This window comes from Nocardiopsis sinuspersici (genome assembly GCF_001998325.1).
Lineage (GTDB): Bacteria > Actinomycetota > Actinomycetes > Streptosporangiales > Streptosporangiaceae > Nocardiopsis > Nocardiopsis sinuspersici.
The window spans coordinates 3,892,311-4,007,653 of sequence record NZ_MCOK01000001.1 but is presented as its reverse complement, the minus strand read 5'-3'; the positions used below and the strand labels follow the sequence as shown (position 1 = coordinate 4,007,653).

General features: G+C 71.8%; 94 protein-coding genes and 1 other RNA gene (1 of these 95 only partly in view). 57 read left to right on the top strand and 38 right to left on the bottom strand.

All coding sequences use genetic code 11. The features are described from left to right. Together NOSIN_RS17290 and NOSIN_RS17285 are read left to right on the top strand one after the other, a co-directional pair. A protein-coding gene (locus NOSIN_RS17290; protein ID WP_077691749.1) for a stage II sporulation protein M crosses the window boundary here: on the top strand, positions 1-567 show its 3' portion. It extends 438 nt beyond the left edge of the window; 567 of the gene's 1,005 nt are visible here — the last part of the coding sequence; its start codon lies off the left edge, out of view; its stop codon occupies positions 565-567. A 41-nt stretch (positions 568-608) separates the two neighbouring features. Next, positions 609-830: a DUF397 domain-containing protein gene (locus NOSIN_RS17285; protein ID WP_077691748.1), complete on the top strand. Its 222-nt coding sequence runs from the start codon at positions 609-611 to the stop codon at positions 828-830. Here the strand turns inward: NOSIN_RS17285 and NOSIN_RS17280 are convergent. The 6 genes from NOSIN_RS17280 to NOSIN_RS17255 all read right to left on the bottom strand — a co-directional run bounded on the left by NOSIN_RS17280 (position 802) and on the right by NOSIN_RS17255 (position 8,670). Next, positions 802-2,895, bottom strand: coding sequence for a tetratricopeptide repeat protein (locus tag NOSIN_RS17280; RefSeq protein ID WP_077691747.1), 2,094 nt, complete (start codon positions 2,893-2,895; stop codon positions 802-804). The genes NOSIN_RS17285 and NOSIN_RS17280 overlap by 29 nt on opposite strands. A gap of 33 nt (positions 2,896-2,928) precedes the next feature. Further along, positions 2,929-4,230, bottom strand: coding sequence for a DUF58 domain-containing protein (locus NOSIN_RS17275; protein WP_077691746.1), 1,302 nt, complete (start codon positions 4,228-4,230; stop codon positions 2,929-2,931). After that, complete coding sequence (locus NOSIN_RS17270; protein ID WP_077691745.1) at positions 4,230-5,213, bottom strand: AAA family ATPase; 984 nt, start codon at positions 5,211-5,213, stop codon at positions 4,230-4,232. The genes NOSIN_RS17275 and NOSIN_RS17270 overlap by 1 nt, the downstream gene beginning before the upstream one ends. A 69-nt stretch (positions 5,214-5,282) precedes the next feature. Continuing rightward, the gene (locus NOSIN_RS17265; RefSeq protein WP_077691744.1) at positions 5,283-6,488 is read right to left on the bottom strand and encodes a DUF4350 domain-containing protein; all 1,206 of its coding nucleotides are present in this window, start codon (positions 6,486-6,488) and stop codon (positions 5,283-5,285) included. Next, positions 6,485-7,114, bottom strand: a complete 630-nt coding sequence (locus NOSIN_RS17260; RefSeq protein ID WP_077691743.1) for a DUF4129 domain-containing protein — start codon at positions 7,112-7,114, stop codon at positions 6,485-6,487. The genes NOSIN_RS17265 and NOSIN_RS17260 overlap by 4 nt, the downstream gene beginning before the upstream one ends. After that, entirely contained in the window at positions 7,111-8,670 is a 1,560-nt protein-coding gene (locus tag NOSIN_RS17255; RefSeq protein ID WP_077691742.1) for a glycerophosphoryl diester phosphodiesterase membrane domain-containing protein, read from the bottom strand. Before NOSIN_RS17255 ends, NOSIN_RS17260 begins: the two co-directional genes overlap by 4 nt. Before the next feature lie 421 nt (positions 8,671-9,091). Here NOSIN_RS17255 and mtrA point away from each other — a divergent pair, with 421 nt between their 5' ends. From mtrA to hpf, 5 genes are all read left to right on the top strand, one after another. Continuing rightward, a complete protein-coding gene (gene mtrA, locus NOSIN_RS17250) occupies positions 9,092-9,769 on the top strand; it encodes an MtrAB system response regulator MtrA (RefSeq protein ID WP_077691741.1) in 678 nt (225 codons plus the stop codon). 16 nt (positions 9,770-9,785) lie between these two features. Then, positions 9,786-11,606, top strand: coding sequence for an MtrAB system histidine kinase MtrB (mtrB, locus tag NOSIN_RS17245; RefSeq protein ID WP_077691740.1), 1,821 nt, complete (start codon positions 9,786-9,788; stop codon positions 11,604-11,606). After that, positions 11,603-13,468, top strand: a complete 1,866-nt coding sequence (locus NOSIN_RS17240) for an LpqB family beta-propeller domain-containing protein (RefSeq protein ID WP_077691739.1) — start codon at positions 11,603-11,605, stop codon at positions 13,466-13,468. The genes mtrB and NOSIN_RS17240 overlap by 4 nt, the downstream gene beginning before the upstream one ends. Before the next feature lie 127 nt (positions 13,469-13,595). Further along, positions 13,596-14,348 (top strand): ComF family protein, encoded by a 753-nt coding sequence (locus NOSIN_RS17235; RefSeq protein ID WP_077691738.1) that lies wholly within the window; start codon positions 13,596-13,598, stop codon positions 14,346-14,348. 697 nt (positions 14,349-15,045) lie between these two features. Continuing rightward, the gene (gene hpf / locus NOSIN_RS17230; RefSeq protein ID WP_077691737.1) at positions 15,046-15,720 is read left to right on the top strand and encodes a ribosome hibernation-promoting factor, HPF/YfiA family; all 675 of its coding nucleotides are present in this window, start codon (positions 15,046-15,048) and stop codon (positions 15,718-15,720) included. Between the two features lie 258 nt (positions 15,721-15,978). Here hpf and NOSIN_RS17225 read toward each other — a convergent pair whose 3' ends face one another. Continuing rightward, complete coding sequence (locus NOSIN_RS17225) at positions 15,979-16,503, bottom strand: hypothetical protein (RefSeq protein WP_077691736.1); 525 nt, start codon at positions 16,501-16,503, stop codon at positions 15,979-15,981. Between the two features lie 472 nt (positions 16,504-16,975). On the opposite strand from NOSIN_RS17225, the gene secA reads away from it, so the two are divergent. Beyond that, positions 16,976-19,819 carry a preprotein translocase subunit SecA gene (secA, locus tag NOSIN_RS17220; RefSeq protein WP_077691735.1) on the top strand — a complete coding sequence of 948 codons (2,844 nt, stop codon included), beginning with the start codon at positions 16,976-16,978 and terminating at the stop codon, positions 19,817-19,819. Between the two features lie 253 nt (positions 19,820-20,072). Here secA and NOSIN_RS17215 read toward each other — a convergent pair whose 3' ends face one another. Next, complete coding sequence (locus NOSIN_RS17215) at positions 20,073-21,557, bottom strand: PTS transporter subunit EIIC (RefSeq protein WP_077691734.1); 1,485 nt, start codon at positions 21,555-21,557, stop codon at positions 20,073-20,075. A 45-nt stretch (positions 21,558-21,602) separates the two neighbouring features. Beyond that, positions 21,603-22,340, bottom strand: a complete 738-nt coding sequence (locus NOSIN_RS17210; protein ID WP_077691733.1) for a GntR family transcriptional regulator — start codon at positions 22,338-22,340, stop codon at positions 21,603-21,605. A gap of 355 nt (positions 22,341-22,695) precedes the next feature. On the opposite strand from NOSIN_RS17210, the gene NOSIN_RS17205 reads away from it, so the two are divergent. From NOSIN_RS17205 to NOSIN_RS17180, 6 genes are all read left to right on the top strand, one after another. Then, positions 22,696-23,739, top strand: coding sequence for an SIS domain-containing protein (locus NOSIN_RS17205; RefSeq protein ID WP_077691732.1), 1,044 nt, complete (start codon positions 22,696-22,698; stop codon positions 23,737-23,739). 120 nt (positions 23,740-23,859) lie between these two features. Then, positions 23,860-24,096, top strand: coding sequence for a glucose PTS transporter subunit EIIB (locus NOSIN_RS17200; RefSeq protein ID WP_077691731.1), 237 nt, complete (start codon positions 23,860-23,862; stop codon positions 24,094-24,096). Positions 24,097-24,191: 95 nt separating this feature from the next. Then, complete coding sequence (locus NOSIN_RS17195; protein ID WP_077691730.1) at positions 24,192-24,680, top strand: PTS sugar transporter subunit IIA; 489 nt, start codon at positions 24,192-24,194, stop codon at positions 24,678-24,680. Between the two features lie 197 nt (positions 24,681-24,877). Next, on the top strand, positions 24,878-26,563 hold the full coding sequence (locus NOSIN_RS17190) for a glycoside hydrolase family 3 protein (protein ID WP_077691729.1): 1,686 nt from the start codon (positions 24,878-24,880) through the stop codon (positions 26,561-26,563). A gap of 158 nt (positions 26,564-26,721) precedes the next feature. Further along, entirely contained in the window at positions 26,722-27,396 is a 675-nt protein-coding gene (locus NOSIN_RS17185; protein WP_077691728.1) for an HAD family hydrolase, read from the top strand. A 103-nt stretch (positions 27,397-27,499) separates the two neighbouring features. Then, entirely contained in the window at positions 27,500-27,958 is a 459-nt protein-coding gene (locus NOSIN_RS17180; RefSeq protein ID WP_077691727.1) for a DUF6912 family protein, read from the top strand. Positions 27,959-28,031: 73 nt separating this feature from the next. Here NOSIN_RS17180 and NOSIN_RS17175 read toward each other — a convergent pair whose 3' ends face one another. Next, positions 28,032-29,402: an MFS transporter gene (locus NOSIN_RS17175; RefSeq protein ID WP_077693627.1), complete on the bottom strand. Its 1,371-nt coding sequence runs from the start codon at positions 29,400-29,402 to the stop codon at positions 28,032-28,034. A gap of 65 nt (positions 29,403-29,467) precedes the next feature. On the opposite strand from NOSIN_RS17175, the gene NOSIN_RS17170 reads away from it, so the two are divergent. The 3 genes from NOSIN_RS17170 to NOSIN_RS17160 all read left to right on the top strand — a co-directional run bounded on the left by NOSIN_RS17170 (position 29,468) and on the right by NOSIN_RS17160 (position 36,293). After that, on the top strand, positions 29,468-30,250 hold the full coding sequence (locus tag NOSIN_RS17170) for a helix-turn-helix domain-containing protein (RefSeq protein WP_077691726.1): 783 nt from the start codon (positions 29,468-29,470) through the stop codon (positions 30,248-30,250). A 74-nt stretch (positions 30,251-30,324) separates the two neighbouring features. After that, complete coding sequence (locus NOSIN_RS17165; RefSeq protein ID WP_077691725.1) at positions 30,325-31,071, top strand: HAD family hydrolase; 747 nt, start codon at positions 30,325-30,327, stop codon at positions 31,069-31,071. Between the two features lie 353 nt (positions 31,072-31,424). Continuing rightward, on the top strand, positions 31,425-36,293 hold the full coding sequence (locus NOSIN_RS17160) for an NAD-glutamate dehydrogenase (RefSeq protein WP_077691724.1): 4,869 nt from the start codon (positions 31,425-31,427) through the stop codon (positions 36,291-36,293). Between the two features lie 208 nt (positions 36,294-36,501). Here NOSIN_RS17160 and NOSIN_RS17155 read toward each other — a convergent pair whose 3' ends face one another. Then, complete coding sequence (locus NOSIN_RS17155) at positions 36,502-37,284, bottom strand: alpha/beta fold hydrolase (protein ID WP_077691723.1); 783 nt, start codon at positions 37,282-37,284, stop codon at positions 36,502-36,504. Positions 37,285-37,445: 161 nt separating this feature from the next. Between NOSIN_RS17155 and NOSIN_RS17150 the strand changes: the two genes are divergently transcribed. From NOSIN_RS17150 to NOSIN_RS17100, 11 genes are all read left to right on the top strand, one after another. Further along, on the top strand, positions 37,446-38,099 hold the full coding sequence (locus NOSIN_RS17150; RefSeq protein ID WP_077691722.1) for a TetR/AcrR family transcriptional regulator: 654 nt from the start codon (positions 37,446-37,448) through the stop codon (positions 38,097-38,099). A 108-nt stretch (positions 38,100-38,207) separates the two neighbouring features. Then, complete coding sequence (gene prfB, locus NOSIN_RS17145) at positions 38,208-39,326, top strand: peptide chain release factor 2 (RefSeq protein ID WP_077691721.1); 1,119 nt, start codon at positions 38,208-38,210, stop codon at positions 39,324-39,326. A 465-nt stretch (positions 39,327-39,791) separates the two neighbouring features. Beyond that, positions 39,792-40,481 (top strand): cell division ATP-binding protein FtsE, encoded by a 690-nt coding sequence (gene ftsE, locus NOSIN_RS17140; RefSeq protein WP_073704190.1) that lies wholly within the window; start codon positions 39,792-39,794, stop codon positions 40,479-40,481. 57 nt (positions 40,482-40,538) lie between these two features. Beyond that, entirely contained in the window at positions 40,539-41,450 is a 912-nt protein-coding gene (gene ftsX / locus NOSIN_RS17135) for a permease-like cell division protein FtsX (protein WP_216349817.1), read from the top strand. Between the two features lie 74 nt (positions 41,451-41,524). Beyond that, positions 41,525-41,989: an SsrA-binding protein SmpB gene (gene smpB, locus NOSIN_RS17130; protein ID WP_077691719.1), complete on the top strand. Its 465-nt coding sequence runs from the start codon at positions 41,525-41,527 to the stop codon at positions 41,987-41,989. 23 nt (positions 41,990-42,012) lie between these two features. Further along, on the top strand, positions 42,013-44,004 hold the full coding sequence (locus tag NOSIN_RS17125) for a penicillin-binding transpeptidase domain-containing protein (RefSeq protein WP_077691718.1): 1,992 nt from the start codon (positions 42,013-42,015) through the stop codon (positions 44,002-44,004). 421 nt (positions 44,005-44,425) lie between these two features. Beyond that, positions 44,426-44,797, top strand: a transfer-messenger RNA (tmRNA) gene (gene ssrA / locus NOSIN_RS17120). A gap of 414 nt (positions 44,798-45,211) precedes the next feature. Beyond that, positions 45,212-45,382 (top strand): hypothetical protein, encoded by a 171-nt coding sequence (locus tag NOSIN_RS17115; protein ID WP_193371960.1) that lies wholly within the window; start codon positions 45,212-45,214, stop codon positions 45,380-45,382. A gap of 14 nt (positions 45,383-45,396) precedes the next feature. Beyond that, positions 45,397-45,729: a PadR family transcriptional regulator gene (locus NOSIN_RS17110; RefSeq protein ID WP_077691717.1), complete on the top strand. Its 333-nt coding sequence runs from the start codon at positions 45,397-45,399 to the stop codon at positions 45,727-45,729. Positions 45,730-46,063: 334 nt separating this feature from the next. Next, the gene (locus tag NOSIN_RS27830; protein ID WP_227015276.1) at positions 46,064-46,471 is read left to right on the top strand and encodes a hypothetical protein; all 408 of its coding nucleotides are present in this window, start codon (positions 46,064-46,066) and stop codon (positions 46,469-46,471) included. A 134-nt stretch (positions 46,472-46,605) separates the two neighbouring features. Further along, the gene (locus NOSIN_RS17100) at positions 46,606-47,391 is read left to right on the top strand and encodes a class I SAM-dependent methyltransferase (protein WP_077691716.1); all 786 of its coding nucleotides are present in this window, start codon (positions 46,606-46,608) and stop codon (positions 47,389-47,391) included. Positions 47,392-47,529: 138 nt separating this feature from the next. Here NOSIN_RS17100 and NOSIN_RS17095 read toward each other — a convergent pair whose 3' ends face one another. Continuing rightward, on the bottom strand, positions 47,530-47,838 hold the full coding sequence (locus NOSIN_RS17095) for a hypothetical protein (protein WP_077691715.1): 309 nt from the start codon (positions 47,836-47,838) through the stop codon (positions 47,530-47,532). 104 nt (positions 47,839-47,942) lie between these two features. Then, on the bottom strand, positions 47,943-49,082 hold the full coding sequence (nagA, locus tag NOSIN_RS17090; protein ID WP_077691714.1) for an N-acetylglucosamine-6-phosphate deacetylase: 1,140 nt from the start codon (positions 49,080-49,082) through the stop codon (positions 47,943-47,945). Positions 49,083-49,709: 627 nt separating this feature from the next. Between nagA and NOSIN_RS17080 the strand changes: the two genes are divergently transcribed. Further along, complete coding sequence (locus NOSIN_RS17080; RefSeq protein WP_077691713.1) at positions 49,710-50,225, top strand: NADPH-dependent FMN reductase; 516 nt, start codon at positions 49,710-49,712, stop codon at positions 50,223-50,225. Positions 50,226-50,317: 92 nt separating this feature from the next. Here NOSIN_RS17080 and NOSIN_RS17075 read toward each other — a convergent pair whose 3' ends face one another. Next, complete coding sequence (locus NOSIN_RS17075; RefSeq protein WP_077691712.1) at positions 50,318-51,253, bottom strand: hypothetical protein; 936 nt, start codon at positions 51,251-51,253, stop codon at positions 50,318-50,320. Between the two features lie 625 nt (positions 51,254-51,878). On the opposite strand from NOSIN_RS17075, the gene NOSIN_RS17070 reads away from it, so the two are divergent. From NOSIN_RS17070 to thiC, 8 genes are all read left to right on the top strand, one after another. Then, a complete protein-coding gene (locus NOSIN_RS17070) occupies positions 51,879-53,471 on the top strand; it encodes a GDSL-type esterase/lipase family protein (RefSeq protein WP_227015275.1) in 1,593 nt (530 codons plus the stop codon). Further along, positions 53,471-55,480, top strand: coding sequence for a hypothetical protein (locus NOSIN_RS17065; RefSeq protein WP_170293630.1), 2,010 nt, complete (start codon positions 53,471-53,473; stop codon positions 55,478-55,480). The genes NOSIN_RS17070 and NOSIN_RS17065 overlap by 1 nt, the downstream gene beginning before the upstream one ends. Further along, entirely contained in the window at positions 55,477-55,617 is a 141-nt protein-coding gene (locus NOSIN_RS27285; protein WP_170293631.1) for a hypothetical protein, read from the top strand. Before NOSIN_RS17065 ends, NOSIN_RS27285 begins: the two co-directional genes overlap by 4 nt. A 234-nt stretch (positions 55,618-55,851) precedes the next feature. Beyond that, positions 55,852-57,237, top strand: a complete 1,386-nt coding sequence (locus NOSIN_RS17060) for a glycosyltransferase family 4 protein (RefSeq protein ID WP_077691711.1) — start codon at positions 55,852-55,854, stop codon at positions 57,235-57,237. After that, positions 57,234-61,691 (top strand): alpha-(1->3)-arabinofuranosyltransferase, encoded by a 4,458-nt coding sequence (locus tag NOSIN_RS17055; RefSeq protein WP_077691710.1) that lies wholly within the window; start codon positions 57,234-57,236, stop codon positions 61,689-61,691. Before NOSIN_RS17060 ends, NOSIN_RS17055 begins: the two co-directional genes overlap by 4 nt. Beyond that, positions 61,688-62,734 (top strand): DUF3068 domain-containing protein, encoded by a 1,047-nt coding sequence (locus tag NOSIN_RS17050; protein WP_077691709.1) that lies wholly within the window; start codon positions 61,688-61,690, stop codon positions 62,732-62,734. The genes NOSIN_RS17055 and NOSIN_RS17050 overlap by 4 nt, the downstream gene beginning before the upstream one ends. Before the next feature lie 10 nt (positions 62,735-62,744). Next, the gene (locus tag NOSIN_RS17045) at positions 62,745-63,599 is read left to right on the top strand and encodes an SOS response-associated peptidase (RefSeq protein ID WP_077691708.1); all 855 of its coding nucleotides are present in this window, start codon (positions 62,745-62,747) and stop codon (positions 63,597-63,599) included. 217 nt (positions 63,600-63,816) lie between these two features. After that, on the top strand, positions 63,817-65,490 hold the full coding sequence (gene thiC, locus NOSIN_RS17040) for a phosphomethylpyrimidine synthase ThiC (RefSeq protein WP_077691707.1): 1,674 nt from the start codon (positions 63,817-63,819) through the stop codon (positions 65,488-65,490). Positions 65,491-65,535: 45 nt separating this feature from the next. Here thiC and NOSIN_RS27280 read toward each other — a convergent pair whose 3' ends face one another. Then, entirely contained in the window at positions 65,536-65,940 is a 405-nt protein-coding gene (locus NOSIN_RS27280; protein ID WP_170293632.1) for a DUF4345 domain-containing protein, read from the bottom strand. A 199-nt stretch (positions 65,941-66,139) separates the two neighbouring features. Next, positions 66,140-66,979, bottom strand: coding sequence for a class I SAM-dependent methyltransferase (locus NOSIN_RS17030; RefSeq protein WP_077691705.1), 840 nt, complete (start codon positions 66,977-66,979; stop codon positions 66,140-66,142). 350 nt (positions 66,980-67,329) lie between these two features. Between NOSIN_RS17030 and NOSIN_RS17025 the strand changes: the two genes are divergently transcribed. From NOSIN_RS17025 to NOSIN_RS17010, 5 genes are all read left to right on the top strand, one after another. Further along, positions 67,330-68,004 (top strand): sigma-70 family RNA polymerase sigma factor, encoded by a 675-nt coding sequence (locus NOSIN_RS17025; protein WP_273474157.1) that lies wholly within the window; start codon positions 67,330-67,332, stop codon positions 68,002-68,004. Further along, entirely contained in the window at positions 68,001-68,309 is a 309-nt protein-coding gene (rsrA, locus tag NOSIN_RS17020; RefSeq protein WP_077691703.1) for a mycothiol system anti-sigma-R factor, read from the top strand. Before NOSIN_RS17025 ends, rsrA begins: the two co-directional genes overlap by 4 nt. 531 nt (positions 68,310-68,840) lie before the next feature. Then, positions 68,841-69,017 (top strand): hypothetical protein, encoded by a 177-nt coding sequence (locus NOSIN_RS27275; protein ID WP_170293633.1) that lies wholly within the window; start codon positions 68,841-68,843, stop codon positions 69,015-69,017. 122 nt (positions 69,018-69,139) lie between these two features. Continuing rightward, complete coding sequence (locus NOSIN_RS17015; RefSeq protein ID WP_171986603.1) at positions 69,140-70,504, top strand: HD-GYP domain-containing protein; 1,365 nt, start codon at positions 69,140-69,142, stop codon at positions 70,502-70,504. After that, a complete protein-coding gene (locus tag NOSIN_RS17010; protein WP_077691701.1) occupies positions 70,504-71,835 on the top strand; it encodes an HD-GYP domain-containing protein in 1,332 nt (443 codons plus the stop codon). Before NOSIN_RS17015 ends, NOSIN_RS17010 begins: the two co-directional genes overlap by 1 nt. 37 nt (positions 71,836-71,872) lie before the next feature. Here NOSIN_RS17010 and NOSIN_RS17005 read toward each other — a convergent pair whose 3' ends face one another. Then, positions 71,873-72,613, bottom strand: coding sequence for a GntR family transcriptional regulator (locus NOSIN_RS17005; protein ID WP_077691700.1), 741 nt, complete (start codon positions 72,611-72,613; stop codon positions 71,873-71,875). 141 nt (positions 72,614-72,754) lie between these two features. Here NOSIN_RS17005 and NOSIN_RS17000 point away from each other — a divergent pair, with 141 nt between their 5' ends. Beyond that, entirely contained in the window at positions 72,755-74,299 is a 1,545-nt protein-coding gene (locus NOSIN_RS17000) for a sensor histidine kinase (protein ID WP_077691699.1), read from the top strand. A 102-nt stretch (positions 74,300-74,401) separates the two neighbouring features. Here NOSIN_RS17000 and NOSIN_RS16995 read toward each other — a convergent pair whose 3' ends face one another. Next, the gene (locus NOSIN_RS16995; RefSeq protein ID WP_077691698.1) at positions 74,402-74,659 is read right to left on the bottom strand and encodes a WhiB family transcriptional regulator; all 258 of its coding nucleotides are present in this window, start codon (positions 74,657-74,659) and stop codon (positions 74,402-74,404) included. Positions 74,660-74,961: 302 nt separating this feature from the next. Then, positions 74,962-75,894 (bottom strand): diacylglycerol/lipid kinase family protein, encoded by a 933-nt coding sequence (locus NOSIN_RS16990; RefSeq protein ID WP_077691697.1) that lies wholly within the window; start codon positions 75,892-75,894, stop codon positions 74,962-74,964. Positions 75,895-75,993: 99 nt separating this feature from the next. On the opposite strand from NOSIN_RS16990, the gene NOSIN_RS16985 reads away from it, so the two are divergent. Further along, complete coding sequence (locus NOSIN_RS16985; protein WP_077691696.1) at positions 75,994-76,383, top strand: hypothetical protein; 390 nt, start codon at positions 75,994-75,996, stop codon at positions 76,381-76,383. Between the two features lie 32 nt (positions 76,384-76,415). Here NOSIN_RS16985 and NOSIN_RS16980 read toward each other — a convergent pair whose 3' ends face one another. From NOSIN_RS16980 to NOSIN_RS16950, 7 genes are all read right to left on the bottom strand, one after another. Next, entirely contained in the window at positions 76,416-77,174 is a 759-nt protein-coding gene (locus NOSIN_RS16980; RefSeq protein WP_077691695.1) for an RNA polymerase sigma factor SigF, read from the bottom strand. A gap of 41 nt (positions 77,175-77,215) precedes the next feature. Continuing rightward, a complete protein-coding gene (locus tag NOSIN_RS16975; RefSeq protein ID WP_077691694.1) occupies positions 77,216-77,641 on the bottom strand; it encodes an ATP-binding protein in 426 nt (141 codons plus the stop codon). A 125-nt stretch (positions 77,642-77,766) separates the two neighbouring features. Beyond that, positions 77,767-78,255 carry a GNAT family N-acetyltransferase gene (locus NOSIN_RS16970; protein WP_077691693.1) on the bottom strand — a complete coding sequence of 163 codons (489 nt, stop codon included), beginning with the start codon at positions 78,253-78,255 and terminating at the stop codon, positions 77,767-77,769. A gap of 80 nt (positions 78,256-78,335) precedes the next feature. Beyond that, a complete protein-coding gene (locus tag NOSIN_RS16965; RefSeq protein ID WP_077691692.1) occupies positions 78,336-78,923 on the bottom strand; it encodes a class I SAM-dependent methyltransferase in 588 nt (195 codons plus the stop codon). Positions 78,924-79,085: 162 nt separating this feature from the next. Continuing rightward, entirely contained in the window at positions 79,086-79,910 is an 825-nt protein-coding gene (locus NOSIN_RS16960; protein WP_077691691.1) for an amino acid ABC transporter ATP-binding protein, read from the bottom strand. Next, entirely contained in the window at positions 79,907-80,872 is a 966-nt protein-coding gene (locus tag NOSIN_RS16955; RefSeq protein WP_077691690.1) for an amino acid ABC transporter permease, read from the bottom strand. Before NOSIN_RS16955 ends, NOSIN_RS16960 begins: the two co-directional genes overlap by 4 nt. Positions 80,873-81,004: 132 nt before the next feature. Then, complete coding sequence (locus tag NOSIN_RS16950) at positions 81,005-81,931, bottom strand: ABC transporter substrate-binding protein (RefSeq protein WP_077691689.1); 927 nt, start codon at positions 81,929-81,931, stop codon at positions 81,005-81,007. 345 nt (positions 81,932-82,276) lie between these two features. On the opposite strand from NOSIN_RS16950, the gene NOSIN_RS16945 reads away from it, so the two are divergent. Next, entirely contained in the window at positions 82,277-83,506 is a 1,230-nt protein-coding gene (locus tag NOSIN_RS16945) for an NAD(P)-dependent malic enzyme (RefSeq protein ID WP_077691688.1), read from the top strand. A gap of 289 nt (positions 83,507-83,795) precedes the next feature. Here NOSIN_RS16945 and NOSIN_RS16940 read toward each other — a convergent pair whose 3' ends face one another. Together NOSIN_RS16940 and NOSIN_RS16935 are read right to left on the bottom strand one after the other, a co-directional pair. Beyond that, complete coding sequence (locus NOSIN_RS16940; protein ID WP_077691687.1) at positions 83,796-84,806, bottom strand: PadR family transcriptional regulator; 1,011 nt, start codon at positions 84,804-84,806, stop codon at positions 83,796-83,798. Continuing rightward, positions 84,807-85,658, bottom strand: coding sequence for a DUF4097 family beta strand repeat-containing protein (locus NOSIN_RS16935; RefSeq protein ID WP_170293635.1), 852 nt, complete (start codon positions 85,656-85,658; stop codon positions 84,807-84,809). Between the two features lie 231 nt (positions 85,659-85,889). Here NOSIN_RS16935 and NOSIN_RS16930 point away from each other — a divergent pair, with 231 nt between their 5' ends. Further along, a complete protein-coding gene (locus tag NOSIN_RS16930) occupies positions 85,890-86,429 on the top strand; it encodes a hypothetical protein (protein ID WP_077691685.1) in 540 nt (179 codons plus the stop codon). Between the two features lie 74 nt (positions 86,430-86,503). Here NOSIN_RS16930 and NOSIN_RS27270 read toward each other — a convergent pair whose 3' ends face one another. Both NOSIN_RS27270 and NOSIN_RS16925 read right to left on the bottom strand, forming a co-directional pair. Beyond that, entirely contained in the window at positions 86,504-86,680 is a 177-nt protein-coding gene (locus NOSIN_RS27270) for a DUF6104 family protein (RefSeq protein WP_170293636.1), read from the bottom strand. 52 nt (positions 86,681-86,732) lie between these two features. Further along, the gene (locus NOSIN_RS16925; protein ID WP_077691684.1) at positions 86,733-90,398 is read right to left on the bottom strand and encodes a multifunctional oxoglutarate decarboxylase/oxoglutarate dehydrogenase thiamine pyrophosphate-binding subunit/dihydrolipoyllysine-residue succinyltransferase subunit; all 3,666 of its coding nucleotides are present in this window, start codon (positions 90,396-90,398) and stop codon (positions 86,733-86,735) included. A gap of 563 nt (positions 90,399-90,961) precedes the next feature. Between NOSIN_RS16925 and NOSIN_RS16920 the strand changes: the two genes are divergently transcribed. Beyond that, positions 90,962-91,336: a BlaI/MecI/CopY family transcriptional regulator gene (locus NOSIN_RS16920; RefSeq protein ID WP_077691683.1), complete on the top strand. Its 375-nt coding sequence runs from the start codon at positions 90,962-90,964 to the stop codon at positions 91,334-91,336. 391 nt (positions 91,337-91,727) lie between these two features. Here the strand turns inward: NOSIN_RS16920 and NOSIN_RS16915 are convergent, their stop codons facing one another. Continuing rightward, complete coding sequence (locus NOSIN_RS16915) at positions 91,728-92,963, bottom strand: MFS transporter (RefSeq protein WP_077691682.1); 1,236 nt, start codon at positions 92,961-92,963, stop codon at positions 91,728-91,730. Between the two features lie 387 nt (positions 92,964-93,350). Continuing rightward, a complete protein-coding gene (locus NOSIN_RS16910; RefSeq protein WP_077691681.1) occupies positions 93,351-94,436 on the bottom strand; it encodes a suppressor of fused domain protein in 1,086 nt (361 codons plus the stop codon). Positions 94,437-94,633: 197 nt separating this feature from the next. Here NOSIN_RS16910 and rlmN point away from each other — a divergent pair, with 197 nt between their 5' ends. Both rlmN and NOSIN_RS16900 read left to right on the top strand, forming a co-directional pair. Further along, positions 94,634-95,731: a 23S rRNA (adenine(2503)-C(2))-methyltransferase RlmN gene (rlmN, locus tag NOSIN_RS16905; RefSeq protein ID WP_077691680.1), complete on the top strand. Its 1,098-nt coding sequence runs from the start codon at positions 94,634-94,636 to the stop codon at positions 95,729-95,731. 31 nt (positions 95,732-95,762) lie between these two features. Further along, complete coding sequence (locus tag NOSIN_RS16900) at positions 95,763-96,236, top strand: hypothetical protein (RefSeq protein ID WP_077691679.1); 474 nt, start codon at positions 95,763-95,765, stop codon at positions 96,234-96,236. Positions 96,237-96,341: 105 nt separating this feature from the next. On the opposite strand, the gene NOSIN_RS16895 is transcribed toward NOSIN_RS16900, so the two are convergent. The 3 genes from NOSIN_RS16895 to NOSIN_RS16885 are packed head-to-tail and all read right to left on the bottom strand — an operon-like array spanning position 96,342 to position 99,590. Further along, a complete protein-coding gene (locus NOSIN_RS16895; RefSeq protein WP_077691678.1) occupies positions 96,342-97,940 on the bottom strand; it encodes an ABC transporter permease in 1,599 nt (532 codons plus the stop codon). Next, positions 97,937-98,872 (bottom strand): ABC transporter ATP-binding protein, encoded by a 936-nt coding sequence (locus NOSIN_RS16890; RefSeq protein ID WP_077691677.1) that lies wholly within the window; start codon positions 98,870-98,872, stop codon positions 97,937-97,939. The genes NOSIN_RS16895 and NOSIN_RS16890 overlap by 4 nt, the downstream gene beginning before the upstream one ends. Positions 98,873-98,924: 52 nt before the next feature. Next, the gene (locus NOSIN_RS16885) at positions 98,925-99,590 is read right to left on the bottom strand and encodes a TetR/AcrR family transcriptional regulator (protein WP_077691676.1); all 666 of its coding nucleotides are present in this window, start codon (positions 99,588-99,590) and stop codon (positions 98,925-98,927) included. Between the two features lie 179 nt (positions 99,591-99,769). Between NOSIN_RS16885 and NOSIN_RS16880 the strand changes: the two genes are divergently transcribed. Further along, positions 99,770-100,582 carry a carbon-nitrogen hydrolase family protein gene (locus tag NOSIN_RS16880; protein ID WP_077691675.1) on the top strand — a complete coding sequence of 271 codons (813 nt, stop codon included), beginning with the start codon at positions 99,770-99,772 and terminating at the stop codon, positions 100,580-100,582. 239 nt (positions 100,583-100,821) lie between these two features. Continuing rightward, positions 100,822-101,064 (top strand): hypothetical protein, encoded by a 243-nt coding sequence (locus NOSIN_RS16875; protein WP_375539659.1) that lies wholly within the window; start codon positions 100,822-100,824, stop codon positions 101,062-101,064. Positions 101,065-101,301: 237 nt separating this feature from the next. Here the strand turns inward: NOSIN_RS16875 and NOSIN_RS16870 are convergent, their stop codons facing one another. After that, entirely contained in the window at positions 101,302-102,810 is a 1,509-nt protein-coding gene (locus tag NOSIN_RS16870) for a CoA-acylating methylmalonate-semialdehyde dehydrogenase (protein ID WP_077691674.1), read from the bottom strand. A gap of 133 nt (positions 102,811-102,943) precedes the next feature. After that, positions 102,944-104,230, bottom strand: a complete 1,287-nt coding sequence (locus NOSIN_RS16865; RefSeq protein WP_077691673.1) for an aspartate aminotransferase family protein — start codon at positions 104,228-104,230, stop codon at positions 102,944-102,946. A gap of 196 nt (positions 104,231-104,426) precedes the next feature. Between NOSIN_RS16865 and NOSIN_RS16860 the strand changes: the two genes are divergently transcribed. Together NOSIN_RS16860 and NOSIN_RS16855 are read left to right on the top strand one after the other, a co-directional pair. Next, entirely contained in the window at positions 104,427-106,031 is a 1,605-nt protein-coding gene (locus NOSIN_RS16860; protein WP_077693623.1) for a PucR family transcriptional regulator, read from the top strand. A 198-nt stretch (positions 106,032-106,229) separates the two neighbouring features. Then, positions 106,230-106,718, top strand: coding sequence for an Lrp/AsnC family transcriptional regulator (locus tag NOSIN_RS16855; RefSeq protein ID WP_077691672.1), 489 nt, complete (start codon positions 106,230-106,232; stop codon positions 106,716-106,718). Positions 106,719-106,843: 125 nt separating this feature from the next. Here the strand turns inward: NOSIN_RS16855 and gabT are convergent, their stop codons facing one another. Further along, the gene (gabT, locus tag NOSIN_RS16850) at positions 106,844-108,181 is read right to left on the bottom strand and encodes a 4-aminobutyrate--2-oxoglutarate transaminase (protein WP_077691671.1); all 1,338 of its coding nucleotides are present in this window, start codon (positions 108,179-108,181) and stop codon (positions 106,844-106,846) included. Positions 108,182-108,343: 162 nt separating this feature from the next. On the opposite strand from gabT, the gene NOSIN_RS16845 reads away from it, so the two are divergent. The 4 genes from NOSIN_RS16845 to NOSIN_RS16830 all read left to right on the top strand — a co-directional run bounded on the left by NOSIN_RS16845 (position 108,344) and on the right by NOSIN_RS16830 (position 115,340). Continuing rightward, complete coding sequence (locus NOSIN_RS16845) at positions 108,344-109,789, top strand: PucR family transcriptional regulator (protein WP_077691670.1); 1,446 nt, start codon at positions 108,344-108,346, stop codon at positions 109,787-109,789. A 178-nt stretch (positions 109,790-109,967) separates the two neighbouring features. Next, positions 109,968-113,180 (top strand): DEAD/DEAH box helicase family protein, encoded by a 3,213-nt coding sequence (locus NOSIN_RS16840; protein ID WP_077691669.1) that lies wholly within the window; start codon positions 109,968-109,970, stop codon positions 113,178-113,180. A 145-nt stretch (positions 113,181-113,325) separates the two neighbouring features. After that, positions 113,326-114,216, top strand: a complete 891-nt coding sequence (locus NOSIN_RS16835) for an Fpg/Nei family DNA glycosylase (RefSeq protein ID WP_077691668.1) — start codon at positions 113,326-113,328, stop codon at positions 114,214-114,216. A 104-nt stretch (positions 114,217-114,320) separates the two neighbouring features. Further along, on the top strand, positions 114,321-115,340 hold the full coding sequence (locus NOSIN_RS16830) for a LacI family DNA-binding transcriptional regulator (RefSeq protein ID WP_077691667.1): 1,020 nt from the start codon (positions 114,321-114,323) through the stop codon (positions 115,338-115,340). Positions 115,341-115,343: the final 3 nt, after the last annotated feature.

Here is a 115,343-nt window from a genome sequence, read left to right as displayed (position 1 = left end):
AACTACTACATGGAGAACCCCCGGGGCTCGTTCGCCGCCCAGGTGTGGACCAACAACGCGTGGGTGGCGGCGCAGGCGATCATCTTCGGGGTGGCCCTCGGCCTGCCGACCCTGGCGGTGCTGCTGATGAACGCCGTCAACGTGGGCGTCGGCGCCGGGATCATGATCGCCCACGGCCAGGGCGACGTGTTCCTCGGGCTGATCCTGCCGCACGGCATGCTGGAGCTGACCGCCGTCTTCGTCGCGGGCGGGGTGGGCCTCAAGCTCGGCTGGACGATCATCGCGCCGGGCGACCGCACCCGCATGCGCGCCCTGGGCGAGGAGGCGCGCGCCGCCATCGCGGTGGCCCTGGGACTGGTCGTGGTGCTGTTCGTCTCGGGCCTCATCGAGGGCCTGGTGACCGGCAACGCGGCGGCGGGGCACATCCCGGTCCCGGTCGCCCTGGGCATCGGCGGCCTGGCGGAGCTGCTGTTCCTGGTCTACGTGTTCACGGTGGGGAAGAAGGCCCACCAGGAGGGCGAGACGGGCGACATCGAGAACGCCCCGGCGGCCGTGCCGGTGGCCTGAGGTCCCGTATCCGACGGACTCGCCGTGCCATCATCCGGGCCATGGAGACCGACGCCCCCCGCTGGTTCAAGAGCAGCCACAGCGCCCCCGAAACCTGCTGCCTGGAGGCCGCCATCGGGGCCTCCGGTGTTCGTGTCCGGGACTCCACACGTCAGGACGCGGCCCCGATCGAGCTGGCGGCACCGGAGTGGACGGCTCTGCTGCGCGTGGTCTCCGGATCCAGAGGGTCACGGGTCACGGGACCGAGCCGCCCCGCTCGATGAACCTCTCGGCCTCGGCGATGCGCCGGTCGATCATCTCCACCTGCGGGTGCTCCTGCCCCAGTTGCGCGATCCAGACCCGCCGGACGTCGGCGAACCCCGTGAGCGCCCTCTCGGCGTCTCCCTGTTCCTGGGCGGCTCTCGCCACGTAGAAGGCGGCGTCAGCCGTCATGTGGTGGTCGGGGCCCAGCACACGCCGCCGTACTGCGTGGACCCGCCGGAATCCGGCCTCGGCCGTGCCGGGGTCTCCCCGCCGCATCGCGACGTAGGCCAGGTTCTGTTCGGCGAACAGGGCCAGCGGGTCCTCCTCGCCGGATGCACGGACACGCTCCTCCCTCACCGATCCGAGAATCCACGCCGCCTCCTCCCACCGCTCCTTCCTGACCGAGACCCGGCCGACCTGGTAGAGGGTCTCCAGGGTGTCGGCGTGGTCGGGCCCCAGCAGGCGTTCACGGTCCCGGTGGAGTACCCGGAACGCCTCATCCGCCTCGTCGACGCGGCCCTGCTCCAGGATCGCCTCGGCGAGGTGGTGCCTGGCTCGGAGCGAAAGCGGGTCGTCCGGACCGGGGAACCGAGCGGTGTGCCGCACCACGTGTGCCAGCACCCTCTCCGCCTTCCGGTACCCCCTGAGACGCAGGAGGCTTCGACCGACCATCACAAGTGCCCGCAAAGCCTCACGGTTCTGCTCGGTGCTCGTACGCAACAGGGCTTGGGCGGTCACCGTGGCGGTGGGTTCGTCATCGGGGCGAAGGCGCAGCCGTAGCAGCACAATGGTGTTGAGGGCCGTGAACTCGAACTGAAGGTCGCGGTCACGCTGCCACGCGAGCAGGCTCTCGGCCTGCTCGACCACCGCGAGGTCGGCCTCCGTGAAAGCGGCGCGCGCCGTCTCGGACACGAGCGGGTGCAGCCGCAGCGCCATCTCACCTCTCTCCGCCACCACGGAGACCAGTCCGTGGACCACCAGCGCGTTGACCGTCCTTGCCAGACCGGCCTCGTCCAGGGATCCGAGGACGCCGCCGCCCAGCTCCGACAGCGGCAGCCTGCGCAGCGGAACCTCGCTGGAGTCCGGCCCCAGCACGGACAGCAGCCTCAGCAGCGGCGCGGCCCCGGGCTCGCGCTCCTCCACCAGCCGCAGGGACAGCTCCCACACCCCCGACAACAGCCTGCGCTCGACGTCGGTACCGGTGACGAAGGGCGCGGCCAGCTCGTCCAGCGTGCCGATGTCCCCGCCGAGCCTGTCCAGCAGCGCGTGCGCGTCGGGGAACAGCACCCGGTGCGTGGCCAGGATGCGCCCGGCCAGGTGCAGGGCGAGCGGGACCCCGCCCAGGCGCTCGGCCAGCTCCTCCGCCCCCGCGAGCTCCGAGAGGCCGCCCGCCCCCGCGTGGTCGGCCAGGGCCTCGGCCGCCGCCGGACCCTCCAGCTCCCAGATCCGGTGCACCCGTGCGGGTGTCCACTGCGCGGAGTCGCCCACCCGGCTGGTCACCAGCACGAACCCGCCCGGGCTCGCCCGCATCCACCCGAGCTGGTCACCGGGACGGTTCTCCGGATCCAGCTCCTCGGGCCGGTCGGCGTTGTCGATCACCAGCAGCCACGGCCGGGGAGCGGCGTCCAGGTGCCGCCACACCCACCGGGCCGCCTGGTGCCGGGTCCCCCTGACCTGTTCGGCCTCCCGCCGGGGACCGCCCACCTCCACCGCGGCCTCGACCATGCTCGCCGCGACGTTCCCGGGCCGCACCCAGAACACCGTCCACCCCCCGCGCCGGGCCCGTTCGGCCAGCGCCGCCGCCACCGTGGTCTTGCCGAATCCGCCCGGCCCGGTCAGCACGTGCGGGACCGGTGCGCCGGCCTCCATGGCCTCGGCGAGCGCACCCAGGAGCTCCTCACGGCCGCGCACGGCGGTCGCGGGCCGGGGCGGGTCCAGGGACACGTCCGCGGGGGGTGGGGGCGCCGCCGGGGGCGCCTGGAGGGTCACACCGCCGTGGATGTCGCGTGCCTGGAGCAGCTGGCCGTGGACGGCGCCGGAGGAGGTGTTGTCATGAGCGTCGGGGGGAGGGGCCATGCTCCCCATACTGCCCGCACGAGCGCCGGTCCGTGAGGCCTCCTACAGCCTTCCGCGCGCCTTGAGGTTGATGTAGGCGTCGGCCAGCGCGGGAGCGACGTGCTCCGGGTCGGCGTCGACCACCTCCACACCCATCCGGCGCAGTTCGGCCGTCACCCGGCGCCGCTCGCCCAGCGTCCGCTCGGCCGCCGCCGCCCGGTACAGCGCGTCCGGGCCGCCCCGCTCCGCGGCCATCCGGTCCACCGCCGGATCCCTGACCGCCGCCACCAGCAGCAGGTGCCGGGAGGTCAGCGCGGACAGCCGCGGCAGCAGCCCCTCCTCGAGGGACGCGGCGTTCAGGTCGGTCAGTAGCACCACCAGCCGCCGGGTCCGCCCCTGCGTGCCCAGGACGGTGCCCACCAGCCCCGCCGGGTCGGACTCCACCAGCTCCGCCTCCAGCGGTGCCATGGCCTCCACGATCCGGCCCACCTGGCTGCCCTTGCCCGACGAGCGCACCTGTGCGCGCGTGCGCCGGTCGTAGGCCATGAAGTCCACCCGGTCGCCCGCCTTGCCCGCCAGCGCCGCCAGCAGCAGCGCGGCGTCCATGGCGTGGTCCAGACGCGGGGTGTCGCCCACCCGCCCGGCCGACGTGCGCCCGGTGTCCAGCACGATGAGGATGCGCCGGTCCCGCTCGGGCCGCCACGTGCGCACCACCACGCCGCTGCCCCGGGCCGTGGCACGCCAGTCGATCGACCGCACGTCGTCTCCGGGCACGTAGTCGCGCAGCGAGTCGAACTCGCTGCCCTGGCCGCGCACCATCGCCGTGTGCTGGCCCTCCAGCTCGCGCAGGCGCGACAGCTTGCCCGGCAGGTGGCGCCTGCTGTGGAACGGCGGCAGCGTGCGTACCGTCCACGGCGCCCGCAGCGTCCGCTGCCTGCCCGCCAGACCCAGCGGCCCCACACTGCGCAGGGTCACACCGGCGGCCCGTGCGTCGCCGCGCCGCGTCGGGGTCAGGGTGGTCCTCACCCGGCGCCGTTCCCCGGCCGCCACCCGCAGCGGCTGCCTGCGCGGCGCGGCGTGCGAACTCGGCGGCCAGGCGTCGCGCACCGATCCGCGCAGGCTCCGCCGCGTGGGGTTGGCGACGGTCACGGACACCGTCGCCGAGTCGCCCAGGCGCAGCGACGTGTCGCCGTCCCGGGACAGGCGCATGGCCTTGGGACTGGCCGCCAGCAGGACGTCCACCGCCAGCAGTGCCACCAGCACCCCCATGGCGACTGCGGTCGCCACGGCACCGATCAGACCGGACAGCGCCACCGCGACCGTCGCCGCCAGCGCCAGCAGTACCGCCCGGCCGGTGACCACCATCAGCGCGGCACCGGGACGGAGGCGAGCACACCGTCCAGGATTCCGTCGGTGGTGGCACCCTCCAGCTCGGCCTCCGGACGCAGCGCGATCCGGTGCCGCAGAGTTGCCTTGGCCAGGGCCTTCACGTCGTCGGGGGTGACGTAGTCGCGCCCCGACAGCCACGCCCACGCCCGGCTGGTGCGCAGCAGCGCGGTCGCACCGCGCGGGGACGCGCCCAGCTGTAGCGACGGCGACTGCCTGGTGGCCCGGCACAGGTCCACGATGTAACCCAGGACCTCGGGCGCCACACGCACCCTCTCCACGGCCAGCCGGCCGGCCCGCAGCTCGGCGGCGCCCGCCACGGCGGTCACCCCCGCCGCCTCCAGGTCGCCCGGGTCGAAGCCGGCCGCGTGGCGGCCCAGCATCTCCACCTCGGCCGCACGCGGGGGCAGGGGGATGGTCACCTTCAGCAGGAACCGGTCCAGCTGGGCCTCGGGCAGCGGGTAGGTGCCCTCGTACTCCACCGGATTCTGGGTGGCGGCCACCATGAACGGCTCCGGCAGCGGGGCGGGCTTCCCCTCCACGGTCACCTGCCGCTCCTCCATGGCCTCCAGCAGGGACGCCTGGGTCTTGGGCGGGGTCCGGTTGATCTCGTCCGCCAGGAGCAGGTTGGTGAAGACCGGCCCCTTGAGGAACTCGAACTTCGCGGTGTGCTGGTCGTAGACGAGGGAACCCGTCACGTCGCCCGGCATCAGGTCCGGGGTGAACTGCACCCGCTTGTGGTCCAGGGACAGCGCCGCCGACACGGTGCGCACCAGCAGCGTCTTGGCGACGCCTGGCACGCCCTCCATCAGCACGTGGCCGCGGCACAGCAGTGCCACGACCATCGCGGTCACCGTCTCGTCCTGGCCCACGACGGCCTTGGCCACCTCGCGGCGCAGGGCGACCAACGCCGCACGCGCCTCGTCGGCTGATGGCGTTGCCTCGGGTGTGAAGGCGCTCACGTGCCGTCTACCTCTCTCGATACCTCAGTGGTCGTTCTCCGGTCCGCGCGCGTCGGCGTCACAGCGGTCTCACCGCAGCTTCCGGGCGCACTCGTCGAGCTCGTCGGCGAGCCGGACCAGCGAGTCGTCGTCTCCCGCGTACGGGTCGGGCCGCCCGGGGTGGAGCAGCTCCCGCAGGTGCGCGGGATCGCCGCCGGCCCGTTCCGCGACGGCGGCCACGACCGCCTCGGGGGCGGCGTCCGTGTTCAGCCCGAGCTTGGGCACCGTCCGCTCCAGGAACCCGGCGCGCAGCGCCGCCGCGGCCCGGTCCCGGGCCTTGCGCGACTGGTACAGCCCCGCGCGGCCCTCGGTGGTCTCCGAGGCGCGCACCACCACGGGCAGTGACTCGGGTACCAGCCCGCCCATCCGGCGGCCCCGCCACAGCGCCAGCAGCGCCAGCGTCGCCACCAGCGGGACCAGGGACCAGCGCAGCCCCAGCGGAAGCAGGTTCCACAGGCTGGTACCGCCCTCCTGCCGGGGCGGGTCCGGGCGCAGCCACACCACGTCCTCCGCGGCCAGGAGGTTCAGCGCCAGCGCGGCGTTGCCCCCGGAGCCGAGCGCGGTGTTGGTCAGCGGCCTCCCGGTGCCCAGGACCGTGGTGGCCGTCCCGTCCCCGCGCACCTGGACCAGTGCGTGGCCGTCCTCTCCCGGGTAGCAGGCCACGGCGCCCTCCGGCGCCGTGTACAGCTCGCCGCCGACGTAGGCGGCGCCGGCCGCCTCGGCGGCCGGCAGGTCGCACTCGGGGGAGTAGGGGGTCTCCAGGAACCCGCGGGACTCCTCCCGCCCGGTCATCTCCACGCCGGGCGCGAACGCCTCCAGGGACCGTGTGGACGGCTGGACCAGGACGGTGTCCACGTCGAGGGCGGCCAGGGAGTCCAGTTCCTCGGGAAGCAGCCGGTGGTCCAGGAAGACCGCCAGCACGGTGTCGTCCCCGGCCGCCGCCACGGCCTCCTCGGCGGCGGCCGAGGAGCGCGTCACGTGCACGTCGCGGTCCTGCTCCAGTACGTTCACCAGCGCCCGCGTGCCGTCGGGGGAGACGGATTCCGGCTCCAGGCGCCCTGTGGGGAACTGTTCGGCGCCCAGGGACAGCAGCACCGACACCGTGACGAGCGCGGTGACCACGGCGGCCGGGACGCGCACCGAGCGCCACACGCGCAGGGCACGCGAGCCCCCGGGCGGCGGCGTGCGGCCGGACGGGGGCGCCTGGGTCGGCGCGGCGGGAGCGTCGGCCGTCATCCCCGCACCTCCTCGGCGGGACGGGCGGCCCGCAGCCGCGCGTCCAGTTCGCGCAGCACGCGCGCGGAGTCGGCGGTCGCCGGGCGGTCGCCGTAGGCCACGTCGTTGAAGAGCCGGGCGCCCTCGCGCAGGCCCCCGGCCTCGCCGGGCAGCACGTCGGAGGCCTCGGCGGCCAGCTCGGTGGCGGTGCGTCCCGCGCGCGGGGTGATGACCGCCCTGTCCTCCAGGTCCACGCTGATGGCCCTCAGCCTCTCGGTGACGGCGGCGGCGAACTCGCCCGCGGCCTCGTGCCGTTCGGCGGCGGCGCGGTGGTCGGTGGCCGTCATCGGCGTGCTCTCGTGCACGGGCACCCCGGCCGCGCGGTCGCGGGACGGGCGCAGCCAGACGATCAGCCAGATCACCAGGACCGCGACCAGCACCAGGACCGGCCCCAGGACCGTCCAGCCGCCGATGAAGTCCGGCGCGCCCTCCGCGAACCCCGCGAGCAGCTCTTCGAGCCAGGCGAGGAAGCGGTCGAGCAGCGACGGCTCCTGCTCCCCGTAGAGGGGGTCGCTCAGCTCCTCGATGGCGCGGCGCCGCCCCTCCTCGCGGGTCACCTCCTCGACGGCGGCGAGGTGTGTCCTCACGTCCGCGGCTCCGGCAGGTAGATCTCCGGGCCCGCCTCGTAGCCCGCACGGGCCGCCTCGTGCAGTTTCAGGTCGAGGCCCTCACGGCGCATCCGCAGGTCCACGTAGAGCAGCGTCGCCACGCCCACGGTGAAGGGGGTGGTGATCGAGGAGACCAGGACCTCGCTCACGTAGATGACGGCGCCCGAGACGACGGCGGCCCAGGTCTCGCCGGGCGCGACGAAGCTGGGGACGACCGCGACGATGCTGAGGGGTGTGCTCAGCAGGCTGCCGACGAGGCCGATGAGGAGGTAGGCCAGCAGCGTGATGCCGAAGACCCGCCACCAACTGCCCTGGGTCAGGCGCCAGGAGCGGGCGAGGGACGCGCCCACACCGAGGCGTTCGAGCACCACGACGGGCATGGCGAAGTAGATGCGGACGTAGATCCAGGCGGCCAGCGCGATACCGCCGAGGACTCCCAGGACCAGTGCGGCGACGATGACGGTCACACCGGCGGCCTCGTTGCCCGAGACGGCCAGGTAGATGCCCAGGAACAGGCCGGCGACCCCCACCACCGTGATGACGAGGGTGAGGCCGAAGACGATCAGCAGTTGCAGGAGCGCCAGGCCGATGACGGCCCCGATCCGGTCCTTCACCACGGCCCAGGCCTGCGACGGGGTGAGCTTGCGGCCCAGGACGGCCATGCCGATCACGGCGGTGAGCAGCCCGGTGACCAGGATGGTCCCGGCGTAGCTCAGGAGGCTGCCGCCGTACAGGGCGGCGATCGACCAGGCGCTGAACGGCAACGGGTCGTCGGGGCCGACCGAGGCGGGGTCGGTCATGACCTGGTCCATGAAGACCCCGTAGTCGGACATGTAGCCGCTGAAGCCGATCGAGCTGATGATGCTGGCGATCGCCATGACGACCAGCGAGAGCCCGACGGTGGTCTTCGGGTTGTTGCGGATGACGCTGAACGCGCCGTTGAGGATGTCCCCGAGGGTCATCGGACGCAGCGCGACGACGCCGGGCTTGGGCGCGCGCGGCCCGCCGTGGGGAGCGCCGTAGCCGTACTGCTGCCCGTACTGGGGCTGCTGGCCGTACTGCTGCTGTCCGTACCGGGGCTGCTGCCCGTGACCGGGGGGCGGACCGTAGCCCGGCGGTGTCGCGGCGTACGGCTGCTGCCGCCCGGAGCCGTACCGGCCGTACGGGTCCGGGTTCGGCGGCTGCCCGCCGTAGCCCTGCCCTCCGGACCCGTACCCGTACTGCTGGCCGTGGCCGGGAGCCTGTCCGTACCCCTGCTGCCCGGACGGCTGGGGGTGTCCGGGCGGCCCGTACCCGGAATGTCCGTACCCCTGTCGTTGTTCCGTTTCCGATGGCTGTCCGTGGGACGCCCCTCCCTGCTCGGGAGGCGCGAACCCCGGCCGGTCCTCCGGAGGCGTGGCGGGCGCGGACGGGCCCTGGCCGGGCGCCGTCCAGTCGCCGGGCTCCGGGCGGGGAGCGGACTCGGGAGTTCCACCGCCGCCCGGCTCGTCCGGGGAGTCCCCCGACGTGTCCCGGGGGTCGTCCTCCTGGGTCATCTGCCACGCCCTCCATAGGGTTCGGTCGCGCTGTGTGAGCGGATTGGCGCGATTCCTGCCGTCTGGGAATCCAACCTACCCGGCGGTTCCACCGCTGTCCGGCGGTGTTGGGGCGTATGCAGGCCCAACCCACTCACTTCATTCCTTTTGTATGCTTTCTGTTACCAACAGGCCAAGTCGCGAGAGTTCACGGGCCAGCTCATCAGGGCCGACGCGCCTGTGGCCGCGACCGGTCCGTACGGGCCGAAAAACATCGACCACTCTCCCAACACCGTCCGAAGGTGGCAAGGTTGGGAAGAAGAAGCAGTTCTTTGCGTCGAGGGCGCACCGAACGTTTGTGCCGCTGCGTGTTTCCAGAGAGAGGAGTAGGCGCCGCCTACCCGCCCATGGGCGGGTCTGACGCCCGGCGCCGGACACACCGATGAAGGGACGTGTACTGGTTGTCGACGATGACCTCGCCCTCGCCGAGATGCTCGGTATCGTTCTGCGCGGCGAGGGGTTCGAGCCCTCGTTCGTGCATGACGGAGACAAGGCCATGGAGGCCTTCCGCGAGACCAAGCCCGACCTGGTCCTCCTCGATCTGATGCTGCCCGGGGCCGACGGGATCGACGTGTGCCGTCAGATCCGCGCCGAGTCCAACGTGCCCATCGTGATGCTCACGGCCAAGAGCGACACCATCGACGTCGTCCTGGGCCTGGAGTCCGGTGCCGACGACTACATCGTCAAGCCCTTCAAGCCCAAGGAACTCGTGGCCCGCGTCCGCGTGCGGCTGCGCCGTACCGAGGAGCCCGCCCCCGAGGTCCTGCAGATCGGGGACATCACCATCGACGTCGCCGGGCACGCCGTGCGCCGCGACGGCGAGCAGATCAGCCTCACGCCGCTGGAGTTCGACCTCCTGGTCGCCCTGGCCCGCAAGCCGCGCCAGGTCTTCACCCGCGAGGTGCTGCTGGAGCAGGTCTGGGGTTACCGGCACGCCGCCGACACCCGCCTGGTCAACGTCCACGTGCAGCGCCTGAGGGCCAAGATCGAGAAGGACCCGGAGCATCCCGAGGTCGTCGTGACCGTCCGCGGTGTCGGCTACAAGGCCGGTACCGCCTGATTCCACCGAGTCTCACATGACCGCAGGTACACCCGCGGACGAGCGGACGACCGCCTCCGGGGGACAACGGCCCGGCACGTCCTCCGGACCGTCCGAGACCGGGGTGCGCTGGCGCGACAGCGGTACGGGGCTCACCCGTGCCTACCTGTTCGCCCAGCGTGCCGCCCGCGCCCTGGTGCGCGGCGTCCACACCAACTGGCGCCGTTCGCTGCACCTCAGGGTCATCTCCGCCACCCTGGTCCTGTCCCTGGTGGTGATGGCGGGCCTGGGGTACGTCCTCATCTCCCAGGTGCGCACCGGTCTGCTCGACGCCAAGATCGCCACGGCCGTCACCGACCACCGCGCGGGGCTCAGCTACGCGCTCACCGAGCTCCAGGAGAACGAGGCGGCGGACCGCAAGCGACTCCTGTACGACCTCGCCAACGAGCTCACCAGCCGCAGCGGCGACACCGGGCTGTACAGCGTGGTCATCCTGCCCTCGGTGGGCGACGAGATCGGGTGGGCCACCGGCGGGGGCAGCGTTCCGCAGCGCCTCATCGACCAGGTACGCCGGTCCGAGGTGGACGAGCAGCAGTACCACACGTACACGCGCATCACCACCGAGCAGGGCGGCACCGAGGAGCCCGCGCTGGTGGTCGGTTCGCAGCTCACACACGCCTACGAGCTCTACTACCTCTTCCCGCTCCAGCACGAGCAGGAGATCCTCGACCTGGTCCAGAACACGGTCGCCCTGGTGGGGACCCTGCTGGTCATCCTCCTCGGCCTGATCGCGTTCGTCATCACACGGCAGGTGGTCACCCCGGTACGCTCGGTGGCCCAGTCCGCCGAACGGCTCTCCTCGGGGGACCTGACCGAGCGCATGGCCGTGCGGGGGGAGGACGACCTCGCCAGGCTGGCGCTGTCGTTCAACGACATGGCGGGCAACCTCCAGGAGAAGATCCAGGAGCTGGAGGAGCTGTCCAAGCTCCAGCGCCAGTTCGTCTCCGACGTCTCCCACGAGCTGCGCACCCCGCTGACCACGATCAAGATGGCCGGGGACGTGCTCTTCGACGAGCGCGAGGAGCTCGACCCCACCATGCGCCGTTCGGTGGAGCTGTTGCAGGGCCAGGTGGAGCGCTTCGAGGAGCTGCTCGCGGACCTGCTGGAGATCAGCCGCCACGACGCCGGGGCCGTCACCCTGGGCATCGAGTCCCTGGACATCCGGGACGCGGTCATGAAGGCCGTCGGCGACGCCGAGCAGATCGCCGAGCGGCGCGGGATCAAGGTCGTCCTGCGCCTGCCCGCCGAACCCTGCACGGCCGAGTACGACGCACGCCGGATCAACCGCATCCTGCGCAACCTGGTGGTCAACGCCATCGAGCACAGCGAGGGCCGTGACGTGGTGGTCACCGCCGCGGGCGACCGCGACGCGGTGGCCGTGGCCGTGCGCGACTACGGCGTGGGCCTCAAGGAGGGGGAGGAGCACCTGTGCTTCGACCGCTTCTGGCGCGCGGACCCGGCCCGCGTGCGCACCACCGGCGGCACCGGTCTGGGACTGTCCATCGCGAAGGAGGACGCCATGCTGCACGGCGGCTGGCTCCAGGCGTGGGGCCTGCCCGGACAGGGTTCCCAGTTCCGGCTGTCGCTACCGCGCCGCTCCGGAAGCGAACTGCGCGGATCCCCCCTGCCCCTGGTGCCGCCGGAGATCGCCCTGGGCCGGGGCTTCGCCCCGTTCACGGGTGAGGGCGGCAACGGAGCGGCCCGCGCCGAGAGGGTTCCCGCCAGGGACGGCCAGGACGACGCGGACGGCGGTGACCGGGGAGCCGGTCGGCGCGAGGGCGAGGAGAACCTGTCATGAGGCCACCGAACCGCTTCGGCCGCGCCGTGCGCGCCTGCCTGGCCACGGCCGTGGCGGGCGTGTCCATGGCGGCCTGCGCGACCGTCCCGATGACCGGCCCCGTCGTGACCAGCGACGGCAACGGATCCGAGGGCGACCCCTACGGGGGCTACGTGCGCCTGCTGCCCGCGGGGCCCCAGGAGGGCGTGGACCCGGCCGGCCTGGTCAGCGGGTTCCTCCAGGACATGGGCAGCTTCGAGCAGGACTACGAGGCCGCCCGCAGCTACATGCTGCCCGAGACCGGCCAGGAGTGGTCTCCGGACGGCACGGTCAAGGTCTTCCCCGACCTCGACACGGTCGACCTGGACACCGAGATCGGCGGCGACGGGCTCACCGCCACCGTGCGGATGCGCAGTTCGATGGTGGCCACCATCGACGAGGGCGGCAAGTACCTCCCCGGCGATTCCGAGCGGCTGCTCGAAGAGCGGTTCGTCCTGGCCCGAGAGGGCGGCGACCCCGCCGGGGAGTGGCGTATCCAGAGCCTTCCCGACGAGCTCATCCTCAGCAAGCTCGACGTGGAGCGCACCCACCGGCCCTTCAACCTGTACTTCTTCAACCCCGAGGAGAACGCCCTGGTCCCGGATCCGGTCTACCTGCCGGTGAGCAACGACGAACTGGCGGAGCGCCTGCTGGACAGGCTCATCAGCGGGCCCAGCGACTGGCTGGACCCGTCGGTGCACTCCTCCTTCCCCGAGGGGGCCGACCCCGACCTGGAGGTGGAGGAGGACCGGGTCTCCGTCAGTGTGGCCAGCGGGGGCGAGGCCGACGAGTTCGGCATGGGAGCGCAGATCGCCTGGACCCTGCGCCAGCTGCCGGAGATCCAGGAGTTCACCCTCACCGTGAACGGCTCCGAGGTCGACTTCCCGGGATCGGAGGGACCGAGCGCCGACCGGCCGAGCCCGGGCAGCGTCTACTGGACCGAGGTGAGCCCGGGGGTGACCACCGACACCAGCGCCTACTACTCGCACGAGGGCCGGCTGTGGTCGGCCTCGGACTGGGACTCCGACACCTTCGGCGACGCGGAGCCGGTCCCCGGCCCCCTGGGGTCGGGGGAGATCCCGCTGGAGCGGTTCGCGGTGTCCCTGGACGAGCAGACCCTCGCCGGGATCACCACCGGCGGCGACAGGGTCCTCACGAGTCCGACGGCCTCGGGCGCCACGGCCCGGGAGGTCCTGTCCGACGGGATCTTCACCGAGCTGTCCTGGGACGTCAACGGCGACCTGTGGGTGGTCGAGGAGATCCCCGACGAGAGCGAGGACGAGGAGGAGCAGGACGAGTCCGCCGCCGACCCCCCCAACCTCAACGGCGCCCAGCCGGCGCCGGACGCCACCGCCCTGTGGCTGCTGCGCGACGGCGAGGAGGTCATGCGGGTGGACGTGTCCGACCTGGGCGAGGGCCCGATGGTGGACTTCCAGATCGCGCGGGACGGCACCCGTGCCGCCGTGGTGACCGAGGTGGACGGACAGCGCTCGCTCCAGGTGGGCCGCGTGGTGGAGGGCTCCGACGGGCAGGTCCGGCTGGAGTCGTTCATACCGCTGGCCGGCGAGCTGGACCAGATCACCGAGATCTTCTGGCGCTCGGCCGACCAGCTGGTCGTGCTGGGCAGCCGCGAGGGCGGCACGAGCCAGGCACTCCTGGTCTCGGTGGACGGCGGCACGTCGTCCGCCAGCGCCGGATCCCCCGTCGCGAGCATGGTGACGATCTCGGGCGCCCCGGGGCAGCCGCTGATCGCCGGCTCGGACGACGGCAACATCTGGATCTCCAACGACCCGCTCAACTGGCAGAGCGTGGTGGAGGGCGGCTCGCCCACCTTCCCCGGCTGACGCGCGTCCCGCGGGGCGGTCGGCCACCGACCGCCCCGCTCCCGGTACGCCCCTTCGCGGGCGCCGAGTCGTCCACAGGTCGCCGGAGGGGCTGGCGAAGGCCGGCCCGGGAAGCGATCCTGGACCGGTGAACGACGCGATCCGCCGTACCGGCGTACCGCGGCGGACGCTCGCCGCGCTGCTCGACCTGCTCCTCCCACACCCCTGCGCCGGATGCTCGGGCCCCTCGGGGCCGCTGTGCGGGGACTGCCTCGCCGTGCTGGAACGCCGGCCCCACCGGTGCTCGCCCCGGCCGGGCTGCCCTCCCGCCTGGTCGGCCGGCCCCTACGCCGGACACCACCGCCGCGTGCTGCTCGCCTACAAGGAGGGCGGCGCGGACGCCCTGGCCACGCCGCTGGGCGAGCGCCTGGCCGCCGCCTACACCGCGTCGGGACTGGCCGCTCCGGACACCCTGCTCGTCCCCGTCCCCGGCCGCGGCACGCCGCGCGACCCCCGTGCCCCGGTCACCCGGCTGGCGTTCGCCTGCCTGGCGGGCGCGGGCGGTGCGGACGCCGGAAGGGTGGCGCCGCTGCTGCGCCACCGGGGCAGGTCCCGGCGCCAGGCCGGCCTGGGCCGGTCCGAGCGCCTGGCCAACCGGACGGGCACCTTCGTCGCCGACCGGCCGGGGGCCGGCGCGGCCGCGTCCGGTACCGCGCGCGGGGGAGCGGCGGTCGTGGTGGACGACGTCCTCACCACGGGCGCGACGGTGGCCGAGGCGACCCGTGCCCTGCGGGCCCGCGGGATCAGGGTGGCGGGAGCGGTCGTCCTCGCCGAGCGACTTCCCGAGGGTGCGCCCGGTGGAACGGCGGGCCGGGCAAGAAGGTTTTACGAACCCACCTGAGCAGGCGAAAAGTCCACGTACACAAGGATTTGCGATGGTTACCGGTGAGTTGAGCGGGTGATCACCACCTGACATCCTCGTCAGGACAGGTTACGGTCACGGTATGGCACCCGTCCGGGTCCGTGGTTGCGTCGGAGCGTCTGAGCCCCCGGGAACACCGGGGCGCTACTCCGGCAAGCCGATGCCAGGCGCAGGCGAAACGGCCCACGTAAGGCGACTTTTCGTCGACCGATCACGGTGCGCCTTAGAGGTAAGCCCTGCCCCGCGGAGGGTCCAGATGTCCCTCATGACAGGGAGAAGAGCAGTAGTCGCGTACAAGAGCGGCGACACTCTCAGCAGGCGGATGTGGGGACGAAGACCAGGTCGGCCGGACGGGTGGCATCCCATCGCCCGGGAGTCCGCCAACGGCGGGCTCCCGGGGGCACTCTCCTCAGTCCCCCGGGACCACGCTGCCCGTATTGCGGCAGAAGTCCTTTTTCCCAGTTCGGAGGCCGTCGCCAATCGTGTCCACGGGGCACGTGATGACGGCGCCCATGGTGGGTATACGCACTTCCAACCAAGCCGTGCCCCCAACAGGACGGGGACACCAGCGGAAGGGGGCTAGTGCGGGACACCCCTTCCGCCCCCCAGGCGGCGGAAGGGATGCAGAGCAGCCTGGCCGCCGCCACGGTGGCGGCCACGCGATGAAGGGGGTCCTATGGACATCATCGTCAAGGGTCGACGCACCGATGTGAGTGAGAAGTTCCGGCAGCACGTCGACAACAAGCTCGAAAGGCTCTCCAAGTGGGAGAAGAAGGGCATGATCGTCGACGTTGAGGTGTCCGAAGAGCGCAACCCCAAGCTCGCCGACGTCCGCGAGCGGGTTGAGCTGACCATCCGGACCAACGGTCCGATCATTCGCAGCGAGGCCGCGGCCTCGGACCGGTACGGTGCCCTCGACCTGGCGATCGACAAGATCGAGGCCCGTCTCCGCAAGGCCGCGGACCGGCGCAAGGTCCACCGCGGCAACCACAGCCCCGTCTCCGTCGCGGCAGCCACCGCGGACCTCCCCGGAGACATGCCCTCAGCAGCCGCCACCGCCACCGCCACCCAGGCGCCCCCCGCCCAGCGCACCGAGGAGGAGCCCGACGGCACCGAGGCGGGCGGGAGGTTCTCCGACGAGTTCGTCGAACTGGAGACCCAGGGGGACGTTCCCCTCGTCGTCAGGGAGAAGTTCCACCGGGCCAAGCCCATGAGCATCGACCAGGCGCTGATGGAGATGGAACTCGTCGGCCACGACTTCTACCTCTTCCACGACGAGGTCAAGGACACCCCGAGCGTCGTCTACCGGCGCAAGGGCTTCAACTACGGCGTGCTCAGGCTGGTCGACTAGGTGATGTCCTGACGTCCCCGGGGCCCCGCCTCGCTCCGTGGGCTCCGTTCCCGTAACGGACCGGGGACCGTGCCCGACCGGAGGGCCCGTGTCCGCACGGCCACCCGCCTCCGCCCTCGGCGCGGTCCCCCGGCCCCGCCCGCCACCCGCGGGGAGCCGGGAGCCCCTCTTCCGACCCACGACAGTCCCCCGCAGACGACACCGCCGCGGCGGATCCTCACGGACCCGCCGCGGCGGTGTGCTGTGGCCCGGTTCCCGCTACTCGGAGTGCGGACCGGGGCTCTCGCGCTTGAGCCGGTGCAGCGGGGTGTCGTGCGGCTCCTCCGACTCCTTGCGGGGCGTGTCGAGGACGACGTCGCTCATCATGTCGAAGAACAGGGCCACGACGCCCGCCGCGAGCAGGAGGACTCCGGCGACCACCAGAAGGACCACGGACATCCCCATGGCGACGGCCAGGCCGCCCACGGTGAACCCGGCGCAGGCCAGCACCACCGCCACCCAGGAGCTGAGGCGCCCCCGGTGCGCGTTGCTCGGGGCCATGCTGCCGCCCTGGCGCTGGAAACCCTGGATGCGGCCGAAACGGCTGCTGCCGTCGGGATGCTCCGTCTCCCAGGCCAGTGCCGGGTCGTCCTCGACCGCGTCCTTCCGGAGGACGGGTGTCTCGCCGACCACTTCCTTGGCGACGTCGTCGGGAGAACGAGGGGAGGGTGTGAGCAGCTCCTTGGAGTCGGGGGCCTTCCGGTCCTCGGACCCGCCGCCCCTCCTGTTGCGCTTCGTTCGCATGGTGATCCCCCCGGGAACACGTTCGCGTTCGACGGGCCGCGGCCGTCCGGCCGCGGCCGACCTCCTGTGGGATGACTACCCACGAAAGCCGGGAGGCATCAGGGGCGGTGTGGAAACGGCGGGAAACTTCCGGGCGCCAGCCTTCGGAACGGTCGCCCCACCGGTACCCGGTGCCGCGACACACGGGCTCCCCCGTGAGTTCCACGGCCGGAAGGATTCGCTCACCGTCCGGATACGCAGGTGCGTGACGTGCGGGAACATAACGGCCGGTCCGCTTCGTTGCCCCAGGGGAAACGTGCGGTAGGGCCCCTCTCCCGAGAGGGTGGGGTGTATGGTTCGCGTCCTCTAGGATGTAGGCCCGAGGGCCCAGGAACCCCCCGCCGTCCTCCGCGGCCACGGGAAAGCGGTCAGCGGGCCCAGAGGGTCTCCACACGTGTGGAGCCAACCGCGATCTGCGAGGAGCGCATAGGAAGTGCCAGGGATACTCAACAAGCTCCTGCGCGCGGGTGAGGGAAAGATCCTGCGCCGGCTCAACAAGCTGAAGGACCAGGTCAACTCGCTTGAGGACGACTACGTCGACCTCACCGACGAGGAGTTGCGGGACCTCACCCAGGAGTACAAGGAACGCTACGAGGACGGCGAGTCTCTGGACGACCTGCTCCCAGAGGCCTTCGCGACCGTCCGCGAGGCGGCCAAGCGGACCCTGGGCCAGCGCCACTTCGACGTCCAGATCATGGGTGGCGCCGCGCTGCACCTCGGCAACATCGCCGAGATGAAGACCGGTGAGGGCAAGACCCTGACCGGTACCCTCGCGGTCTACCTCAACGCCCTCGCGGGCAAGGGCGTCCACGTCATCACGACCAACGACTACCTGGCCCGGCGTGACGCCCAGAACATGGGCCGCGTCTACCAGTTCCTCGGTCTCGACGTCGGCGTCGTCAGCCCCCAGATCACCGCGGCCGAGCGCCGCAAGGCCTACCAGGCCGACATCACCTACGGTACGAACAACGAGTTCGGCTTCGACTACCTGCGCGACAACATGGCGCTCTCGCTCAAGGACACCGTCCAGCGCGAGCACTTCTTCGCCCTGGTCGACGAGGTCGACTCCATCCTCATCGACGAGGCCCGTACCCCGCTGATCATCAGCGGCCCCTCCGAGCAGAACTCCCGTTGGTACTCCGAGTTCGCCAAGATCGCCCCGCGCCTGAAGCGCGAGACCGACTACGAGGTGGACGAGAAGAAGCGCACCGTCGGCATCACCGAGGCCGGTGTGGCCAAGGTCGAGGACTGGCTGGGCATCGACAACCTCTACGAGGCCGTCAACACCCCGCTCATCAGCTTCCTCAACAACTCGCTCAAGGCCAAGGAGCTCTACAAGCGCGACAAGGAGTACATCGTCAAGGACGGTGAGGTCCTCATCGTCGACGAGTTCACCGGCCGCGTCCTGGCGGGGCGGCGCTACAACGAGGGCATGCACCAGGCCATCGAGGCCAAGGAACGCGTCAAGATCAAGGACGAGAACCAGACGCTCGCCAAGGTCACCCTCCAGAACTACTTCCGCCTCTACGAGAAGCTCGCCGGTATGACCGGTACCGCCCAGACCGAGGCGGCGGAGTTCTCCCAGACCTACGAAGTCGGCGTGGTGCCCATCCCCACCAACAAGCCGATGATCCGCGAGGACGTCAAGGACGTCGTCTACAAGCACGAGGACGCCAAGTTCCAGGCGGTCGCCGAGGACATCGCCGAGCGGCACGAGGCCGGCCAGCCCGTCCTGGTCGGTACCACCAGCGTCGAGAAGTCCGAGCTGCTGTCCCGGATGCTCAAGCGCGAGGGCGTCCCGCACGAGGTCCTCAACGCCAAGAACCACGCCCGTGAGGCCGCGATCATCGCTCGCGCGGGCAAGCTCGGCGCGGTCACCGTCGCCACCAACATGGCCGGTCGCGGTACCGACATCATGCTGGGCGGCAACCCCGACTTCCTCGCCGACGAGGAGCTCCAGAGCCGCGGCCTGAGCCCGCTGGAGACCCCGGAGGAGTACGAGGCCGCCTGGCCCGAGGCGCTGGAGAAGGCCAAGGCCGACTACGAGGAGGAGCACGAGCAGGTCGTCGAGGCCGGCGGTCTGTACGTGCTCGGCACCGAGCGGCACGAGTCCCGGCGCATCGACAACCAGCTGCGCGGCCGCTCCGGCCGTCAGGGCGACCCGGGTATCTCCCGCTTCTACCTGTCCCTCCAGGACGATCTGCTGCGCCTGTTCAACAGCACCCGTCTCGAAGCGTTCATGACGCAGCTGAACATCCCGGACGACCAGCCCATCGAGTCCGGGATGGTCAGCAAGGCGATCGCCTCGGCGCAGGGACAGGTCGAGACGCAGAACTTCGAGATCCGCAAGAACGTCCTCAAGTACGACGAGGTCCTCAACCGGCAGCGCAAGGTCATCTACGCCGAGCGCCGCAAGGTCCTGGAGGGCCAGAACCTGCGCGACCAGGTCGTCAGCATGCTGGAGGAGATCCTGCGCGGCTACGTCGTGGAGGAGACCGCCGCCGGCGACCCCAGCGACTGGGACCTCGACAGGCTCTGGAGGGCGTTCAAGCAGGTCTACCCGATCAGCTTCACCGTCGACGAGTTCATCGAGGAGAACGGCGACCTCCACACGCTGACCACCCAGGTGATCGCCGACCGCGTGGTCGAGGACGCGAACGCCGCCTACGAGGCCCGTGAGGAGGAGCTGGGCGAGGAGGCCATGCGCGAGGTCGAGCGCCGGGTCATCCTTCAGGTCATGGACCGCAAGTGGCGTGAGCACCTCTACGAGATGGACTACCTCCAGGAGGGCATCGGGCTGCGCGCCATGGCGCAGCGCAACCCGCTGATCGAGTTCCAGCGCGAGGGCTTCGACATGTTCCAGCAGATGCTGGAGGCCATCAAGGAGGAGTCGGTCGGCTACCTCTTCAACGTCGAGGTCAAGGTCCGCAAGAAGGACGAGTCCGCGCTCACCACCGCGGCCGCGGCGCAGACCGCGACCACCGTCGGCGGTTCCGCCGGCGCGACGGCCGTCGCCACGGCGGTGGAGGAGGACGAGGAGGCCGAGGAGGCCGCCCCGCCCGCGGAGGAGGCCGAGCCCGACGAGGACGTGGTCGTCCCCGGCTTCGGCGAGGGCCGGCCCGACAGGCTCCAGTACTCCGCGCCGAGCGAGGACGGCACCGTCGAGAAGCACAGCGAGGCGGTCGACGAGTACGCCGGTACGGCGCGCAACGCGCCCTGCCCGTGCGGCTCCGGCAAGAAGTACAAGAAGTGCCACGGTGACCCGTCCGCCAAGTAGGCGCCGGCAGCCGTAACGCGCGTGGGCGCGGCCCCGTCGGGGGCCGCGCCCACGCGCGTCCTCGCAGGCCCGCCGAGCGCCGCGTGGCGCCCGCCGCGATGCCCGGACCGGTCGCCGCACGCCTCCTGGCCGGTGGTCCGCGCGTGCGGGCCGGGGCCGTCAGGCGAGGGGGCGCGGGCCCCCTCGCCGTTCCAGCGTCCAAGGGCGGCCCCGCCCCACCATGCCGGGTGTCGGCCCGTGGACGGCCCCGGGGTCAGCCCGAGGACCCCGACCGGTCGTCCGACGGCCTTCCGGAGTCCGGGGGATCCTCGCCGGTGTTGGTCTCGGTGTGCGCCCGCACGGTCTCACCCTCGACGGGATCGTCCGGATCCTGCTCACGGCCCGGCGTGGGCAGGTTGAAGCGGGTGATGAGCACGTAGAAGATCCCGAAGTAGAGCGCGAAGTAGATCACCCCGAGCAACAGGATCAGTCCCAGCCCGGTCGTGTTCTCCTTCGTCGCGTTCAACAGCATGTCGATGAGGCCCGCCGAGAACCCGAAGCCCAGATGGGCGTCCAGCGCGTTCAGGATCGCCATCGAGACACCGGTCAGCACCACGTGCACCACGAACAGCGCCGGGGCCACGAAGATGAACGCGAACTCCACCGGTTCGGTGATGCCCGTCACGAACGCGGTCAGCGCCGCCGGGATCATGATCGACCCGATCTGTGTCCGCCGTTCCTTGTGGGCCGCCAGCCACATCGCCAGGGCCGCGCCGGGCAGGCCGAACATCAGCACCGGGAAGAACCCGGACAGCAGGCCGCCCGCGTCCGGGTCGCCGGCGAAGTAGCGGGTGATCTCGCCGTGCGTCACTGTGCCGTCGGGGGCTGTGTAGGTGCCCGACACGAACCAGATGAACGAGTTCACCACGTGGTGCAGGCCCATCGGCAGCAGGAGGCGGTTGATCACGCCGTAGGCGCCGGCCCCCAGCGCGCCGGCGCCGATGATGCCCTCGCCCAGGTTCTGGATCCATCCGCCGACGACCGGCCAGACCAGGCCCAGCGCCACACCCATCAGCAGGCCGGCCAGCGCCGTCACGATCGGCACGAACCGGCGGCCGCCGAAGAAGCCCAGCCAGGTCGGCAGCTTGATCCGGTGGTAGCGCTGCCACAGCAGGGCCGCGACCAGGCCCACCGCGATACCGCCGAGCACGTCGGTCGGATTCTTCACCGCGTGGTTGATGACCGGCATGACCGCGTTCACGGCCTCCGGATCGGTCACCGGTTCCCGTGTCACCGGGTCGACCGGCAGGGGATAGGTGGTCAGCCGCGACCCCAGGTCGCCGGTGGGCCCGTCGAAGGTCACCATCGTCCACGTGGCGACCCGGTCGAACACCAGGTAGCCGACGACCGCCGCCAGCGCGGTCGATCCGTCGGCGCGCTTGGCGAAACCGATCGCCACACCGATCGCGAACAGCAGGGGAAGGGCCTCGAACACCGCGCTGCCCGCGGTGCCGACGGCACCCGCGACCGGTTCCATCCACCCCATCCCGGAGAACCCGGCCAGGCCGTCGACGCCGAGCAGGTCGGGCTGGCCGAGGCGGAGGAGGATCGCCGCGGCGGGCAGCACCGCGATCGGCATCATCAGGCTGCGGCCGAGCCGCTGGAGGACGGCGAGGGTGGATGAGGGGCGCTTCGCCCTCTTGGCGGTGCCGCCCGGTGGCTCCGGTGCGGCTGTTGCGGGGGTCTGGTCCGAACTCATGGTGGGGGGTCCTCCCTCGGACACGCGCCTCGTGGGCGCGGGGTGTCAGTCGCCGTGTCGCCGCGGGTCCAGCCGGGAATGCAGCTGGTAGCGGTCGGCGCGGTAGGTGGACAGTGCCAGTTCCACGCACTGTCCCTTGGTGAAGCTCCGGCGCTGCATCACCAGCACCGGGCTTCCAGCGGGCAGACCGAGGAGCCGGGAGTCCGCCGAGTCGCAGATCCCCGCCTCGATGGTCTGTTCCCCGGAATCCAACAGGATGTCGAACTCGTTTTCCAGGACTTCGTAGAGGGATCGTTCGGCGAGATCGAAGTCCTCCAGACCCGGGACCATGGCGGCGGGGATGTTGGAGCGCTCCACGGCCATGGGCTCGTCGTCGGCGGTACGCATGCGCTCGATGTGGTGCACCAGGGTGCCCGGTGCGATGTCGAGCATGCGGGCGGTGTGCCCGCTCGCCGGGATGACCTGGCGGATCAGCTCGCGCGCACCGGGCTCGAAGCCGCGGGAGCGCATGTCCTCGCTGAAGGAGGCCAGTACCAGGGACATCTCGATCTTGGGCCGGGCGATGAAGGTCCCCTTGCCGGGGACCCGGTACAGCCGCCCCTCGGCCACCATCAGGTCGATGGTCTGGCGGACGGTCATCCGCGAGAGCCCGTAGGTGGCGCTGAGCTCGCGCTCGGAGGGGATCATGTCGTCCACGCCCAGCCCGGCCTCGGTGATCCAGTCCAGGAGGAGGTCGCGTAGTTGGCTGTACTTGGGCAGCGGGTTGCCGGGGTCGATCGACATGGGGCGGACGGCCTTCTCGGTCGGCGGGTGGAGTTGGCGTCAGACCTTAGCGCGGGACGGTTCGTCCGCGCTCCCGATACCCGGGCCCGGGACCTCCCAGGTTTCCGGGGTCTTCTGGGGCAAGCCGGACATGACTGGTATAGTCCGGACTAGACCACAGCCGCGTTCGCGTGTCAATCCACCTGGCGGCAGGCGGTTCGCGCCGTCACCAGGACGGGTCGGGAGGGTGCGTCCTTCCCGGTCCGGAGGTGGTCCGCTCCGGTCCAGGGCGTCCGGCGCGGCCCCGGCGAGCGGCACGCGGCCCCGGGCGGCCTGGCGCCCACCGCCCGCCAACGCCTCACACAGGAAGGCCTTCATGACCACCACGACGAGTGTGATGCGCTCCGAGATCGCCGAGCAGCCGGAGGCGCTGCGCCGCACCTTCGCCGAACTGCTGCCGCTGCGTCCGGAGATCGAGGCCCTGGGCCGCTCCACCAGGCAGGTGCTGTTCATCGCGCGCGGCTCCTCCGACAACGCGGCGGTCTACGGCAGCTACCTCCTCCAGGCGCACGCCGGCCGCCTGGCCACCCTGGGCTCGCCGTCCATCGCCACCACCTACGGCGCCAGGATCGACCTGTCCGGCGTCCTGGCCGTGGCCATCTCCCAGTCGGGCAGGACCGAGGAGATCGTCGACACCATGCGCTGGGCCGCCGACTGCGGCGCCCGCACCGTCGCCGTCACCAACGGGGCCGGCTCCCCGCTGGCCGTGGAGGCCGACGTCGCCCTGGTCACCCGCGCCGGGAACGAGGTCGCGGTGCCCGCCACCAAGACCTACAGCACCCAGTTGGCCGCCCTCGCGGTCCTGGCCCTGGGCCTCGGAGCCGACCTGGACCCCGGAGACCTGGGACGGGTCTGTGAAGGCATCGAGGAGACCCTCGCGGCCCCCACCGGCGCCCTGGAGGAGATCGTCGAGCGGATGGTCGCCGTGCAGGGAGCGGTCATCTCCGGGCGCGGCATGGCCTTCTCCACCGCGTTGGAGGCCGCGCTGAAGCTCAAGGAGGCCTGCTACCTCCACGCCATGGGCCTGTCCTACGCGGACCTGCTGCACGGCCCGATCGCCGTCGTGGACCCGCGCACCCCCGCCCTGCTCGTGGCCGCCCCCACCGGCCCGACCCTGCGGGGCACGGTCGCCCTCGCCGAGCGCGCCCGCTCCGCCGGGGCCCCGGTGTTCGGCTTCGGGGGAGGCGAGTCCCTGGCGGCCGTCAGCGACCTGTCCGTCCCCGTCCCGGACGTGCCCGAGTGGGTGTCCCCGATGAACCTGATCGTCCCCGCCCAGCTGCTCACCGAGCGCCTGGCCCGCCGCCTGGGCTACGACCCCGACGTCCCGCGCGGCCTGAACAAGGTCACCCAGACCTCCTGAGGGCGCCCTCCCCAACACCCCGTCCGACCGCGGGCTCTGGTGCGTGGGGCGCGTCACCCATAAGCTCGCCCTCAGGCTTCGGGGGGACACCCCCGTTCCATGGCAGAACACGGAGGACACATGGCTGACAAGGCAACGGCGATCGTCGCCGGTCTGGGCGGTGCGGACAACATCGAGGACATCGAGGCCTGCATCACCCGCCTGCGCACCGAGGTGGCCGACCCCGCCCTGGTGGACGAGGACGCCCTCAGGGCGTCGGGTGCGCACGGGGTCCTGGTCTCGGGCAACGTCGTCCAGGTGGTGGTCGGCCCCGAGGCCGACGCGCTCACCGACGACATCCGGGACCTGCTCGAATAGGCGGTGCCCTCCATGGGGGTTCCCGCCGCCCGACCGTCGCGTGAACGGCACCCCCGCGTGTGGATCAAACCGCCCTGGAAGGGAAGGCATCCCCCATGTCAGACATGACCGGTGCGCTGCGCGTACTCTCCCCGGTACCCGGAACGGCGCTGTCCCTCGAAACGGTGCCCGACCCCGTGTTCTCCCAGTCCATGGTCGGACCCGGGGTCGCCGTCCACCCGGAACCCGGCCAGGAGGGCGGACAGGAGGGGTCCCAGGAGGCCGTGTCCCCCATCGGGGGGACCCTGGTGAAACTGCACCCCCACGCGTTCGTCGTGATGGCCCCCGACCACCGCCGGGGCGTGCTCGTCCACCTGGGCATCGACACCGTCCAGTTGGCGGGGGAGGGGTTCACCCTCCTCGCCGCCGAGGGCGACGACGTCGAGGCGGGCACCCCGGTGGTCCGCTGGTCCCCGGGCATGGTCGCGGCCCAGGGGCGTCCGTCGGTCGTCCCGGTGGTCGCGCTGGACGCCTCGCCCGACGCGCTCGGCGACGTCGCCGGCGGCGCGGTCCAGCACGGGGACCCCCTCTTCACCTGGGACTGAACGGCCGGTGCGCGGGCGGGCCGGTGCGCGGGCGGGCCGGCGCCCGCGCACCGGACCGGCCTCCCGGCCCCTCCCGCGGCGACAGGCGTCCTGGCCGCGGCGACGGGCGCCCGTGTCGTGGCGATCGGCGCTCCGTCCTTCGAAAACGGGTATTCTCCAGCGGCGAACCCACGATCCGCCGGAAGACGAGACCCGCCATGAGACTGTCCGTTCCGCACGCCCTGGCTCCGGCCTGCGTGGGGCTCGCCCTGATCGCCACCGCATGCACCAACGAGGAGGTGGGTTCCTCGCCGGAGGACCACGAACCCCAGCCGTCGGCCGGCGCGGAGCCCTTCGAGCCCGTGCTCGCGCCCCGGCTGCTCTCCGAGATGGACCTGGACGACAAGATCGGCCAGCTCCTCGTCCTGACCGCCCAGGGCACCTCGGCCGCCGACAACGCCGCGCAGATCGAGGCCCACCGGCCCGGCGGCCTCATCTACTTCGACGCCAACCTCGAAGGCGCCGAGCAGATCGCCGCCATGTCGGCGGGCGTGCAGGACCTCGCCGCCGAGCAGGGGCGGGGCGTACCCCTGTTCCTGGGCATCGACCAGGAACAGGGCCTCGTGGCCCGGCTCCCCGTGGGCACCGGCTTCCCCGACGCCATGGCCGTCGGCGCCACCCGCGACACCGAACTGGCCGAGCTGCGTGCCGCCACCACGGCCGAGGAGCTCACCGCGCTCGGCGTCAACCTCAACTACGCGCCGGTCGCCGACGTCAACACCGATCCGAACAACCCGGTCATCGGCGTCCGCTCCTTCGGGTCCGATCCCGACCTGGTCGCGCGGATGGCCGTCGCCGAGGCGGGCGCCTACTCCGCGAACGGCGTGGTGCCGGTGGCCAAGCACTTCCCCGGCCACGGCGACACCGACGTGGACAGCCACAGCGGCCTGCCCGTCATCGACATGCCGCGCGACCGCTGGGAGGCCGAGCACCTGCCGCCGTTCAAGGCGGCCATCGACGCGGGCGTGGACGCCATCATGACCGCGCACGTGCTCATGCCGCAGCTGGTCGGCGGCGAGGACCCCGAGCCCGCCACCCTCTCCCCGGAGATCATCGACGGCATCCTCCGCGAGGAGCTGGGCTACGACGGCGTGGTCACCACCGACGCCCTCAACATGGAGGGCGTGCGCCAGCGCCACTCCGACGGCGAGGTCGCCGTGCGCGCCCTGGAGGCGGGCGTGGACCAGCTCCTCATGCCGCCGGACCCGGCCGCGGCCGTGTCCGCGATCCGCGGGGCCGTCGAGGAGGGCCGCCTGACCGAGGAGCGTATCGACGAGTCCGTGCTGCGCGTCCTGGCGCTCAAGGAGAAGCGCGGGGTGCTGGAGGCCGAACCGGTGGACGTGGAGGGCGCCGCGGCCGTCCTGGAGGACCCCGCGCACGCCGAGGCCGCCCAGCGCGTGGCGGACGCCTCGGCGACCCTGGTGCGCAACGAGGGCGGCCTGCTGCCGCTCGCCGAGGGCGACGGCGTCCGGGTCCGGGGCGTGGGCGCGGAGGAGATCGCCGCCGCGCTCACCGAGGCGGGGATGAATGTGGTGGACGGGGCGGCCGGCGAGGCCGACGCCGTCGTCGTGGGCACCGAGGGGGGCAGCGGGGCCTCGGAGCAGAGCGCTCTGGTCGCCTCCGCGCGCGCCGAGGGGCTCCTGGTCGTCGTGGTGTCCCAGGGCACGCCCTACGACCTGGCGGCCTTCCCCGAGGCGGAGGCGTTCCTGGCCCTCTACTCGTCCGTGGACGTGTCCAGGGCGGCGGCCGCCCGGGTCGTCGCGGGCCTGGTGAAGCCCTCCGGGAAGCTGCCGGTGGACGTCCCCGCGGCCGACGTGGAGGCCGGAACCGGCCTGACGACCTGATCCCGGCCGCGGGGCGCGCGGCCCCGGAGGGGTCCGCGGTGGTTGAGACGGGCGGGGAACGGGAAGAACCGTTGCCCGCCCGGCCCCTCGGGCGACCGAGGAGCGGGCGGTGGTCCGAACGGACACGCACGACCACCGACGACCAAGGAGGGGATCGGATGGACGGCAACCGACGCGGGGTCATCTGCGACTGGGGCGGTGTGCTCACACCACCGCTGCGCGACGGCATCCGGGCCTGGCTGCACGCCGACCGCATCGACGTCGAGCACTACCACGAGGTCATGCGTCCCTACTTCGACGACAGCTGCGGCGGGGAGAACCCCGTGCACGCGCTGGAGCGGGGCGAGATCGACACCCGCGAGTTCGAGCGCGAGCTGGCGGCCCTGCTGCGCTGCACGCACGGCGGTCCGGTGGTGGCCGAAGGGCTGATCGACCGCATGTTCTGCGAGTTCGACCCGGTGCACGCCATGTACGAGGCACTGCGCGAGGCCAGGGACGGCGGAGCCGGCACCGCCCTGCTGTCGAACTCCTGGGGCAACTGCTATCCCCGTGAGCACTTCGACGCCACCTTCGACACGGTGGTCATCTCCGGTGAGGTGGGGATGCGCAAACCCGAGGAGCGCATCTACCTGCACACCTGTGAACGACTCGGCCTGCGTCCCGAGGACTGCGTGTTCATCGACGACCTGGAGCACAACGTCCGCATCGCCGAGGAGCTCGGTATGACCGGCATCCTGCACACCGACGTGGGCACCACGCGGTTGGAGCTGGAGCGGTTCCTGGCGCCGGACGGCGACGGCGCGCCCCCGGTCCCCGACGAGCGGGCGGCCTGACCCCGCCACGGCGTGCCCCTCCCCGGCCACGGGCAGGGGCGCCGGGGCGGCCCGGATTTGGCACACTTGACGTGATCAGCCCACGTCCCGGAGAGTCGCTCACATGTACGTCTTCCTGCCCAGCACCATCCCCGCCCTGGTCCGCCTGTTGGAGGAGGGGCGGCTGGAGGACGTACCGCTGACCGCGTTCACGGCCGACCCCGGTCCCGGCGAGGACGCCGAGGAGGTCGAGTACGAGGCCATGTACGCCGCGGCCGGTGAGTCCCTGGCGCTGCTGGCCGCCGACCCCGGAGCGCCCCGCCGCCGGGTGGTGCTGGTCGCGGACATGCCCGACCGCGTGGTCGAGCACGAGGGCCGCGCGGGGGAGGGCGTGGCCCGTGTGAAGGTCACCGGAGCGGTTCCCTACAAGAAGCTGGCCTCGGCGCACGTGGACGACGCCGACGCCGCCCGCGACATCGCGGTGGCGGTTCAGGACCCCGCCTCGGACGCCGCGGAGGGCCACGAGCTGATGTGGTTCGCCGTCCAGGAGCTGCGCTATCTCGTCCGGGAGGACGGGGCGTAGCCGTACGCCGTCCCGGGGCGGAGGCGGGCAGCCGTTCCCCGCCTCCCACCCGCCCGGCCGCGGCCGGGCCCGCTCAGTGGCGCGGCGTGGGCCGGGACACCGCGCGGTGGGCGCACACCGCGGTGGCCAGCAGCAGCACGACGACCAGTCCCGCGCCGGCGGAGAACCCGGTCCAGGTGTCCCCGGCGGACAGGAAGACACCGCCCAGGGCCGCCACTCCGACGACGTTGGCCAGCATGGTGCCAGTGGTGTTCAGCGCGGACACCGCGGAGGCGTGCCGCGGGCCCGCGAGCGCGCAGACGCGCGCGATCAGCGGGCTGTACCCGGCGGCGTGGCCGCATCCGGCGACGAACAGCACGGCGGACGCGGCCGCGGGCCAGCCGTCGCGGGCGAGCGGGACCAGGGCCGCGAGGCCCGCGGCGAAGGCCAGCGGCCCCAGCACCGGCAACGCCCTCCCGAGGCGCTCGGGCAGCCGGGTCCAGCCCAGGCTGACCGCGCCGAACCCCAGGGCGAAGGGCACGAAGGCGACCCCGGCGGCCAGCGGTGACATCCCCAGCCCCGACTGCAGGTGCAGGGTGAGAGTGAACAGGAACGCCGAGTAGCAGCCCATGACGGCGAAGCAGGCCGCCAGCCCCGGCCTCACTCCGCGCGGCCGCAGCACGCCGAGGTCGAGCAGGGGCTGGGCGGTGCGCCGCTCGTGGCGGACGAACACGGCCAGGGCCGCCGCTCCGGTCCCGAGGCCCAGCCAGGCCCAGCCGTGCTCGCGCCCGAAGACCAGCGCGGCGAGGAGCGTGCCCGTCCCCACGGCGAGGACCACCGCCCCCGGGAGGTCGAGGCGCTGACCGCGGACGCGCTCCCCGGCGGGCAGCAGGCGCGGGCCCAGCGCGAGGAGGACCAGACCCACCGGCACGTTGACCAGGAAGGCCGGACGCCATCCCAAACCGAACAGGTCGGCCCCGACGATCAGCCCTCCCGCGACCTGGCCCAGTGCCACGCCCAGGGCCAGCACCATGGAGTACAGGCCGAGCGCCCGGTCGCGCGACCGGCCCCCGTGGCCCAGTTGGATGAGGGACATCACCTGGGGGACCATGAGCGCCCCGCCGCAGGCCTGGAGGATCCGCCCGGCGACCAGCGCGGGCGCGTTCGGCGCCAGTCCGCACAGCAGCGAGGCGAGGGTGAAGCCCGCCAGCCCCGCCAGGAACGCCCGGCGGTGGCCGACCAGGTCGCCGATCCGTGTGCAGGTGACGACCAGGACGCCGGTGGTCAGGACGTACCCGGCGACGACGAGCTGGACGGCGGCGTCGCCCGCGTCGAGGTCGGCACGGATCGTGGGAACGGCCACGTTGACGATGGAGCCGTCCATCGTGGCCATGGTCTGTCCGACGAGCAGGACCACGAGTCCGCCGGTGAGCACGGCGGTGGGACGCAGGGTGCTGGAGGTCATGGCGGCCAGCATGGCCGTGCCGGCCGGCCCCGGTCTTGAAGATCCTTGTGCGTAGTCTTTCGTGTATGCGTTCGGTACGAGCCGTGCACACGGGCGAGCACGTGTCGGTGCACGCCGTCTCCTGCGTCGGCGGGCACACGGGCTGGTCCGGGCCGGAGAGCTCGGACACGGTGGGGGTCGTCCTGGTGCGCCGGGGCCGGTTCCGGCTGCGCGGCCAAGGCGGTGAGGTCGCCGTGGACCGGACGGTGGGCTACGTGGAGCTGCCCGGCCGGGAGCGCGGATTCCTCCACCTGGAGGGCGGTGACGAGTGCACCTCGGTCACCGTGGCGGAGGGGCTGTGGCGGGAGGCCTCCGACGACCGTACGGTGCCCCCCGCGTTCGGGGTCGACGGGCGGCTGGACACGGCGCACCGCCTGCTGCTGCGTGCCGACGACGACCTCGCGGCCACGGAGCGCCTGCTGTGGCTGTTGCGCCGGGCCTTCCACGGGGCCCTGCTGCCGGTGACGGCGGGTCCAGGGCGCCGTGCGCTGGCCGAGTCCGCCCGGGAGGCGGTCCTGGCCGACCACCCCGACTCCCGCGACCTCGTACGCCTGGCCCGCCTGCTCGGAGTCGGCCCCGCCCACCTGAGCCGCACGTTCCGGCACCACACCGGCGTGACGGTCAGCGGGTTCCGCACCCGCGTCCGCGTGGCCCGCGCGCTGGACCGGATCGAGGACGGTGCGGGCGGTCTGGCCGAGATCGCCGCCGACCTGGGTTTCGCCGACCAGGCCCACCTGACCCGTGCGGTGCGGGCCGAGACGGGGCGCACACCGTCGGCCCTGCGCGCGGCCCTGGCCTCCGGCCGGTGAGGACCTGTCCGGAACCCCCTGTCCGTGGCCGGACCCGGACGGAGGTTTCTGCCTTTCTCGGGCCATACGGCAAGATGGAGTCGTCCCCGACCGGTTCATCTCGCGAGGAGTCAGCCATCAGCCGCCTGGTGCTATGGAACATCGACCTCACCCTCCTCGACGTGGGGCGGGTGATGAGGGCCGCCTACGCCGAGGCCTTCGAGAAGGTCACCGGCGAGCCGCTGGTCTACCTGACCTCGGTGGCGGGCCGCACCGACTCGGAGATGTTCTTCGAGTTCTGCGCCCGCAACTACGTCGACGTCGAGCCGGACACCAGCATCCTGGGCGAGTTCCTGGACGCCCTGGAGGAGTCCTTCGGCAGGCGTGCCGAGGAGCTGCCGGCCAAGGGCTGGGCGATGCCCGGCGCGGCCGCCTCCCTGGCGGCCGTGGCCTCCATGCCCGACACCGTCCAGACCGTGGTCAGCGGCAGCACCCGCGCCAACGCCACGGCCAAGCTGGCCGCGTTCGGCCTGGACTCCTACCTCGACCTGTCCATCGGCGGATACGGCTCGGTCAACTACCCCAAGTCCAGCCTGATCCAGTCCATCCGCCTGCACGCGGCGGGCGAGGGCGGGCGGGCCTACACCGAGAAGGAGACGGTGTTCGTCACCGACTCCGCACCGGACGTGCGCGCCGCCCTGATCGGTGGCGCGGTCCCGGTCGCGGTGCTCAGCGGTTCGATGACGGAGGGTCAGCTGCGCGAGGCCGGAGCGATCGCCGTCCTGCCCGACCTGACCGATCCGCGCGCCGTCATGACCGCGGTCCACCAGGTGACGGCCTGACAGCGACATGTTCGCCGTCCCCGTGGGGTAGGTCGTGGCCCATGTACGCAGTCACCGATCACCGCAATACAGACCTAACAGTGCGTAACCATCATGTAACGGTGTCGGTCCTGTTTCCGGGGTCGACAACCAGTAGCCTGGACAGCGGGCGGGCTCGGGACAACGTGGTCCGGAGCTCCGCGCCCCGACCACCCGTGCGCGCGGGTCGATCCCCAACCGTCATACCGGCGGGTCCCTCGCGGCCCGGGGTGGTCACACGGAATCACACGACAGAACACGACTTCACAGATCACCTGACCGTTTGCTCTGCCAGTGCGCGTGCGACGTTGCTCACAAAGGAGTGAGAGATCCCTATGTCCGGGCAATCCGACGTCCATCTCCAGAAGCTGCTCAGTGACGCGGCCGCCAAGTGGTCTCCAGGGGCGCGTATCAGCCCCGAGGAGGCCGACGCGGTCCGGCGCTTCCTCCCCGTCTACTACCGCCACACGGACCCGGAGGAGATCAGCGGCCGTTCCCCGGAGCAGATCTGCGGTCCCGCCGAGGCCCACCTCGCCTTCGGCACCCACCGTGCGCCCGGAAGGGCCAAGGTCCGCGTCTACACCCCCGACGCCGAGCGCGACGGCTGGGACCAGCAGACCAGCGTTCTCGAGGTCGTCACCGACAACGCCCCCTTCCTCGTCTCCTCCGTCACCATGGCCCTCGGCGACCTCGGCGCCGGAGTCCGGCTGGTCGTCCACCCGCAGATGACCGTCGGCCGTGACCTGGACGGACGCCTGCGCCAGGTCGACCCGGAGATCGGCGGCGAGGACCTGCTGCCCATCGACGAGTCCTGGATGCACATCGAGATCGACCCGCAGTCCGATCCGGGGCGCGTCGAGGAGATCGCCGCACGCGTGGAGAACGTCCTGGCCGACGTGCGCTACGTGGACGAGGACGCCGCCAAGATGAGCGACCGGGCCATCCGGATCGCCGACGAGCTGGCCGCCTACCCCGACCGCCTCGTGGCCGGGGGAGTGGACCCGCGCGAGATCGGCGAGAGCGTCGACTTCCTGCGCTGGACCGCCGGACGCCACTTCACCTTCATGGGCTACCGCGAGTACAGCCTGGTCACCGACGACAACGGCGACGACTCCCTGCGCCCCGAGCCCGGCTCCGGCCTGGGCGTCCTGCGGATGGACCCGCCCGACTCCACCAGCTTCGCCGCGCTGCCCCCCGAGATCCGCGCCAAGGCACGCGAGCCCTACATCCTCGTCCTGACCAAGGCCAACTCGCGCGCCACCGTCTACCGCCCCAAGTACCTGGACTACGTGGGCGTCAAGAAGTTCGACGCCCAGGGCAACATCGTCGGAGAGCGCCGGTTCCTCGGCCTGTTCACCTCCCAGGCCAACACCACCAGCATCTCCCAGATCCCCATCATGCGCCGCAAGCAGGCCGAGGTGCTGTCCCTGGCCGGGTTCGAGGCCGACAGCTACGACGGCAGGGACCTCATCGAGCTCCTGGAGACCTTCCCCCGCGAGGAGCTCCTACAGATCCCCGTGGGCGAGCTGTACAACATCGTGCGGGGGGTCCTGCGCCTGCGCGACCGGCGCGGCACCAAGCTGTTCATGCGCCGCGACCCCTACGGCGGTCGGTACATGTCGTGCTTCGTGTACATGCCGCGCGACCAGTACAGCACCCGGGTGCGCCTGGACATCCAGAACGTCCTGGCCGACGCCTTCGAGGGCGCCACCATGGACCACAACGTGCTGATCGGATCCGCTCCGCTCGCCCGCCTGTACCTGGTGGCGCGGGCCCGGCACGGACAGACCCTCGCCGACATCGACCAGGTCGCCCTGGAGGAGAAGGTCCGCCAGGCCGCCCGCTCCTGGGACGCCGACCTCGACGACGCCCTCGCCGGGGCCTTCGGCCCCATGCGCGCCACCGAGCTCAAGGACCGCTACGCCGGCGGCCTGACCGAGGCCTACAAGGTCGACAACGGCCCCGCCGCCGCGGCCGACGACATCGCACAGCTGGAGAGGCTCCTCAACCGGACCGACCCCGAGCGGCGGCACGGCGAGTTCTCGGCCGTCCTGTACCAGCGCGAGGACGCCGATCCCGGCTGCCACCGGTTCCGCCTCTACCGGATCGGCGAGCCCATCTCGCTCTCGCGCGTCCTGCCCGTCCTGGAGAACCTGGGCGTGGAGGTCGTCGACGAGCGGCCCTACGACATCACCGTCCGGGACGTGGGCACGGTGTGGGTCTACGACTTCGGCCTCGGACCGATCCCCGAGTCCGACCTGGCGCCCGCACGTCTCAAGGCCCTGTTCGAGGAGGCCTTCGACGCCTCCTGGCGCGACCTCGGCGAGAGCGACCGGTTCAACGCCCTGGTGGTGCGCGCCGGGCTCGACTGGCGCCAGCTCACCGTGCTGCGCGCCTACGCCAAGTACCTGCGCCAGACCGGTTCCACGTTCACGCCCGAGTACCTGGCCGACATCCTGGTCGCCAACGTGGGCATCGCCAACCTGCTGGTCGAGCTGTTCGAGGCCCGGTTCGACCCCGACCAGCCCGACGAGGGCCGCGACGAGCGCACCGGCGTCCTCGTCCGCAAGATCGAGGGCGAGCTGGACGCCGTGGCCAGCCTGGACCACGACCGCGTCCTGCGCTCGTTCCTGGCGGTCATCCGCGCCACCCTGCGCACCAACCACTACCAGGGCCACCCGTACCTGGTGCTCAAGCTCAACCCGCAGCAGATCCCGGACCTGCCGAACCCGCGGCCCCGGTACGAGATGTACGTGTACTCCACGCGCATGGAGGGCGTGCACCTGCGCTTCGGCGCGGTCGCACGCGGCGGGCTGCGCTGGTCGGACCGCCTGGAGGACTTCCGCACCGAGGTCCTGGGCCTGGTCAAGGCCCAGATGGTGAAGAACGCCGTCATCGTCCCCAGCGGCGCCAAGGGCGGCTTCGTGTGCAAGCGACTGCCCCAGAACGGCACCCGCGAGGAGGTGAGGGCCGAGGTCGTGTCCTGCTACAAGCAGTTCGTCAGCGGCCTGCTGGACGTCACCGACAACCTCGTGGACGGCGAGACCGTCCACCCCGAGCGCACCGTCCTGCACGACGGCGACGACTCCTACCTGGTGGTCGCCGCGGACAAGGGCACCGCCACCTTCTCCGACACCGCCAACGCCATCTCCACCGAGCGCGGCTTCTGGCTCGGCGACGCCTTCGCCTCCGGCGGCTCGGTCGGCTACGACCACAAGGCCATGGGCATCACCGCGCGCGGCGCCTGGGAGTCGGTCCGGTACCACTTCCGCGAGATGGGCGTGAACGTGCAGGAGGAGCCCTTCACGGTCGTGGGCGTCGGCGACATGTCCGGTGACGTGTTCGGCAACGGGATGCTGCTGTCCAAGCAGATCCGGCTGATCGCCGCCTTCGACCACCGCCACGTCTTCCTCGACCCGGACCCGGACCCGCACACCTCGTGGGTGGAGCGCAAGCGGGTGTTCGACCTGCCCCGCAGCACGTGGGAGGACTACGACCCGAAGCTGATCTCCGAGGGCGGCGGCGTGCACCCGCGCACCGCCAAGTCCGTGCCGGTCACCCCGCAGGTGCGCGAGGCGCTCGGCATCGAGGAGGAGGTGGAGGCCCTCACCCCGGACGAGCTGATCCGGTACGTGCTCACCGCGCCCGTCGACCTGCTGTGGAACGGCGGCATCGGCACCTACGTCAAGGCCAGTACCGAGACGCACGCCGACGTGGGCGACAAGACCAACGACCAGTTGCGCGTGGACGCCGCCGACCTGCGGGTCAAGGTGATCGGCGAGGGCGGCAACCTGGGGCTGACGCAGGACGCGCGGATCGAGTTCGCCCGCGAGGGCGGCCGGGTCAACACCGACTTCATCGACAACTCCGCCGGTGTGGACACCTCCGACCACGAGGTCAACATCAAGATCATGCTGGACCGCGAGGTGCGGTCGGGGAAGCTGGACAAGGACGACCGCGACCAGCTGTTCATCGACATGACCGACGAGGTCGCCGAGCTGGTACTGGACAACAACTACGCACAGAACACCGCGCTGGCCGCCTCGCGCAAGCAGGACACCCAGATGCTGCACGTCCACGGCCGGTACATGCGGTACCTGGAGCGCTCCAAGGTCCTCAAGCGCAAGCAGGAGGACCTGCCCTCCGACAAGGCGATCGCGGAGCGGCGCGCGGCGGGCGCGGGGCTGACCGGCCCGGAGTTCGCCACCCTGCTGTCGTACACCAAGATCAGCCTCAAGGACCAGATCGGCCTGTCCGACCTGGCCGACGACCCCTACCTGGCCGACACGCTGACCGGGTACTTCCCGACGCCCCTGCGGTCGGAGCGCTTCGCCGAGGGCGTGGCCTCGCACCCGCTGCGCAGGGAGATCATCGTCAACCAGGTCGTGAACCACATGGTCAACCACTCCGGGGTGACCTTCGCGTTCCGGCTCAACGAGGAACTGGGCGCCAACCCCGCCGACATCGCCCGCGCCTACCTGGTGGTGCAGGAGGTGCTGGGGCTGCGCCGGTTCTGGGGCCGTGTGGAGGAGCTGGACCACAGGATCTCGGTGGACAACCAGCTCTCCCTGCTGCTGGAGACGCGCAAGCTCGCCGAGCGCTCCGCCCGGTGGCTGCTGCGCAACCGCACCTTCCCCTTCGACATCAGCAGTGAGATCGGCTACTTCGCCGAGGGTGTGGGCGAGGTGCTGCCGCGGCTGGACCAGCTGCTGCGGGGCCGTGACCGGGAGGCGTTCGTCGAGCGCCGCGACCGCTACACGTCGATGGGCGTGCCGACCGAGCTGGCCGAGCAGGTGGCCGTGATGGTGCCCGCCTACTCCACGCTGGACCTGGTGGAGATCTCCCACCGCACCGGGCGCCCCGTGGAGAAGGTCGCCGAGCTGTACTTCGAGCTGGCCGACCGGCTCAACATCAGCTGGTGGCGCGAGCGGATCATCGACCTGCCGCGGGACGACCGGTGGGCCACCACGGCCCGGGCCTCGCTGCGCGACGACCTGTACGCGGCGCACGCCGACCTGACGGCCCGGGTGCTGGAGAGCGGTCCGGCGGAGGAGCTCCCGGAGCTGATCGCCGAGTGGCTCGACCAGAACCGTGACCGGGTGGAGCGCGCCGGGATCACCCTGTCGGAGATCCAGGAGAACGAGCGGTTCGATCTGGCCACGCTGTCCGTGGCGCTGCGGTCCTTCCGCGGCCTGGTGGGCTAGGGAAGGCCATCCGGGTCCGGGGCCGAAGGAGATCGTCCACAGGCACCGGGCCCCGACGGCCGGCACATGGGCCCCGCGTGTTCTCGCGCGGGGCCCGTCCGGTCGGCGGCCCCACCCGCGGTGCGCCCGTGACGCACCCGCGGGCCGAGGGCTCCCGTGCCTTCGGCGTCCGGGCACGAGGCGCGGCGCGGCCTCAAGGAGGCACCGGCTAGAGGCCGGTCTCGCGCAGGAAGCCCCCCAGGACTTCGTCGAAGCGCTCGGGGCGGCACAGGTTCGACGGGTCGAACGAGTCCTCGATGACCGCCAGGCGCCCGTGGGGAAGCGCGTCGGCGATACGACGGGACATCGGGAGCAGCCACGGCGAGTCGGACGTGACCACCAGCGCCGGACCGTCGAACCGCGACAGCCGGGACGTGTAGGAGACACGGTTGAGCGCGTAGCGGATACGGACGGTCTCCGGTCCGCGCATCCTCTCCAGCCCGGCCTCCATGTACCGGCGCGCCAGCGGCCACCGGGCGTACTGGCGGCTGACGGCGGGGCGCATCAGGCGCGGGAACAGCCACAGCCAGCCGGTCAGCTCCAGGAGGACCCGGTTGACCGCCTCCCCGAACGAGCGGGGCCGCGTGTCGCTGAAGGAGTCGACCGTCACCAGGGCCGCCACCCGTTCCGGATGGTCCAGCGCGAACCTCTGCGCGAGCACGCCCCCGTAGCTCACGCCGCACACCACGGCCCGGTCGATCCCGAGCCGGTCCAGCACGGCGGCGACGTCGGCCGCCTGCGCGGCCAGGATCCCGCTCCAGACGTGCAGCCGCGACGACCCGCCCACCCCGCGCGGGTCGAGCGCGAGCACGCGGTGGTCCTCGGCCCAGCGCTCGATCTGGGGCTCCCAGAGGGAGTGGTCGTATCCGAGCCCCGGAAGAAGCACCAGCACGGGCCCCGACCCCCGGTCCACGTAGTGGATCGTGCCGTCCCCCAGCTCCTGCGTGGCCATCCCGCCCCCTGATCTGACGCGTTAGTCAATTTTGACGCCCAAGTCATAAATGTACTCTGTGGCGGAGTCGGCGCGAACGGCGAACGCCGGCTTCCCGAACCACCGGGCCTTCCACGCGTTGACACGGGGGTCGGGCACCGAGGCCGCGAGGAAAGGGCCGCATGGGCAGGGACGCGCAGGAGGCACGGGACCCGGCGGCGGTCCCCACACGACGCGACCGGCGCCGCGCCCGCAGCCGGTCGGCGCTGTTGGAGGCGGCCCGGGAGAGCTTCCGCCGCAGGGGTTTCACGGGAACCACGGTCAGTGACATCACCGAGCGCGCGGACGTGGCCCATGGGACCTTCTACAGCTACTTCCCGTCCAAGGACGAGGTCTTCACGGAGATCGTCGACGCGGTCCTGCACGACATGCTCGCCAGCCTCCACGAGGTCGGCGGGGCCGCGAGCATCAGGCAGCGCCTGGGTGCCGGGCTCGGTTCGCTGCTGCGCCTGTGCGAGCGGGAGCGGGAGATCATCCTGGCCCTGCACCAGGCCAGCCAGTTGCGCGGTGAGTACCGCCGCAAGTGGGACGGTTTCCGGGAACGGCTGCGCCAGACCGTCGAACAGGACCTCGGGTGGCTGCACCGCAACGGCAGTACCAGGCCCATCAGGGTCGACCTCGTGGCCACGGTCGTCGCCCGCATGGTCGAGGGCGTGGCCCTGGAGGTGATCACCTCTCCCGAGACGGACGTGGACGCGCTGGTGGCCACCACCGTCGACCTCTACTATGACGCGGTCTTTCGGCCCCTGACGGGGGAGGACGACATCGCCGTGTGAGCGTTCCGGGAAGGGGCGCCGCCCCGCGACGGGCCGGCCGCGCGGCACGGGACCGCCGCCCGGTCCGGCCGGGCGACCGCCACCTCCGTGGCCCCTACACTGGGGTCCGTGGCAGAACTGGACCCAGCAGAGAAGATCAAGGACCTCGCGGCGACCCTGGCGAGTGTCACCGCCGTGTTGGACCTGGAGGCCATGCACACCCAGATCGCCGAGCTGCGCGAGCAGTCGGCGGACCCCGAGCTGTGGTCGGACCAGAACAACGCGCAGAAGGTGACGCGCCAGCTCTCCATCCTGGAATCCATGGTCAACAAGGTCAACGGCATCAGCCAGCGGCTCGACGACCTCAGCGTGCTCTACGAGCTGGCCGAGGGCGAGGACGACGCGGACACGCGTGCCGAGGCCGACCGCGAGCTCGAACAGCTGCGCAAGGAGATCGGTGAGCTGGAGGTGCGCACCCTCCTCAACGGACCGTACGACGAGCGCGAGGCCATCGTCTCGATCAACTCCCAGGCGGGCGGCGTGGACGCCGCCGACTGGGCGCAGATGCTCCAGCGCATGTACCTGCGCTGGGCCGAGCGGCACGGCTACCCCACGGACGTCTACGAGACCTCCTACGCGGAGGAGGCGGGCATCAAGTCCACGTCCTTCGCGGTCAAGGCCCCGTTCGCCTACGGCACCCTGCGCGGCGAGCACGGCACGCACCGGCTGGTGCGCATCTCGCCGTTCGACAACCAGAACCGGCGCCAGACCTCGTTCGCGGGCGTGGACGTCGTTCCGGTGGTGGAGCAGAGCGACCACATCGAGATCGACGAGAGCGACCTGCGGGTGGACGTGTACCGCTCCAGCGGCCCCGGCGGCCAGGGCGTCAACACCACCGACTCGGCGGTGCGCATCACCCACCAGCCGACCGGCATCGTGGTGTCCTGCCAGAACGAGCGGTCGCAGTTGCAGAACAAGGCCACCGCGATGTCGATGCTCCAGGCCAAGCTGCTGGTGCGCAAGCGCGAGGAGGAGCAGGCGGAGCTGGACGAGATCCGCGGGGACTCGGTGAGCAGCTGGGGCACCCAGATGCGCAACTACGTGCTGCACCCCTACCAGAGCGTCAAGGACGTGCGCACCGGCGCCGAGACCGGCAACACCTCGGGCGTCCTGGACGGGGAGATCGACGCCTTCATCGACGCCGAGATCCGGTGGATGCGCAGCCACGAGCGCTCCGGGAACAGTTAGACGGCGTTTTCGGGAACCTTCGCTCCGCCCGCCGTCCCCGGCGGACGCCCGCGGCGCGGAGCCCTCCCGGGCCGGGCGCCCCGGCCGCGCTCCCACGTGCTGAGCCGGCACTCACCGCGCAGGTCCCGACGGTGTGAGCGCGGGACGGGTGACACGCCCGGTGCCCCATCGCGCACCAGGGGTGAGGAATGCGGGGCGCACGCGGAGGTTGTATCCCAATGGTGATGATCGCGACTCCGCAGTTTTACCGAAAATGCTATATGTGAACGTTATCATCGGTTGACACCTCCGATATGCTCGTGGCTGCTGTCCGAGAGGGCACTGATCCGCGGGGCGTGACGCGACTTGGACAATCCGGGCCGCTCCCCCCTCTAAACTGTCGGTTGGCCATGCGGCCGGTACGATCCCGCACGGAGAGCCCTCCACGGCGGGTGCCCATACCTTCGAGAACCTTGTGATGCGCCTGTGATCCACTTCGATAACGTCACCAAGGTCTACCCGACCCAGAAGCGCCCCGCGCTCGACGGCGTTTCCATTGACGTAGACAAGGGCGAGTTCGTCTTCCTGGTCGGCCCGTCCGGCTCGGGGAAGTCGACCTTCCTCCGCCTGGTGCTCAAGGAGGAGAAGCCTGACAAGGGGCGCGTCAACGTCGCCGGCAAGGACCTGGCGCGCCTGTCCAACTGGAAGGTGCCGCACCTGCGCCGCCGTATCGGCTGTGTCTTCCAGGACTTTCGACTGCTCCCCAACAAGAACGTCTTCGAGAACGTCGCCTTCGCCCTGGAGGTCATCGGCAAGCCCCGGCGCTTCATCAAGAGGGTCGTTCCCGAGGTCGTCGAACTCGTCGGCCTGGAGGGCAAGGCGGGGCGCATGCCCCACGAGCTCTCCGGTGGTGAGCAGCAGCGCGTGGCCATCGCCCGCGCCTTCGTCAACCGCCCGCAGATCCTGCTGGCCGACGAGCCGACCGGAAACATCGACCCCGCGACCTCCATCGGCATCATGAAGGTGCTGGACCGAATCAACCGCACGGGCACCACAGTCGTCATGGCGACCCACGATGCCGCCATCGTCGACTCGATGCGCAAGCGCGTGATCGAGCTTGAAGAGGGCCTGGTAGTGCGCGACCAGACGCGCGGCGTCTACGGCCAGGCGTACTGACCTCTTGCTGCGAGGACCGGCGCGGCAAAGCCCCAAAGGATGGACCTTTAACAGATCATGCGAGCACAATTCGTTCTCTCCGAGACGTGGATCGGCCTTCGCCGAAACCTGACGATGACCATCGCCGTCATCACGACTGTGGCCATCTCACTGACCCTGTTCGGCGCCGGTCTACTGGTCAACCAGCAGGTCTCCGAGATGCGCAGCTACTGGGACGAGCGGATCACGCTCACCGTCTACATGTGCACCGACATCTCGCCGACCCCGGTCTGCCAGGAGAACGGCGCGGCCACCGACGAGGACCGTGAGTCCCTCGAGGCCACGCTGAACGGCCTGAACGAGGTCGCGAGCTTCGACTACCTCACCGCGGCCGAGGCCTGGCAGGACTTCCAGGACCGGCTCGGCTCCTCCAACGAGGCGTTGGCCGACGCCGCGCAGGAGGGCGACATCCCGGACAACTACCGGGTCCAGCTCACCGATCCGTCCCACTACGACACCGTGCGCAACGCGGTCGAGGGCGCTCCGGGTGTGGACACGGTCTCCGACGACCAGCGTGTGCTCGAACAGTTCTTCGGGCTGTTGGACGGTCTGCGCGCGGCCGCACTGGTGCTCGCCGGTGTCCAGCTGGCCGCCGCCGCGCTGCTGATCGGCAACACCATCCGGCTGTCGGCCTACAGCCGCCGCCGTGAGACCGGCATCATGCGCCTGGTCGGTGCGTCGAACTTCTACATCCAGCTCCCCTTCCTGCTGGAGGGCGCGGTCGCCGGCCTCATCGGTGGTCTGATCGCCTCCGGATTCATCGTGGCGACCCGGTACACACTGCTCACGCAGATCGAGGACTGGTTCCAGTTCGACGTGGCCCTGGGCGCGGGATCGCTGCTGTACGTCATCGGCGTCTCGATGATCCTCGGCGTCCTGCTGTGCACCATCACCTCGTTCCTCACCCTGCGCCGCTACCTCAAGATCTGACGGGGCCGCCAGAGGCGGAAGGATTTCTCAGCCGGGGGGCCTAGTGCCCCCCGGACGTATGAAGGGACACACCTGTGGCACGGGAAACCGGGCGTAAGCTCATCGCGCAGAATCGGCGGGCCCGGCACGACTACCACCTCGACGAGACCTACGAGGCGGGCATCGTCCTCACCGGCACCGAGGTCAAGTCGCTCAGACAGGGCCGGGCCTCCCTCGTGGACGGGTTCGCCCACATCAGCGACGGCGAGGTGTGGCTGATGAACGTGCACATCCCCGAGTACTCACAGGGCACGTGGACCAACCACTCCGCACGACGATCGCGTAAACTACTCCTGCACCGCGAGCAGATCTCCCGGCTGATCGGCAAGACCCGAGAGCCCGGCCGCACGCTCGTCCCGCTGTCCCTCTACTTCAGCGAGGGACGAGCCAAGGTCGAGATCGCTCTGGCCCGCGGTAAGCGTGAGTACGACAAGCGCCACGACATCGCCGAACGCGAGGCGAAGCGGGACATTGAACGCGCGCTCCGCCGCCGTCGTTGAGGCGCCCGAAAGGAACACACACGGTGTCCCCCCGTCCCCTTGGCCGGATCACGGCCGCCGGCAGCGGCCTGCTCCTCGCTGCGGCCCTGGCCGCGTGCACACCGAACCCCAGCCCCGAGGTCGCGGTCAGGTCCTTCCTGCTCGCCTGGCAGGACGCAGACCACGCGGCGGCCGCCACCTACACCGACGGTGACCCCGAGCAGGTGGCGGCGGCGCTCACCGACATGCGTGAGCACCTCGACCTGGCCTCCCTGCGGTTCGACCTGGGGCCGATCTCCCGCGAGGGCGAGTCCGCCGAGGCCGAGTTCGGGGTGCACGCCGACCTCGGCATCGGCGACCCGACCTGGAACTACACCGGCCACATGCCCCTGGAGTGGGGCCCCGACGGCTGGAGGATCTCCTGGTCGACGAGCGTCCTGCACCCAGACCTGAGCGAGGACGAGCGCCTCGCGATCAGCTACGAGAGCCAGGAGCGCGGCCAGATCCTCGGCCGTGAGGGCGAACCCCTGGTCACCGCCGACAGCGTGACGGCCTTCGGCGTCATGCCCGGCGAGATGGAGGACAAGGAGGCCGGGGTCACCCAGCTCGCCGAACTCCTGGAGGAGGACCCCGACCCGCTGCTGAACCGGGTGCGCTCGGCGCCGCCCGAGCAGTTCCAGCCGCTCGTGCTCCTGCGCGGCTCCAGCGTGGACGAGGAACTGCTCACCGAGGCGGGGAAGATCGCCGGCGTGGACACGCGCGAGGTCGAGGTCAACATGACTCCGTCGGTGGCGCCGTTCCTGCTGGGCGAGGTCGCGGGCACCGCCGAGCACAGGGTGTCCTCCCGGGTCCCGGGCCCCTACCAGGCGGGCGACACCGTCGGTCTGAGCGGGTTGCAGAACATCTTCCAGCACGAGCTGGCCGGTTCGGGGACCACGCAGGTCGTCTCCCTGGACGGCTCCGGCGGGATCACCGACGTCCTGGAGTCCTGGGAGGGCGAGCGCAGCGGCGTCATCGGCACCACCCTGGACATGGACGTGCAGCAGGCCGCGGAGACCGCCCTGGACTCGCTGCCGGCGGACGGGTACCTGGTCGCGGTCGACACCGCCAGCGGCGAGATCCTGTCCGCGGCCAGCGCCTCGGGCAGCACCGCCGACGACAACGCGTTCACCGGTTCCTACGTGCCGGGAGGCGTCTTCACCCCGGTCTCCACCCTGGCCGCCCTGGAGTCGGGCGCGGCCGGCCCGGACACCGTGGTGCCCTGCGGCTACTCGACCGAGATCGGCGGACAGACCTTCCGCAATCCGGGTTCGGGATTCCTGTCCGGTCAGCCGGACCTGGCCCGCAACCTGGCCTTCAACTGCAACGTCGGGTTCGCCGACCTGTCCGCCGACGTGGGCCCGGACGCCATCGCGTCGTCCGCCGAGCGCCTGGGGATCGGCGCCGAGTGGCAGTTGCCGGTCCCGGCGTCCTCGGGCACGGTCTCCATCGGCGGTGACGACGTGGACGTGGCCTCGGCGATGATCGGCGAGCACGGTGTCCGGGTGAGCCCGCTGACGATGGCGCTGGCGACGGCGGCGATCGCGGACGGCACCTGGCACGCGCCGACCCTGGTGCCCGAGGCGGGACCCGCCCAGGACAGGGAGACGGCTCTGGACGAGGCCCACCTGGAGGTGGTCCGCCAGGGGCTGCGCGACGCGGTGGTCAACCGGATGCCCCAGCTCCTCACCAGCGGGGGAGAGGTGTACGGGCAGGCGGCCGCCACCGAGCAGAACGGCACCGTCCTGCACTGGTTCGTCGGCTACAAGGACGGCGTCGCCTTCGCCGTGCTGGCCGAGGTGGACCCGAACGTGTCCGAGCTGTCGCAGTACGCGGTGGACGCCGCGGGCACCTTCCTGGCCTCGATGGCCAACGGCGCGCCCGCGGAGGAGGACGTGCCCGCCGGGGGGAACGGTTCTCCGCAGGGGGAGCCGAGCGCCCCGTCCAACGGAGCCGGGGGAACGGGCACCGAGGGCACGGCCCAGGGGACCGGCTGACGGCGGTCCGGGCATTGGTGGAGGCCCCGCGCGGGCCCCTCTCCACCCGAACGAGGCGAAGGGCGGACCCCCGGGCAACCTTCCGGGGGTCCGCTCGCGTCTTCCCCTATGACTGGGCCGCGACAGGGGGTAGCGGACCAGCTGTGAGAGGCAGGACCTCATCTCGGGGGAGATCCTGTCGTTTCCCAAGGTCGGCCCGACCCTGCCGACCGCCCCCGCGGGCCGCGTCGACCACCTCTTGAGTCCGCGCCCGCGGGGGTTTCTCCCTGTCCGGGAGATCGGGAGCGATTTCTTCCCCCGCCGGGGAATCAGCTTGGCCCCCGTACTGTTCAATCAGGTAGAGTGACGAACGCGCAAGCGGTTCGCCGCTCGCATGCCGGCCGCTCCGTCCACCAGGCGGGGAGGCCGTGACAAGTGCACAGGGGGTGATCGGTTTCGACTTCGGTAGTCGTTCCAGGGGAAGCGGGTCGAGGGTTGCGTTTGTGACCTCGTTAATCCTGCATTCGCGTAAACACAAGTGCCAATTCTAAGCGCACTGAGTTCGCTCTCGCTGCTTAAGCGATAGCGTCTCTGTCGGTCTGGGCTCGTCATCGGCCCAGGTACCGGCATCAGCTAGATGACTTACCGCTCAGATCAGGCCACGGGGCCTGAGCGGGACATTTACGTGGCTGGGCCTGTCAGCGATGTGTCCGTGCAAGCGCTGAGGCCGAGTAGAACGACAGCGCGGACTGCACCCGGAGAAGCCCTGGCTCGGTGCTGAAGGACGCGGGTTCGATTCCCGCCACCTCCACGAAACGCGGACTGCTGCTCGGTGGACTTCGTCCACCTCGCGGCAGCCCGCGATTCTTTTTGGGGGGACGACCCCCCAGACCCCCCGGTGTGCCGCTCGGCCTTCGGCCGTCGTGCTTCGCGGCACGGTTGTGGTTGAGGTCTGTGTTCGGCTTTCTGGTGGTGACTCCCGGTGTGCCGCTCGGCCTTCGGCCGTCGTGCTTCGCGGCACGGTTGTGGCTGAGATCCGTGTTCGGCTTCCCGGTGTGCCACTGGGCTTTCTCATCTGCCTCTGACCTGCTCTCTCCTGAGCGGTCGGGGGCTTTTTTCGTGCCTGGGGCCACACTGCGATGGGGTCGGCATCGCCATCTAGGTTGTATTCCTAACTAGGTAGCTCTATGGCCTAGGTCGTACAGAGGACTAGTCGGAGGTGGCGGAGATGGCGTTCCCGGAGAGCATGGGGTTCTCGGCCACCGGCCTGTACCTGAGCGGCGGGAGCCTGTTGATGCCGGTCTTCCTGCACATCCTGGTGGACCTGCGCGCCCTCCTGTTCGCCCCGGGGCGGGAGCACCGCGAGTCCGCGCCGATCGGTGCCGGCAGCGCCCGGTGAAGGGGGAGACACGTATGGACCGTCGTGCGAGCTGGCTCAAGGGGGTGCTCGACCTCCTGGTCCTGGCCAGCCTGACCGGGGGAGAGAGTTACGGGTACGCGATCGCCAGGAGGCTGGACGAGTCCGGTTTCGGCAGGATCCGCGGCGGCACGCTCTACCCCGTGCTCAACCGGCTGGAGGAGGCGGGGCTGGTGACCGCCGAGTACCGCGCCGCCGACAAGGGGCCCGGACGCCGCTACTACGTACTGACCGACGAGGGGAGCGCCGTGCTGAGGGAGCAGGGCGCGGCCTGGATGGAGTTCGACGCGTCGGTGCGCTCGGTACTCGAGGACGGGGGAATCCGGTGAGCGACTACTTCTCCGCGCTGGCCGCCCGGCTGCGCGAACGCGGTGTGGACGGTGAGCGCTCCCGCGCCCTGCTGGACGACCTCGCCGCGCACACGGCCGAGAGCGGCGCCGACCCGGTGGAGGAGTTCGGCCCGGTGGAGGAGTTCGCCGAGGCGCTGGCCCCCTCCTCGGAGGAGGCCGCCGAGGCCCCGGAGGACGACGTGCTGGTCTGGTCCGCCGACGCCTTCGAGGGCCCCGCCCGCCTCAACGAGATGGGAGCCCAGGGCTGGGAGGTGGAGCGGGTGGACCGGCTCGGCCGCTTCGTCAGCCGCCGTGCCTCCGAGCGTCCCCAGACATGGGAGTACCGCCAGGAACCCAGCCACGGCCGGGGAGACGCGAGCGCCTCGCCGAACGCCTGGCCCCCGAGGGCTGGGAGCCGTGCGGGCACTGGTCCGTTCTGGCCTACTTCAAGCGGCCCGGCTCCGTCACGGCCGGTCCCGGGGCCGAGATCGACTCCCCGCCCGAGCCCGGCCGCCGCCGTTACTTCCTGGGCGCCAGGGGCGCGCTGGCCATCGGCGTCAGTCTGGTGGTGGCGGTGGCCGCGGGCCTCTGGTCGTTCCCGCGCCTGCTGGAGGGCTCGGGCGGCGCGGCCGGCTGGGCCGGGTCCGCGGTCGGGGCCGTGGCGGGCGCGCTCGTCGTGACGGGCGTGTTCCGGGGCGCCGCGCGGCTGGCGGCGGCCCGACGCGACCGGGCGCGGGACTGAGTCCCGGGCCGCTCCCGTGGTTACGATGAGCGAGGGCCGACGACCCCTGTCGCGGGCGCCTTCGAGGAACTAGCCTCGGGTCTTCGCCGGCCCCATGCACGGGTGTGCCGGGCCCCTGGACGGAGAGCCTTCCGATGACGAAGAAGACCGCAGCTTCTCTCAAAGCCAACCGATCGTCCCTGGTCCACAAGGCGCGCTACGCCCTGCGCAACCCGGGAAAGGTGGTGCCGTACGTGCGCCGCTCGGCCCGGGACCTGAAACTGCGCCTGACCCACCGCGACCACGTGGACTACTACCGGGCGGTGATGGCCTCCGACGCGGCCCGCGACCCCAAGGCGGCGGTGGGCAGCCAGAGCGAGGAGCGCTGGCTGGCGCTGGGACGGATGCAGTTCGACTACCTGGTCGAGCACGGGCTCGGTCCCGGCCACCGGGTGCTGGACATCGGCTGCGGGAACCTGCGTGCGGGATGGCGGCTGATCGACTACCTGGACCCGGGCGGCTACTACGGGATCGACATCTCCCCGGACATCCTCATCGCGGCCAAGGACGTGCTGGCCGAGCGCGGGTTGCAGGACAAGCTGCCGCACCTGACCCTCACGCACGACCTGACCTTCTCCTTCCTCCCGGAGGGGCACTTCGACGTGGTGCACGCGCACAGCGTCTTCTCGCACTCGCCCATCGAGGTGATCGACGAGTGCCTGGCCCACGTGGGGCGGATCCTGGCGCCGGACGGGTTCTTCGACTTCACCTACGACCGGACCGAGGGCACCGAGCACCACGTGCTGCGGGAGGACTTCTACTACCGGACCGAGACGCTGGTGGGCCTCGCGGAGCGGCACGGGCTGTCGGCCCGGTTCATGCGGGACTGGGAGGAGCGGCCGCACGGCCAGTCCAAGATCCGCGTCACCGCGCGCGGCTGACCCGGCGCCGTCACCCGGCCGCTGGCCAGAAAGATAATCTACGTCGTAAAGCTCCATGGGGCCTCGGCCCTCCCCGAGGGATCCCGGACACGGGACGGGGGCGGAGCCGGTCGACCCCGCCCCCGTCCCGCACGGGTGTCACTCCTTGGTGGCTCCCACGAGCCACGCGACCTTGTGGGCCGTGACGCCGAGGCTTCCGCTGCTGCCCAGGTAGACCCCGAACGAGGCGATGAACGCGTAGTCGTGTTCGCGACGCTCACAGATCACGTCCTCGACCGCGCAGGTGGATGACGGGTTGCGCACCCGCAGGCAGGGTGACTGGCCGTCGACCATGTCCGACCGCAGGTCGTAGCGGGACAGCTCGGCGGCGAGCTTGTCGAGGTGCTCGTGCTCCTCGGAGGACGTACGGGCCGACTGCCCGTCCTTCGCCTGTCTCGACTGGGCCATGGCGCAGATCCTTTCGTGTCGAGCGTGGTGGCTCTCCTCGGTGCCCCGCCGTCATTGTCGCCCAGTGTTATGTTACTAGTCCGTAACGCGGCGACGACACGCCGTTACGCTACCCACTCGCCCCGATACATCACGTCACGGACGGTGAGGTCTTCGTCGAGCACGACCAGATCGGCGCGGCCTCCGGCCTCGATCCGGCCCCTGCCCTCCAGGCCCAGGGCCGCCGCCGGGACCGACGACGCCGACCGCACGGCCTCGGGCACGCCCACGCCCAGCCCCTCCACCGCGTTGCGCACCGCCTGGGGCAGCACGATCGTGCTGGAGGCGATCGCGCCGTTCTCCACCAGGCGCGCCTCGCCGCCGCTCACCCGCACCCGCAGGTCGCCCAGCGTGTACTCGCCGTCTCCCAGGCCCGTCGCCGACATCGCGTCCGTCACCAGCGACACCCGGTCCGCGCCCGCGGCGCCGAACACCAGCCCGGCCGCGCCCGGATGGACGTGCACGTTGTCCAGGATCAGCTCGACCGTCACCCGCTCGTCGCCCAGCGCCGCCGCGATCGGCCCGGGGTCGCGGTGGTTGAGCGGACGCATCGCGTTGTACAGGTGGGTGGCCACCGACGCCCCCGCGTCGAAGGCCGCCAGGGTCTGCTCGTAGGACGCCTCGGTGTGCCCCACCGCCGCCACCACGCCGGAGGAGGCCGCGGCGCGGATCAGCTCCGACGCGCCCGGCAGCTCCGGCGCCACCGTGATCATGCGGACGTGTCCCCGTCCGGCCGCGAGCCAGCGGTCGAACTCGGCGGTGTCCGGTTCGCGCAGCAGGTCCGGATCGTGGGCCCCGCACTTGGAGCGCGCGATGAAGGGGCCCTCCAGGTAGATGCCCGCCAGCTCTCCGGCGTCGCACAGCTCGGCCAGCACCGACACCTGGCGGACGGTGTCCTCGGGCGTGGCCGCGACCAGGCCGCCCACCAGCGACGTCACCCCGCGGGCCCGGTTGAACGCGATGATCTCCCCGGCGCCCTCCGGGTCCGCGTCGGGGAAGGCGTGTCCGGCGCCGCCGTGGACGTGGGTGTCGACCATCCCCGGTACGACCCAGGCGCCTCCCACGTCACTGCTCTCTCCGCCCGGGGAGGGCTCTCCCGAGCCGAGCGCGGCCACGAGGCCGTCCTCGACCCGCAGCCATCCGTCGTGGACTCCGCCGGGGGTCACGACGCGCGCGTTGGTGAGCGTGACGGGTGTGTGGGCCATGTTCGGGCTCTCTCCTGTTGTCGTCGGAGCGGAAGGCGGACGGGCGCCGGGGGAAGGTGTGTCGCACATTACACAGACGCGCGCGGAGCGCCCGCACAGGGGGAGCGGCTCCCCGCCCGGGGTTCCGCTCGCCCTGTGGAGCTGGGGAAATCCCGTCTCCTGGGACGGCTGTCCGCGGGTTGGACCGTCCCGGGCGGGGCGCGGGCGCCCCGAGGAGTGGTGCGCGCACGCATTGACGATAGCGGCCGGGGAGCCGCATGATAGAGGCATGTCCGCCGGTGAGCTGCTTGTCCAGCGCCTGCATGTCGATCTGAGGCAGCAGGCGAGCGCGCTCTGTCGTAGCTAGCGCCTTGCGGGGCCCCGCGCCCCGCGCCACGGGTGTACCCCCGTGCTCCGTGCCCTGACGCAGACACCGGACGCTCATCTCTCCCACCTCTGGGTCCCGGGCCATTCCTGGCCCGAGAGCAACCCTGTCAGGCCCGACACACCGAGTCCCGGACGACGAGGTCCGCTCCCCGTGTCGGAGAAGAGGAACGACGTCCTCTCCGGTGTCAGCCCCGATCACCGCCCCCCGACGCTTCCTCCGGTCGAACCCGGCTCGCTCTGACCGAACCCAGGAGTTCTCGCATGACCCGCTTCACCGTGCTCGTCGCCGCACCCCAGCCCCGTTCCTCCGTGTACACCGCCGCGCTGCGCGCCGCCTCCGAGGTGGCCTCCCGCGCCGGCGTCGGATCCCGGCCCGACGTCGTCGACATCGCCGAACTGGGCGCCGAGCTGCTCTCGGAGTCCTCCGCCGCCGTCGGGGACGCCCTGGACAGGGTGAGCCGCAGCGACGTCCTGCTCGTCGCATCCCCGCAGGTGCACGGCACCTACACCGGCCTGCTCAAGGTCTTCCTCGACCGTCTTCCCGAGCTGGGGCTGGGCCACACCGTCGCGGTGCCGCTGGCCGTGGTGGAGGACCTGCGCAACAGCCGCGGCATCGAGGAGGACCTGCGCATCCTCCTGGCCGACCTGGGCGCCTGGGTGGCCGAGCCCGGCCTGATCCTGGCCGAGGAGGAGGCCGACGCGCCCGACAGCGTCGTGCGCGCCTGGGCCGACGTCGCCGCTCCCGGCCTGCGCGAGGCCGTGTCGGTGGCCGCCTGAGCGGGTGCCGGAGCAGGCGTCCGGCTGTGACGGGGCCCGCGCCCGGGGGGGTGCGGGCCCCCGTCCGTTCGGGACCCAGAGGGCCCGGAGCCTCAGAGGGACTGCGCGGGGCGGGCGCCTGCGGGGCCGGGGGCGGTGTCCTGTGCGCGCCTGCGGCTGGTGTCGGCCTCGACCCGGGCCACGTTGCCGCGGACCAGGACGACCACCACCAGGGTCAGGGCGAACCCGCCGATCCGCAGGCCCAGCATGACCGGGTCGTCGGGGAGCCGTTCGCCGAACAGGAGCGTGCCCATGACGACCATGAACACGTTGCCCGCGACGTTGGCCACGGGGGCGGTGATGGAGGCGCGGGAGCGCTGCATCGAGGTCTGGAAGAGGACGATGCCCACCGCCCAGCCGACCGCGTACAGGTAGGGGTGGGGGGACAGCAGCGCGGGGACGACGGCGTCCCACAGGCCGTGGTCGGCCAGCAGGCCGCCGAGCCCCTTGCCCTGGAGGCCCGCGCTGCCCTGGGCGAAACCGGCGGCGATGCCCATCGCGGCGGCCGACATGTACCGGCCCCGGCCGCCGGCCAGGCCCACGACGGCCAGGCAGGACGCCACGGTGGCGAGGCTGACGATGACCAGCAGCGGGGTGTGGGCGGTGGTCCCGGTCGCGGTGCCGTCGGCGGTGGACAGGCTGAGCAGGCCGAGGGCGACCGGCATGACGCCGAGCGCCACGTACTCGCCCCGCGTGAGGCGCTCGCCCAGCACGAGGGTGATGACGAGGATGCCGCAGGCCACTCCGGCGGCGAAGGCGGGCTGGGCCACCGACACCGGGGCCAGGCCGAGCGAGACGACCAGGCCGACGCTGCCCAGGGCGGCGAAGGCGCAGCCGGCCACCCAGCGGGGGTTGGTGAGCAGGACCCGTGCCAGGTGGAGGGGCCGGTTGACCGAGATCGACTCCGAGCCGTGCAGGGCGCGCTGTTCCACGGTCAGGCCGACGGTGTAGACCACGGCGGACAGCAGCGCGACCAGGAGTCCGATCACGGGGCGGGCCTGCTTTCTTGTGGGAGGTCGCGACCGGCTTCGCACCGGGCCGCCGAGACGCGGGGGGCAGACGCTAACGTCGGTGTCGGCGGCCCTGTTCGGCCGGGTCCGGCGGAAGGTTGACGGCCTCCATATAACCAGTTCTAGTCTGGCCTGACGAGCCCCTGTCCTTGCTTGGTCGGTGCCATGGTCAGCAGGGGTGCTGGAGTAGGGATAGAACCTGTTCCGGAAAACACGGTCCGACGGCGAGGGATGGGGCACGGTGCAGGACCCGCGTGAACCCGACGAGGAAGTCCCGGACCCCCCGGGCGAGGGGACGGGTGAGCCGCGCGCGGCCGAGCCCCCCGAACCCTCCGAGCCCCGCGGACCTTCCGAGCCCCCTGAATGCTCCGAGCCCCCCGGCGCCCTCGGACCTCCTGAGTCTCCCGAGTCCTCCGGGCCCGCGGAGCCGGAGGGGGAAGGCCCCCCGCCGCAGGCGGCCGGCCGGTCGCACCCGTCCCGCCGAAGCGGGTGGAGCCGACCCGACCTGCGGGCCCTGTCCTGGCGCTACCTCGCCCCGTGGCGCCACCGCTCCGCCCGTTTCGAGCCCGGGCCGCTCGGGCTGCTCGGCGTCATGCTCGCGGCGATGGCCGTGACCCTCCTGCTCATCCAGACCGGATCCGGGGGGACGGGTGGCGTGGGAGGCGACCGCGCCGACGGGCCCACCACCGTTCCCGGGCCGCCCGAGGGCGAGCTGCGCGTCATGGTCGTCGGCGACTCCCTGACCCAGGGCAGCAGCGGCGACTACACCTGGCGCCACCACCTGTGGTCCCATCTGCGTGATAGCGGGGTGGAGGCCGACTTCGTCGGCCCCTACGACGGCATGTACGGGCTGGCCGAGGGGGAGCCCGGCAACCAGGACTACGCCGAGCCCGGCTTCGACACCGACCACGCCGCCCGCTGGGGCGCCTCCGCCCAGGAGCTGGCCTCCGACGTGGCGCAGGTGGCGGCCGAGTACGACCCGCACTACCTGCTGCTCCTGGCCGGGACCGAGGACATCCTGGCGGGGGACGGCGCCGACCGGGCGCTGGCGGGGATCGGCGAGGCGGTGTCCACGGTGCGCGTCGTGCAGGGGAGGACCCGGTTCGTCCTCGGGGAGCTGCCGCCGGTGGAGGGCACCGGGGACGACGACCGGATCAACGCCGAGATCGACCGGTTCAACATGGGCGTGGTCGACCTCGCCGGGCAGCTCACCGCCGACGCCTCGCCCGTGGTGGTCGCCCGGGTCGCCGCCGGGTACGTCCCGGCCCATGACAACTGGGACGAGACGCATCCCAACACGCGCGGCGAGTTGAAGATCGCCGCGGCCTTCGCCGACGTGCTCGCCGATCCCCTGGGAGTGGGCCGGACCTACCCGCGGCCGCTGCCGAGCTTGTCGGTCGGGCCGCCGACCGCTCCCGAACCGGTCGCGGAGAAGTCCGACGGGGGCCTGGTGCTCACCTGGGAGGCCGTGCCGGGGGCGACCGGCTACCGGGTGGAGCAGCGCCGGGTGTCACCCGACCCGGACGAGCCCTCCGTACTGCCCGTGGGCGTGGAGAGCGACGGAGACAGCCGGTCCGTGCTGGTGGAGGAGCTGTTCAGCGGAGCCCGGTACGAGTTCGTGGTGCGCCCGTTCAAGGGCCGGGACGAGGGTGCGGGGTCCGAGCCCCTCCAACTGGTGTGGGACGACGACCCGCCTCCGGCGCCGTCCTGGGTGCGCGTCGGCGACGGCGGCGCCACCGTGGAGTGGGAGGAGGTGGCGGAGGCCTCCCACTACGAGGTGTGGGCGCGCGTCCTGGAGTGCTCGGTGGCCGACGAGAGGCTCCGCCCCTCGGAGCCGGTGGCCAGCGATCCCCCGACGGGTGAGCCGACCGAGGGGAACGGGACCGGCCCGCCCGCCGGTGACGGTGCCCCTCCCAGGGACGAACCCGAGCCCGAACCCACGCCCGGACCCGGGCCCGAACCCGAGCCGGAACCTCCGGCTCCCCCCGCGCCCGGCGCCCCGGAGCCGGGCGCGGGCTGCGAACCGCGTGACGGGCACGGCCCCGAGGACGGGCGGGGATGGCGCACGCTGGGCCCGGTGGGGGAGGAGCCGCGCTGGCCGGTGACGCTGTCGGGCCCCTACGAGGTCGTGGTCCGCTCCTACCGCGACTACGTGGGGGGCGGCTACTCCGACAGCGTCCTGCTCTCGGAGAACTGATGGCCATCGCGTGCGAGGGCGGTGCCCGAGGCGGCGCCGCGGCCCGGTGGGCGGTCCGGCTGCTGCCGTGGGCGGTGGGGCTGCTCGCCGGGGTGCTGGTGCTCGGCCCGGCGCTGGGGCCGGGGTACGTGCTCCGCTACGACATGGTGTTCGTGCCCGACCTGTCGCTCGGCACGGTGCTGAGGGGCGCGGACGGTTTTCCCCGGGCGATCCCCAGCGACGCCGTGGTGGCGGTGCTGTCCCTCGTCCTGCCCGGGGACGCCGTGCAGTCGCTCGTGCTGCTGGCGGTGTTCGCCGTGGGCGGGGCCGGTGCCGCGCGCCTGGTCTCTCGGGCGCCGTGGCGGGCCGTCCCCGCCGGCGGTCCGGTCGCCGGCCCGTTCGCGTGGGTGGTCGGAGGGCTGCTGGCGCCGGCCGCCGCCGGGTCGGCCTATGTGTGGAATCCGTTCGTCGCCGAGCGCCTGCTGCTGGGGCAGTGGGCGGTGCTGCTGGGATACGCGGGTCTGCCGTGGGTGGTGGGGGCCACCGCGCGGTTGGCCACGGCCCGCCCGGCGGCGGGGTTCGCGGGCCTGTTGCGCGCCCTCGTCCCGGCTGCCGTGGGCGGGTTCTCGTCGGTGGCGCTGACCGCCCTCACCGCCGGTCCCGTCGCGCTGAGGAGCGACGGAGCCGGGGGAGCCGGGGGAGCCCGGAGGGGCCGGAGGGGTCGTGCGGGTGCCGGGGAGGCCGTCCCCGGCGTGCGCTGGTGGGGGCGGGCGTGCCTGTTCGCCCTGGCCCTGGCGACGGTCTCCCTTCCGTGGCTGCTGCCGTCCCTGTCCAGCGGCGCGGACACCGACCCGGCGGGGGTGGCGGCGTTCGCGGCGCGCTCGGACACCCCGTTCGGTGTGGCCGGCTCCCTGCTGCTCCTGGGCGGGGTGTGGAACTCCGGTGCGGTCCCGGCGGGCTACGGCGAGCCGGTGACGGCCTCGGTGCGGCTCCTGCTGTGCCTGGTGGCACTGGCGGGCTGGGTGTGGTGGCTGTGCCGGGGACGCCCCCGGTTCGGCACCGGCCTCTCGGCGGCCGCCCTCCTCGGGTTCGCGCTCGCCCTGCTGGGCGCCACCGGGCCCGGGCGCGAGCTGCTGGCCTGGCTGATCGACCTCTGGCCCGGATTCGGGCCGCTGCGCGACGGCCAGTTGTACGTGGCGCCGTTGGCGCTGGTGCAGGCCCTGGGGCTGGGGGCCTTCGTCCGGTGGCTGACCGGGCACCGGGCCCCGCGGGGGGACGACGCGTCGGACGGGCCCGGCGGGAGGCACGGGACCGCTCCGCCCGGCACCGGTTCGCTGTGGCGGGTGGGGCTCGCGGTGTTCGCGGCACTCCTGCCGGTGGTGGTCCTGCCGGGGCTGCTGTGGGGCGCGGGTGGCCGGCTGGCCCCGGTGCACTATCCCGGGGAGTGGCGGGCGGCGCAGGCGGCGGTGGCCGCCGACGACCGGCCCGGCGCGGTGCTGGTACTGCCCTGGAGCGCCTACCGCGGCCCGGACTGGTCGGGGCGGCCCGTGGTCGTGCTGGACCCGGCGACCAAGCTCTTCGACCGGCGCACCCTGTGGAACGACGACCTGGTGGTCGGCACCCCGGGCGGTGGCTCCATCGTGGTGTCCGGTGAGGACGCCCGGGCACACCGGGTCGCACAGGCCTTGCGGCCGGATCCCCGGACCGGCCTGCCCGAGCGGCTGGACGCCGGGACGCTGGGTGCCTTGGGCGTGCGCCACGTGGTGGTCTCAGCGCCGGTCGATAACCAGTTCTGGTCAGGGGTGGAAGATCTTTCCGTGGTGGTGGAAGGGCCGGACATGGTCCTTCTGCGGGTGGACGAACAGCATGTAAGGCCCAACAAAGCTGTCATTCCGGGGTTGGAAGTTACCGGGGGGTTAGTTACAGTTGGGGCAATCATCTGGTCTATAGCTAGATCAGGTTCTAGTCTCGTTTTCCAGCGCTCCGGACCCAGCGCGGGATCGGGCGCGCGGAAGGAGATCCCCAAGTGATCAAGGTAATCGCCGCCTGCGTCATCGGTGCGGTCCTGGCGGGAGGTGCCACTTTCATGGCCACCAGCCTCGCCACGGACTCGACCGCCACCGCGGAACCGGTGAACGAAACCCTCTACAACTACGGCGACCGCTAGGTCTTCCGTACGGCGGAGGCCGCGGACGCCCCGCCCCCAGCGGGGCGTCCCACCCCGCGACCCCCGCGGCTCCGGGCACCCGTCCCCGAGCCGCACACCACCACTGACGTCCGGTCCACGGTCCTGTTCGGCGCGCGCTCCGCCCTTCCCCCGGAAGGTCGCCGTCCGTGTCCGCCACGAAACCGAGGGTGTCCGCATCCGCGTTCGGCCGGACACCGCGCGGAAGGAGAGCGTGTGGTCTTCCAGAAGGTCCACCGGGTCCCCCCGGACGCGGAGCCCGGCCTGTCCGCGGTCGCCGCCGTCTCGGCGGTCTCCTCCCCCGGAGCGGGGACCGACGCGGGCGCGCGTACCGGACCAGAGGCCCGCACCGACCTCGGACCGCGCCTGGACGGCGTCCGCCTGGTCATGATCAACTGGCGCGACCCCTGGCAGTCCGCGGCGGGGGGAGCCGAGGAGTACGCCTGGCGGATCAGCCGCCACCTGGCCGAACGCGGCGCCATCGTCACCTTCCTCACCAGCCGTGAGCCCCACCAGGCCCGGGTGGAGACCCGGGACGGCGTCGTGATCCGCCGTATGGGCGGCAGGTTCACCGTCTACCCGCGCGTCATGGCGTGGCTGGCCCTGTGGCGCCGCGAGTACCAGCTCGCCTTCGACTGCATGAACGGCGTCCCCTTCCTGTCCCGGCTCGTGCTGCGCCGCCGCACCAGGGTGGTCAGCGTCGTCCACCATGTCCACGACCTGCAGTTCAACGCCTACTTCTCGCCGCCGATGGCCTGGCTGGGCCGGTTCATCGAGTCCGCCGTCGCCTCGCGCGTCTACCGCGACTGCACCACCGTCACCGTCTCGGAGTCCTCCCGCCGGGCCATGCGCGACAAGCTCGGCTGGCGCGCGCCCATCGAGATCGTCCACAACGGCGGGCTCCCGGGGGTCCCCCGGCCCCTCGACGACGCCTCCGAGCCCTCGACGCACCCCTTCCCGGCGGTGGTGAGCCTGGGACGCCTGGTGGTCCAAAAGCGCGTCTCCCAGGTGGCCGACCTCGCCCTCCGGCTCCGCGGCGACCACCCCGGCCTGAGGGTGCACATCATCGGCCGCGGACCCGAGGGCGCCCCGCTGGCCGAGCGGATCGAGCGCGACGGCACCGGCGACCGCGTCGTCCTGCACGGCTTCCTGTCGGAGGAGGACAAGAACGGCGTCCTGGCCTCCTGCCACCTCCACGTCACCGCATCGGAGTTCGAGGGCTGGGGGCTGACCGTCATCGAGGCGGCCCGCCTCGGCGTGCCCACCGTGGCCTACGATGTGGACGGACTTCGCGATTCGGTCCGCGACGGTGAGACCGGGTGGCTGGTGCGCGACGGCGAGGACCTCGCCGACGTGGTGGCCAGAGCCCTCAAGGAGCTCTCCGACCCCCGGCGGGCCGCGGAGGTCCGGCGCGCCTGCCGCGCGTGGGCGTCCCGGTTCACCTGGGAGGCCAGCGGCGCGCGGATGACCCGACTCGTCGCCCGGGAGCTCGGCCTCCCCGGCGGCACGGTCCCCGACACCCCTGACGCCCCGAGCGCCCCGCAAGTCCCGGGCACCACAGGCGTCCCGGAAACGGCAGCAGGCAGGAAAGCGACAAGGTGACTTCGACGGAATCCACCGCCAGGCGCGAACCGGAGGATTCCAGCACACCGTCCTCCACGTCCCCGGCTCCCCCCGGAGGGCTGGACGAGCGGCTGCTCACGCGGCTGAAGCTCGTCACGGTGTGCCTGCTCCTGGGCGCGCTGACGGCCAGTATCGACCCCGGCGGGATCGTCGGCGACACCAAGCTCGACCTGACGGCCGACCCCCTGGGGTTCCTTGAGCGCGCCCTGCACATGTGGGACGCCTCCTACTTCGGCCAGATCCAGAACCAGGCCTTCGGGTACTTCTTCCCCAACGGCCCCTTCCACCTTCTGTTCGACCTGCTCGGCATGCCCGACTGGCTCATCCAGCGCCTGTGGATGGCCGTCCTGCTCATCGCCGCGTTCACCGGTGTGTACAAGGTCGCCGAGGCGCTGGGCATCGGCACCGTCAACACCCGCATCCTGGCCGGGACCGCCTACGCCCTCGCCCCGCGCGTGCTGACGCTGCTGTCGTACAACTCCGCCGAGCTCCAGCCCATGCTGCTCATGCCGTGGATCCTGCTGCCGCTCGTGCTCGGCGCCAGGCGCGGTCACCCCCCGGCCCGCATGGCCCTGCTCTCGGGGCTGGCCTTCCTGCTGTGCGGGGGCACCAACGCCGCCTCCGAGCTGGCGGTGCTGGTCGTCCCGGGCCTGTACCTGCTCACGAGGGAGAACGGTCCCCGCAAGTGGCGGCTCATCGCCTGGTGGGCGTGCGCCCTGGTCCTGGCCTCGTTCTGGTACATCGTGCCGCTGCTCGTCATGTCGCGGTACGTGTTCTCGTTCATGCCCTACACCGAGCACGCCGCCGTCACCACGGGCATCACCTCGCTGCTCAACACGCTGCGCGGCACCTCCAACTGGATGGGCTTCCTCCCCGACCAGGGCAACACCGCCCTGCCCTCGGGCGCGGAGCTGTCCCTCACGCCCTGGCTGATCGCGGTGACCGCGCTGGTCGCCGGGCTCGGCCTGGCCGGGCTCGTCAACCGGCGCACCCCCGAACGGCTCTTCCTCACCGTGAGCCTGCTCACCGGTACCGCGATCATCGTCGCGGGCTTCACCGGCGACCTCACCGGCCCCTTCGCGGAGACGGTGCGCACGTTGTTCGACGGCGCGCTGTCCCCGTTCCGCAACGTGCACAAGTTCGACGCCCTCGTGCGCCTGCCCCTGGTCCTGGGCCTGGCCCACCTGCCCGTGGTGGTGGCCCGGGACCGGGCCGACCGGCACGGCGTCCCGGTGCCCGGCAGGCTGCGCCGCGCCGTCGCGGGCGGTGTCTCCGCCGTCTTCCTGGTCACCCTCGTGCCCATCAGCACCGTCGGGATCGCTCCCGCGGGCTCGTTCGTGAAGATCCCCGACTACTGGTACGAGGCCACCGACTGGCTGGAGGAGCGCTCCGGGGAGCGCGGCATGACCATGGCGCTGCCCGGCTCGGCGCGCGGCGAGTACGTGTGGGGCCGCCCCATGGACGAGCCCATGCAGCCGCTGCTGGAAGGCGCCTGGACCAACCACCAGATCGTCCCGTGGGGGTCGGCGGGCGTCTCGCGGATCAACCACGCGATCGACCAGAGGGTCTCCTCCGGGCGCGGGTCGGCCGGACTCACCGCCACCTTCGCCCGCATGGGCGTCACCCACCTCCTCGTGCGCAACGACCTCCAGCGCGTCGGCAACGGCGGCGGCTGGCCCGCCCGCGTCCACCAAGCCCTGCGGAACTCCCCCGGGATCACCCCCGTGGCCGAGTTCGGCCCGGTCATCGGCTCCCTGGAGCACCAGTCCGCCTCGCAGTGGTTCGACCAGCCCTACCAGGCCCTGACGGTCTACGAGGTGGAGGGCGCCGCGCCCACCGTCGGCACCGTGCCCGCGGACGAGGTGCTGCGGGTCACCGGCGGCCCGGAGTCCGTGCTCCACCTGGCCGAGCAGGGGGTGGTCGGCGGCGACCGCCCGATCCTGCTCGGCGACGACCCCGGGGCCGAGCGGGTCGCCGCCGGGGACACGGTCGTCACCGACACCGCCCGCCGCCGCGAGGTCGTCTACCCCGACGTGCGCCGCAACGTGTCGGCCACCCTCACGGAGGACGAGGAGTTCGAACGCGACGTCCCCGCACCCGACATCCTCGACCCCGCGTGGCGGAACCACCTCGCCCACGCCGAGGACATCGGGATCGCCTCGGTCCGCGCCTCCTCCTCCGAGGGCGGTGCGGACGCGAGTCCCACCGACCGCGACCCCGGGCACGCCCCGCACGCCGCGTTCGACGACGACCTCACCACCTCCTGGCGGTCCAGCGCCTTCACCGGCGCCCTGGGCGAGTGGATCGAGGTCGAGTTCGACGAGCCGCAGGACCTGACCGGGCTCAGCATCGCCTTCGAGCAGATGGCCGGCGATCCGCCGCCCTCCCGGATCACCCTCGTCACCGACAACGGCGAGGTGCAGGTGCCCGTAGCCGAGACCGAGGAGCCCCAGGAGCTGGTGGCTCCGCCGGGGCCGACCACCGAGCTGCGTGTGCGTGTGGACGAGCTGGCCTGGGAGCCGGAGTACCGGTTCGGCACACGGGTGGGCATCGCCTCGATCTCCGTGCCCGGCCTGGACCCGGCCCGGACGCTGCGGGTGCCCGGCCCGGCCGACACCGGAACCCTGCTGTTCACCGGCTCCACCGGCACCGCGCCCGGCTGCATGGAGGGCTCCCACGTGTGGGTGTGCAATCCCGACCTCCAGGTGCAGGGCGAGGACGCGAGCCGCCTGGACCGCACGTTCGAGCTGTCCGCGGACTCGTCCGCCGCGCCGCACACGGTCTCGGGCCAGGTCGTGCTCACCGACCCGCGGGAGGCGGAGAACGCCGCCAACCGCGCCGGCCCACCTCCGTACGTGACCTCCTCCTCCACCGTCGTCCAGCACCCCGCCGCCATGGGCCGCGGTGCGCTGGACGACGACGAGAGCACCGTCTGGTACCCGGACCCGGAGGAGAAGAACCCCTGGCTCGACATCGAGCTGGGCGCGCCCGCCCCGATCGGCCACCTGGACGTCGACTTCCCCCGCGCGGACAGCGTGCTGCGGCCGATCCGGGTCACCGTCGAGGGCGGGGGCACCGTCCGCGAGGGATGGCTGGACGGCAGCGGCCGGATGGACTTCACCGAGTTCACCGCGCGGTCGCTGCGGGTGACCTTCGAGCGTCCCGAGGGCCAGTCCCTGGAGATCGGCACCATCACCCTGCCCGGGGTGGACCCGGTGGACCCGCTGCCGGAGGGCGAGGCCTCCACGCCCTGCGGACTCGGCCCCACCCTGCGGGTCAACGGCCAACGGGTGGAGACCCGCATCAGCGGGGGCAGCCTCGCCGACCAGCTCACCGGCCGCCCGCTGCGCTACGAGAGCTGCACCGGCCTGGAGCTGGCCGAGGGCGGGAACCGGATCGTGGTCGACCCCGGAAACCGCTACGCGGTGCGCTCGGCCCTGGTGGAGTCCACCGACCCGGTCGCGGACCGGCCCGAGGTCACCATGGCCGGGGTGGAGGCCCTGCACGAGTGGGGGCCTGGCGAGCGCAGCTTCGACGTGGACGTCGACGAGGACAGCCTGCTCGTGGTCAACGAGAACTTCAACGAGGGCTGGGAGGCCCGCCTGGAGGGGGCCGACGGGCCGCTGGAGCCGCTCCGGCTGGAGGGGTGGAAGCAGGCCTGGGTGCTCCCCGAGGGCAGCGCGGGCACCGTCACCCTCACCTACGCCCCCGACGCCGTCTACCACCGGGCCCTCGCCGTGGGCGCGGGGCTGGCCGTGCTGCTGGTGGTGCTGGCCCTGTGGCCGGGGCGCCTGCTGCCCGGGGGCGCGCCGTCCCGTACCCCGCCGCCGCGCGGCGCGCGCGCCCTGCCCGACGCCGGGCCCGGGTGGCTGGGCCGGCGGGCGCTGCTGCCGCTCGGCCTCGCCTACGGGGTGTGGGTGGCCGGTGCCGTCGGGGCGTCCCTGGTCGGACTGATCCTGCTGTGCATGTGGTGGCTGGGCCGGCGGGCTCCCCGGAGCCTGCGGCACGCCAGGCCGGGGCTGCCGTCCATGGGCGGGCGCCTGCTGCCCCACCTGGCGGGGCCGTGGCCGGTGGTGGCGTCGCTCGGCCTGGCCGGGCTGACCATGGCCGTGGGCACCTACCTGGCGCTGTACATGCCCTTCCACGACGTCACCGAGATGCTCGGTTCGGCGCTGCGCGGCTGGATCCCCCAGTTGCTGTGCCTGCCGGCGCTGGCCCGGCTCGTCCTGTCCCTGGGGCAGCGGGGCGACGGCGAACCCGCCGACGCCGACCCGCCCTCGGTCCGCGCCCGGGCCGGCGGTGCGCCCGCGGCACACGCGTCCGCCGGGGCCGACGGGGCCTCCGGTGGCGCCGCGCGGGCCCGGCCCGGGAGCGGGGGGCCGTCCCGGGGCGACGACCTGCGGGAGAGCGACCCCGAGGAGGTCCGGACATGAGCGCGATCGAGGTCGGCGGACCGGCCCGCCACCAGGTCGGGCCCGCCGCGGCGGGGCGGGGCGGTGCCGGGTCACCCGGCACCGTCCTGGTGGCCGTGGGCGCGTTCCTGCTCACCCTGGCCGCCCTGCTGCCCCTGTACGTGTACGACAGGGTGGCCCTGCTGCCCGCCGCGGCCGAGTTCGACGTCCGCATGGTCGACGAGGGCGCCTGGTACCTGAACACCTCCACGTGGTCGTGGACGGAGGCCTCCGCACTCACGCGGGTGACCCGGGTGGACGCATCGGCGCACGGCGGCGACTGGTCGGCGTGGGAGATGTCCGTGGACACCTCCGTGCCCGAGCGGATGATCGACCACTGGAGCCGGCGGGTGATCGTCGACCGGGAGACCGGTCGGGCGGTCAACTGCTGCGGCGAGCACGTCGACGGCGACCACGCGGTCCGGCAGGCGGGACTGGTGTTCTTCTGGCCGCCCGGGGCCGGGGAGGGCGACCGCTCGTTCTACGACGCCGAACTGCGCGCGGCGCCCGCGATGGAGTTCCAGGGGGAGGAGGAGGTGGCCGGTGTGCCGGTCCGCCGGTACACCCAGACGATCGAGACCACCCAGGTGCCCGACTCGGCCCGCCCGGTACCCGCCGGCCTGTTCCGTCCGGAGGCCTCGGGCACGGTCACCGCCACCCGCTGGATCGAGGTCGACCGCACGTTCTGGGTCGAGCCGGTCAGCGGGATCGTCGTCAACGTCCACGAGACACGCTCGGAGACCCTGCGCCCGCAGAACGACTCCGGTGAGGCGCCGCTGCTGCACACGGAGCTGGCCATGGTGGACCAGCAGGTTTCGGCCTACGCCGAGCAGGCCCGCGTCCGCTCGCTGCTGCTGCGCTCCCTGGACTCCTGGGCGCCGTGGACCCTGGCGCCCCTGGGAGCCCTGGCCGTGCTGGCCGGCCTGGTCCGGTCCCGGCGCGCCACGAGCGCGGCCGGGAGGGAGGAGAGCCGGGTGCCGGGGGACACGGGTGTTCCGGGGGAGCACGGCCGGGTCACGCCGTAGGATCACACGTATGTGCGGTCGTTATGCCCAGTCCCGGAACGTGCACCAGCTACAGCTCGCCTTCGGCCTGCCGGAGCAGGCCCTGCCCGAGGAGGTCGACCCCCGGGCGTGGCCCCCGCTGGAGGAGCTGGCGCCGGACTACAACATCTCGCCGGGCAGACCCGTGTACGCGGTGCTCGGCCCGCCGCCCCGGTCCGGGGACCAGGGGCCGCCCGGGCCGCGCTCCCTGCACACCATGCGCTGGGGCCTGATCCCCTCCTGGGCCAAGGACCGCAACATCGGCTACCGGATGATCAACGCGCGCAGCGAGACCGTCGCCGACAAGCCCGCCTTCCGCACGGCCTTCCGGCGCCGCCGCTGCCTGCTCCCCGCCGACGCCTACTACGAGTGGCAGCTGGTCGGCAGGGAGGACGGGGCGGTCCGGGCGAGCACCTCGCCCGTCACCGACCCCCACCACAAGAAGCGCAAGTCCAAGGCGGACAAGCGGCCCTTCTCCGTGCGCTACCGCGACGGCCGGCCGCTGGCCCTGGCGGGGATCTTCGAGCGCTGGCGCGACCCGGAGGTGGCCGAGGACGACCCCGCCGCGTGGGTGTGGAGCTGCGCCGTCATCACCACCGAGGCCGCTCCCGAGCTCGCCCACATCCACGAGCGCATGCCCGTCGTCGTACCCACCGAGGACTGGGCGGCCTGGCTGGACCCGGAGACCGGGGCCGACGAACTGGCGCACCTGCTGGAGGACACCCCGGCCGACCGGTTCGAGGTCGACGAGGTCTCCACCGAGGTCAACAGCATCAAGAACAACCGCCCCGACCTGCTCGAACCCGTCTCCTCGACCGGGGGTGGCGAACCGGAGACACTTTTCTGACCCCGGGGACGGTGGACAGGTCCGGGGTCGGCACGGATATGGTGTCCGAGGCCACAGGGGCCGGCGGACCGGCCCCCGGGCCCGCGGCACGTTCCACGTGTCCGCACATCTTCATACGCAACGCGGGAGCTCGCGCCATGGCGGGCTGAGAGGGCGACTCGACGGTGTCGCCGACCGCAGAACCTGTTCGGGTAATTCCGACGTAGGGAGGCATGCCATGACGGCTCTCGACGGCCGCGACGCCGGTTCCACCGAGAAGCACCGGGTGACCACCGGTCCCATCACGGGATCGACCAAGGTCCACCGGGAGATCGACACCCCCGAGGGACACACGCTCCGCGTCCCGCAGCGCCGGGTGGAACTCAGCAACGGCAGCCACTTCGACCTGTACGACACCTCCGGCCCGTACACCGACGCCACCGCGCACATCGACGTCCACCGGGGCCTTCCCCCGACCCGGCGGGAGTGGGCCGCCGAGCGCGTCCCGGCCGGCGGCGCGACCACCCAGCTGGCCCACGCCAAGGCCGGGACCATCACCCCGGAGATGCGCTTCGCGGCCGCCCGCGAGGGCATGGACCCCGAGTTCGTCCGCCGGGAGGTGGCCATCGGCCGGGCGGTCATCCCCGCCAACCGGTGCCACCCCGAGTCCGAGCCGATGATCATCGGCAAGAACTTCCTGGTCAAGATCAACGCCAACATCGGCAACTCCGCCGTCACCTCCTCCGTCCCCGAGGAGGTGGAGAAGATGGTGTGGGCCACCCGCTGGGGCGCCGACACCGTCATGGACCTGTCCACCGGCAAGCGCATCCACGAGACCCGCGAGCGGATCCTGCGCAACTCCCCCGTCCCGATCGGCACCGTGCCCATCTACCAGGCGCTGGAGAAGGTCGACGGCGACCCGGCCGCGCTGAGCTGGGAGGTCTACCGGGACACCGTCATCGAGCAGTGCGAGCAGGGCGTGGACTACATGACCGTGCACGCGGGCGTGCTGCTGCGCTACGTGCCGCTCACCGCCCGCAGGGTCACCGGCATCGTCTCGCGCGGGGGCTCCATCATGGCGGCCTGGTGCCTGGCCCACCACAGGGAGAGCTTCCTGTACACCCACTACGAGGAGCTGTGCGAGATCCTCCGGGAGTACGACGTCACCTTCTCCCTCGGCGACGGTCTGCGCCCGGGCTCGATCGCCGACGCCAACGACGAGGCCCAGTTCGCCGAACTGCGGACCCTGGGCGAACTCACCCACATCGCCCGCGCGCACGACGTGCAGGTGATGATCGAGGGGCCCGGGCACGTGCCGATGCACAAGGTCGCGGAGAACGTGCGCCTGGAGGAGGAGCTGTGCGGGGAGGCCCCGTTCTACACGCTCGGCCCCCTGGCCACCGACGTCGCGCCCGGCTACGACCACATCACCTCGGCGATCGGCGCCGCCCAGATCGGCTGGCACGGCACGGCGATGCTGTGCTACGTCACGCCCAAGGAGCACCTGGGGCTGCCCAACCGGGACGACGTCAAGACCGGTGTGATCACCTACAAGCTCGCCGCGCACGCCGCCGACCTGGCCAAGGGCCATCCCAGGGCGCAGGAGTGGGACGACGAGCTGTCCAAGGCGCGGTTCGAGTTCCGCTGGCAGGACCAGTTCCACCTGGCGCTGGACCCTGACACCGCGCAGGCCTTCCACGACGAGACCCTGCCCGCCGAACCGGCCAAGACCGCGCACTTCTGCTCCATGTGTGGGCCGAAGTTCTGCTCCATGAAGATCACCCAGGACGTGCGCAGGTACGCCGAGGAGAACGGGCTGGAGACGGTCGCCGCCATCGAGAAGGGCATGGCCGACAAGTCCGCGGAGTTCGCCGAGCACGGCAACCGCGTCTACCTCCCCCTCGCGGAGTAGCCGGCGGTGTGCCCGGGGGCCGCCGCGGCTCCCGGGCACACCCGCTCACGTCCCCGGGGCGCGGCCGACGCCTTCCACAAGCCCGCGCTGCCACAGGACCAGCACCGGCGGCGCCGCCGGTTCCAGGGCGAGCAGCCCGAGTATGAACGGCGCGGGCGTCCCGGCGGCCGCGACCGACACGGTCCGGGCCAGTCCGCCCAGGAGCACCGCGCCGCCGACCGCGCGCAGAACCGCGGTGTGCTCCAGGACGCGCGGGACGATCGCGAACAGGGCGATCCCCGGTCCCAGCCACACACCGGCGAAGAACCGGTAGTCGCCGTCCACGTTGGTCCCCACCCCGGTGTCACCGGGAAGGGGAGCGGTGCCGAGGGCGACGTCCATGGCACCGGTGTCGACCACCACGAGGGCGAGTACGGCGATCAGGGTCTGGAGGGCACGCAGGGAACGCACGGGGGTGACTCCTCTTTCTCGGGGGCCGCCACTGATTCCGGGCCCACGCGTTCCCCCGGCCGGGCCCGCCCCGCCGAACGGCGGTCCGTGCCGATGCGCAGCGCTGTCGTGCCCGCCCGCCGGCTTCCTCCCCCCGTGAGACCGGACGGACGTCCTCGTCCGCGACGCCGCCGTGACCGCCGCGACGGGGCGGGCCTGCTCACGGCCCTGTGACGGTCTGGCGGGGCTTTCGCGCGCTCGCCACCAGGTGCACCCCCACGTAGTCGTCGGACTCCGTGGCGCGCAGCTCCATCTCCACCAGGCGCCCCATCGACCTCGGATCGCGCGCCAGCATCATCTCCACGGTGGAGGCGGACAGCACCGTGCGCGGCTTGATCCACTCCAGTTCCAAGCCGGCGTCGGTGAGCGTGTCGGTGAGCTGGTCGGCCGTGAAGCACCGCGTGATGGAACCGTCGGGCCAGGGCACCAGGAGCACGTCCGCGGTGGGCGCGTGGCTCAGCTCGGGCCAGCAGTCCTGCTCGGCCAGCAGCGCCATCCCCAGCACCACCGAGTCCACGCACAGCAGCGTCCTGCCACCGGGCCGCAGCACACGGGCGACCTCGGTCAGGGCGGCCTCGGTGGCCAGGTGCCTGGACAGGACCCGGTTGTCGGCGATGACCCCGTCGAAGGCCTCGGAGGCGAAGTTGCGCAGGAAGGCGGAGTCGCCCACCACGTGGCGCAGCCGACCGCGCGGCGCGGGCGAGGGCACCATCGCGCGGCCGTTCACCAGGGTCAGCGGGCGGCGTACCGCCGTGTCCGCGGAGGGCAGCAGGGTGACCACGTCGTGTCCGGCGGCCACCGCGCGCGGGGTGCCCTGGTAGTCGGGGCTGGACACGTCGAGCAGGCGGGAGGGCGCGTCCGGGAGCCACCGGGCGATCTGGGCCTCGGCGACCGCCCAGTAGAAGCGCCAGTAGTCCGACAGCCGGTCGGGGGTGGCGAACTGGGCCGCCGGCGACCGGGGGCGGTCGGAGGCCGGGGTTGAGGACGGTCGCACGTGCACTCCTCTCCCATCCTTGAAGGGTCCTACCCGCACTCTGCCATGCCTCACCACCGATGACGGAGCCAAACGACAAAGTTCCGGACGGAGGGGGCTCCGTGCGCGCACGGCGTGGAATCAGCCCGCGTAGAGCGTTGTTGTTCTCGACATCGCGTCCTGCGGGTGTACGTCCGGGCGCGTGCCAAGCGAGTACTGGGGAGGGTCGTCGGACCATGTCGACTGCCGGGGCGTGCCTTGCGCACGAGGAAGCGGTGTCGGCGCCACGCGGCGCCGATGCGCGGGTCCGTGCCACGGGACCGTATCGTTGGGGTATGGATGCCCCAGCCGGGACCAGCGCAAGGAGGCCGACGGGTTTGGAACAGGGCCAGGAGCAGGAGACAGCCGAGGAACGGGACGAGCGCTTCGAGAGGGACGTGCTGCCCTACCTCGACCAGCTCTACTCCGCGGCGCTGCGGATGACCCGTAATCCCGCGGACGCGGAGGACCTCGTCCAGGAGACCTTCGCCAAGGCGTTCGGTTCGTTCCACCAGTTCAGACAGGGAACGAACCTCAAGGCGTGGCTCTACCGCATCCTCACCAACACCTTCATCAACTCCTATCGCAAGAAGCAGCGCGAGCCGAAGCAGTCCGGGAACGAGGACGTCGAGGACTGGCAGTTGGCGCAGGCCGCCTCGCACACCGCGGCGGGTCTGAAGTCGGCTGAGGCCGAGGCACTCGAACACCTCCCCGACACCGACGTCAAGAGGGCGCTCCAGGAGCTGCCCGAGGACTTCCGGATCGCGGTGTACCTCGCCGACGTCGAGGGCTTCGCGTACAAGGAGGTCGCCGAGATCATGGCGACCCCCATCGGCACGGTCATGTCCCGGCTGCACAGAGGGCGCCGCCAGCTCCGGTCCCTGCTGGAGGAGTACGCGGCGGAGCGGGGGTTCCTCCCGGCGAGGACGGCGTCGGAGGCCGCCGCCGTCGCCTCGGGAACGTCCGGACGTGTGCGGGGACAGGACGGCTCGGATCGAGGAGATCGGCAATGAGCGTTGGCCACGACGAACACAGCGGCACCCCGTGTAGCGAGGTGCTCGACAAGCTCTACACCTACATCGACGGTGAACTCGAAGAGCCCAACTGCGACCAGATCAGGCGGCACCTGGACGAGTGCGGCCCCTGCCTGGAGGAGCACGGGCTCGAAGAGGCGGTGAAGAAGCTCGTGGCCAAGCACTGCGGCTGCGATCCGGTGCCGATGGACCTGCGGGACAAGGTGCTCGGGCGCCTGTCACAGGCACGGGCGGAGCAGTTGGCCCGTGAGGCCCGGGCGGAGAGCCCCGGCACACGCGCCTGAGGGTACTCCCAGGAGGTCCCCGAAACCTGGAACGCACGGTGGCGGAAGCTGGAATTCCAGCTTCCGCCACTTTTTTGATGCCATTAGTGCCTTTCTACCGCGTTGGCGTCTTGTGTCGTGGTGTGCGAATTTTGTGTAGTTTTGTGGGGATGTCGTATCGGGGCCCCTACGTCTGTCGGGGTTTTGGTCAAGCGCCTTCCGAACGGCCTTCCGGGAGGGTTCGTCGACACGCCCGGCGCGCCCGGGGCCTTCTCGCCCGGGACCGACTCGGAACGATTTTTCCTGGGCGTTTCGGCTCGTGTTTCCTGTAGTTACTATGTGTAGTCATGCCTGGTGGTTCCGCCCGCTGAGGGCGTGTGCAACCGGCATCGCCGTGGAGTTCTGGCGGCTGGCGTCCGGTGTGGCATGGTTACGCATGGTAATCAAATGGCATCACTAATTGAATTCGTACTTCCATATTCCGGAACTTGGTGCCGGTCGGAGAGCCCGTGGCGGGGGTGGTTCGGGTCGGGGGTAATCGGGAGGCCGCCGTTGGCCGTTAAACTGGAAGCCATATCCAACGAATGGGGCCATTTGCGCGGCGTGCCCGGGGAAATGTCGGTGCGCCTGCGTTCGGAAGAGGGGAGAACGATGTTCGTCGGTATGCTCTACGTCGCGATGGTAACTGTTTGGGCGGCGGCAGCCTTCACCGGATGGTCCTGGTGGTAGAACAGAACCGGTGAAACCATGACAGTCCGGTTCTTGTCGGCGGGGGGTGAACGGGGGTGCGGGCTCTTCCTGGGGGCGCGCGTGTCTACGTCGGAATCATCGTTGTCAGTGCTGTCACCATCATGCTCATCGGTCCCTACGAGGGCATCGATCTGCGTACGCTGGCCCTGATCGCGATCCTCTTCGTGGTCGCGGAGTCGATCAGTACGGTCGTCCTCACGGGCGTCAAGGCGGGGATCTCCCCAAGTTCGGCGGTGTCCCTGGCCGCGGTCGTCCTGGTCGGGCCGGTGGGGGCGGCGGTGGTCGGTTTCGCCTCCTGCTTCTCCATCCGCAGGCAGAACCTCGTCAAGAGGGCCTTCAACGGGGCACAGTTCGCACTGGCGGCCTACGCGGCCGGACACGTCTACCTTCTACTCGGCGGAACGGTGGGGGAGCCGGGGCGGGAGGACTTCCCGGCTCTCGTCCTTCCCTACGTCGCCGCCGTCCTGACGCACTCCCTGGTCAACTCGGCGCTCATCGCCGCCCTGATGTGGACGCTGGGCGCCGTGCGGGCCGGCGGCCCCCGGGGCAGGTTCCACTGGCGCCCCCTGATGGCGGTGGAGCTGTCCTCCATGGGCTACCAGATGCTCGGGCTGGCCATCGCCGCGATCTGGGGCGGGCTCGGCCTCATCGCGCCGCTGCTGGTGCTGCTGCCGCTGTTCATCGCGCGCTGGACCTTTGCCCAGCAGTTGGGCGAGGCCCGCGCGCACGAGGCCACCCTGGCCACGCTCTGCCAGGCGGTGGAGACCAAGGACTACTACACCCGGGGCCACTGCATGCGCGTCGCGGAGGGCGCCGCCATGATCGCCCGGGAACTGGGTATGTCCGCCGAACGGGTGCAGAAGATCCGGTACGCCGGGATGCTGCACGACATCGGCAAGCTCGGAGTGCCCACCAAGGTGTTGCAGAAGAACGGAAGACTCACCGACGACGAGTACGCGGCCATCAAGCTGCACCCGACGCGGGGCTACGAGATCGTGCGGGAGATCAGCTTCCTGGACGAGGCCCTGGCCGGGATCCGGCACCACCACGAACGGTTGGACGGGCGCGGGTACCCCATGGGACTGGTCGGGATGGAGATCCCCGAGTCCGCGCGCATCATCAGCGTCGCCGACGTGTTCGACTGCCTGACCTCCACGAGGTCCTACCGCAAGGCGTGGTCGGCGGACGAGGCCATCACCGAACTGCGGGCCTGCGCCGGGACCCAGTTCGACCCCAGGATGGTCGAGGCGCTCGTACGCGCCGTGGAGCGCGAGGGCTGGGAGACGCCCGACATCGCCGAGCCCCCGGGCGGGTGCTACGGGGCGAAGGCCGCCGAGGAGTCCGACGCCCACGCCGCGGAGGCCGCCCAGGCGGCGGAGGAGGTCCCCGTCGTGGCGGAGGCGATCGCCGATTCCGAGGACCCCGCGGCCTCCGCCGAGGCAGTGACGGGCGGACGTGACCGATGATGACGCAGAGGCAGGAGGGACCCCGCTCGTCCGGTCCCGTGCTGAGCGGGCCCGAGGGCGGGGCGCTGAGCCACCAGCGCCCGCGCGGGCCGATCTGGCGGACCTCCCGCCCGGTGAGCGCCGTGCTGGTCGCCGCGGTGGGGGGCGGTGCCCTGGCCGCTCTGGTGTGGACCGCCGCGACCGGGTTCGTGGAACCGTACGTGGCGCTGTCGTTCTGCCTGGTCATCGCGATCGGTGAACTGGCCAGGATCACCCTCCCGGGCTACCGGGAGGCCGCGCCCATCGCCTCGGCCGGCGCGATCAGCTACGCGTTCCTGCTGACGCTGGGCGCCGGCCCCCTGCACCACTCCGCCTGGCAGGTGGTGGCGGTGGTCGCCTTGGGCGTGGCTCTGGGCGAGCTGCCCCACATCGCCGTGGGCCGCGGCCCACGGGTGGAGGACGTGGCCCGCCGGGTGTTCGTCGCGGTGCTGCTCGCGGTCGCCTTCCGGCCCCTGGCCGAACAGCTCGGCCTGTCGGGTCCGTCGGTGACGGCGACACTGCTGATGGCGGCGCTGGCCATGCTCGCCTGGCTGGCGGACGCCCTGGTGGCGGCGGTGCTGAGGGCCGAGCGCCTGCGCACCCGCCTGGGGGTGGCGGTCCGCGACGAGCTGCGGGCCCAGTTCGCCATGGGCGCGGCGATCGGCTCCAGCGGTGTGCTCATCGCCCTGGCCTGCACGGTGACCGGCCTGGCGGGCCTGCTGGTGTTCACCGCTCCGCTGCTGGTCTCGCAGATGGCCTTCCGCCGCCACGCCGAGGTGCGGCGGACCTACCTGGAGACGGTGCGGGCGCTCTCGCGCGTCACCGAGGTGGGCGGCTACGTGGAGAACGGGCACTCCCGCCGCGTCAGCCACCTGTCGCACGGCATCGCCTGCGAGCTGGGCCTGGCCGAGGCCGAGCTGCTGGAGCTGGAGTACGCGGCGCTGATGCACGACATCGGCCAGCTGTCCCTGCGCGAGCCCATCGCGGGCGGCGCCACCGTGCTCGCCTCGCCGAGGGAGCAGCGCCGGATCGCGGAGCTCGGCTCGGCGATCATCCGCGAGACCGGTGTGCTGGACAACGTGGCCGAGATGGTCCGCCGCCAGTGCGAGCCGCTCGCGGGCGACGGGGACGAGGGCGTGCCGCCGTTGGGCAGCCGGATCATCAAGGTGGCCAACGCCTTCGACGACCTGGTCGGCGAGAACGGCGACGAGGAGCGCCGCGCCGCCGTCCTGGAGCGCCTGCGGATGGACACCGACAGCGAGTACGACCCCCGTGTGGTGGACGCCCTGGCGTCGGTGCTCGCCCGCTTCTGAGGCCCGCGCCGTGCCGGGCGGGACCGGCCCGGCGCCGTCAGTCCATGGGGGGACGCAGGCGTGTGACGAACTTGTAGCGGTCCCCCCGGTACAGCGAGCGCACCCACTCCACCGGGTGCCCGTCCCCGTCGAAGCTGTGCTGGCAGTGCAGCACCAGCGGCAGGCCCACGTCCACGCCCAGCAGGCGCGCCTCGTTGGGCGTGGCCAGGACGGTCTCGATCGAGGCCTCCGCCTCGGCCAGGGAGACGTCGTAGGCGCTCGCCAGGGCCTCGTAGAGGGAGGCGTAGCGGTCCAGCTGCCGGCGCAGGCCCGGAAAGCGCCGTGCGGCCAGGTGGGCGGTCTCCACGGCCATCGGCTCGCCGTTGGCCAGCCGCAGCCGCTCGATGCGCAGCACGCGCCCGCCGGAGCGGATGGCCAGGAGCTCGGCGAGCTGGTCGTCGGCGTTGATGTAGCTCACGTCCAGGATCCGCGTGGCGGGGTGCAGGCCGTGCGCGCGCATCTCCTGGGTGTAGCTGGTGAGCTGGAGGATCTGGGCCACCTTCGGCTTGGCCACGAAGGTGCCCTTGCCCTGGATGCGCAGCAGACGGCCCTCGACCACCATCTCGGTGAGGGCCTGGCGCACCGTGGTCCGCGAGGTGCCGAACTGCGTCGCCAGGGCACGCTCCGGGGGGACCGGGTTGCCCGCGGCCATCGCCTCGATCAGCTCCAGGAGCTGCTTCTTCACCTGGTAGTACTTCGGCACCCGGGGGTTGCCGTCCAGTGTGCGCTGACCAGTCATCAGTCTCCTCCGCCGAGTTCCGCGCTTGCCGCACACCCCTCCGGTGTGGCCTGCACGGCGGTTTCTCGGCCGCCGATTGGTGTGGACCACTGGTCGAGTGCGTACCCTTGAGTATGCACGCCTCCATGGGATGATTTGTGAGTGCCTCACCTCAGCGATCTCATCAGACGTCACACATCCCTCAAGCAGGCCGACCTTGAGTGGATCCACTCGCTGGTCTCGGACTGGCAGCTCCTGGCCGACCTGTCCTTCGCGGACCTCGTGCTGTGGGTGCGTCTGCGCGAGGACGACGGCTGGGTGGCGGTCGCCCAGATGCGTCCCACCACCGGCCCGACCGCCTTCCAGGACGACCTGGTCGAGACGGTCCTGCGCGACGACATGACCGATATCACGTCCCGTTCCGCGCCTCGGGTGGTCGGACGCAGGGCCCTCATCGACCGCGCCTGGAAGGAGGGCCGTATCTGCCGTGACGGAGATCCGGACTGGTCGGGCGGGGTCCCGGTGCGGGAGGAGACCATCCCGGTGCGCCGCCAGGGCAGGCTCATCGGGGTCATCCAGCGCAGCACCAACCTCAGCTCGGCGCGCACGCCCAGCCGCCTGGAGCTCACCTACCTCCAGAGCGCGGGCGACCTGGCGCAGATGATCGCCGAGGGCGCGTTCCCGTTCAGTGACCAGGGGCCGCTGATGGTGCGCTCGCCCAGGGTCGGCGACGGGCTGCTGCGACTGGACCAGAACGGCGAGGTGGTCTACGCCAGCCCCAACGCGCTGTCCGCCTACCGCAGGCTCGGACTGACCGCCGACCTCGTGGGCGCCCGCCTGGACCGCACCACGCTGGAGCTGTCCGCCCCGGGAGAGGCGCGCGACGAGGCGCTGACCTACACGGCGAGCGGCCGTGCGCCGCAGGAGGCGGAGGTGGACGCGCGCGGGGTCACCGTGCAGCTGCGCGCCATTCCGCTGGTCATCGACGGGGTGCGGATCGGCGCCCTGGTGATGGTGCGCGACGTCACCGAGCTGCGCCGCCGCGAGCGCGAGCTGATGACCAAGGACGCCACCATCCGGGAGATCCACCACCGGGTGAAGAACAACCTGCAGACGGTGGCGGCGCTGCTGCGCCTGCAGTCGCGGCGCCTGGACGTGCCCGAGGCGCGGGCCGCGCTGGACGAGGCGGTGGGCCGGGTCGGCTCCATCGCGATCGTGCACGAGATGCTCTCGCACACCCCCGACGAGGTGGTGGACTTCGACGACATCGCCGACCGGGTGATCCAGATGGCGGCCGAGGTGTCCTCGACCGGCAGCGCGGTGGTGCCGCGCCGGACCGGCGGGTTCGGCCTGCTGAACGCGCTGGTGGCCACGCCGCTGTCGATGGTCCTGGCCGAGCTGGTGCAGAACGCCGTGGAGCACGGCCTGGGGCAGGGGCCCGGCCGGATCGAGGTGCGGGTGCGCAGGTTCGACGCCGTGCCGGGCACCTCGGGGCCGAGCAGTCTGGAACTGGCCGTCTCCGACGACGGCGGGGGACTGCCCGAGGACTTCGACCTGGAGGGGACCACGAGCCTGGGCCTGCAGATCGTGCGGACCCTCATCGTGGGTGAGCTGGGGGGAACCCTGGCGATCAAGCCCAAGGAGAGCGGGGGGACCGAGGTGGCGATCACCCTGCCGCTGGAGCACGAGGAGGGGGAGGTGCCCTGAGGGGGAGGGGACCCCGCCGGGCGTCGGCCCCGCCGGGAGCGGCTCGCCTCCGGGCCGCCCCGCCCGGGGCGTGCCCGCCGCGTGTCCGGCCGGGGGAGCGTGTCAGCTTCGGACCATGGTGCGGGACGTGCTGCCGCGGCGCTTCTTGAGCATGCGGCGCTCGTCCTCGCTGGTGCCGCCCCAGACGCCGCCGTCCTGGCCGCTCTCCAGTGCCCACTTCAGGCACGCGGAGCTGACCGGGCAGCGCTGACAGACCGCCTTCGCCTCCTCGATCTGGATCAGGGCAGGGCCGAAGTTTCCGATGGGGAAGAAGAGTTCGGGGTCTTCGTCACGGCAGGCTGCGTCATGGCGCCAGTCCATGCGGTCCACTCCTCACGGTGAGGCGATCGGGGGCTTGTGAAGCTTTTCACGATCGTGCGCGTGTCAGGATTGTGCGGAGGGCGCCCGATGGATGGGTCCCATCGGAGGGTGGTCCAGGCCGTGATGGTCCGGGTTTCATCCCACGGCCATGTGGGAAGCGCCCAATTAACTCGCCCGTAACTCGCGGCGATATCTTGAGCGTGACAGGATCGAACGACCCATGCAAGAGCTCACGGGGCCGAAGGTCCTGTTCGCCGTGTCGGGTGCGTCACAGTGCCCGTGAATGGTCTCTTCCGGTGCAATTAACAGATGATTCGTAATGCCTTCGGTACAGACTGGAAGTTGACCTGTTCACGGTCGCCCAGGTATTCACCGTCGATTTGGAACGCTCTGGGATGGGACGACGTGATCTGGAGAGAGTCCTGGTCATGCCAGGTCACGTAGCCGTCCCCGCGGGCCGGGAGGCCTTTGGGGAAGAACATTTGGGAAAGGATCCAACCGGTGATCGCGGGCGAGGTGTGGGTCAGGGCGAAAGCGTCCAGACCCAGCTCGAAACGCGAGGACGGGGTCGGCTGAAGTGGAAGCGCTCCCGCGTACGTCCAGGGAGTGGTGTTGGTGACGATCGCGAAATACGCCCCCACAAGGGATCTTCCGCGGCTGACCACGCTTAGTGACGGGTCCTGGATATCGCCCTGGAAGAACAGCTTTACCGCCACTTCCGCGTACAGGGCCGGGGTGGCCCTGCGGCCCTGCGCGCGCTCGTTCTCCACCTGTTGGACCACGTCGGCGTCCCAGCCGAAGCCGGCGCAGAAGGTGAAGTAGCGGTCGTCCTTGTCGCTGGTGATCCGTCCGAGGCTGATCTCGCGCTCGCGGCCCTCCCGGAGCGCCTCCAGGACCACGCCGGTGGCCTCCACCGGGTCGCCCGGCACGCCGAGGGAGCGGATGAAGACGTTGGCGCTGCCGCCGGGGATCACCGCGTAGCGCGGGCGTACGAGCCCGCTCGGAGTGGCCAGGAGTCCGTTGACCACCTCGTTGACGGTGCCGTCGCCGCCGAGGCTCAGCACCAGGTCGTAGCCGTTCCCGGCCGCTTGGCGGGCGAGTTCGCCCGCGTGGTCGCGGTACTCGGTCGCGGCGACGGTGACGTCCAGCTCCGACGCCAGGGCGCCCAGGATCACCTCACGCGTGCGCGAGGTGGTCGTGGTCGCCTGAGGGTTCACGATGAAAAGGGCGCGCACCGGGCCAGTCTAGGGCGTGTCCGCCGGACACGCCCGAGGTGTGCCGCCTCGCTTCGGGGGCGGGGGGAAGGCCGCCCGGAGCGCGTATAGGCTCTTCGGGTGTCATCTCGTCCCGTCACCGTCGTCGTCGCCGCCGCGCTGGAGGCCCTGGTCGGGCTGGCCTCGGTGGCCGGCGGCCTCTACAGCCTCGTCACCGCCGTCAGCGGCCGGGCCCTCGACCCCACCAGCGCGATTCCCCTGGCGGCCCTGGGCCTGGGCGTGGGCGCTCTGCTGGTGTTCGTCGCGCGCGGGCTCTGGCGGTCGGAGTCCTGGGCGCGGACACCGGTGTTCCTCACCCAGGTCTTCCTCGCCGTGGTCGCCTACTACATGTTCACCAGCCAGCAGTACGTGTACTGCGCCGTGCTCCTGGGCGTGGCGGTGTGCGCCGCGGCGGCGGTGCTCTCACCGCCGACGACCGCGGCGCTCTTCCCCGAGGAACGGGAGAAGTAGCCCCGCGGCCGTCCGTGGCGACCGTCGGCCGGTCAGTCGTCGGTGGTCAACGCCTGGCGCAACTGCGCCAGGGTGCGGGCCAGCAGACGGGACACGTGCATCTGTGATATCCCCAGCTCCTGGGCGATCTGTGACTGTGTCATGTTGCCGAAGAAGCGCAGCAGCAGGATGCGCTTCTCCCGGGGCGGGAGCTGCTCCAGGAGCGGTTTGAGCGACTCCCGGTACTCCACGCCCTCCAGGGACTCGTCCACGATGCCCAGGGAGTCGGCCACCGCGGGGGCGTCCTCGTCCCCGCTGTCGGGCGCGTCCAGCGACACCGTCGAGTAGGCGTTGGCGGACTCCAGGCCCTCCAGCACCTCCTCCTCGGACATCTGCAGGTGTGCGGCGAGCTCGGCGACGGTCGGGGAGCGCCCCTCCCGCTGGGACAGGTCGCTGACCGCCTTGGTGAGCGAGAGCTTGAGCTCCTGGAGGCGGCGGGGGACCCGTACCGCCCAGCCCTTGTCGCGGAAGTGCCTCTTGATCTCCCCGACGATCGTCGGGGTCGCGTAGGTGGAGAACTCCACCCCGCGGTCCAGGTCGAACCGGTCGATGGACTTGATGAGCCCGATCGTGGCCACCTGGGTGAGATCGTCCAGCCACTCACCGCGGTTGCGGAACCGGCGGGCCAGGTACTCCACCAAGGGCAGGTGGAGCTCCACCAGTTCGTCGCGGATCCGCCGACGCTCCTCGGAGTCCGCGTCGAGCTCGCCAAGGCGCTCGAACAACTCTCTGGCGCGGGCCCGGTCGGGCACCGCGTGCTCGGTCTTCGCTGTCAGAGCGGGCCCCCTTTCGCTCACGCCGACTCCAGGGTGCCGCGGCGCTTGTACAGGACGATGTGGACGCGGTCGTCCGGGCCGGCCCCCGCGTCGACCTCTCCCGCCAGGGCGGACAGAACGGTCCAGGCGAAGGTGTCGCGCGCGGGAAGGCGTCCGTCTGCGGTGAGCACCGAGACGGATATGCGCATTCCCTCGGGGGTGAGTTCGAACTCCGTGGTCAGTTCCGTACCGGGCAGTGCCTGGGAGAGGAGCATCGCACAGGCCTCGTCGACGCCGATCCTCAGATCCTCGATCTCGTCGAGGGTGAAGTCGAGCCGCGCGGCCAGACCCGCCGTCGCCGTCCGCAAGACGGACAGATAAGCGCTGTCCGCGGGCATGTTGACGGTGACAGCGTCCCGGACGCCGATGGCGTCGGCCGTGGGTACAGCGGTTTCTTCGGTCACGTCCCTCCTTCGGGGAGCGGGGTTGCCGCTTGAGAGCAATGTATCTGGTTTCACCCTGCCACTGCGGCAGGGAGAACGGATCGTGTCCACACGATCCGGGACGAAAGCAAGACGGATGGCATGTCTCAGTTCCGTCCGGCACCCAGTACGGCCAGTGCCTCGCCGTCCAGGCGACGGACCGTCCACCCGTCCATCGGCTGCGACCCCAGGGACTCGTAGAACCGGATCGAGGGCTCGTTCCAGTCGAGCACGGACCACTCCAGACGCGTGTAGCCGCGCTCCACGCAGATGCGTGCCAGGGTCCGCAGCAGTGCCAGCCCGTGCCCGCGGCCGCGCGACTCGGGGCGCACGTACAGGTCCTCCAGGTGGATTCCGTGCCTGCCGGTCCAGGTGGAGTAGCTGCGGAACCAGAGCGAGAACCCGACGACGGCGGTGCCTTCGTCACCGTCGTGCTCGGCGACGTGCGCGAACACCGCCGGTTCGGGGCCGAACAGGGCCGTGCGCAGGTCCTGTTCGGTGGCCACGACCGCGTCCGGTTCCTTCTCGTACTCGGCGAGCTCTCCGATCATCGCGTGGATGACGGGTACGTCGTCGGGTCGGGCAGGACGGATCATCGGACCACCTCGGAGTGGGAACAGCGTCCCTCCCAGGGTATGCGCTGGGCCGGAGGTGTCTCGCGGGCCGGCCGGGCCGCTCAGGGGCGGTGGGCGACCACCCGCTCGACCAGTCCGAGGAACAGGCGGTCGTGGTGGCCGACCTCGAAGCCGACCTCGGCGGCCACCTCCCTGGGCAGGCGGCGCGGGTGCTCGCGGTGCCGTTCCAGGAGCCGTCCGGGAAAGCCGGCGTACTCGACGTGGTCGACCATCAGGAGCCTGCCGCCCGGCACCAGCACCCGGTACATCTCCGACAGGGCGCGGTGCTGGTCGGGGACGGAGCACATGGCCAGCGTGCACAGGACCGTGTCGAAGCTCTGGTCGGGAAAGTCCAGCGACTGCGCGTCGCCCTCCACGAACCGGGCGGCCATCCCCAGCTCGTCGGCCCTCCTCCGGGCGCGGTCGAGCATCTCCGGGCTCAGGTCGACGGCGGTGAGGCGGACCTGGGGCGGGTAGTAGGGGAGGTTCCGGCCGGTGCCGACCGCCACCTCCAGGGTCCGGCCACGGGCCCCGGCGCACAGGATCTCGCGGGTGCGGCGCATGGCGGGACTCTGGAGGCGTTCGCCGTGGTCGCAGTAGGAGGCCCTGCGGTTCCAGCGCCTGCGTGTGTGCTCCGTGCGCGCGTCCATGTCCCTCCCCGGGCCGTTCCTACCCCCATGACTCTGGGTGTACGCCACCGCGCGGTCAAGACTTCCGGCGGCGTTTCCCGAGCAGGTCGGAGGGGGTCGAGAGGCACCGGCGCCCCGTACCCGCCGCGGGGTACGGGGCGCCGGCGGAGGGGTCGCCGTGCCTCAGAAGAGCACCTTGGACAGGAAGGCCTGGGTGCGCTCGTGCTGCGGGTCGGAGAGCACCTGTGAGGGCACCCCCGACTCCACCACCATGCCGTCGTCCATGAAGACCAGGGAGTCGCCGACCTCGCGGGCGAACCCCATCTCGTGGGTGACGATGACCATCGTCATCCCGCCCTCGGCCAGGTCGCGCATGACGTCCAGGACCTCGCCGACCAGCTCCGGGTCCAGGGCGCTGGTGGGCTCGTCGAACAGCATCAGCGACGGCTCCATGGCCAGCGCGCGGGCGATCGCCACGCGCTGCTGCTGGCCGCCGGAGAGCTGTTCGGGGTAGGCGTCGGCCTTGTCCGGCAGGCCCACCCGCTCCAGCAACTCCATGGCCTTGGCGGTGGCCTCGGCTCTGGGCATCCGCTTGACCTGCATGGGCGCCTCGGTGATGTTGCCGAGGGCGCTCAGGTGCGGGAACAGGTTGAACCGCTGGAAGACCATGCCGATGTCGCTGCGCTGGGCGGCGATCTCGCTGTCGCGCAGCTCGTACAGCCGCCCGCGCTTTTGCCGGTACCCCATCAGCTCGCCGTTGACCCACAGGCGGCCCGCGGTGAGCTTCTCCAGGTGGTTGATGCAGCGGAGGAACGTGGACTTGCCGGATCCGGACGGGCCGACGATGCACATGACCTCACCGCGCTCGACCTCCAGGTCGATGCCCTTGAGGACCTCCAGGCGGCCGAAGTTCTTGTGCACGTTCTCCGCCACGACCAGCGCGTCGGAGGGCGGCTCCGCGCCCTCGGGCGCCTTCACGGCGGTCACGTCCTGGCTCTGCTCGCTCATCTGTGCGCCCCTCCGACGATGCGGTTCCGGATGTTGCCCTGCTGTTCCGGGTTGAACCTGCGCTCGATGAAGTACTGGCCGACCATCAGCACGCTGGTGATGGCCAGGTACCACAGGCACGCCGCGACCAGCATCGGGAAGATCTGGTAGGTCCGTGCGCCGATGGCCTGCAGTTGGTAGAACAGCTCGATGGTCACCGGCACGTACGCCAGCAGCGCGGTGTCCTTGAGCATGGCGATGGTCTCGTTGCCCGTGGGCGGGATGACCACCCGCATCGCCTGCGGGAGGGTGATCCGGCGCAGGACCCTGCTCCGGCTCATGCCCAGTGCCTGCGCGGCCTCGGTCTGGCCCTTGTCCACCGACTGCAGGCCCGCGCGGATGATCTCGGCCATGTAGGCGCCCTCGGACAGCGACAGGGCGAGCAGGCCCGCGGTGTAGCCGCTGAGCACGGTGCGGGTGTCGATCTCGAGGAAGCGGGCGTCGCCCTCCATGCCCAGCCAGGCCATCCAGTAGTTGTCGAACGGCAGGCCGAGCTGGATGGTCTGGTACAGGATGGCGATGTTGCCGAAGAGCACCGCCAGCACCAGGCGGGGCACGCCCCGGAAGAACCAGGTGTACAGCCAGGAGACGGACACCAGGACGGGGTTGCCGGACAGCCGCATCACCGCGAGGACGATGCCCAGGACGACGCCGATGACCATCGACAGCACGGTGGCGCTGAGGGTGATCCACACACCGCGGACGACCGGTTCCGAGAACATGTGGTCGGCCATGAACGGCCAGTTGAACGCGTCGTTCGTGAACAGCATGTGCACGAACATGGCCGCGAGGACCAGGATGGCACCGGCGGCGATCCACCGTTCGGGGTAGCGCACGGGGACGGCGGTGACGGGTTCGGTCGCGCGGTTCGGGGTCGAGGTCTTCGACACCGGACCGCCCACCGGTTCGGTCGGTGAGGACACGGATCAGTCTTTCGCTCGGTGGGGGGCTCGGCACGGGACGGTGCGTCGGGGACGGCCGGCCTCCGGGGGAGCGTGGTCCGGGCGCCGGGGGATCCCGTCGGCGCCCGGGCACGTGAGGCCGGCGGGCACGGCCTACTCGGAGACGGCGGGGTTGACCTCGGCGGCCTCCATGCCGCCGGCGTCCACGCCCCACTGCCCCAGGACCTCGGCGTAGGTGCCGTCCTCCATCAGGGCGTTGAAGGCGGCGGCGACGGCCTCGGCCAGTTCGTCGTTGTCCTTGTGGGTGAGGATGCCGTAGGGAGCGGCGTTGTACTGCTCGCCGACGAACTCCAGAACGCCCTCGCCGGTCTGCTCCAGCGCGTACGCGGAGGTCGGCATGTCGGCGAGCGAGGCGTCGTTGACACCGGAGACGACCGTCTCCGTGGCCAGCGGCTGGCTCTCGAACTTCTGGATGGTGACGGGCTCCTCGCCGGCGTCGACGCAGGCCGCGCTGCGCTCCTCGATGTCGGTGTCGTGGGTGGTGTTGGACTGCACCGCGATCCGCATGCCGCAGGCGTCCTCGGGGTCCACGTCCTTGGGATTGCCCGCCTGGGCGAACCACTGGGTGCCCGAGGAGAAGTAGCTGATCATGTTGACCTGCTCCATGCGCTCCTCGGTGACGGTGAAGGAGGAGGAGCCGAGGTCGTAGGTGCCCGTGTCCACGCCGATGATGATGGAGTCGAAGGCGGTGGGCTCCCACTCGGCCTCCAGGCCGAGCTTGGCCAGTGCGGCGTTGAGGAGGTCCACGTTGAAGCCCTGGACGGTCTCGCCGTCCTCCTCCAGGAACTCACCCGGCGGGTAGGAGGCCTCGACCCCGATGCTGACGGTTCCGGCCTCGGCGATGTCGGCGGGGACGAGGGCGGCGAGCTCCTCGTCGGCCTCGACGGTGGGCGCCTCGGGCGCGGCGGTCTCCTCGGTGCTCCCGCCGCCGTCGCCGCCGCAGGCGGACAGCGCCAGGACACTGGCGAGGGAGACCGCTCCGAGGGCGAACGGCGCGGACAGGGGCTTGTGCAGGGCCATCGTGGTGTCTCCTTCAGGGGCGCGGAGCGCCTGGTCGGAGGCGGGTTCGTGACCTCACCGCCCGAGCCATAACGACATTCAGGACATTATGCTTCAAAAGCCGATAAGTCGGTGCTGTCTCATCGTGCCGACCCGCGATTTTCCTGTGGTCACCGTTGTGAGAGGATTGCGTAACGGGTCATCCCCGTGAGAGCGGCCGCGCAGTCACTCGCATAGGAGTCCAGCGAAGAACGGCTCCCTCCGGCGACACCACCGGTCATGGCCGACCGGCGCCGAGGAGGAGTCCCCCTAGCATCTTCACGTCTTCGCGCGCGGTTCGCCCCACTGCCGGTCCGTCCCGCCGTCATGGCCGATGGCAGGGTGGAACACGCAAGACCTGAGGGGTTTGAAGTAGTGACCACCGTTTCGCGTTCCCAGAACCTGGATGAGGATCCCGCCTTCGCGCTGCACCGCGGTGGCAAGCTCCACGTGACCTCGTCCGTCGACGTTCACGACCACGAGGGCCTGTCCCTCGCCTACACACCCGGTGTCGCCCGCGTCTGCGACGCCATCGCCGAGACCCCCGAGCTTGTCGAGACCTACACCTGGAAGAGCAACCTGGTCGCCGTCGTCACCGACGGCACCGCGGTCCTGGGCCTGGGCGACATCGGCCCCGAGGCCTCCCTGCCGGTCATGGAGGGCAAGTCGCTGCTGTTCAAGCAGTTCGGCGACGTCGACTCCGTGCCGATCGCGCTGGGCTGCACCGGGGTCGACGAGATCGTCGAGACCGTCGTGCGCATGGCCCCCTCCTTCGGCGGGATCAACCTGGAGGACATCTCCGCCCCCCGCTGCTTCGAGATCGAGCGCCGGCTGCGCGAGCGCCTGGACATCCCCGTCTTCCACGACGACCAGCACGGCACCGCGATCGTCACCGTCGCCGCCCTGCGCAACGCCGCCCGGCTGACCGGGCGCACCCTGGGCGACCTGCGCGTCGTGGTCTCCGGCGCGGGCGCCGCGGGCGTGGCCGTCACCAAGATGCTCCTCGACGGCGGTATCGGCGACATCGCCGTGGCCGACTCCAAGGGCATGATCCACGACGGCCGCGAGGGCCTGACGGCCGTCAAGCAGGAACTGGCCTCCATCAGCAACAAGGTGGGGCTGAGCGGGTCCATCGAGAGCGCGCTGGAGGGGGCCGACGTGTTCATCGGCCTGTCCGCCGGAGAGGTTCCCGAGTCCGTGGTCTCCACCATGGCCGAGAACGCGGTCATCTTCGCGATGGCCAACCCCAACCCGGAGGTGCACCCCGACGTCGCCCGCAAGTACGCGAGCGTCGTCGCCACCGGGCGCAGCGACTTCCCGAACCAGATCAACAACGTGCTGGCCTTCCCCGGCGTGTTCCGGGGCGCCCTCGACGCGGGTGCGACGGACATCACCGAGAACATGAAGCTGGCCGCCGCCACGGCGCTGGCGGACCTGGTCGGGGACGACCTGGCCGCCGACTACATCCTTCCCAGCTCCTTCGACGAGCGGGTGGTCCCGGCGGTGTCCGCCGCGGTCGCCGCCCAGGCCCGCGAGGACGGCGTCGCCCGCCGCTAGGGCGTGCTTCCCCGAGGCTCCGCTCCGTGCCCGGACGCCGGGGGCAGGGGGGGGCTCCGGTCCCGCGGGTGCGCCCGCTCCCACCTCACGGGCGCGCCCGCGGGACCTGGCGCGACCCCGTCGGCGCCTCGCCACACCCGGTGGCACAGGACCGGGTCCACCGAACGGACCCAGGGCGTCCGGACGAAGGAGGGGCCCGGCACCACGCGGTGCCGGGCCCCTCCCGTGTCCCGCCGGCGGGTACCCCGAGGGCGCGCCCCTGCGGCGTCCTCCGGGCACCTCCGCCGGACTACCTGTCGTCGCCGGTGTCGTCGACCGCCTGGCTCCACGGATCGCCGCCGGAGGGCGGCGCCGGCCGTGTTCCGGGCTCGTCGGCGGGCTTCCCGGCGGACTCCTCCGCGGGCTTCCCGGCGGAGGGCCGCGCCTCGGAGCCGGCTCCCTCCCCGGAGGTGCTCCCCCTCTCGGAGGTGCCCTCCTCCCCGGATGCGGCGGGCTCCCCGGTGTCCCCGGCGTCCTCCTTGCGGCGGTCGGCGGGCGGACCCCAGTGCCGCAGGTCCCTGCGGATCACCTCGACGGTGTCGTCCAGGATGCGCCGCAGGTCGCCCGCGGCGGCCTCTCCCACGTGGCCCGCCTCACGGAACGTGTCGCGCACCCGGTCGCCGAAGTCGCGCAGCGCCCGCTCGAACTCCGGGGCCTGCGACGCGCGCTCGGAGTCGCTCCGGCCCCAGGCGGCGCCGAAGGCGCCGAAGCCCTGGGAGAAGCGCCCCCACTCACGGGCCCACCGCGAGCCCTCGTCGCATCCCTGCTTCCCGCTCCGCTCGCGGCGCTCCCCGGACGCCTCGCCGGCCTCCTCGGAGGTCTGGGAGCCCCCGGAGCCCTCCGAGCCGCGCGGTGCCTCACCGGACTCGGGGCGGCGCGCCTCTCCGGAGGCGAACTTCAGCTCCTCGCGCAGCGAGCTGATCGTCGCGCGCACGTCCTGCTTGACCGCGCTGGCGATGTCGCGCACCGAGTCGGTGATCTCCCGCTCCAGGTCGGCCAGGTCGCCGCTGCGCTCGCGCAGCTCCTCACGGCCCTTGTCGGTGAGGCGGTAGACCTTGCGGCCGCCCTCCTCGGTGTGGGTGACCAGCCCCTCCTCCTCCAGCCGCGCGAGCCGGGGGTAGATGGTCCCGGGCGAGGGCGAGTACACCCCGAGGAAGCGGTCGCGGAGAAGGCTGATGATCTCGTAGCCGTGCCGCGGGTTCTCGTCCAGCAGCTTGAGCAGGTAGAGCCGGAGTCTTCCGTGGCCGAAGATGGTACTCATTCAGGCCCCCTCGGGAATCGCGGCCGGCGCCTCGGGCGCGCGCCGCAGCAGCGCGGTCCGGCCGGACGCGGAGTTGATGGTGATGGACGCCGGGTCGACGCCGCTGCCGATCTTCCCGTTCAGGACCGTCCTGCCCGGGGCGCTGCGGCGGTCCAACCCGAAGTCGGACTCCACCGGGGCCTTCGCGGTGCGCAGCTCCACGGCAGCCGAGGTCTCGGAGGGCACCCGCAGGGCGATCTCTCCGGAGATCGAGTTGAGCCGGACCCGCCCCGCCGGGGCGATGTCGGTGTCGGCCAGCAGCTGTCCGGAGACGGTCTTGGCCTTCAACGCGGAGAGCCGTCCGCCCGCCACCGCCAGCTGGCCGCTGACGCTGTTGAACTTGAGGGCGCCGTGGGGATTGCGCACGGCGGTGCTGCCCGAGACGGTGCCGATCTCGGTCTCACCCGCGGTGTCGTCGATGGTGATCTCCCCGGAGGCGGTCCGCAGGTGGCTGCGGGCGCTGAGCCCGGCGGCCACGATCGACGCGGTGGCCGTGCTGACCTCGACCGGGCAGTCCTTGGGCAGCCGCAGGTTCACGGTGGCCTTCCGGTGCTGCACGCGCTTGTAGCCGCTGAGCTGGACGGGCCGCAGCCGGTCCAGGAGCCCCTGGCTGGTGAGGTCCTCGTAGTGGATGGTGAGGATGCCCGCCTCCTGCGTGACCAGGAGGGGCTCGCCGACGATGTCGGTGACCTCGAAGGTGACCGGGTCGTCGGTGGGCAGGATGTTGACGTGGCCTCCGATGATCCGGACCCGCAACGCGACGATGCCGTCCAGTGTCTGGGTCATCGGCCTGTCGATGGTCCAACGTGCCATCGTGTGACCCCTTTCGCTCGCTCCGTGTTCTCACGATATGTCGCGTGTCGGGGGAACTCAAGATATGTCGTGGATCTGCGGGTCGGTTCAGGGAGACCCCCGGGTGAACCCCGAGGTGTCCACTTCATCACGATCGGGGTCGAATGGGGTGTTATCGCAGGTCCGTGTTTGAATGGCCGACCGACCCGGTCGGCCCGACCGGACCACCCGTACGACCTGGAGAAACCGAGCATGCAGCATCCCCCAGACTCCGCCCTCGTCTCGCGAGAGCCGATCCCCCTCGGAGCGCCACCGCCGGGCGACCCCCGCATGCCCCGCGCCCTCAGGTTCCTGCGGGTCCTGTTCAGCCTTTTCGCGACCCTCTTCGCCCTGGCCGGGGCCCTCTACGTGTTCCTGCTGCTGAGCCTGTACGTGTACACCCCGCCGAACTTCGACGAGTGGCTCGCCGCCTGGGGACTCGACGCGGCCCAACTCTGGGCCATGTCGCTCACGTCCGGAATCAGGACGGTCTTCTACGCCGTCGGCGCGATCCGGCTCGGCAGGGGAGGGCGCACCGGCCGCAGGTGGGCGCTCGTCGCCGTGTGCGTGGAGGCGGGCGTGGTCCTGTCCGGCGCGGTCCTGAGCGCGGTCGTGCTCGGAGTCGCCTCGGTGCCCGAGCTCTTCGCCTTGCTGTTCGTCACCGAGGTGTCGCTCGTCTTTCCCGGTGTCCTCCTGCTCCTGTTGCTGTTCGTGCGCTCCAGCAAGGAGTGGTTCCGCGCGACCGGCGCCTGACCCGGTCCCGCACACGCGAAGGGGCCCGGGTCGTGGTGACCCGGGCCCCTCACCGTTCGCGCCGCGAACGGTCCCTACTCGTCCTCGTCGTCCAGCCGCGCCAGCCAGGTGGCCAGCCGGTCGACCGGGGTCTCGAACTCGGGGTTGATGTCGGTGAACGCCCGCAACTGCTCGGCGAGCCAGGCGAAGCTGACCTCCTCCTCGCCGCGGCGGTTCTCCAACTCCTCGATTCCGCGATCGGTGTAGTACACGCTGCTCCTCTTACGTGCTCACGAGCTCGCGCCGGGGCCCGCTTCCCGCCGCCTAGTCGGCGGGCGGGAACACGGTGTCCACCAGGGCGCGCTGTTCGGCCTCGTGGCGCTTGGCCGAACCGGCCGCGGGCGCGGAGGAGGCCGGACGCGAGATCCGGGTGAACGGACGGTCGAGCTGCTCGGAGAAGACCAGCGCGACGAAGGGCCACGGGCCCATGTTCGCCGGCTCCTCCTGCACCCACAGGACCTCGCCCGCGTTCGGGTAGGCCCTGAGCTGCTCGCGGATCTCCTCGATCGGCAGCGGGTAGAGCCGCTCCGTCCGGATGATCGCGGTGTGCTTGTCACCGTTCTTGCGGCGCGCGGCGTCCAGCTCGTAGTAGACCTTGCCCGTGCACAGCACCACGCGGCGCACCTTGTCCGGCGCGATCGAGTCGTCCGTGATCAGCGGCTGGAAGTGGCCCGAGGTGAAGTCCTCGGTGGCCGAGGTGGCGGCCTTCAGACGCAGCAGCGACTTGGGCGTGAACACCACCAGCGGACGCTGGAACGGCGACTTGGCCTGCCAGCGCAGCAGGTGGAAGTAGCTCGCCGGGTTGCTCGGGTAGGCCACCGTCATGTTCTCCTGCGCGCACAGTTGCAGGAAGCGCTCGATGCGCGCGGAGGAGTGGTCCGGCCCCTGGCCCTCGTAGCCGTGCGGCAGCAGCAGGGTCACGCTGGAGCGCTGGCCCCACTTCTGCTCGCCCGCGCTCATGTACTCGTCGATGATGGTCTGGGCGCCGTTGACGAAGTCGCCGAACTGGGCCTCCCACATCACCAGCGCGTCGGGACGGGTGAGCGAGTAGCCGTACTCGAAGCCCAGCGCCGCGTACTCGCTCAGCAGCGAGTCGTGCACGTGGAACCGGGTGATGCCGTCGTCGAACGTCTTGAGCGGCGTGTGGGTCTCACCGGTCTCGCGGTCCATCAGCGTGGCGTGGCGCTGGCCGAAGGTGCCGCGGCGGGTGTCCTGGCCGATCAGGCGGACCGGGTGCCCGTCCATCAGCAGACCGCCGAAGGCCAGCAGCTCACCGGTCGCCCAGTCGATGGCGTCGGACTCGACCATCGACGCGCGGCGGGCCAGCTGGGGCGCCAGCCGCGGGTGCGGGGTGAAGCCCTCGGGCAGCGACACCTGGGTGTCCACGATCCGCTTGACCGCCTCGGTGCTGATCGCGGTCTCGACCGCGGTGTGGTCCAGGCGGCTCTCGGTGAACACCTCGGGCTTGACCACGGCACCCGGCTCGACCGGCTTCTTCTCGACCTCGCGGGTCTCGGTGAAGGCCCGTTCCAGCTCGGACTGGTAGTCGCGCAGCGCCGACTCCGCGTCCTCCACCGTGATGTCGCCGCGGCCGATGAGGGCCTCGGTGAACAGCTTGCGGGTGGAGCGCTTGGCGTCGATGACGTCGTACATCAGGGGCTGGGTGAACGCCGGGTTGTCGCCCTCGTTGTGACCGCGGCGGCGGTAGCAGACCAGGTCGATCACGACGTCCTTGTTGAACGTCTGCCGGTAGGCGAAGGCCAGGTGCGCGACCCGGACCACGGCCTCGGGGTCGTCCCCGTTGACGTGGAAGATCGGCGCCTGCACCATCCGCGCCACGTCCGTGGCGTAGACGCTGGAGCGGCTGTCGGCCGGCGAGGTGGTGAAGCCCACCTGGTTGTTCACGATGACGTGCACCGTGCCGCCGGTCCGGTAGCCGCGCAGCTGCGACAGGTTCAGCGTCTCGGCGACCACGCCCTGCCCGGCGAACGCGGCGTCGCCGTGGATCAGGATCGGCAGCACCGTGAAGCCCTGCGGGCCCTTGTTGAGCACGTCCTGCTTGGCGCGCACGATGCCCTCGGCGACCGGGTCGACCGTCTCCAGGTGGGAGGGGTTGGCCGACAGCGAGATGCGGATGCTGTCGCCGTCCTGGGTCTCGAAGGTGCCCTCGGTGCCCAGGTGGTACTTGACGTCGCCCGAGCCGTGCGCGCTGCGCGGGTCGAGGTTGCCCTCGAACTCACCGAAGATCTGCCCGTAGGACTTGCCGCAGATGTTGGCCAGCACGTTCAGGCGGCCGCGGTGGGCCATACCGATGACGGCCTCGTCCAGCTCGGCCCTGGCCGCCCTGGAGATCACGCCGTCCAGCAGCGGGATCAGCGACTCCCCGCCTTCGAGGGAGAAGCGCTTCTGACCCACGTACTTGGTCTGCAGGAAGGTCTCGAAGGCCTCGGCGCTGTTGAGCCGGTGCAGGATGTGCAGCTGCTCGTCGCGGTCGAACTTCTCGTGCTCGCGCTCGACGTGCGACTGGATCCACTCCCGCTCCTCCGGGCTCTGGATGTGCATGTACTCGATACCCACCGTGCGGCAGTAGGTGTCGCGGAGCACGCCCAGAACGTCGCGGAGCTTCATGACCTGCTTGCCGCCGAAGCCCCCGGTCGGGAACTCGCGGTCCAGGTCCCACAGGGTCAGGCCGTGTTCGAGCACGTCCAGGTCGGGGTGCTTGCGCTGCTCGTGGTCGAGCGGGTTGGTGTCGGCCATCAGGTGGCCGCGCACGCGGTAGGCGTGGATCAGCTCCTGGACCCGGGTGGCCTTGTCGAGCTGGGTGGCCTTGTTGACGTGGATGTCCTGCACCCAGCGCACCGGCTCGTAGGGGATGCGCAGCGAGTTGAAGATCTCGTCGTAGAAGCCGTCCTCGCCCAGCAGGAGCTGGTGGATACGGCGCAGGAACTCACCGGACTGCGCGCCCTGGATGATGCGGTGGTCGTAGGTGGAGGTCAGCGTCATGACCTTGCTGATGCCCAGCTCGGCCAGGGTGTCGGAGGAGGCCCCCTGGAACTCGGCCGGGTACTCCATCGCGCCCACGCCCAGGATGGTGCCCTGGCCCGGCATCAGGCGCGGGACCGAGTGCACGGTGCCGATGCCGCCGGGGTTGGTGAGGCTGATGGTGGTGCCCTGGAAGTCCGGCACGCCCAGCTTGTTGTTGCGGGCCTTGCGGACCAGGTCCTCGTAGCCGCCCCAGAACTCCTTGAAGTCCATCTCGTCGGACTTCTTGATGGAGGGGACGACGAGCTGGCGCGAGCCGTCGGGCTTTTGCAGGTCGATCGCCAGTCCGAAGTTCACGTGCTCGGGCTTGGCGACGCCGGGCTTGCCGTCGACCTCCACGTAGGAGTGGTTCATCTCCGGCAGGGACTCGAGGGCCTTGACCATCGCGTAGCCGATGATGTGGGTGAAGGAGACCTTCCCGCCACGGCCGCGCCGGAGGTGGTTGTTGATGACGATGCGGTTGTCGAAGAGCAGCTTGACCGGCACCGCGCGCACACTCGTGGCGGTGGGCAGTCCCAGGCTCGACTCCATGTTGGTCGCGGTCCGCGAGGAAGCCCCGCGCAGGCGCTCCTGCTTGACCTGGAGGGCCTCGTCCTTGCCGCCCTCCTTGTCGCTGTCGTCCTTCTTGCCGCTCTGCTTGGAGGCAGGGGCCTTGGGGGCACTCGGCTTCTTCTCGGGTGAGGAGGCCTTGGGGGCCTTCTCAGCCTGCGCCTTCGCGCCGCCCCCACCCTTCACACCAGCAGTCTCCGCGGGCTTGTAGTCCGCGAAGAAGTTCCACCAGGCCTTGTCAACGGAGTTCGGGTCGTTCAAGTACTTCTGATAAAGCTCCTCGACCAACCACTCGTTGGGACCGAAATCTGTCAGGGGTTGAGACGCCTCAGACGACACGGCGGAGATCGCCCACTTCCGCAGCTCGCTTGTGAATGTGTAGGAAGACGGGTGGCTGCTGGCAAGGCGGCTCAAAGGAACGTGGGAGCTGTCCCGCGCATGCGGGAAGCATCTGCCCTGGCCAGCACTCGTCGGTTACCAGGCTACTTGTAGCGGCCTGCCCACGGGGAACGCGCGCGTTGACGAAACTAGGAGATAGCTAACAATCTTTCACATCTGCGTTGCCTCTACGTGTGGGTAACCAATCCCAGCGTAGCAGGAGTGCCGGTTTTGTGATGGTTTGTGGCGATTTCCGGATGTGAAGGTACTGGCCGTCTTCGGCCAGGCGGAGTGTGGCGTGTAACACGAAGCGCCGGAGGGGAGTGGGCCGTGCCCTCCGCCTCGGGCGGCCCACCGCCTGTTTCTCTCGTGTCCCGCGGTGTTCGCTGGCGAAACGCCGGTGACCGGTGCCGAGGATGTACGGATCTGTGTGCTCTTCGGCGTTCTCCCACGCCGGGGACCGCACCGTGCCTACGATCTCGGGAATGAGCACAGTCGAGGGCGAACGCGTGCGGGGGACACCCATGAGGGGGCTGGGAGAACTGGAGGCGGCCATCATGGACGCGCTGTGGCGGTCCGACGAGCCGCTCTCGGTGCGCCAGGTCCGCGAGACCATGGTCTACGACCGGGAGGTCGCCTACACGACCGTCATGACGGTCGCCGACATCCTCTTCCACAAGGGACTGCTGGACCGGGAGAAGGCCGGCCGCGCCTGGACGTACTGGCCGTGCGAGTCACACGCCGAGTACACCGCCAGGATGATGGACGAGGTGCTCAACGCCGGCCCGGACCCCGGCGCCACCCTGCTGCGCTTCGTGGAGCGCTTCAGCGACGAGGACATGGCGCGCTTCCACCGCCTCCTGAGCCAGGCCCGGGGCCGCCGGGGCGTCCCGGGGTAGCCGTGTCCTCCTCACGGCCCGCCCGTCTCCCTCCCGCCACCCTCAACGGACGCCTGCGGCGCGGCCCTTTCCCGCCGTCTCCCTCCCGCCACCCTCAACGGACGCCTGCGGCGCGGTTCTTTCCTCCCGTCTCCCTCCCGTCACCCTCAACGGACGCCTGCGGCGCGGTTCTTTCCTCCCGTCTCCCTCCCGTCACCCTCAACGGACGCCTGCGGCGCGGCCCTTTCCCGCCGTCTCCCTCCCGCCACCCTCAGCGGACGCCCGCGACACGGAGTCCTCCTTGTCCGGGCGCCCCGGAGGCGGGAACCCCCGGCACCTCCAGAGCCCCAGGCGCCCGGACCACACCACCAGGGGCCGGGGGCGCTCACCGGCAGGGTTGACGGGGCCTCGCTCAGTGGCGGCGCAGGGTCCGCACACTGCGCGAGGAGACCGCCGCCAGCGTGGCCAGCAGGGTCAGCGACGAGACCAGGGCCAGGGCCGCTCCCGGGCCGAAGGACTCCGCGAACGGGCCGATCGCGATCTGTCCGACGGGCATCGCCACGAACGAGCCCAGGGCGTCGTAGGAGTACACCCGTGACAGCTTCTCCTGCGGGACGTTCTCCTGGACCGAGACCTCCCAGGCCACGGTGAACTGCTCCACGGCCACGCCCGCGACGAACATCGCGGCGAACAGGACCGGCAGCGGCGACGGCCCCGTCAGCGCGAGGAACGGCAGCGCGTGCGTCGCGACCAGGGACGTGCCGAAGACCAGTGCCCGGCGCGGCTGCCAGCGGGCCGCCAGCACCCCGCCGACCAGCAGGCCGACGCTGTTGGCGGCCATGAGCAGGCCCCACGCGGTCCGGCCGAAGGTCTCGTCCGCGATTGCCGGGCCCAGCACGGCCGTGGCCGCCGACCAGCCCGCGTTGACGACCGTGAACTGCAACACGATGATCCACACCCACGGCCGGGAGACGAACTCGCTCCACCCGTCCCGGATGTCGCTCAGTATGTCGGCGGCCCCGGCCTCCCCGACCCGGGCGGTCGGGGGGATCCGCACGGACAGCAGAGCCGCGCCGGCGCAGGCGAACAGCGCCGCGTCCATGGTGATCGCCCAGCCCGCGCCCCACAGGCCCACCACCGCGCCGCCCGCCGACATCCCCAGGAACGTGCCGCCCTGGACGCCCACGCCCGCCGCGGCGTTGGCCTGGCGCAGCAGGTCCCGGGGCACGGTCTGCGGGGTCAGCGCCGCGGAGGCGGGCAGGTTCACGGCCGCGGCGGCGCCGTTGACCAGGCTCAGCGCGACCATCAGCGGAAGCGAGGCGGCTCCCGCCAGCAGCGTCGCGCCCAGGATCCCCTGGGAGAGCGCGGCCAGGGCGCACCCGCCCTGGAGCACCAGTGTCCGCGGCAGCCGGTCCGCGATGACGCCGCCGAGCAGCAGCAGGGACACGTTGGCGACCGAGCGCGCGCCCACCACCAGCCCCACCTGGGTCAGGGAGCCCGTCACGTCCAGGACGGCGAAGGCCAGCGCCACCGACGCCATGCCGTTGCCGAAGGCCATCAGGGTCCGGCCCAGGGCCAGTCCGCGAAAGGCCGGATGCCTCAGCGGCGCGGTGAACCCCGACCCCGGACCCGCCCCGGTACGCACCATGGCCCCGCTCCCGCCCCGCTCGCCCCGATCGGCCCCGGAGCACGATCCCGACCGCGGGGCGGGCCGTCAACCGGTTTTCCCGCCGCGGCGGCCCCGGGGGGAGGGGCCGAAGGTTCCCGCAAGCCCTGGGTTCTGTTCGGTGGACTCGGTCCTGTACCGCCGGGGGGGTGGCGAGGGCGCCAACGGGGTTCTGGAGGCCCCGCAGGTGCGCACGCGAGGTACGAGCGGGCGCGCCGCAGGGGCCGAAGGTTCCCGTACCCGCGGCGCACGAGCACGAGGCGAAGCGCAGCGGAGCCTCAAAGACAACACACCGCAGGGGCCGAAGGTTCCCGTACCCGCGGCGTCCGAGCACGGGGCGAAGCGCGGCGCAGCCTCAAGGAAACACCGCTAGCCCAGGACCCAGCTGCGGCCCTCGGCGGCCAGCTTCTCCACCAGGGTGGCGCTGTCGTGCTCCTTGGCGAACAGGTGCTCGGGGCGGGTGATCGGCACGATCCACAGCCACCGCACGGGATCGCCCTGGAAGGAGAGCCCGGAGGTGTCCGGCGGCCGGTGGTCGGGGTGGGTCACCAGGAGGGAGGGGTCCTCCAGCAGCAGGACCGCGCCCGCGCCGCCGCGCATGGCCCGGTCCTCGGGGTTGTCCAGCCACTTGACGGTGTGCCCGGTACCGAACCAGGTCACCGCACGCCAGGGGAAGGCGCCGATCCACCGGAAGACGCGGGCGGCGTGGTGCGCGGGCATGGTCGTGGCCAGGGCCAGCTCCACCCGGGCGTACCGGGAGGTGTCGGCCATGTAGCGGTCCAGGGTGGGCATCCGCTGGCCGCACATGCCGACCGTGGACAGCACCGTGAAAGGGCGCTCCGCGGTGGGCGGGCGCTCCGAGACGCGCAGCAGCGGCGGGTGGCCGTCGGACACGTCCCAGTAGTGGCCGGGCTCGCCCACGTGCCGGTTCAGGTGGCTGAGCACGGTGCGCTGCACGCTGCGCCAGGCACCCGAGGCACGCCGCCAGTCCCAGTAGGCCTCGGCGTGGACCACGCGCGGCCAGAGCTGGTCGCGTACCGGGTCCAGCTCCCAGGCGTAGGCGCTGCGGCCGATCGCCTCGCGGGCGTACCCGGGCAGGCCGCTGTCGGCCTCGGCCCAGCCGGGGATGACGGCGAGCAGCCCCTCCCCGTCCACGAGGGCGACCCCGTCGCCCTCCTCGAACCACACGGCGCGCAGGCGGTCGGGGTCGAGGCGGGGGAGTCCCTGGGGGTGCTTGGTGTAGGCCTCGGGCATGAGCGGCGCCCGGCCCTCGTACAGGCCGCCGGACTCGCTGGTACGGGGCGCGATCTCGTGGTTGGCCAGCCACACCGGGACGCGGATGCGGCCGCGCGCGTCCAACAGGTAGGCGGCCGTGGTGTGGGAGTCGCACTCGACGACGACCCTGCGGCTCTGGTACGGGCTGATCTCGTCGAGCAGGACGTCGATCCCTGTCACCGGCCCTCCCACACGCCGATCCCGGTTGTCGTGATCCGGCGGACCCGTCCGGCCCGTCCACACAGTGCGTAGAATCGACGGTAGTGCCCTGACAGGCGGAGCTGCAGCGCGGCGGCGTATAGGTCGTATAACGACCCGGGCCGCCGCCGTACCGCGCCGGGCGCGAGACCACCGACTCCACTTCCTACGGACTGTCTATGCCCGCCGAGCTCAACTTCGTCGCACCCCGTCGCGCCAAGCCTCCCCGGCACCTGGCCGACCTCAGTCCCGAGGAGCGGACCGAGGTCGTCAACGAGCTGGGGGAGAAGCCCTTCCGCGCCAAACAGCTCGCCCAGCACTACTTCGGCGCCCTGGAGTCGGACACCGCGGCGATGACCGACCTGCCCGCCTCCTCCAGGGAGCGTCTGGGCGAGGCGCTGCTGCCCACCCTGCTCACCCCCGTACGCCACATCACCTGTGACAACGGGATGACCCGCAAGACCCTGTGGAAGGCCTTCGACGGGGTGATGTTCGAGTCGGTGCTCATGCGCTACCCCGACCGCGTCACCCTGTGCATCTCCTCACAGGCCGGGTGCGGCATGAACTGCCCGTTCTGCGCCACCGGCCAGGCGGGCCTGACCCGCAACCTGTCCACCGGCGAGATCGTCGAGCAGGTGGTCGCCAGCGCCCGCGACCTGGCGCGCGGCGAGGTCAGCGGGGGCCCGGGCCGGATCAGCAACATCGTGTTCATGGGCATGGGCGAGCCCATGGCCAACTACAAGCGCGTGCTGCAGACGGTGCGCCGCATCACCGATCCCGTCCCGAACGGGCTCGGCATCTCCCAGCGCGGCGTGACCGTGTCCACGGTCGGCCTGGTGCCCGCGATCAACAAGCTCATCGACGAGAACATGCAGGTCCGCCTCGCGATCTCCCTGCACGCCCCCGACGACGAGCTGCGCGACGAGCTGGTGCCGGTCAACAACCGCTGGAAGGTCGACGAGGTCCTGGACTCGGCCTGGCGCTACGCCGGGACCACCGGTCGCCGGGTCTCCATCGAGTACGCGCTGATCAAGGACATCAACGACCAGGCGTGGCGGGCGGACCTGCTCGGCGAGCTCCTCAAGGGGCACCTGGTGCACGTCAACCTCATCCCGCTCAACCCCACCCCCGGGTCCAAGTGGACGGCCTCGCGCCCCGAGGACGAGCGCGAGTTCGTCCGCCGGCTACAGGCGCACGGGGTGTCCGTCACCGTCCGCGACACCCGCGGCCAGGAGATCGACGGGGCGTGCGGACAGCTCGCGGCGGCCGAGAACTGACCGGCCGCCCGGTGCGGTCCAGGAGTGCGGCGTGATCGAGACCGCGCTGGCCTTCGTGGCCGCCATCGCCTTCGCGGTGGTCCCGGTCTTCAGCATCGAGGTCTACCTGGTGGGCGCCGTCATCACGGTGGACGACGGCGCCCTGGCCGCCATGGCGGTGGCGGCGGGGGCCGGGCAGACACTCGGCAAGCTGCCCTACTACTACGCCGGCCGCGGATCGCTCTCCGCCCCGTGGATCCGGCGCCGGGCGCGGACCCCGGGCAAGTGGGCCGAGCGCGCCGAGGGCTGGCGGCGCAGGGCCGAGGAGCAGCCGGTGTGGGGCGCGGGCCTGGTGGCGCTGAGCTCCCTCGTGAGCGTCCCGCCGTTCATGGTGGTGTGCGTACTGGTCGGAGTGACGCGGATGAACGTCGTGCTGTTCTGCGCGGTCACCTTCGCCAGCCGCACGGCGCGCTTCCTCGTGGTGGTGTTCGCCCCCGCCTGGGGCCTGTCCTTCCTTCCCGGGTGAGGGCCCCGGCACCTGGCCGGGGCCCGGACCCGGCGCCCACGGAAGGCGGGCGCGCCGCCGGAGCCCGAGGGACCGGCGGCGCGCCCGCGACAGGGACCCGTCCGGTCAGACGCTGGCCAGGTCCCGGCGGCGGAAGCCCGCCAGGGCGACCGCGCTGACCACGAGCACCGCCCCCAGCGCGACGGCCACCGGAACGGCGTCGAACTCCTCGCTCGGCAGCTTGGGCAGCAGTTCGAACGCGCTCAGGTTCATCAGCCACTCGTCCAGACCGAGTATGGCGCCGAGCATGGAGGCCAGGAGGCTGTAGCCCAGCCACACCCACACGAGCGGGATCAGGCGCGGCGCCGCCCCCATCAGCAGCGCGGCCAGCGCGGCGAACAGCAGCGCCACCGGCAACTGGGCCAGTGCGGCCCCGGTCATCGTCCACGTCCAGGAGGAGTCCCCCAGGGCGGCGGACGCGCTCAGGCCCATGCCGAGACCGCCCATCACCACGATCAGGGCCGAGGACAGCATGCTGACCAGCAGCGCGTTGCCGAACCAGCGGACCCTGCCGACGGCCGCGGACAGGGTGAGCTCGGCGCGTCCGGAGGTCTCCTCGGTCCGCGTCCGCAGCACCGAGATGGCGGCGTAGGCCGAGGCGGCCATCAGCACGTAGCCGCCCATGACGCCGAGGAAGCCCTTCGTCGCGTCCCCGGGCGCGTTGCCCAGCATGGCCACCAGGTCGGGGTTCTCCTCCAGCATCGCCTCCACCTCGGTGGCCAGCGATCCGAACGAGAGGGCGAAGAGGAAGGTGGCGGCCGTCCAGGCGACGACGGCCCCGCGCTGCTGGTGCAGGTGCAGTGCGAACGTGCTGCCGAGCAGCCTGCCCGCGCCGGCCGGGCCGGGACGGGAGGCGACCAGGCCCGCGCCGAGGTCGCGCCGCTTCGCCAGGGCGTAGGTCAGGGCGAAGAGCACCACGATGAGGACCGCGTACAGAGCCAGCGGCCACCAGCGCAGGTCGTCGAACATACGGGTCTGCTGGCCCCAGGCGAACGGCGACAGCCAGGACAGGGCGTTGCCGCCGTCCTCGGCCATGTCGCCGACGACCCGGGACATGAACAGCACGCCGACGGCCAGGAAGGCCAGTCCGGCGGCGCTGCGCCCGTGCTCCACGATCTGGGCGCACACGGCGGTGATGGCGCCGAAGGAGATGCCCGCCAGGGCCAGGCCCAGGCCGTAGGCCACCGAGTCGGCGGTCTCCAGGCCGTTGCCGACCAGGACCAGGGTGGTCAGGCCGCCGATGAGCAGGTTGACGAGCGAGACGGTGACCAGCGCGGCGGTCATCTGGGCGCTCGCCCCGAGCACGCTGGCGCGCAGCAGTTCGGCGCGTCCGCTCTCCTCCTCGGCGCGGGTGTGCCGGATCACGTGCAGGATGCTCATGACCGCCAGGGCGATGAGCATGCTCATGGTCAGCTCGTTGACGATCATCGGGCCGAGCTGGTAGTCGTCCAGCCCGTATCCGGGACCGCCGAAGACGATCCCGGTCGGGGTGTCCATGAGCGCGGCCCGGGCCTGGCGCTGGGCGTCGGTGGAGAACATGTCGTTGAGCGCCGGGATGGTCGCGACGACGGTGCCGACCAGGGCGAGGGTCCAGACCGTCAGCCGGATGCGGTCGCGGCGCAGGATGAACCGGACGAGGGTGCCGGTGCCGGTGAACGCGCTCATACCGCCGCACTCCCGTTTCCGTCGCCGTTGCCGTTGAGTGCGGCCAGCTCGTCGCCGTAGTGGCGCATGAACAGCTCCTCCAGGGAGGGCGGGTTGCTCACCAGGGAGCGGATCCCGAGGCCGGTGAGCGTGCGCATGGCGGCGTCCATGTGGGTGTTGTCGACGTCGAAGGTGACGGTTTCGCCGTCGATCCGCAGGTTGTGCACCCCGTCGGCGCCCTCCAGGGCCCGGGCGTCCCCGGAGACGGTGGCGCGCACGGCGGAGCGGGTCAGGTGGCGCAGGTCGTCCAGGGTCCCGGACTCGACCGAACGACCCTTGCGGATGATGGTGACGGTGTCACACAGCTTCTCGACCTCGGACAGGATGTGGCTGGAGAGCAGCACGGTGCGCCCCTGGGCCTTGGCCTCCAGGACGCACTCGGTGAACACGGCCTCCATGAGCGGGTCCAGGCCGGAGGTGGGCTCGTCCAGGATGAGCAGTTCGGCGTCGGAGGCCAGCGCGGCGACCAGGGCGACCTTTTGCCGGTTGCCCTTGGAGTAGGTGCGCGCCTTCTTGGTCGGGTCCAGCTCGAACCGGGACAGCAGGTCCTTTCTGCGCGCGGGGTCGAGTCCGCCGCGCAGCCGCCCGAGCAGGTCGATCGCCTGCCCTCCGGTCAGGTTGGGCCACAGGGTGACGTCGCCGGGCACGTAGGCCAGGCGGCGGTGCAGGGTGACGGCGTCCCTCCAGGGGTCGCCGCCGAGCAGGCCGACCGATCCGGCGTCGGCCCTGAGCAGGCCGAGCAGGACGCGGATGGTGGTGGACTTCCCGGAGCCGTTGGGTCCGAGGAAGCCCGCGACCTGGCCCGTGCGGACGGTCAGGTCCAGCTTGTCCAGGGCCTGGAAGCGGCCGAAGTACTTGTCGACGCCGCGGACTTCGATGGCGGTTGATGGCATGGGCGGGGTTCCTCTGTACGTGGTGGGGATCGTGTTCGGGGGTTCGACGCGGTCAGCCGGACTCCTCGGGAGGGTCGCTGACGTACAGGAGATAGGCGTCGAGCATCGTGCGCTCGGTCAGGAGGCCCTCGGTGTAGAGCTCCAGGGCCGGGAGGGCGTACTCCTCGGACCACTCGCGCAGGAGGCGGGCGAAGTCGGCCTTCTGCCCGGGCGGGTGCAGGGTGACCCGCAGGAGCATCGCCCCGACGGCGTTGGCCGCCAGGTAGCGGGCGCGCTTGGCCGGGTCGCGGCTCGGACGGACCGTGCCCTCGGCCTCGCCCGCGGCGAGGTAGCGCTCGATGTCGGTGACCATGCGCTCGTAGAAGGAGACCGCGAAACCGCCTCCGGTCTGCACCGACCGGAAGAGGTAGGCGACGTAGGGGGCGTACTCCTCCATGGACGCCAGCTGGTGCAGCAGGGTCTGGCTGTCGTGGCTGGTGATCGTCTCCTTCTTGAGGTCGTTGATGAGCCCGAGGACGTGGTCGTCGCATGCCCTGCGGAGTCCGTCCTTGGACCCGAAGTGGTGGATCACCAGTCCGGGGGAGACTCCCGCCTGCTCGGCGATGGCGCGCACGGTCACGTCGAACCCGTGCTGACCGAAGCACTCGATGGCCGCGTCGCGGATGCGGGCGCGCGCCGTCAGGTCCGACTCGCTGTCGGAGCGCTTGGCTGAACTCATGTTCAATAGCTTAAACGCGCGTTCAGTCACCTGGCAAGGGGAGGGGCGCGTCCCCTTGCCGGAGGCCGGAGAGGCCGCTCCGCGCCGGCTCCTCGGGAGCGGACGCGGGCCCGGGAGCTGGTCGTACACTCGGGGCACGGCGCACGCCGAAGCGCCCCACGCCGACGAGGAGAGGTCTGATGGTGCAGGTCGCGGTCGCCCAGTTCGCCCCCGGTCAGGACAAGGCCGACAACCAGCGCTCGGTGGCGCGGCTGACCGCCCGGGCGGCGGCCGAGGGCGCCGGTGTGGTCCTGCTGCCCGAGTACACGATGTTCACCGCCCCGCGCGTCGACCACCGCGGCGTGGATGCGGCCGAGCCCCTGGACGGCCCCTTCGTCGCCGCGGCGGCCGACACCGCCCGCCGGGAGGGCGTGTACGTGGTGCTGGGGGTCAACGAGGCCGAGGACGGCGACGCCGCCCGCTTCACCAACACGCTCGTGGCGCTGTCGCCGGAGGGGAAGAGGGTCGCGCACTACCGCAAGATCCACCTGTACGACGCGTTCGGGGCCAGGGAGTCGGACGTGCTGCGGCCCGGTCCGATCGAGGAGCCCGAGACCTTCACCGTGGACGGCGTGGTGTTCGGTCTGCAGACCTGCTACGACCTGCGCTTCCCGGAGGTGACGCGGCGCGTCGCCGACGCCGGTGCGCACGTGGTGCTGCTGGCCGCGCAGTGGGTGCCGGGCCCGCTGAAGGAGGAGCACTGGCGGACGCTGGTGCGGGCGCGCGCCGTCGAGAACACCGTGTACGTGGCGGCTTCCGGGCAGGCGGCGCCCGGGGGCGCGGGCAACAGCATGGTGGTCGACCCCATGGGAACGCCGCTCGCGGCGCTGGGGGAGCAGACCTTCGCCGTCGCCTCGGCCGAGGTTTCGGCCGCTCGGGTGGAAGAAGTGCGAAGCATTAATCCGGCTCTGTCGCTGCGCCGTTTTTCGGTCTCTGCGCGGGTAGAGGAGTGAGGGGCCGGGCCGCTATCGCTTGGTAGATACTCGGACAAAGAGGATGAAAATCTTCCCAGCGAGCAGGGTCTTCCCAGGGTTCGTCACCTACGGTTATGATTCATCTGCATGATGTGATGTAAATCGGTCCGGAACCTTCCAGGCGCCCAAAGCTTCTGATTCAATAAAGAGCCGGTAACTATCGGCCCGCCAGACTGTCCTAAACCACGGGGGGAGCAAGGACATTGCGCGGAATGAGCATGATGTGTGAACCAGACACGCGGCCCGCAACCGACACCTACGTCTACGACCCGAGCCTGCTGAGCTGGGCGCAGTGCATGGGGGATGCCTGCGTCGTCTGCCACGCCAAGTGGCCCCGGCCCCGTCGGCGCCTCGGTGAGCTGCCGGACGGGAGCCGTGTGTTCGGTTGTGAGGAGTGCGCGGGCATCATCGACGTGGAGCCCCGGGTTCCCGCTGGTGAACGGCTGTTCGCGGCCCACTAGGAGAAGACGGTCGCGCTCCGGGTCCAGGGGGAGAGGCGGACCCGGAGCGCTTCCGTTGACGCGCCCGCTTCCATCGGGGAGGAGGGGAAATGAGCGCGTCCTTCCCAGGATGGCTCGTGTGCCGTCGACAGCGTCGACCACGCCCCGTGAGGGGCGCCTGACGACAACGATACTCCCTGTCGTTCGTGGTCGACCGACAGTGAGGCAGATCCATCCGCTATTTCCGTGAAGTCCTGTTCAGCCGTTGGTGGGGAAGCCCAGATCGACGCCTCCCTCGGGCCTTCGGCTCGGGTCCGTCCAGCGTGCGGTGACCGCCTTCGTGCGGGTGTAGAAGTGGACGCCCTCGGTACCGTGCGCGTGCGAGTCGCCGAACAGCGACTGCTTCCAGCCGCCGAAGGAGTAGTAGGCCATCGGCACCGGGATGGGGACGTTGATCCCCACCATGCCGACCTCGATCTCGTGCTGGAAGCGCCGCGCGGCGCCGCCGTCGTTGGTGAAGACCGCCGTCCCGTTGCCGTAGGGGCTGTCGTTGACGAGTTTCACGGCCTCGTCGTAGTCGCCCACGCGCACCATGCTCAGCACCGGTCCGAAGATCTCGTCCCGGTAGCAGGACATCTCCGGTCCGACGTGGTCCAGCAGCGAGGGACCCAGCCAGAAACCGTCCGGGTCCCCGCCCAGCACCGGATGCATCCGCCCGTCGATCGCCAGGGTCGCGCCCTCGCGCACCCCCGACTCCAGGTAGGAGGCGACCTTGTCGCGGTGCTCGCGCGTGACCAGGGGGCCCATCTCGCTGCGGTCGTCGTCGCCGGGGCCCACGCGCAGGCGCGCCACCCGCTCGCGGATCCGCTCCAGCAGCTCGTCGGCGACCGAGTCCACCACGGCCACCGCCGAGATGGCCATGCACCGCTCGCCCGCCGAGCCGAACCCGGCCGAGACCGCCGCGTCCGCGGCCAGGTCCAGGTCGGCGTCGGGCAGCACCACCATGTGGTTCTTCGCCCCGCCCAGGGCCTGGACGCGCTTGCCGTGCTCGGCGGCGGTCCGGTAGACGTGCCGGGCGATCGGGGTCGAGCCCACGAAGCTGACCGCCGCCACGTCCGGGTGCTCCAGGAGGGCGTCGACCGCGGCCCTGTCACCGTGCACGACGTTGAACACCCCGTCGGGCAGCCCCGCCTCGGCCCACAGCTCGGCCATCACGACGGCCGCGGAGGGGTCCTTCTCACTGGGCTTGAGCACGAACGCGTTGCCGCAGGCGACGGCCACCGGGAACATCCACATCGGCACCATCGCGGGGAAGTTGAACGGCGTGATGCCGGTGACCACGCCGAGCGGCTGCATGATCGAGTAGGAGTCCACGCCGGTGGACACGTTCTCGGAGTAGCCGCCCTTGAGCAGGTGCGGGATGCCGCAGGCGAAGTCGACGACGTCCAGGCCGCGGGACACCTCGCCCAGGGCGTCGGAGAAGACCTTGCCGTGCTCGGCGCTGATCAGCTCCGCCAGCCGCTCCTTGTTCCCGTTGAGCAGCTCGCGGAAGCGGAACAGGACCTGGACCCGCTTGGAGAGCGAGGTGTCGCGCCATCCGGGGAAGGCCTCCCGTGCCGCGGTCACCGCCGCGTCGACCTCCTTGGGCCCCGCGAGGTCGACCGTGCCGGTGACCTGGCCGGACGCGGGATTGTAGATGTCCCCCCGGTGCTGGGACGGCCCCTCGTGGGCGGCCCCGCCGATCCAGTGGGTGACGTGCTTGCTCATGCTGTTCTCTTCCTTGTCCACAGGCGGGCGAGTGTCCGCTTGTACGGGTGGGGTCGGGGCATCCATCGAAGTGGGGGACTCCGGTTCACATCGGCCCCTGGGGCCGCAGGAGGCCCCAGGGGCCGTTCGGGCATCAGGCCCCGGCGTCCACCGAGCGCACCGCGTCCAACAGCGCGTCGCGGCCCTCCACGGCCTCCTCCTGGGACAGCGTCAGCGGCGGCGCCATCCGCAGCACGTTGCCGTGCACGCCGCCCTTGCCCACCAGCAGCCCGCGCTCTCGCGCGGCCTCCAGCACCCCGCCCGCGAGCGTCGGCGAGGGCGCGCCGGTGGCGGGGTCGGCCATCTCCACGGCGAACATCAGGCCCCTGCCGCGCACGTCCCGCACGCTCGGCAGCGCGGTCAGCGCCTTGAGGCCCTCCAGGATCAGGGACCCCTGCCGCCGCGCGTTGCCCTGGAGGTCGTGCTCCAGGACGTAGTCCAGGGTCGCCCCGGCCGCAGCCATCGACACCGGGTTGCCGCCGAAGGTGGCCACGCCCAGCGCGCCGAGCCGGTCCATCAGGTCGCCGCGCGCCACGACGCCGCCCACGGCGAAGCCGTTGCCCAGCCCCTTGGCGAAGGTCATGGCGTCCGGGGTCACGCCGTGGTCGCCGATGCCGAAGAAGCTCGTGCCGGTGCGGCCCCACGCGGTCTGCACCTCGTCGGACACGAACAGGATGCCGTGTTCGTCCAGCACCTCCTTGTAGGCGGCGTACAGCCCGTCCGGCGGCATCGCGAACCCGCCCACGCCCTGGATCGGCTCGGCGATCAGGCACGCCACGTTCGGCGCGGTGGTGTCCAGCACGTCGCGCAGGTCGGCGACGCACGCCTCGACGTACTCCTGGTCGGTCATCCCGCGAAAGGCCGGGGACGCGTGGTCGGTGCCGTGCAGGTAGTGCACGTTCAGCGGCGACAGCGAGGAGTTCTTCCACGCCCGGTTGCCGGTCACCGCCACGGTGCCGAACGAGCGCCCGTGGTAGCTGCCGCGCATCGCGAGCACCTCGTCGCTGCCGCGCGCGTACGTGGCCAGCAGCAGGGCGGTCTCGTTGGCCTCGGTACCGGAGTTGGTGAAGAAGACCTTGGCGTCCGGGATCCCCGACAGGCGGGCGATCTTCTCCGCCAGTTCCACCTGGCTGCGGATGAGGTACAGGGTGGAGGTGTGCACGACCCCCTTGGCGAGCTGGCGCTCCACGGCCTCGCGCACCTCGGCCACGTCGTAGCCGAGCATGTTGGTCACGATGCCGGTGAAGAAGTCCAGATAGGTGTTGCCGTCGGCGTCCGTGACACGGGCGCCCTTGCCGCTGGTGATCTCCAGCGGGGACTCGTAGTACAGGGGCAGCCAGGAGGGCATGACCGCGCGGTGGCGCGAGAGAAGTTCCGACATGCCCCCAGTCTCGCCCCGCCCTCCTTGCATGGCCAGGATCAGCATGTTGACAACATGGTGGACGGGATTACGACATGTAAGGATCTGCGGGTGGCTCCATGACCTGGGACCGGGGCACGCACCGGCGTACACACTGTAAGTGGACGAGTCAGGGATATGACACTGCGTTCGGCTTCGCGTCACTAGAATGGAAGCCGTGCTCCCCACCCTCGACGAGGTCCTCCAGCTGCCCGCCCTCCAACGTGCCCGCCCCCGGGTCGTGGCGGGCTCCGAACGCCTGGACGTGGCCGTGCGCTGGGTCCACATCGCCGAGGTCACCGACCTCGCCCACCTCCTCCGGGGCGGTGAGCTGGTGCTCAGCACCGGTATCGCCATGCCCGACGACCCCGACGCGCTGCGCCGCTACATCGACGACCTGGCCGCGGCCGGGGTCAGCGGTATCGCGGTCGAGCTCGGCCGCAAGTACCACGCGGAGCTCCCGCACGCCTTCCTCGACGCCGCCCGCGACGCGGGCGTGCCGGTCATCCTGCTCGACCGAGAGGCACGCTTCGTGGAGATCACCGAGGCCGTGCACATCCGCGTGGTCAACGAGCAGTTGGAGGAGCTGCGCGAGTCCGAGAAGCTGCACTCGGTGTTCACCCGGCTATCGGTGGAGGGCGCCGACGCCGGGCGCATCCTGCACGAGGTCGCCCAGCTCTCCGGCTGCCCGGTGGTCCTGGAGAACCTCACCCACCAGGTACTGGCCTGCGACCTCAACGGCGAGGACCCCGGCACCCTGCTCACCTCGTGGGAGAGCCGCTCGCGCGCGGCCCGCTCGGGCTCGCGCACCGTCCACACGCCCGCCACCGGATGGCTGGTCACCATGGTCGGGGCGCGCGGCCAGGACTGGGGACGGCTGATCCTCGTCGTCGGGGCCAACCCGACCCCCCGCCAGAGCATGCTCATCGAGCGCGCCGCCACCACCCTGGCCCTGGGCAGGCTGCTGGAGCGCCACCAGGAGAGCCTGGAGCGGCAGACGCACCGCACGATCATCGCGGGCATCGTCGACCGCGCCTACTCCGACCCGGAGGAGGCCCTGGTCCGGGCCCGCGCGGTGGGCGTGCCGCTCAAGGGCCGCGAACTCGTGGGGCTGGTGCTGCGCCTGCGTGAGGGCGGCACCGGCCTGGCCGCCCAGGCCCGCCTGTCCGACACGGCGGAGGGCGCCGCGCGCGCCTGCCGCGAGCTGCGCCTGCCCGCCCTGGTGGGCTCGCTCGACGACCTGCGGGTGGGCATCCTGCTGGCCCTGCCCGGGCGCCAGAGCCTGGACACGACCCTGCACATGCTCGCCGACCGTGTCCGGGGCACCGTGGGCGACGCCGCGGTCCTGGCCGTGGGCTCCTCCGTGGACGGCGTCCGCGAGGTGCGGCGCTCCTTCCTGGAGGCCCGCCAGGTCGGCGACGCGGCCATCCGGCAGAGCGACCGGCGCCCCTTCTACCGGCTGCCCGACCTGCACCTGCGCGGCCTGCTGCACCTGTTCCGCGACGACGAGCGGCTACAGACCTACGTCGAGAGGGAGCTGGGGCCGCTGCTGGACCACGACGCGCGGCACGGCGGCGACCTGACCGACATGCTCCGCCACTACCTGGGCGCGGGCCGCAACAAGGCGCTGGCGGCCGGACGCGCCCACCTCTCACGGCCGGCGTTCTACGACCGGCTGCGGCGGATCTCCCACGTGCTGGACGCGGACCTGGAGTCGGTGGAGACCTGCCTGTCCCTGCACGTGGCGCTGCTGTCGCTGGACTCGGTCCGCGAGGAGCGCTGAACCGGCGGACCCGGGCCGCCGGGGGCCGGCCGGACCGCCGCCGAGCAGGGCGGACCCCCGTTCCACATACGCCCCTCAACCCCGCCGCGCACATGCAGTACCTTGGAATCCGTTGTCCGATGCGCAAGAAACAATGAAATCCGCTGGTAGGCGCGTCGGTGGAAACTGGATTCCATGTACCGAAAGCGGAGGGACCCCGTGACCGAACAGCCGGACCCCAGCCCTGTGCGCAGGACCAACGGCGTGGTCCTCGACGACACCGCCAAGCGCATCATCGAGGTGTTGCAGGAGGACGGGCGACGGTCCTACGCGGCCATCGGCAAGGCCGTCGGCCTGTCGGAGGCGGCGGTGCGCCAGCGCGTGCAGCGGCTGCTGGAGGCCGAGGTGGTCCAGGTGGTGGGCGTCACCGACCCCATGATGCTGGGCTTCCACCGCCAGGCCATGATCGGCGTGCGCACCACCGGCGACCTCAACGCCGCCGCCGACGCCGTCTCGGACGTCGGGGGCGTGGAGTACGTGGTGATCACGGCGGGCTCGTTCGACCTGATGGTCGAGGTGGTCGCCGAGGACGACGCCAAGCTGCTGGACATCCTGGCGAACATCCGCGCCATCGACACCGTGTCCACCACCGAGACGTTCCTCTACCTCAAACTGCGCAAGCAGACCTACGCCTGGGGCACCCGCTAGGGCGGTGGCCACGAGGGTTCGCCGGCTCGCTCCCACCCCGGATGATCTTGCTCTTGGCGGCACTCCCGACCGCCGACAGTGTCACTGGGAGCAAGATCATCCGGGTGGGGCCCCGGCGCCGGTCCTCACAGCCGGGCGAAGGCCTCCTCCAGGAGGTCCAGCCCCTCGTGCAGCAGCTCGTCGCCGATCACCAGCGGCGGCAGCATGCGGATCACGTTGCCGTAGGTGCCCGCGCTCAGCAGTACCAGGCCCCGGGAGTGGCAGTAGGACAGCACCTTGGCCAGCGCCTCGGGGTCGGGCGTCCTCTCCCCGTCCCCGACCAGCTCGATCGCGACCATCGCGCCGCGTCCGCGCACGTCGCCGATGACCTCGTACTTGGCGGCCATCTCGCGCAGGCGCCCCAGCATCAGGTCGCCGATCTCGCGGGCCCGCTCCACCAGGCCGTCGGACTCGATGGCCTCCAGCGTGGCCAGCGCGGCGGCGCACGCCGCCGGGTTGCCGCCGTAGGTGCCGCCCAGGCCGCCGCCGTGCACGGCGTCCATCAGCTCGGCGCGACCGGTCACGGCGGCCAGCGGCAGGCCGCCCGCGATGCCCTTGGCGGTCGTGATCAGGTCCGGGACCACGCCCTCGTGCTCGGAGGCGAACATGTGGCCGGTACGGGCGAAGCCGGTCTGCACCTCGTCGGCGACGAACACGATGCCGTTGGCGCGGCAGAACTCCGCCACGGCGGGCAGGAAGCCCGGCGCGGGCTCGATGAAGCCGCCCTCGCCCTGGATCGGCTCGATCACCACGGCCGCCACGTTCCGGGCGCCGATCTGCTTGGTGATCTGGTCGGCGACCATGGCCGCGGCCTCGGGGCCGCAGTTCTCCGGGCCGGTCGGCCAGCGGTACGGGTAGGCCATCGGCATCCGGTGGATCTCACCGGCGAACGGCCCGAAGCCCTGCTTGTAGGGCATGTTCTTCGCGGTCAGACCCATGGTGAGGTTGGTGCGGCCGTGGTAGGCGTGGTCGAACACCACCACCGCCTGGCGGCCGGTCGCGCTGCGGGCGATCTTCACCGCGTTCTCGACCGCCTCGGCGCCCGAGTTGAGCAGGATCGACCGCTTCTCGTGGTCGCCCGGCGTGATGCGGTTCAGCGCCTCGCACACGTCCACGTACGCCTCGTACGGGTTCACCATGAAGCAGGTGTGCGTGAACCGGCCGAGCTGCTCGGCGGCGCGCTCCGCCACACGCGGGTCGGCGTTGCCGACGTTGGTCACGGCGATGCCGGAGCCGAAGTCGATCAGGGCGTTGCCGTCGACGTCCTCGACGATGCCGCCGCCCGCGCGCTCGACGTAGACGGGCAGGACGCTGCCGACGCCCTGGGCGACGGCCGAACGGCGGCGCTCCTGGATCGCGCGGGACTTGGGGCCGGGGATCTCGGTGACGATCCGGCGGGACTGGGCGACCTCGGTCGCTGCCATGCGGCTGCCTCCTTCTGCGGTGGACGGGGAACGGGAAGGCGGGGGTGGGCTCCCCGACCCGCATGACACTAGGGCGCTCCGCACCCCTCACCCATGGACACAGTGGATAATCGAAGCAGAACCTTGTGCCAACACGTCAGGGTTCGAAGGAGGAGGGAAGCGATGCCACCGACCCTGGGCGCCCTGGTGCGGGCACAGCGCCTGCGGCTGAACCCGCTCACGGGGCAGGAGGGCCTGGACCGGCAGGTGGAGTGGGTCGCGGTCAGCGAGCTGGAGGACCCCACCCCCTACCTGGCGGGCGGCGAACTCCTCCTCACCACCGGCGTGCGCTGGGCGACCGGCGTGCCCGACCTGCGCGACTACACCCGCCGCCTGGCCGAGCGCCGGATCGCCGGCCTGGGCTTCGCCGTCGGCGTGGTCCTGGACGAGACCCCCGCCGAGCTCCGCGGGGCCGCCGCCGAGTTCGGCCTCACCCTGCTGGAGGTCCCCCGGGAGACCCCCTTCATCGCGATCGGCAAGGAGGTCTCCCGGCTCCTGGCCAAGGAGGAGTACGAGGGCCTGAGCAGGGCCTTCGCCGCGCAGCGCGACCTCACCCGCGCCGCGCTCACCGGAGCCCCGGCGATCGTGGACCGGCTGGCCCGCGACCTCGGCGCCTGGGTGCTGCTGCTCTCCGCCGACGGCACGGCCCGGCACGCCTCTCCCGACGGAGCCGCCGCACGCGCCGCCGGGCTGGCCGACGAACTCGACCGGCTGCGCGAGGCGGGCACGCGTGCGAGCGTCTCCCTGACCTCCGGGGGCGAGCACGTCTCCGTGCAGCCCCTGTCCATCGGCCGGCGGGTCCGCGGGTTCCTCGCCGTGGGTACCGGAGGGCGGCTCGGCTCGGACGAGCGCACCCTGGTCAACGCCGCGGTCTCCCTGCTCTCCCTCGAACTGGAGCGCACCGCCCACGACGGCACGGCCCGGGTGCGGGAGGGGCTGCTCGCGGCGCTGCTCACCGGGGCCCTGGACCTCCTCCACCCGGGGGCGGAGCGGCTGCGGGAGGTCCTTCCCGCCGAACCCGTCGTGGTGGCGGCGGCGGAGGGGACCGGGCCCGCCCAGCCGCCGGAGGGCGTCCTGGTCACCGAGCACGGCGGGCGCGCGCTGCTGCTGGCCCCCGCGGGCACGGACGCGGGCGTGATCGGCGAGGTGCTGGAGGGGCCGGTCGGCGTGAGCGACCCCTCCCCCTACGCGGAGCTGTCCGCGGCGCTGTCCCAGGCCGGGCGCGCGCTGGAGGCCGCGCGCGATGCGGGGGAGGACCTGGTCCGGGTCGGCGACCTGCCCGGTGGGCTGCTCGGCCTGGCGGACACCCCCGCCGGGGCCCGCATGGCCGGGGACCTGCTCGCTCCGCTCATGCGGCAGCGGACCTCCGCCGAGCTGCTCGCCTCGCTGCACGCCTACCTCGCGGCCTCGGGCCGGTGGGACGCCGCGGCGGAGTCGCTAGGCGTCCACAGGCACACACTCCGCTACCGCATGCGGCGCATCCGCGACCTGCTCCCCGGGGACCTCGACGACCCCGACTACCGGGCCGAGCTCTGGATCGCCCTGCGCGTCCACGGGGCCACCACCTGAGGCCCCGGTGGCCTCCGGCGGGCCCCGGACACGCGTCCACGGGACCCGGTCCGTCACCCAGGGTGAAATCCGCGACGGTTTCCGGTGTTCCACGGATCCGGGGCGGGCCCATCCGCCACAATGAGCGTTGCTGGCGGGGAGTAACCGCCTGATCACGGCGTCAGGTCCGGGGGGACACGTGAGGTCACTACGCGACGACGAACACGACATCGGCTACGGCTGCGTCCCGGGGGCGGAGCAGGGGATTCCCGGTGCCCTCCCCGCCGCACCCGGGCAGGTCAGCCGGTCGGGGGTCGGTACCGCCTCACTGCGCTGGAAGCCGCCGATCGACCGCGACGAGGTCCGGTCCCTCCTGGCCTACCTGCGCGCCTGCCTGCACCGCGAGGCCGTGCACACCCACTCCGTCCGCGCCGACGAACTCGGTTCCGACGCCTGTGCCTGCCTGCCCGCAGGACCCGAGGTCCTGTTCAGCGGGGCCCGGGAGACCCTCGTGCTGTCCCCGGAGGCCGCCCGGGTCATGCGCCTGGCACGGAGCCGGGGCCAGGCGCCGCGCTACGGCTACCCGCTCGTGTTCCTGGGCGAGGGCGCCGACCGCCTCGCCCTGCCCCTGCTCGTCGTCGACGTGCGGGCGGTGGACGACGCCGGTGACCTTCGCGCCGCCCCCGAGGGCACACTGGTCCGCGCGGTCGGCCCGCCCGACGTCAACCCCGCCCTCCTGGCGCGGCTCGGCGTCACCGACCCCGAGGACCTGTTCGAGCTGCGCACGCGGTTGCGCTCCGGGGCGCCAGACCCCCTGCGCCGACCCGCCGCCGTCGCCGACCTCGCCGTCAGGGTCCGCGCCCTGCTCGCCCGGCTGGAGGTCGAGAGGGTGGACGACATCGCCCCCCTCGGCACCCGGAGCACCCCGCGCACCGACATCGACGGCGCCCACAACGTCGCCGTGTTCTTCCGCGCGGGCCCCGACGGTCGGCGCGGGGCCGACAGGTACGGCCCGGACGGCCGGCACGGGGCCGGCGAACACGGCACCGGCGACGCCGGGCCCGGCCCCGACGGGTACGAGTACGGCCCCGGCGACGTCGAGAGCGTCCTCGCCGACCTGGACCCCTCCGAGCGGGACGGCCTCAACCCCGACGACGTCGGCGGGACGGCGCTGGAGCCCCTTCTCGGGCGGACCACGGCGGCCCGGCGGGCCGAGACCGCCGCACCGCCCCACCCCGGACGGCTCTTCGCCGGCCGGGGGAGCTCCCGGCGCGCCGCCCGCGCCGTTCCCCCGTCCACCGGTACCGACGGCTCCACGGTCCCGATCCGCGCGACCCCCCTCGACCAGTCCCAGTACGCCGTCCTGAGCGCCGCCATGCGCGACCAGCTCACCGTGGCCGCAGCTCCTCCCGGCAGCGGCGCACACGACCTGGTCGACGCCATCGTCCGCACCGCCGTCGGCAACGGCCAGCGCGTCCTGGTCTGCGGGCGCACCGCCACCGACATCGCCGAGACCGGCGTCCGCGCCGACGCCTCACCCGCCTACCCCCTCGTACGTGTCGGCGGGAGCGAGCACCGCTCCGCCGAGGTCCTGCTGCTCACCCGGCTCCTCACCGAGCACGCCGGGAACATGTCCACCGCCTGCGCCGACTCCGGTGGGCGGGACTTCGGCGGGGAGGACCCCCTCACCCACTGGACGGACCTGGCCGAGGACTGGGCGCGGGTCCGTGAGGCGTGGCGGACGATGGACACCATGGCCTCCGGCGGGCACGCGCTCGCCCACCTGGCGAAGGAGCGCGCCCGCGTCATCGCCCAGGGCTGGGACCCCGACTCCCTCTTCACCCCCGAGCGGGGCGGCCCCGAGTACTGGCTGCAGAGGGCCGAGCGCGCCAGGGCGGGCGCTCTGACGGGGCTGCGCCACCGTGGCGCCGTCCGCCGTGAGCTGGGCGTGGGCACCGACCCCGACAGTCTCGCCCGGCTTTGCGCGGTCGCCCGCATGGAGAGCGAGTGGCGGTCGGCGGTGGACCGGCGCACCCGCTGTGCTCCGCTGGGAGAGCTGACCGCCGAGCTGGCCGACGCCCTGGACCGGCACCGCAGGTCCAGCGCCGCCTGCCTGCGCTCGGTCGCCGAACCCCGGCTGCGCCGGGGCCGCGCCGCGATCGAGAACCGGCTGGAGACCCTCAACTGGCACCACGGCAACGGCTGGCTCGGACTGGACGACCTGCTCGACGCCCTGCCCGCGTGGATGTGCCGCACCGACCAGGTCAGGGCTCTGCCGCCGCATGCGGGCCTGTTCGACCTGGTCGTCGTGGTCGGCGCGGAGCGCACCCGGGTGGCCGAGCTGCTGCCCGCGCTCTACCGGGCCAACCGCGCCGTGGTCTTCGGCGACCCGGCGCACCCGGGGCCGACGAGCGCGCTGGAACCGGACGAGGAGCGCCGTGTGCTGGCCACCGCGGGACTGTCCGCGGACCAGTTGGACGACCGGGGCCTGCGCCACGGCACGGGTTCGGCGATGCGCGCCCTGTACCGGGCCGCGCCGCCCCCGATATGGCTGGACGAGCACGACGGGGCGCCGCCCCGGCTCGCGGAGGCCGCCTCACGGCACTGCTACGGGGGCAGGCTCGCGGTGCGCACCACCCCCGACCCCGCCGGAGGGCCGGCGTTCGAGTGGCGCGACGCCGCCGGCGTCTGCGAGGCGGCTCCCGGCGCGTCCTACGTCAACCGGGACGAGGCCTACCGGGTGGCGGTGGTGGTGGACGAGATCGACGAGCACCTGCCGTACGGCAGGGTGGTCGCGGTCGTCGCGCCGACCCAGCCCCAGGTCGCCCTGATCCGCCGCCTGCTGCGCAAACGCGTCCTGCGGCACGAGGTGCGGGTCGGCGGTCCCGACCTCCTGGCGTGCGACCGCGACGCGGTCGACGTCACCGTGCTCTCGCCGATGCTCACCCTCGGCGCGCCCACCATCGCCGAGCGCCGGATCCGCCGGATGGGGCACCTGTGGTCGTCGGTGCTGACCCGCACCCGCCAGCGGCTGGTGGTGGTGGGCGACCGCGGGTACTGGTCGGGCGACGACGGGCCGTTGGGCGGCTTGGACGCGGTGGCCTCGGGCGCCTGCGCGGTACGGGCCGACCCGGCCGCCTCCGCGCTGGTGGCGGAGCTGCGCCGGGTGGGCACGGAGGTGACCCTCCAGCAGACGGTCGAGGGCTGGACCGCCGACATGGTGGTCCGGTTCGGCTCCCGCCGTCTGCTGCTCCTGCTCGACCACGAGCCCGACGGCCGGTCCCTGCGCCACCTGCTCGCCCGGGGCGAGTCGCTCAACCGCGTCACCGGGGACCCCGTGGTGCTGGTGCCCGCCTGGCGCTGCCTGGCCGATCCGCGCACCCTCGTGGAGGAGATCCTCACCGCCCACTGACGCACCGGCCGAAGGGCCCCGCGGGCCGGCCGGAGCGGTCCCACGCACCGGCCGGCCGGTACGCGCGGGAGCACTACCCTGGACCGGGACGTCCGGAACGCGGTGGTCCGTCCGCCGCCCCGGGCCGACGGGAGAGGGGAACACGGTGCCTGAGGGCCACACGCTGCACCGGCTGGCGGCGCACTTCGACAAGACCTTCGGCGGCGGCACGGTGCACGCGAGCAGCCCGCAGGGCCGCTTCGCCGACGGCGCCGCCCGCGTGGACGGCCGGGTCCTCGCCGAGAGCGAGGCACACGGCAAGCACCTCTTCCTCGGATTCGACTCGGGGGAGTGGCTGCGGGTCCACCTGGGCCTGTACGGTGCCTGGACCTTCGGCGACACCGACGGCGAACGCCACCTGGGAGCGCCGCGCGCCGGGGCCGGAACCCGCCTGGAACTGGTCCGCGACGAGGAGGGCTTCGTCCTGCCGCCGGCGCCGGTCGGCGCGGTACGCGCACGGCTGGTCAACTCCTCCGGCTGGGCCGACCTGCGCGGGCCCTCGGCCTGCGAGGTCCTCACCGAGGATGAGAAGCAGGCCGTCCAGGACCGGCTGGGCCCCGACCCCCTGCGCGACGACGCCGACCCCGAACGGGCCTGGCGCGTGGTCGGCCGCTCCCGGACCAGCGTCGCCGCACTGCTCATGCGCCAGGACGTCGTGGCGGGGATCGGCAACATCTACCGGGCCGAGTCGCTGTTCCGTGCGGGCCTGGACCCCCTTACCCCGGGCCGCGAGCTCACGCACGGCCAGTGGACCCGGCTGTGGGAGGACCTCGCCGGACTGCTCCGCGACGGCGTGCGCGACGGCCGTATCGTCACCACCCTGCCCGAACACCGCCCCGATCCGGACGTGTACCCCGTCCCCCGGTCGGACAGTTTCTACGTCTGCTACCGCACGGGCGACCCCTGTCGCGTGTGCTCCTCCCCGGTCGCCTCCTCCACTCTGGCCGGGCGCACCCTCTACTGGTGCCCGGGATGCCAGGGAGGCTCGCGGGGCTGACGGAATCTTTGTTCGCATGGGTTTCGAGTCCATGCAGTACAATCCCTAGCCGTCTGCTTAACCGGTTCAGTTTTCTGTGATCAGGGGGACGAATGGGGGGACTGATGCGGCGTCCGACCATCATGGACATCGCCAAGGCCGCCGGGGTGTCCAAAGGTGCCGTGTCGTATGCCCTCAACGGGCGCCCGGGGGTCTCGGAGCAGACCCGTGGGCGCATCCTGGCGATCGCCCATGACCTGGGCTGGGCGCCCAGCAGCCCGGCGCGGGCGCTCTCGCCCGGCGGCCGGGTCGGAGCGATCGGCCTGGTGGTGGACCGCCCCGCCCACTCGCTCGGCCTGGAGCCCTTCTTCATGCAGCTGGTCTCGGGTATCGAGACGGAGCTGGCCTCCTCGGGGGTGGACCTCCTGCTACAGGTCACCGAGGACATGGGCGCCGAGATCGCGGCCTACCGGCGCTGGTCGGCCGAGCGCCGCGTCGACGGCGTGGTCATGGTGGACCTGCGCGTGGACGATCCCCGTGTCCGCGTGGTGGAGGAGCTCCCCCTGCCGGCCGTGCTCCTGGGCGGCCCCGAGGGGGCGGATCCCCTGCCCTGCCTGTACACCGACGACGCCGGTGCCATGCGCGAGGTCGTCCACTACCTGGCCGCTCTCGGCCACCGGCGCATCGTCCACGTGGCGGGCCCGGAGGAGTTCGTGCACACCCGGGCGCGGGTGGGCGCCTTCCTGGACGCGGCGGAGCAGGCCGGCCTGGGTGAGGCCCGCTCGGTCTACGCCGACTACACGGGTGAGGCGGGCACGAAGACCACGCGCAGGCTGCTGGCCACCCAGGACCGGCCTACCGCGCTGGTCTACGACAACGACCTGATGGCCGTGGCCGGGTTGGGCGTGGCCCACGAGATGGGCGTCGACGTGCCCTCCCAGCTGTCCATCGTGGCCTGGGACGACTCGGTGCTGTGCCGGCTGGTCCGCCCGTCGCTGACCGCGATCGCCCGCGACGTCGTCTCCTACGGCCGCATGGCCGCGCTGATGCTGGGCGCGACGATCAAGGGCGGGCCGGTGGAGAAGCGGGAGGTCTCCCGGGGCGAGCTGTACCCGCGGGCGAGCACCGGACCCCTGGGCGCGTGACCT

Excerpts from the sequence above, each read along its gene's own strand:
- NOSIN_RS17285 (WP_077691748.1), top strand. The coding sequence starts at position 609 with ATGGAGACCGACGCCCCCCGCTGGTTCAAGAGCAGCCACAGCGCCCCC.
- NOSIN_RS17280 (WP_077691747.1), bottom strand. The coding sequence starts at position 2,895 with ATGGGGAGCATGGCCCCTCCCCCCGACGCTCATGACAACACCTCCTCC.
- NOSIN_RS17275 (WP_077691746.1), bottom strand. The coding sequence starts at position 4,230 with ATGGTGGTCACCGGCCGGGCGGTACTGCTGGCGCTGGCGGCGACGGTC.
- NOSIN_RS17265 (WP_077691744.1), bottom strand. The coding sequence starts at position 6,488 with ATGACGGCCGACGCTCCCGCCGCGCCGACCCAGGCGCCCCCGTCCGGC.
- NOSIN_RS17255 (WP_077691742.1), bottom strand. The coding sequence starts at position 8,670 with ATGACCCAGGAGGACGACCCCCGGGACACGTCGGGGGACTCCCCGGAC.
- mtrA (WP_077691741.1), top strand. The coding sequence starts at position 9,092 with ATGAAGGGACGTGTACTGGTTGTCGACGATGACCTCGCCCTCGCCGAG.
- mtrB (WP_077691740.1), top strand. The coding sequence starts at position 9,786 with ATGACCGCAGGTACACCCGCGGACGAGCGGACGACCGCCTCCGGGGGA.
- NOSIN_RS17240 (WP_077691739.1), top strand. The coding sequence starts at position 11,603 with ATGAGGCCACCGAACCGCTTCGGCCGCGCCGTGCGCGCCTGCCTGGCC.
- hpf (WP_077691737.1), top strand. The coding sequence starts at position 15,046 with ATGGACATCATCGTCAAGGGTCGACGCACCGATGTGAGTGAGAAGTTC.
- NOSIN_RS17225 (WP_077691736.1), bottom strand. The coding sequence starts at position 16,503 with ATGCGAACGAAGCGCAACAGGAGGGGCGGCGGGTCCGAGGACCGGAAG.
- NOSIN_RS17215 (WP_077691734.1), bottom strand. The coding sequence starts at position 21,557 with ATGAGTTCGGACCAGACCCCCGCAACAGCCGCACCGGAGCCACCGGGC.
- NOSIN_RS17210 (WP_077691733.1), bottom strand. The coding sequence starts at position 22,340 with ATGTCGATCGACCCCGGCAACCCGCTGCCCAAGTACAGCCAACTACGC.
- NOSIN_RS17205 (WP_077691732.1), top strand. The coding sequence starts at position 22,696 with ATGACCACCACGACGAGTGTGATGCGCTCCGAGATCGCCGAGCAGCCG.
- NOSIN_RS17200 (WP_077691731.1), top strand. The coding sequence starts at position 23,860 with ATGGCTGACAAGGCAACGGCGATCGTCGCCGGTCTGGGCGGTGCGGAC.
- NOSIN_RS17195 (WP_077691730.1), top strand. The coding sequence starts at position 24,192 with ATGTCAGACATGACCGGTGCGCTGCGCGTACTCTCCCCGGTACCCGGA.
- NOSIN_RS17190 (WP_077691729.1), top strand. The coding sequence starts at position 24,878 with ATGAGACTGTCCGTTCCGCACGCCCTGGCTCCGGCCTGCGTGGGGCTC.
- NOSIN_RS17185 (WP_077691728.1), top strand. The coding sequence starts at position 26,722 with ATGGACGGCAACCGACGCGGGGTCATCTGCGACTGGGGCGGTGTGCTC.
- NOSIN_RS17180 (WP_077691727.1), top strand. The coding sequence starts at position 27,500 with ATGTACGTCTTCCTGCCCAGCACCATCCCCGCCCTGGTCCGCCTGTTG.
- NOSIN_RS17175 (WP_077693627.1), bottom strand. The coding sequence starts at position 29,402 with ATGACCTCCAGCACCCTGCGTCCCACCGCCGTGCTCACCGGCGGACTC.
- NOSIN_RS17170 (WP_077691726.1), top strand. The coding sequence starts at position 29,468 with ATGCGTTCGGTACGAGCCGTGCACACGGGCGAGCACGTGTCGGTGCAC.
- NOSIN_RS17165 (WP_077691725.1), top strand. The coding sequence starts at position 30,325 with ATGGAGTCGTCCCCGACCGGTTCATCTCGCGAGGAGTCAGCCATCAGC.
- NOSIN_RS17160 (WP_077691724.1), top strand. The coding sequence starts at position 31,425 with ATGTCCGGGCAATCCGACGTCCATCTCCAGAAGCTGCTCAGTGACGCG.
- NOSIN_RS17155 (WP_077691723.1), bottom strand. The coding sequence starts at position 37,284 with ATGGCCACGCAGGAGCTGGGGGACGGCACGATCCACTACGTGGACCGG.
- NOSIN_RS17150 (WP_077691722.1), top strand. The coding sequence starts at position 37,446 with ATGGGCAGGGACGCGCAGGAGGCACGGGACCCGGCGGCGGTCCCCACA.
- ftsX (WP_216349817.1), top strand. The coding sequence starts at position 40,539 with ATGCGAGCACAATTCGTTCTCTCCGAGACGTGGATCGGCCTTCGCCGA.
- NOSIN_RS17115 (WP_193371960.1), top strand. The coding sequence starts at position 45,212 with ATGGCGTTCCCGGAGAGCATGGGGTTCTCGGCCACCGGCCTGTACCTG.
- NOSIN_RS17110 (WP_077691717.1), top strand. The coding sequence starts at position 45,397 with ATGGACCGTCGTGCGAGCTGGCTCAAGGGGGTGCTCGACCTCCTGGTC.
- NOSIN_RS27830 (WP_227015276.1), top strand. The coding sequence starts at position 46,064 with ATGGGAGTACCGCCAGGAACCCAGCCACGGCCGGGGAGACGCGAGCGC.
- NOSIN_RS17100 (WP_077691716.1), top strand. The coding sequence starts at position 46,606 with ATGACGAAGAAGACCGCAGCTTCTCTCAAAGCCAACCGATCGTCCCTG.
- NOSIN_RS17095 (WP_077691715.1), bottom strand. The coding sequence starts at position 47,838 with ATGGCCCAGTCGAGACAGGCGAAGGACGGGCAGTCGGCCCGTACGTCC.
- nagA (WP_077691714.1), bottom strand. The coding sequence starts at position 49,082 with ATGGCCCACACACCCGTCACGCTCACCAACGCGCGCGTCGTGACCCCC.
- NOSIN_RS17080 (WP_077691713.1), top strand. The coding sequence starts at position 49,710 with ATGACCCGCTTCACCGTGCTCGTCGCCGCACCCCAGCCCCGTTCCTCC.
- NOSIN_RS17070 (WP_227015275.1), top strand. The coding sequence starts at position 51,879 with ATGGCCGTGACCCTCCTGCTCATCCAGACCGGATCCGGGGGGACGGGT.
- NOSIN_RS17065 (WP_170293630.1), top strand. The coding sequence starts at position 53,471 with ATGGCCATCGCGTGCGAGGGCGGTGCCCGAGGCGGCGCCGCGGCCCGG.
- NOSIN_RS17050 (WP_077691709.1), top strand. The coding sequence starts at position 61,688 with ATGAGCGCGATCGAGGTCGGCGGACCGGCCCGCCACCAGGTCGGGCCC.
- NOSIN_RS17045 (WP_077691708.1), top strand. The coding sequence starts at position 62,745 with ATGTGCGGTCGTTATGCCCAGTCCCGGAACGTGCACCAGCTACAGCTC.
- thiC (WP_077691707.1), top strand. The coding sequence starts at position 63,817 with ATGACGGCTCTCGACGGCCGCGACGCCGGTTCCACCGAGAAGCACCGG.
- rsrA (WP_077691703.1), top strand. The coding sequence starts at position 68,001 with ATGAGCGTTGGCCACGACGAACACAGCGGCACCCCGTGTAGCGAGGTG.
- NOSIN_RS17015 (WP_171986603.1), top strand. The coding sequence starts at position 69,140 with ATGCTCATCGGTCCCTACGAGGGCATCGATCTGCGTACGCTGGCCCTG.
- NOSIN_RS17010 (WP_077691701.1), top strand. The coding sequence starts at position 70,504 with ATGACGCAGAGGCAGGAGGGACCCCGCTCGTCCGGTCCCGTGCTGAGC.
- NOSIN_RS17005 (WP_077691700.1), bottom strand. The coding sequence starts at position 72,613 with ATGACTGGTCAGCGCACACTGGACGGCAACCCCCGGGTGCCGAAGTAC.
- NOSIN_RS16995 (WP_077691698.1), bottom strand. The coding sequence starts at position 74,659 with ATGGACTGGCGCCATGACGCAGCCTGCCGTGACGAAGACCCCGAACTC.
- NOSIN_RS16970 (WP_077691693.1), bottom strand. The coding sequence starts at position 78,255 with ATGATCCGTCCTGCCCGACCCGACGACGTACCCGTCATCCACGCGATG.
- NOSIN_RS16965 (WP_077691692.1), bottom strand. The coding sequence starts at position 78,923 with ATGGACGCGCGCACGGAGCACACACGCAGGCGCTGGAACCGCAGGGCC.
- NOSIN_RS16960 (WP_077691691.1), bottom strand. The coding sequence starts at position 79,910 with ATGAGCGAGCAGAGCCAGGACGTGACCGCCGTGAAGGCGCCCGAGGGC.
- NOSIN_RS16950 (WP_077691689.1), bottom strand. The coding sequence starts at position 81,931 with ATGGCCCTGCACAAGCCCCTGTCCGCGCCGTTCGCCCTCGGAGCGGTC.
- NOSIN_RS16945 (WP_077691688.1), top strand. The coding sequence starts at position 82,277 with ATGGCCGATGGCAGGGTGGAACACGCAAGACCTGAGGGGTTTGAAGTA.
- NOSIN_RS16940 (WP_077691687.1), bottom strand. The coding sequence starts at position 84,806 with ATGAGTACCATCTTCGGCCACGGAAGACTCCGGCTCTACCTGCTCAAG.
- NOSIN_RS16935 (WP_170293635.1), bottom strand. The coding sequence starts at position 85,658 with ATGGCACGTTGGACCATCGACAGGCCGATGACCCAGACACTGGACGGC.
- NOSIN_RS16930 (WP_077691685.1), top strand. The coding sequence starts at position 85,890 with ATGCAGCATCCCCCAGACTCCGCCCTCGTCTCGCGAGAGCCGATCCCC.
- NOSIN_RS16920 (WP_077691683.1), top strand. The coding sequence starts at position 90,962 with ATGAGGGGGCTGGGAGAACTGGAGGCGGCCATCATGGACGCGCTGTGG.
- NOSIN_RS16915 (WP_077691682.1), bottom strand. The coding sequence starts at position 92,963 with ATGGTGCGTACCGGGGCGGGTCCGGGGTCGGGGTTCACCGCGCCGCTG.
- rlmN (WP_077691680.1), top strand. The coding sequence starts at position 94,634 with ATGCCCGCCGAGCTCAACTTCGTCGCACCCCGTCGCGCCAAGCCTCCC.
- NOSIN_RS16895 (WP_077691678.1), bottom strand. The coding sequence starts at position 97,940 with ATGAGCGCGTTCACCGGCACCGGCACCCTCGTCCGGTTCATCCTGCGC.
- NOSIN_RS16890 (WP_077691677.1), bottom strand. The coding sequence starts at position 98,872 with ATGCCATCAACCGCCATCGAAGTCCGCGGCGTCGACAAGTACTTCGGC.
- NOSIN_RS16885 (WP_077691676.1), bottom strand. The coding sequence starts at position 99,590 with ATGAGTTCAGCCAAGCGCTCCGACAGCGAGTCGGACCTGACGGCGCGC.
- NOSIN_RS16880 (WP_077691675.1), top strand. The coding sequence starts at position 99,770 with ATGGTGCAGGTCGCGGTCGCCCAGTTCGCCCCCGGTCAGGACAAGGCC.
- NOSIN_RS16875 (WP_375539659.1), top strand. The coding sequence starts at position 100,822 with ATGATGTGTGAACCAGACACGCGGCCCGCAACCGACACCTACGTCTAC.
- NOSIN_RS16870 (WP_077691674.1), bottom strand. The coding sequence starts at position 102,810 with ATGAGCAAGCACGTCACCCACTGGATCGGCGGGGCCGCCCACGAGGGG.
- NOSIN_RS16865 (WP_077691673.1), bottom strand. The coding sequence starts at position 104,230 with ATGTCGGAACTTCTCTCGCGCCACCGCGCGGTCATGCCCTCCTGGCTG.
- gabT (WP_077691671.1), bottom strand. The coding sequence starts at position 108,181 with ATGGCAGCGACCGAGGTCGCCCAGTCCCGCCGGATCGTCACCGAGATC.
- NOSIN_RS16845 (WP_077691670.1), top strand. The coding sequence starts at position 108,344 with ATGCCACCGACCCTGGGCGCCCTGGTGCGGGCACAGCGCCTGCGGCTG.
- NOSIN_RS16830 (WP_077691667.1), top strand. The coding sequence starts at position 114,321 with ATGCGGCGTCCGACCATCATGGACATCGCCAAGGCCGCCGGGGTGTCC.